Origin of the sequence: Vibrio sp. NFR (genome assembly GCF_027587095.1) — a bacterium.
In the GTDB taxonomy this organism is placed as follows: domain Bacteria; phylum Pseudomonadota; class Gammaproteobacteria; order Enterobacterales; family Vibrionaceae; genus Vibrio; species Vibrio harveyi.
This window is the reverse complement of record NZ_JAPPTN010000001.1, coordinates 57,672-173,014: the sequence shown is the minus strand read 5'-3', so window position 1 is coordinate 173,014 and position 115,343 is coordinate 57,672. Positions and strand designations below refer to the sequence as shown.

General features: G+C 45.5%; 100 protein-coding genes, 1 tRNA gene and 1 pseudogene (2 of these 102 cut by a window edge). 43 read left to right on the top strand and 59 right to left on the bottom strand.

Features of this window, described 5'->3' with window-relative positions; translation table 11 throughout:
• On the bottom strand, positions 1-756 hold the 5' portion of the coding sequence (locus OH463_RS00780; RefSeq protein WP_005446611.1) for a Tim44 domain-containing protein. Its footprint begins 117 nt before the window's first position; 756 of the gene's 873 nt are visible here — the first part of the coding sequence; its start codon is at positions 754-756; its stop codon lies off the left edge, out of view.
• A 256-nt stretch (positions 757-1,012) separates the two neighbouring features.
• On the opposite strand from OH463_RS00780, the gene OH463_RS00775 reads away from it, so the two are divergent.
• From OH463_RS00775 to OH463_RS00765, 3 genes are all read left to right on the top strand, one after another.
• Complete coding sequence (locus OH463_RS00775; RefSeq protein ID WP_005446609.1) at positions 1,013-1,603, top strand: TetR/AcrR family transcriptional regulator; 591 nt, start codon at positions 1,013-1,015, stop codon at positions 1,601-1,603.
• A gap of 13 nt (positions 1,604-1,616) precedes the next feature.
• Entirely contained in the window at positions 1,617-3,491 is a 1,875-nt protein-coding gene (locus OH463_RS00770; protein ID WP_269990297.1) for an MFS transporter, read from the top strand.
• A gap of 160 nt (positions 3,492-3,651) precedes the next feature.
• Positions 3,652-4,557, top strand: coding sequence for a YeiH family protein (locus OH463_RS00765; RefSeq protein WP_047513154.1), 906 nt, complete (start codon positions 3,652-3,654; stop codon positions 4,555-4,557).
• Here OH463_RS00765 and OH463_RS00760 read toward each other — a convergent pair.
• The gene (locus OH463_RS00760; protein WP_005446604.1) at positions 4,543-4,743 is read right to left on the bottom strand and encodes a hypothetical protein; all 201 of its coding nucleotides are present in this window, start codon (positions 4,741-4,743) and stop codon (positions 4,543-4,545) included. The two genes, OH463_RS00765 and OH463_RS00760, sit on opposite strands and share 15 nt — an antisense overlap.
• Positions 4,744-5,098: 355 nt before the next feature.
• Entirely contained in the window at positions 5,099-5,983 is an 885-nt protein-coding gene (locus OH463_RS00755) for a LysR substrate-binding domain-containing protein (RefSeq protein ID WP_005446602.1), read from the bottom strand.
• A gap of 156 nt (positions 5,984-6,139) precedes the next feature.
• On the opposite strand from OH463_RS00755, the gene nagE reads away from it, so the two are divergent.
• Entirely contained in the window at positions 6,140-7,594 is a 1,455-nt protein-coding gene (gene nagE, locus OH463_RS00750; RefSeq protein WP_269990295.1) for an N-acetylglucosamine-specific PTS transporter subunit IIBC, read from the top strand.
• Positions 7,595-7,644: 50 nt separating this feature from the next.
• Here the strand turns inward: nagE and menE are convergent, their stop codons facing one another.
• The 6 genes from menE to OH463_RS00720 all read right to left on the bottom strand — a co-directional run bounded on the left by menE (position 7,645) and on the right by OH463_RS00720 (position 14,877).
• On the bottom strand, positions 7,645-9,078 hold the full coding sequence (menE, locus tag OH463_RS00745; protein ID WP_269990294.1) for an o-succinylbenzoate--CoA ligase: 1,434 nt from the start codon (positions 9,076-9,078) through the stop codon (positions 7,645-7,647).
• On the bottom strand, positions 9,063-10,052 hold the full coding sequence (gene menC, locus OH463_RS00740; protein WP_005446597.1) for an o-succinylbenzoate synthase: 990 nt from the start codon (positions 10,050-10,052) through the stop codon (positions 9,063-9,065). The genes menE and menC overlap by 16 nt, the downstream gene beginning before the upstream one ends.
• 128 nt (positions 10,053-10,180) lie before the next feature.
• Complete coding sequence (menB, locus tag OH463_RS00735) at positions 10,181-11,047, bottom strand: 1,4-dihydroxy-2-naphthoyl-CoA synthase (RefSeq protein WP_005446595.1); 867 nt, start codon at positions 11,045-11,047, stop codon at positions 10,181-10,183.
• Positions 11,048-11,073: 26 nt separating this feature from the next.
• Complete coding sequence (gene menH, locus OH463_RS00730) at positions 11,074-11,868, bottom strand: 2-succinyl-6-hydroxy-2,4-cyclohexadiene-1-carboxylate synthase (protein ID WP_045490403.1); 795 nt, start codon at positions 11,866-11,868, stop codon at positions 11,074-11,076.
• Entirely contained in the window at positions 11,855-13,573 is a 1,719-nt protein-coding gene (gene menD, locus OH463_RS00725; protein ID WP_009698339.1) for a 2-succinyl-5-enolpyruvyl-6-hydroxy-3-cyclohexene-1-carboxylic-acid synthase, read from the bottom strand. The genes menH and menD overlap by 14 nt, the downstream gene beginning before the upstream one ends.
• Positions 13,570-14,877, bottom strand: coding sequence for an isochorismate synthase (locus OH463_RS00720; RefSeq protein WP_017188355.1), 1,308 nt, complete (start codon positions 14,875-14,877; stop codon positions 13,570-13,572). The genes menD and OH463_RS00720 overlap by 4 nt, the downstream gene beginning before the upstream one ends.
• Before the next feature lie 217 nt (positions 14,878-15,094).
• On the opposite strand from OH463_RS00720, the gene OH463_RS00715 reads away from it, so the two are divergent.
• The 3 genes from OH463_RS00715 (at position 15,095) to OH463_RS00705 (ending at position 18,315) form a co-directional block, all read left to right on the top strand.
• Positions 15,095-16,309, top strand: a complete 1,215-nt coding sequence (locus OH463_RS00715; RefSeq protein ID WP_005446588.1) for a pyridoxal phosphate-dependent aminotransferase — start codon at positions 15,095-15,097, stop codon at positions 16,307-16,309.
• Between the two features lie 83 nt (positions 16,310-16,392).
• Positions 16,393-16,977, top strand: a complete 585-nt coding sequence (gene yfbR / locus OH463_RS00710) for a 5'-deoxynucleotidase (RefSeq protein ID WP_026000131.1) — start codon at positions 16,393-16,395, stop codon at positions 16,975-16,977.
• 3 nt (positions 16,978-16,980) lie between these two features.
• Positions 16,981-18,315 (top strand): anti-phage deoxyguanosine triphosphatase, encoded by a 1,335-nt coding sequence (locus OH463_RS00705; RefSeq protein WP_269990286.1) that lies wholly within the window; start codon positions 16,981-16,983, stop codon positions 18,313-18,315.
• A 36-nt stretch (positions 18,316-18,351) separates the two neighbouring features.
• Here OH463_RS00705 and OH463_RS00700 read toward each other — a convergent pair whose 3' ends face one another.
• On the bottom strand, positions 18,352-18,969 hold the full coding sequence (locus OH463_RS00700; protein WP_005446584.1) for a tRNA-uridine aminocarboxypropyltransferase: 618 nt from the start codon (positions 18,967-18,969) through the stop codon (positions 18,352-18,354).
• A gap of 3 nt (positions 18,970-18,972) precedes the next feature.
• Here OH463_RS00700 and rrtA point away from each other — a divergent pair, with 3 nt between their 5' ends.
• Positions 18,973-19,524: a rhombosortase gene (gene rrtA / locus OH463_RS00695; RefSeq protein WP_269990285.1), complete on the top strand. Its 552-nt coding sequence runs from the start codon at positions 18,973-18,975 to the stop codon at positions 19,522-19,524.
• Positions 19,525-19,676: 152 nt separating this feature from the next.
• Here rrtA and OH463_RS00690 read toward each other — a convergent pair whose 3' ends face one another.
• The 7 genes from OH463_RS00690 to tig form a co-directional block, all read right to left on the bottom strand.
• Positions 19,677-19,976 (bottom strand): ComEA family DNA-binding protein, encoded by a 300-nt coding sequence (locus OH463_RS00690; RefSeq protein ID WP_269990284.1) that lies wholly within the window; start codon positions 19,974-19,976, stop codon positions 19,677-19,679.
• Between the two features lie 145 nt (positions 19,977-20,121).
• Positions 20,122-21,981 (bottom strand): peptidylprolyl isomerase, encoded by a 1,860-nt coding sequence (gene ppiD / locus OH463_RS00685; protein WP_005446577.1) that lies wholly within the window; start codon positions 21,979-21,981, stop codon positions 20,122-20,124.
• A 215-nt stretch (positions 21,982-22,196) separates the two neighbouring features.
• Positions 22,197-22,469: an HU family DNA-binding protein gene (locus tag OH463_RS00680; RefSeq protein WP_005430934.1), complete on the bottom strand. Its 273-nt coding sequence runs from the start codon at positions 22,467-22,469 to the stop codon at positions 22,197-22,199.
• Between the two features lie 191 nt (positions 22,470-22,660).
• Positions 22,661-25,012, bottom strand: coding sequence for an endopeptidase La (lon, locus tag OH463_RS00675; protein WP_005446574.1), 2,352 nt, complete (start codon positions 25,010-25,012; stop codon positions 22,661-22,663).
• 130 nt (positions 25,013-25,142) lie between these two features.
• Positions 25,143-26,423 carry an ATP-dependent protease ATP-binding subunit ClpX gene (clpX, locus tag OH463_RS00670; RefSeq protein ID WP_005430932.1) on the bottom strand — a complete coding sequence of 427 codons (1,281 nt, stop codon included), beginning with the start codon at positions 26,421-26,423 and terminating at the stop codon, positions 25,143-25,145.
• A gap of 71 nt (positions 26,424-26,494) precedes the next feature.
• Positions 26,495-27,121, bottom strand: a complete 627-nt coding sequence (gene clpP / locus OH463_RS00665) for an ATP-dependent Clp endopeptidase proteolytic subunit ClpP (RefSeq protein ID WP_005430931.1) — start codon at positions 27,119-27,121, stop codon at positions 26,495-26,497.
• A gap of 105 nt (positions 27,122-27,226) precedes the next feature.
• Entirely contained in the window at positions 27,227-28,531 is a 1,305-nt protein-coding gene (tig, locus tag OH463_RS00660) for a trigger factor (RefSeq protein WP_009698344.1), read from the bottom strand.
• Positions 28,532-29,058: 527 nt separating this feature from the next.
• Here tig and OH463_RS00655 point away from each other — a divergent pair.
• The 3 genes from OH463_RS00655 to OH463_RS00645 all read left to right on the top strand — a co-directional run bounded on the left by OH463_RS00655 (position 29,059) and on the right by OH463_RS00645 (position 32,466).
• Positions 29,059-30,852 (top strand): sensor histidine kinase, encoded by a 1,794-nt coding sequence (locus OH463_RS00655; protein ID WP_269990283.1) that lies wholly within the window; start codon positions 29,059-29,061, stop codon positions 30,850-30,852.
• A gap of 15 nt (positions 30,853-30,867) precedes the next feature.
• Positions 30,868-32,205, top strand: coding sequence for a sigma-54-dependent transcriptional regulator (locus OH463_RS00650; protein WP_009698346.1), 1,338 nt, complete (start codon positions 30,868-30,870; stop codon positions 32,203-32,205).
• A 78-nt stretch (positions 32,206-32,283) separates the two neighbouring features.
• Positions 32,284-32,466 carry a hypothetical protein gene (locus OH463_RS00645; protein WP_269990539.1) on the top strand — a complete coding sequence of 61 codons (183 nt, stop codon included), beginning with the start codon at positions 32,284-32,286 and terminating at the stop codon, positions 32,464-32,466.
• Positions 32,467-32,523: 57 nt separating this feature from the next.
• On the opposite strand, the gene OH463_RS00640 is transcribed toward OH463_RS00645, so the two are convergent.
• The 8 genes from OH463_RS00640 to OH463_RS00605 form a co-directional block, all read right to left on the bottom strand.
• Complete coding sequence (locus tag OH463_RS00640) at positions 32,524-33,885, bottom strand: TRAP transporter large permease (protein ID WP_038898576.1); 1,362 nt, start codon at positions 33,883-33,885, stop codon at positions 32,524-32,526.
• Positions 33,886-33,888: 3 nt separating this feature from the next.
• Positions 33,889-34,560 carry a TRAP transporter small permease gene (locus tag OH463_RS00635; protein WP_005446565.1) on the bottom strand — a complete coding sequence of 224 codons (672 nt, stop codon included), beginning with the start codon at positions 34,558-34,560 and terminating at the stop codon, positions 33,889-33,891.
• Between the two features lie 120 nt (positions 34,561-34,680).
• On the bottom strand, positions 34,681-35,676 hold the full coding sequence (locus OH463_RS00630) for a TRAP transporter substrate-binding protein (RefSeq protein WP_009699389.1): 996 nt from the start codon (positions 35,674-35,676) through the stop codon (positions 34,681-34,683).
• A gap of 214 nt (positions 35,677-35,890) precedes the next feature.
• Positions 35,891-37,360, bottom strand: coding sequence for a protein adenylyltransferase SelO (locus tag OH463_RS00625; protein ID WP_269990282.1), 1,470 nt, complete (start codon positions 37,358-37,360; stop codon positions 35,891-35,893).
• 216 nt (positions 37,361-37,576) lie between these two features.
• Positions 37,577-40,570, bottom strand: a complete 2,994-nt coding sequence (locus tag OH463_RS00620) for a M6 family metalloprotease domain-containing protein (RefSeq protein WP_269990281.1) — start codon at positions 40,568-40,570, stop codon at positions 37,577-37,579.
• A gap of 231 nt (positions 40,571-40,801) precedes the next feature.
• Positions 40,802-42,169, bottom strand: a complete 1,368-nt coding sequence (locus tag OH463_RS00615) for a TrkH family potassium uptake protein (RefSeq protein WP_005446560.1) — start codon at positions 42,167-42,169, stop codon at positions 40,802-40,804.
• Positions 42,166-42,828: a potassium channel family protein gene (locus tag OH463_RS00610; protein WP_005446558.1), complete on the bottom strand. Its 663-nt coding sequence runs from the start codon at positions 42,826-42,828 to the stop codon at positions 42,166-42,168. The genes OH463_RS00615 and OH463_RS00610 overlap by 4 nt, the downstream gene beginning before the upstream one ends.
• A gap of 338 nt (positions 42,829-43,166) precedes the next feature.
• Positions 43,167-44,402, bottom strand: a complete 1,236-nt coding sequence (locus OH463_RS00605; protein ID WP_269990279.1) for a DEAD/DEAH box helicase — start codon at positions 44,400-44,402, stop codon at positions 43,167-43,169.
• 197 nt (positions 44,403-44,599) lie between these two features.
• Between OH463_RS00605 and OH463_RS00600 the strand changes: the two genes are divergently transcribed.
• The gene (locus tag OH463_RS00600; RefSeq protein WP_050935391.1) at positions 44,600-45,922 is read left to right on the top strand and encodes a hemolysin family protein; all 1,323 of its coding nucleotides are present in this window, start codon (positions 44,600-44,602) and stop codon (positions 45,920-45,922) included.
• A 62-nt stretch (positions 45,923-45,984) separates the two neighbouring features.
• Here the strand turns inward: OH463_RS00600 and OH463_RS00595 are convergent, their stop codons facing one another.
• Positions 45,985-47,946 (bottom strand): TonB-dependent receptor domain-containing protein, encoded by a 1,962-nt coding sequence (locus OH463_RS00595; protein WP_020480883.1) that lies wholly within the window; start codon positions 47,944-47,946, stop codon positions 45,985-45,987.
• On the opposite strand from OH463_RS00595, the gene OH463_RS00590 reads away from it, so the two are divergent.
• A complete protein-coding gene (locus tag OH463_RS00590; protein ID WP_333482787.1) occupies positions 47,921-48,793 on the top strand; it encodes a 4'-phosphopantetheinyl transferase family protein in 873 nt (290 codons plus the stop codon). The two genes, OH463_RS00595 and OH463_RS00590, sit on opposite strands and share 26 nt — an antisense overlap.
• A gap of 15 nt (positions 48,794-48,808) precedes the next feature.
• On the opposite strand, the gene OH463_RS00585 is transcribed toward OH463_RS00590, so the two are convergent.
• The 6 genes from OH463_RS00585 to OH463_RS00560 all read right to left on the bottom strand — a co-directional run bounded on the left by OH463_RS00585 (position 48,809) and on the right by OH463_RS00560 (position 58,978).
• On the bottom strand, positions 48,809-49,750 hold the full coding sequence (locus tag OH463_RS00585; protein WP_269990274.1) for a hypothetical protein: 942 nt from the start codon (positions 49,748-49,750) through the stop codon (positions 48,809-48,811).
• A complete protein-coding gene (locus OH463_RS00580; RefSeq protein ID WP_269990273.1) occupies positions 49,743-53,690 on the bottom strand; it encodes an enterobactin synthase subunit F in 3,948 nt (1,315 codons plus the stop codon). Before OH463_RS00580 ends, OH463_RS00585 begins: the two co-directional genes overlap by 8 nt.
• Before the next feature lie 33 nt (positions 53,691-53,723).
• The gene (locus OH463_RS00575; RefSeq protein ID WP_269990272.1) at positions 53,724-54,614 is read right to left on the bottom strand and encodes an isochorismatase family protein; all 891 of its coding nucleotides are present in this window, start codon (positions 54,612-54,614) and stop codon (positions 53,724-53,726) included.
• Between the two features lie 66 nt (positions 54,615-54,680).
• On the bottom strand, positions 54,681-56,300 hold the full coding sequence (locus OH463_RS00570; RefSeq protein WP_269990271.1) for a (2,3-dihydroxybenzoyl)adenylate synthase: 1,620 nt from the start codon (positions 56,298-56,300) through the stop codon (positions 54,681-54,683).
• Positions 56,297-57,517, bottom strand: coding sequence for an isochorismate synthase (locus tag OH463_RS00565; RefSeq protein WP_050567809.1), 1,221 nt, complete (start codon positions 57,515-57,517; stop codon positions 56,297-56,299). Before OH463_RS00565 ends, OH463_RS00570 begins: the two co-directional genes overlap by 4 nt.
• Before the next feature lie 354 nt (positions 57,518-57,871).
• Positions 57,872-58,978: a hypothetical protein gene (locus tag OH463_RS00560; RefSeq protein ID WP_269990269.1), complete on the bottom strand. Its 1,107-nt coding sequence runs from the start codon at positions 58,976-58,978 to the stop codon at positions 57,872-57,874.
• A gap of 92 nt (positions 58,979-59,070) precedes the next feature.
• Here OH463_RS00560 and OH463_RS00555 point away from each other — a divergent pair, with 92 nt between their 5' ends.
• Complete coding sequence (locus OH463_RS00555; RefSeq protein WP_050935484.1) at positions 59,071-59,862, top strand: 2,3-dihydro-2,3-dihydroxybenzoate dehydrogenase; 792 nt, start codon at positions 59,071-59,073, stop codon at positions 59,860-59,862.
• A gap of 24 nt (positions 59,863-59,886) precedes the next feature.
• On the opposite strand, the gene OH463_RS00550 is transcribed toward OH463_RS00555, so the two are convergent.
• The 6 genes and pseudogenes from OH463_RS00550 to OH463_RS00525 all read right to left on the bottom strand — a co-directional run bounded on the left by OH463_RS00550 (position 59,887) and on the right by OH463_RS00525 (position 65,373).
• The gene (locus OH463_RS00550; RefSeq protein WP_269990268.1) at positions 59,887-60,606 is read right to left on the bottom strand and encodes a transglycosylase SLT domain-containing protein; all 720 of its coding nucleotides are present in this window, start codon (positions 60,604-60,606) and stop codon (positions 59,887-59,889) included.
• Positions 60,607-60,749: 143 nt separating this feature from the next.
• A complete protein-coding gene (locus OH463_RS00545; protein WP_009696053.1) occupies positions 60,750-61,877 on the bottom strand; it encodes an HNH endonuclease in 1,128 nt (375 codons plus the stop codon).
• A 23-nt stretch (positions 61,878-61,900) separates the two neighbouring features.
• Positions 61,901-62,482 (bottom strand): annotated as a pseudogene (locus tag OH463_RS00540) (class I SAM-dependent methyltransferase); the annotation flags it as partial.
• 144 nt (positions 62,483-62,626) lie between these two features.
• Entirely contained in the window at positions 62,627-63,871 is a 1,245-nt protein-coding gene (locus OH463_RS00535) for an NAD(P)/FAD-dependent oxidoreductase (protein ID WP_256902213.1), read from the bottom strand.
• Between the two features lie 8 nt (positions 63,872-63,879).
• Positions 63,880-64,947, bottom strand: coding sequence for a class I SAM-dependent methyltransferase (locus tag OH463_RS00530; protein ID WP_009696050.1), 1,068 nt, complete (start codon positions 64,945-64,947; stop codon positions 63,880-63,882).
• Between the two features lie 30 nt (positions 64,948-64,977).
• Positions 64,978-65,373, bottom strand: coding sequence for a hypothetical protein (locus tag OH463_RS00525; protein WP_005446495.1), 396 nt, complete (start codon positions 65,371-65,373; stop codon positions 64,978-64,980).
• Positions 65,374-65,448: 75 nt separating this feature from the next.
• On the opposite strand from OH463_RS00525, the gene OH463_RS00520 reads away from it, so the two are divergent.
• Genes OH463_RS00520 through OH463_RS00440 form a run of 17 tightly spaced genes read left to right on the top strand, consistent with a single transcriptional unit; the run spans position 65,449 to position 80,690 of the window.
• The gene (locus tag OH463_RS00520) at positions 65,449-66,174 is read left to right on the top strand and encodes a beta-ketoacyl synthase chain length factor (RefSeq protein WP_009696049.1); all 726 of its coding nucleotides are present in this window, start codon (positions 65,449-65,451) and stop codon (positions 66,172-66,174) included.
• Entirely contained in the window at positions 66,171-66,935 is a 765-nt protein-coding gene (locus OH463_RS00515; RefSeq protein ID WP_009696048.1) for a lysophospholipid acyltransferase family protein, read from the top strand. Before OH463_RS00520 ends, OH463_RS00515 begins: the two co-directional genes overlap by 4 nt.
• 16 nt (positions 66,936-66,951) lie before the next feature.
• Entirely contained in the window at positions 66,952-67,224 is a 273-nt protein-coding gene (locus tag OH463_RS00510) for a phosphopantetheine-binding protein (protein ID WP_009696047.1), read from the top strand.
• 15 nt (positions 67,225-67,239) lie between these two features.
• Complete coding sequence (locus OH463_RS00505) at positions 67,240-67,497, top strand: acyl carrier protein (RefSeq protein ID WP_005446488.1); 258 nt, start codon at positions 67,240-67,242, stop codon at positions 67,495-67,497.
• Entirely contained in the window at positions 67,497-68,057 is a 561-nt protein-coding gene (locus OH463_RS00500; protein ID WP_009700647.1) for an intracellular septation A family protein, read from the top strand. Before OH463_RS00505 ends, OH463_RS00500 begins: the two co-directional genes overlap by 1 nt.
• Positions 68,058-68,062: 5 nt before the next feature.
• Entirely contained in the window at positions 68,063-69,433 is a 1,371-nt protein-coding gene (locus tag OH463_RS00495) for an AMP-binding protein (RefSeq protein ID WP_029788645.1), read from the top strand.
• An 11-nt stretch (positions 69,434-69,444) separates the two neighbouring features.
• Positions 69,445-69,804, top strand: coding sequence for an ApeI family dehydratase (locus OH463_RS00490; protein ID WP_005446483.1), 360 nt, complete (start codon positions 69,445-69,447; stop codon positions 69,802-69,804).
• A gap of 1 nt (position 69,805) precedes the next feature.
• Positions 69,806-71,548: a glycosyltransferase family 2 protein gene (locus OH463_RS00485; protein ID WP_038898589.1), complete on the top strand. Its 1,743-nt coding sequence runs from the start codon at positions 69,806-69,808 to the stop codon at positions 71,546-71,548.
• Positions 71,532-73,085, top strand: a complete 1,554-nt coding sequence (locus OH463_RS00480) for an HAL/PAL/TAL family ammonia-lyase (protein WP_269990265.1) — start codon at positions 71,532-71,534, stop codon at positions 73,083-73,085. The genes OH463_RS00485 and OH463_RS00480 overlap by 17 nt, the downstream gene beginning before the upstream one ends.
• Positions 73,085-73,531 carry an acyl-CoA thioesterase gene (locus tag OH463_RS00475; RefSeq protein WP_269990263.1) on the top strand — a complete coding sequence of 149 codons (447 nt, stop codon included), beginning with the start codon at positions 73,085-73,087 and terminating at the stop codon, positions 73,529-73,531. The genes OH463_RS00480 and OH463_RS00475 overlap by 1 nt, the downstream gene beginning before the upstream one ends.
• Positions 73,531-74,160, top strand: a complete 630-nt coding sequence (locus OH463_RS00470; RefSeq protein ID WP_269990262.1) for a LolA family protein — start codon at positions 73,531-73,533, stop codon at positions 74,158-74,160. Before OH463_RS00475 ends, OH463_RS00470 begins: the two co-directional genes overlap by 1 nt.
• On the top strand, positions 74,132-76,474 hold the full coding sequence (locus OH463_RS00465; RefSeq protein ID WP_269990261.1) for an MMPL family transporter: 2,343 nt from the start codon (positions 74,132-74,134) through the stop codon (positions 76,472-76,474). The genes OH463_RS00470 and OH463_RS00465 overlap by 29 nt, the downstream gene beginning before the upstream one ends.
• Positions 76,471-77,082 carry a DUF3261 domain-containing protein gene (locus OH463_RS00460; protein WP_005446475.1) on the top strand — a complete coding sequence of 204 codons (612 nt, stop codon included), beginning with the start codon at positions 76,471-76,473 and terminating at the stop codon, positions 77,080-77,082. The genes OH463_RS00465 and OH463_RS00460 overlap by 4 nt, the downstream gene beginning before the upstream one ends.
• Before the next feature lie 21 nt (positions 77,083-77,103).
• Positions 77,104-78,291: a beta-ketoacyl-[acyl-carrier-protein] synthase family protein gene (locus tag OH463_RS00455; protein ID WP_269990260.1), complete on the top strand. Its 1,188-nt coding sequence runs from the start codon at positions 77,104-77,106 to the stop codon at positions 78,289-78,291.
• Complete coding sequence (locus tag OH463_RS00450) at positions 78,284-78,748, top strand: hotdog family protein (protein ID WP_269990259.1); 465 nt, start codon at positions 78,284-78,286, stop codon at positions 78,746-78,748. The genes OH463_RS00455 and OH463_RS00450 overlap by 8 nt, the downstream gene beginning before the upstream one ends.
• Entirely contained in the window at positions 78,745-79,470 is a 726-nt protein-coding gene (gene fabG / locus OH463_RS00445; RefSeq protein WP_005446468.1) for a 3-oxoacyl-ACP reductase FabG, read from the top strand. The genes OH463_RS00450 and fabG overlap by 4 nt, the downstream gene beginning before the upstream one ends.
• Positions 79,467-80,690 carry a beta-ketoacyl-ACP synthase gene (locus OH463_RS00440; RefSeq protein WP_005446466.1) on the top strand — a complete coding sequence of 408 codons (1,224 nt, stop codon included), beginning with the start codon at positions 79,467-79,469 and terminating at the stop codon, positions 80,688-80,690. Before fabG ends, OH463_RS00440 begins: the two co-directional genes overlap by 4 nt.
• A 49-nt stretch (positions 80,691-80,739) precedes the next feature.
• Here OH463_RS00440 and OH463_RS00435 read toward each other — a convergent pair whose 3' ends face one another.
• Positions 80,740-81,336: a DUF1471 domain-containing protein gene (locus OH463_RS00435; protein WP_199479027.1), complete on the bottom strand. Its 597-nt coding sequence runs from the start codon at positions 81,334-81,336 to the stop codon at positions 80,740-80,742.
• 112 nt (positions 81,337-81,448) lie between these two features.
• Positions 81,449-81,525 (bottom strand) — tRNA-Arg (locus OH463_RS00430).
• A gap of 203 nt (positions 81,526-81,728) precedes the next feature.
• Between OH463_RS00430 and folD the strand changes: the two genes are divergently transcribed.
• From folD to OH463_RS00415, 3 genes are all read left to right on the top strand, one after another.
• Positions 81,729-82,589 (top strand): bifunctional methylenetetrahydrofolate dehydrogenase/methenyltetrahydrofolate cyclohydrolase FolD, encoded by an 861-nt coding sequence (gene folD / locus OH463_RS00425; protein ID WP_005446463.1) that lies wholly within the window; start codon positions 81,729-81,731, stop codon positions 82,587-82,589.
• Between the two features lie 196 nt (positions 82,590-82,785).
• Complete coding sequence (locus tag OH463_RS00420) at positions 82,786-84,111, top strand: hypothetical protein (RefSeq protein ID WP_269990258.1); 1,326 nt, start codon at positions 82,786-82,788, stop codon at positions 84,109-84,111.
• 389 nt (positions 84,112-84,500) lie between these two features.
• Entirely contained in the window at positions 84,501-85,514 is a 1,014-nt protein-coding gene (locus OH463_RS00415) for a DNA cytosine methyltransferase (protein WP_005446460.1), read from the top strand.
• 107 nt (positions 85,515-85,621) lie between these two features.
• Here OH463_RS00415 and OH463_RS00410 read toward each other — a convergent pair whose 3' ends face one another.
• From OH463_RS00410 to OH463_RS00395, 4 genes are all read right to left on the bottom strand, one after another.
• Positions 85,622-86,821, bottom strand: coding sequence for a NupC/NupG family nucleoside CNT transporter (locus OH463_RS00410; protein ID WP_005446458.1), 1,200 nt, complete (start codon positions 86,819-86,821; stop codon positions 85,622-85,624).
• 236 nt (positions 86,822-87,057) lie between these two features.
• Positions 87,058-88,002 carry a LysR family transcriptional regulator gene (locus tag OH463_RS00405; protein ID WP_005446456.1) on the bottom strand — a complete coding sequence of 315 codons (945 nt, stop codon included), beginning with the start codon at positions 88,000-88,002 and terminating at the stop codon, positions 87,058-87,060.
• A gap of 71 nt (positions 88,003-88,073) precedes the next feature.
• Positions 88,074-89,045, bottom strand: coding sequence for a lytic murein transglycosylase (locus OH463_RS00400; RefSeq protein ID WP_009698569.1), 972 nt, complete (start codon positions 89,043-89,045; stop codon positions 88,074-88,076).
• A gap of 48 nt (positions 89,046-89,093) precedes the next feature.
• A complete protein-coding gene (locus tag OH463_RS00395; protein ID WP_005430875.1) occupies positions 89,094-89,375 on the bottom strand; it encodes a YcgL domain-containing protein in 282 nt (93 codons plus the stop codon).
• Positions 89,376-89,572: 197 nt separating this feature from the next.
• On the opposite strand from OH463_RS00395, the gene minC reads away from it, so the two are divergent.
• Genes minC through minE form a run of 3 tightly spaced genes read left to right on the top strand, consistent with a single transcriptional unit; the run spans position 89,573 to position 91,331 of the window.
• A complete protein-coding gene (gene minC / locus OH463_RS00390; protein WP_005446451.1) occupies positions 89,573-90,235 on the top strand; it encodes a septum site-determining protein MinC in 663 nt (220 codons plus the stop codon).
• A 17-nt stretch (positions 90,236-90,252) separates the two neighbouring features.
• Positions 90,253-91,065, top strand: coding sequence for a septum site-determining protein MinD (minD, locus tag OH463_RS00385; RefSeq protein ID WP_005446449.1), 813 nt, complete (start codon positions 90,253-90,255; stop codon positions 91,063-91,065).
• A 2-nt stretch (positions 91,066-91,067) separates the two neighbouring features.
• Positions 91,068-91,331: a cell division topological specificity factor MinE gene (minE, locus tag OH463_RS00380; RefSeq protein WP_005437690.1), complete on the top strand. Its 264-nt coding sequence runs from the start codon at positions 91,068-91,070 to the stop codon at positions 91,329-91,331.
• Positions 91,332-91,679: 348 nt separating this feature from the next.
• On the opposite strand, the gene rnd is transcribed toward minE, so the two are convergent.
• From rnd to OH463_RS00345, 7 genes are all read right to left on the bottom strand, one after another.
• Positions 91,680-92,798 carry a ribonuclease D gene (gene rnd / locus OH463_RS00375; RefSeq protein ID WP_005437016.1) on the bottom strand — a complete coding sequence of 373 codons (1,119 nt, stop codon included), beginning with the start codon at positions 92,796-92,798 and terminating at the stop codon, positions 91,680-91,682.
• A gap of 87 nt (positions 92,799-92,885) precedes the next feature.
• Positions 92,886-94,577 (bottom strand): long-chain-fatty-acid--CoA ligase FadD, encoded by a 1,692-nt coding sequence (fadD, locus tag OH463_RS00370; RefSeq protein WP_269990257.1) that lies wholly within the window; start codon positions 94,575-94,577, stop codon positions 92,886-92,888.
• A gap of 106 nt (positions 94,578-94,683) precedes the next feature.
• The gene (locus OH463_RS00365) at positions 94,684-95,538 is read right to left on the bottom strand and encodes an alpha/beta fold hydrolase (protein ID WP_050921527.1); all 855 of its coding nucleotides are present in this window, start codon (positions 95,536-95,538) and stop codon (positions 94,684-94,686) included.
• A 6-nt stretch (positions 95,539-95,544) separates the two neighbouring features.
• Positions 95,545-96,102 (bottom strand): Slp family lipoprotein, encoded by a 558-nt coding sequence (locus OH463_RS00360; RefSeq protein WP_009698574.1) that lies wholly within the window; start codon positions 96,100-96,102, stop codon positions 95,545-95,547.
• Between the two features lie 25 nt (positions 96,103-96,127).
• Entirely contained in the window at positions 96,128-96,433 is a 306-nt protein-coding gene (locus tag OH463_RS00355) for a hypothetical protein (RefSeq protein ID WP_005437006.1), read from the bottom strand.
• A 60-nt stretch (positions 96,434-96,493) separates the two neighbouring features.
• On the bottom strand, positions 96,494-97,195 hold the full coding sequence (tsaB, locus tag OH463_RS00350) for a tRNA (adenosine(37)-N6)-threonylcarbamoyltransferase complex dimerization subunit type 1 TsaB (RefSeq protein WP_269990254.1): 702 nt from the start codon (positions 97,193-97,195) through the stop codon (positions 96,494-96,496).
• A 45-nt stretch (positions 97,196-97,240) separates the two neighbouring features.
• Complete coding sequence (locus OH463_RS00345) at positions 97,241-99,166, bottom strand: ATP-dependent DNA helicase (RefSeq protein WP_009698575.1); 1,926 nt, start codon at positions 99,164-99,166, stop codon at positions 97,241-97,243.
• Between the two features lie 217 nt (positions 99,167-99,383).
• Here OH463_RS00345 and purU point away from each other — a divergent pair, with 217 nt between their 5' ends.
• Positions 99,384-100,217, top strand: a complete 834-nt coding sequence (purU, locus tag OH463_RS00340; protein ID WP_005428723.1) for a formyltetrahydrofolate deformylase — start codon at positions 99,384-99,386, stop codon at positions 100,215-100,217.
• Between the two features lie 74 nt (positions 100,218-100,291).
• Here the strand turns inward: purU and OH463_RS00335 are convergent, their stop codons facing one another.
• Complete coding sequence (locus OH463_RS00335; protein WP_047513043.1) at positions 100,292-100,891, bottom strand: VOC family protein; 600 nt, start codon at positions 100,889-100,891, stop codon at positions 100,292-100,294.
• 220 nt (positions 100,892-101,111) lie between these two features.
• Here OH463_RS00335 and argS point away from each other — a divergent pair, with 220 nt between their 5' ends.
• From argS to OH463_RS00320, 3 genes are all read left to right on the top strand, one after another.
• Positions 101,112-102,845, top strand: coding sequence for an arginine--tRNA ligase (argS, locus tag OH463_RS00330; protein ID WP_005446437.1), 1,734 nt, complete (start codon positions 101,112-101,114; stop codon positions 102,843-102,845).
• A 125-nt stretch (positions 102,846-102,970) separates the two neighbouring features.
• A complete protein-coding gene (locus OH463_RS00325) occupies positions 102,971-103,399 on the top strand; it encodes an HIT family protein (protein WP_005446436.1) in 429 nt (142 codons plus the stop codon).
• Between the two features lie 150 nt (positions 103,400-103,549).
• Positions 103,550-104,095: a YqhA family protein gene (locus OH463_RS00320; protein ID WP_050934680.1), complete on the top strand. Its 546-nt coding sequence runs from the start codon at positions 103,550-103,552 to the stop codon at positions 104,093-104,095.
• An 85-nt stretch (positions 104,096-104,180) separates the two neighbouring features.
• On the opposite strand, the gene OH463_RS00315 is transcribed toward OH463_RS00320, so the two are convergent.
• From OH463_RS00315 to znuA, 5 genes are all read right to left on the bottom strand, one after another.
• Positions 104,181-104,411 carry a FeoC-like transcriptional regulator gene (locus OH463_RS00315; RefSeq protein ID WP_005382192.1) on the bottom strand — a complete coding sequence of 77 codons (231 nt, stop codon included), beginning with the start codon at positions 104,409-104,411 and terminating at the stop codon, positions 104,181-104,183.
• Entirely contained in the window at positions 104,408-106,684 is a 2,277-nt protein-coding gene (gene feoB, locus OH463_RS00310) for a Fe(2+) transporter permease subunit FeoB (RefSeq protein ID WP_005446432.1), read from the bottom strand. The genes OH463_RS00315 and feoB overlap by 4 nt, the downstream gene beginning before the upstream one ends.
• Positions 106,684-106,911, bottom strand: coding sequence for a FeoA family protein (locus OH463_RS00305; RefSeq protein WP_005426705.1), 228 nt, complete (start codon positions 106,909-106,911; stop codon positions 106,684-106,686). The genes feoB and OH463_RS00305 overlap by 1 nt, the downstream gene beginning before the upstream one ends.
• A 755-nt stretch (positions 106,912-107,666) precedes the next feature.
• Positions 107,667-111,044 carry an AraC family transcriptional regulator gene (locus OH463_RS00300; RefSeq protein WP_269990253.1) on the bottom strand — a complete coding sequence of 1,126 codons (3,378 nt, stop codon included), beginning with the start codon at positions 111,042-111,044 and terminating at the stop codon, positions 107,667-107,669.
• Between the two features lie 212 nt (positions 111,045-111,256).
• Complete coding sequence (gene znuA / locus OH463_RS00295) at positions 111,257-112,138, bottom strand: zinc ABC transporter substrate-binding protein ZnuA (RefSeq protein WP_009701938.1); 882 nt, start codon at positions 112,136-112,138, stop codon at positions 111,257-111,259.
• A 78-nt stretch (positions 112,139-112,216) separates the two neighbouring features.
• Here znuA and znuC point away from each other — a divergent pair, with 78 nt between their 5' ends.
• Both znuC and znuB read left to right on the top strand, forming a co-directional pair.
• Positions 112,217-113,005, top strand: coding sequence for a zinc ABC transporter ATP-binding protein ZnuC (gene znuC / locus OH463_RS00290; RefSeq protein ID WP_009698581.1), 789 nt, complete (start codon positions 112,217-112,219; stop codon positions 113,003-113,005).
• Positions 112,998-113,783 carry a zinc ABC transporter permease subunit ZnuB gene (gene znuB / locus OH463_RS00285; protein WP_269990251.1) on the top strand — a complete coding sequence of 262 codons (786 nt, stop codon included), beginning with the start codon at positions 112,998-113,000 and terminating at the stop codon, positions 113,781-113,783. The genes znuC and znuB overlap by 8 nt, the downstream gene beginning before the upstream one ends.
• Before the next feature lie 70 nt (positions 113,784-113,853).
• Here the strand turns inward: znuB and sucD are convergent, their stop codons facing one another.
• Positions 113,854-114,726, bottom strand: a complete 873-nt coding sequence (gene sucD / locus OH463_RS00280) for a succinate--CoA ligase subunit alpha (protein WP_005436989.1) — start codon at positions 114,724-114,726, stop codon at positions 113,854-113,856.
• Positions 114,726-115,343, bottom strand: partial view of an ADP-forming succinate--CoA ligase subunit beta gene (gene sucC, locus OH463_RS00275; RefSeq protein ID WP_005446426.1) — the 3' portion only. It continues 549 nt past the right edge of the window; 618 of the gene's 1,167 nt are visible here — the last part of the coding sequence; its start codon lies beyond the right edge, outside the window; the stop codon is at positions 114,726-114,728. The genes sucD and sucC overlap by 1 nt, the downstream gene beginning before the upstream one ends.

Genomic DNA, 115,343 nt, shown 5'->3' with positions numbered 1-115,343 from the left:
ACTGAACTGCAGACTAAGCTGTGCTTTACTTGCATCGTAGTCAGCGCGAACGATTTCAGCATCTACATACATCACATCGGTGTGTTGCTCGCCATCTAGCTTCGCACGCTCTGCTTTCAAATCTTCAAATAGGCTTGGTGAAACATACTCTTCAATCGTGTGAAGTTGGTTATGGTTCCATGCGCCTTGCAAGATGCGGTAGTGCTCACGAGAGCCATTGATAAATGCAGCTTGGTCAAAACCCGGTGGGTAGTTATGTGGGATGTCAGTTTGAGCACCGAAACCGCCAAAACCACCAGCGTTTGTATTTGGCTGTTGCTCAAAATTCTGCATGTTTGGTTGCTCGAACTTAGAAGCATTACCGCCAAATGCTGGCTGTTGACGATGCTGATTCATACTGCCCTGTTTAGCGCCAAGCATGCCACGCATCAATTTGAAGATAACAAATGCAATCAAACCGATGATTAGGATATCCATAAATTGGATACCTTCGAATGCACCACCAAAGAATGCTGCTAACAAACCACCAGCAAGAAGACCACCAAGTAAGCCGCCCATCAAACCTTTTTTGCTTGATGATTTAGCACCTTGTTCTTTACCAATGGTGTTTGTGTTTTGTTGCTGCTGTTTAGGAGCAGGGGCTGTTTTATAACTCTTACCGAAAGACTTACCACCACCGAACTTTTTCGCTTCCGCGATAGGCGTTACAGCAACAGTAAACATCAGTAGGGCGACAATCGAAAATAAACGTTTCATCGTTATCCTTAAAATTGACGATATGTACTTAATCGCGCTGCATGATAGTGAAATGAACGAGCATCTAATATCAGTAGCACGCTAAATATGAGATGTGTCCATCATACTCCGTCGGATTCAACAATGAAACAATCCGTAATAGAAGACATGTATCAGAATATTGCCAACCCACAGGTTTCTGACTTGTTTGCGTTATTGACGGTCAATCAGTAGCTGACTATCATATTGAACGTTGTTCAATAAGTAGTTTTAAATTATGGCGCGCAGAAACGATCACACTAGAGAAGAGTTAGTCAATTTGACTCTTACCACAGTCAAAGACTTTTTAGACGAAAACTCTTACCACGACCTGAGCCTTCGCAAGATCGCTAATATGATAGGTTACGTGCCAAGTACTCTCGTTAATATCTTTGGCAACTATAACCTATTGCTTTTACATGCCGTTGCACAGACATTGGATGAGTTGCAACAAGAAGCAGTAACCGCGACCAAAAACAGTAAGGATGCTCATCAAGCACTTTTTGAACTGGCATACTGCTACCATGACTTTGCGCAAAAACACCCTTACCGTTGGCAACTGGTATTTGAGCACAACATGAATGGTGCTGAGCTTCCAGAGTGGCACGCGAAGCGCATCGATGGTATGACAGGAATGTTGGAATCCTTATTGGCACAAATCGCTCCCCATCGTACTGAATCTGAAGTATTACAAGCGAGTCGAGTATTATGGTCAGGTGTTCACGGCATTACACTTCTGAGTGTCGATGACAAATTTTTCTCAAGCGAACCTATTGATGGTAAAGAGCTTATCGATAACCTGATTTCAAACTACCTGATCAGCTGGTAATAAAGGATTGTTCATGTCATCAGACAGCCAGTCGTCTTTGCTTAGGCAGCGAAAGTTCCTCCCCTACTTTATTACCCAGTTTTTTGGTGCTTTCAACGACAACATATTTAAGAACGTACTGCTGCTGTTTGTGGCTTTTGCTGGGTCAAGCGCGTTACCAATTTCTAGCAACCTTTTCATTAACTTAGCGGCAGGCTTGTTTATTCTTCCATTCTTCTTATTCTCTGCATCAGCTGGGGTGCTCGCGGATAAGTACGAGAAGTCATGGTTTATTCGAAAGGTAAAGTTGTTCGAGATCGGCATCATGCTATTAGGCGCAATTGGTTTTATCACCGAAAGCTATGGCGTCCTGCTCTTATTGCTGTTTTTGATGGGTACCCAATCGGCGTTCTTTGGACCAGTCAAATATGCCCTACTTCCTCAACAACTTAATGAAAGAGAACTCGTCCCTGGCAATGCATTAGTCGAAGCTGGTACGTTTATCGCAATTCTGGTCGGTACTCTCGGTGCCGGTATTATTGCCTCAGCAGAGAGTGCCAAATATCTTGCTGCTTTCTGCGTTGTCATCTTTGCTGTTTTGGGCTACCTATCTAGTCGCTTTATTCCGTTTGCATCAGCCAGCGCGCCGGACATTCAATTCAAATGGCAACCATATAAACAGACCAAACACACACTCGCGATTGCTAAGTCTGATCGTATTGTCTTCCAATGCATCATGGCAATCAGCTGGTTTTGGTTCCTAGGTGCGGCTTATCTGACTCAATTTCCAAACTTCACCAAGGTGTATTTGAACGGTACCGAAAGCGCGGTTTCTTTCCTTCTAGCGCTATTCTCTGTGGGCATTGCTGTTGGCTCCATGGCGTGTAATTGGCTCTCAAATCATCGTATTGAAATCGGCATCGTGCCGATTGGTGCTCTGGGTATCACAATCTTCGGTTTCTTGATGGCAACATCGATTCCGACCGATCTGCCTCGCTTCCATACTTTCGCTGAGTTTGTTAGCTACGATGCATTCTGGCCCTTGTTCTTCTACTTATTAATGATAGGTGTATCCGGCGGTCTCTTTATCGTCCCCCTTTATGCCTTGATGCAACACCGAGCTAAAGAAACGGAACGAGCGCAGGTCATTGCAGGCTTAAACATCTTTAACTCTCTATTCATGGTAGGCAGCGCTGTATTAGGCATTGTTTGTCTAAGCGTACTTGAAATGAGCATTCCTCAATTGTTTGCTCTTCTGGCGGTGCTTAACTTCCTCGTTGCAACGTACATTTTTTTGCAGATTCCTATCTTTGTGGTGCGCTTTGCAATGTGGGTGGTCACTCATACCATTTACCGAGTGAAGCACAAGAACTTACACCACCTACCAGAACACGGCGGGGCATTGATCGTCTGCAATCATGTCAGCTATATGGACTCACTGCTATTAAGTGCCGTTTGTCCTCGTCTCATTCGATTTGTGATGGAAGAAGACTATGCGAACCTTCCTCCTTTGCGACGATTTCTTCGCCGAGCAGGCGTGATCCCCATCTCGGCTAGCAATCGAACATCGATTCGCCGCGCATTTAATGATGTTGAGAAAGCACTGAGTGAGGGTCATATTGTGTGTATTTTCCCAGAGGGACGTTTAACGTCAGATGGTGAGATGAACGAGTTTATGCGTGGTATCGATATCATCCTTCGCCGCAGCCCTGTCCCTGTTATACCAATGGCACTGAAAGGTTTGTGGGGTAGCTATTTCAGCCGTGCAAAAGGTCGCGCATGTAAGGGGTTACCAACCCGTTTCTGGTCTAAATTAGAAATCGAAGCAGGAACACCCGTCGATCCAAAACAAGCCAGCGCGCAAGTTATGTTTGAAAAAGTAAGAGCACTTCGAGGCGACTGGCGTTAAACTCAGAGCAGCACTTTCATATTCTTGAACATGCGTTTAGTTTAACTGAACGCATGTTCAATTCATTAAGACTTTCTGACCAAAAGCGTTACTGTATACTCCACGCTTTAACTCATAACAACGAACGACACCCTTGAATACAAAGAATATCCCCTTTGGATTGGCACTGCTGTTTTGTTTAACCCCTTTCGTGTCCTCTCCTATTGCGCTTGTGATCGGTTTTCTATTGGCGAGTTTTAGCCTAGTACCGACAGAACTTCCTATTGCCTCTTTTACCAAGAAGTTGCTTTCCTATTCAATCATTGGCTTAGGATTCGGTATTCACTTTGAGCAGGCTCTAGCAGTCACTTCTGACGGTATTGGTCTTATCATCGCCACCATTCTTGGCACGCTTGTGATCGGTATGACGATCGCGAAGATGATTAAGTTAGAACGAACGACCGCTTACTTAATCGCTTCTGGCACTGCAATTTGTGGTGGCAGTGCAATTGCCGCTGTCGCTCCAGCAATTAAAGCGAAGGACGAACAAATCGGTCTTGCACTTGCAACGGTTTTCGTTCTGAACTCATTAGCGCTATTTATCTTCCCAGTGATTGGTCACGCAATAGGCTTGGATCAGCATACGTTCGGAACATGGGCGGCGATTGCGATTCACGACACTTCTTCAGTTGTGGGTGCCGCGTCTGCTTACGGCGAAGAAGCACTTACGACAGCAACAACATTGAAACTCGCCCGTGCATTGTGGATTATCCCTGTCGCACTGATCAGTGCTGTGATCTTTTCTCGAGGTAATGGAGAGGAAGGCAAAAGTAAGTTAGTGATTCCTTACTTCATTTTCTGGTACTGTGCTGCAATTGCATTCAGCGATTTCTTCCCACAATTTGAAGTGGTATATCAAGGCATCTTTGCCATTGCTAAGCAAGCTCTTGTGGTTTGTTTGTTCTTGATTGGTTGCAGTATTTCAGTCTCAAAACTCAAATCAGCAGGCGCAAAGCCATTACTGTTTGGCGTCACGTTGTGGGTACTGATTTCTACTACGTCTCTAGGCTGGTTACTTCTCAGCTAAACCTTGATCGATTTTCTGAGGCTGGGTTGGCTCGACTTTTCGCGTGCTTTGACTTTTGTGTACCAACACTAAAGCTATTGCAACCAGAAAGGCAGTTAACTCAGCCAATGAACGCATTAACCCCTCACTGCTGACAGCTACACCGATTTGCAATAATACCGCCGCTGCTAACGCTAATTTGATCATCCTGAACCTTATGCCTTATTCCTTTATCTTTGAGCATGATTATGATTCAGAGTTATAAGGATACGAAATTACCTTTTCGACTAATTCATTGCGAAATCAACTATACCCAAGTGACTTCAAGGTGCTGGATTCAGAGCGCTGTCACTGATTCAAGTTCAAGGAAAACAACGAAGCGTAATAGCAAGCTCTTTCAAAGTTGTTTGACGATGAAATTGTTTCAGTGACACGCTCCCAAAGGGCGAGTTGCCTTGGTTCGTATGCTCCGTTAACAACTTTTGATTTAGAACCACTAGATCTTCAAATTGTTGCCTCGCCTTCAAACCAAGTCATTCTCGCTGAACCAAGCATTTTGAGGTTACTTGGGTATATGACTTTCTATCCATGAAATAAAGGTTTTCACTTTAGGTCGATGTTCATAGCCAGATGGACAAATTAAATCGTACCCCAAGTTCGTATCCATTGTCGGATAAGGGCTAACCAATTCTCCTTTATCCAGTAAATCTTTGACGAATCGATACCGCCCCATCGCCACACCAACACTATTTCTCGCCGCGAGCACCGCCATATCTCGATGGCTAACACAATAAAAATGCTCAAAGATATCAACATCAAGTCCCACATGGGCAATCCATCGTTGCCATACATCCGAACCCAATGCATGGATAAAGTTGATACGATGAAGTGATGCCATCCCATCCTCTAAAATATTCTGTTCTTTCATGTACTCAGGTGTACAGACCGGGATGTACTTTTCACCAAACAGTCTTTGGCGATACACATCAACCAAATGCTCCGTATCATAAAAAATCGCAGCATCAATGTGATTAGTCACTAAATCTAATTGGTTTTCCTGTGCAAACAGGTTGAGGTTAAATCCCGGATAAAGACGTTTAAAATCCGCAATACGTGGCATCAACCATCCATTTAAGAATCCCGGAGATGCAGCGATATTCAGTTCACCAACTAAATCCGTTGATTTTATTTCTTCAATTTCATTAAAGATGGTGCTCAGTGACGATGATAATGTCTTTTGGAATCGGTACCCTTCTGCGGTCAAATCTAACTTCCGCGTACCTCGCACAAACAGAGAAAAACCAAGCTCCTGCTCTAGCACTTTGATGCGATGACTCACAGCGCCTTGAGTGAGGTGCAACTCTTTCGCTGCCTGCGTAAAGCTGAGGTGCTTCGCTGCGATACTGAAGGTATGAAGGTTTCTAAGCAGTAACTGTTGGTTAGCCATAACGCACCATGCATTAAAAATATTAATTCATGATAGTAGTGATTTCGTTTGTTTGCGTCGATAATTAAGTTTCAAATAGTCTCTAGAAACTAAATAAAAACATCACTTTCAAACATAGATCATGTTTTAGGTGGCATTAAAATTATAGGGGCAAATATGAATATACTCGGCTATATGCAAAAAGTCGGTAAGGCATTAATGGTACCCGTGGCGACCCTACCTGCTGCGGCAATATTAATGGGGATTGGCTACTGGATTGATCCGGTCGGTTGGGGCTCTGAAAGTGTTTTAGCGGCATTCCTAATTAAATCCGGTGGAGCCATCATTGATAACATGGCGGTACTGTTCGCCGTTGGTGTCGCTTTCGGATTAAGTAAGGATAAGAATGGCTCTGCCGCTTTATCTGGTTTTATCTGTTTTATGGTGCTAACCACATTACTAGCACCGGGTGCCGTTACTCAATTGATGGATATTAGTGCTGACGAAGTGCCTGATGCGTTCAACAAAATCAACAACCAGTTTATCGGTATTCTAGTTGGCGTGATCTCAGCAGAAATCTATAACCGTTACTCTGGTGTTGAGCTACCAAAGGCGTTGGCATTCTTCAGTGGCAAGCGTCTGGTTCCAATCTTAACCTCTATCGCTGGCATGGCTTTGGCTTTTGTCCTGCTTTACGTATGGCCTGTGATTTACGATGCATTAATTATTTTCGGGACTAAGCTCGAATCCATGGGGGCGTTAGGCGCAGGTCTCTTTGGCTTCTTTAACCGTTTGATGCTGACAATCGGCATGCACCACGCGCTCTACCCAGTCTTCTGGTTTGATGTGGTTGGCATCAACGACATTCCAAACTTCTTAGGCGGCGCACAGTCTATTGCCAATGGTACGGCTGTGATCGGCAAAACTGGTATGTACCAAGCTGGCTTCTTCCCAATTATGATGTTTGGTCTACCAGGTGCCGCTCTTGCGATTTATCACTGCGCTGATAAGCAAAACAAAACCAAAGTGTTTTCTATCATGCTGGCTGCTGCGATGGCGTCTTTCTTCACTGGTATCACAGAACCTCTAGAGTTCAGCTTCATGTTCTTAGCGCCAGTGTTGTACCTGATTCACGCAGTATTAACGGGGATCTCAATGTGCATTGCGGCAAGCATGCAATGGATGGCAGGTTTTGGCTTCTCTGCAGGCTTCGTTGACTTCGTACTATCAAGCCAAAACCCGCTGGCGACCAAATGGTACATGCTGATCCCACAAGGTTTAGTTTTCTTCGCGATTTACTACAGCGTATTCCGCTTTGCGATTATTAAGTTCAACTTACGTACACCCGGTCGCGGCGAGGATATGGAAAAAGAAGTCACTGAGAACATAGGTGAATTGGCGAAAGACTACATCACAGCGATCGGTGGTGCAGATAACATTCTCGAGGTGGACAACTGTATTACTCGCCTTCGCTTGACCGTAAAAGACTCTTCTCTAGCCGATGAAGCTAAGCTAAAACAACTAGGTGCTGCTGGCGTAGTTATGATTGGTAAAGGCGGCTTACAAGTGATTATCGGATTGGGCAAAGTAGATAAAGTGGCTGAGCAGATGAAAGTCGCGCTCGCTAACTAAAGAATTGTGGTGACTCACCATCACCACATCCCCCTGAAGTGCAATAACGCTTAGTCACCGTTTTGCACTTCATTTTTTAACCAGTCTTTCACTGCTTTGCGCGACACTTTAATACCACCACCCAACAGAGTTTGAGGCATTGCGTAATACGCTACTGGCCATTTGAATTTCTCTAGCTTAGTTTTTAGGTATTGCTCGTACTGTACTTTGCTCAATAACGATTCAGTTTGAATCACAGCCACTGGTCGGTGTCCAAATTCCGCATCTTCTACTGGCACAACAATGCTTTGCGAAATACCCTCGATTTGGTTCAGTACTGCTTCAATTTCTTCGCAGTGAACATTCTCACCGCCAGAGATGAATTGGTTGTCTGCTCGTCCAATGATCTTAAGTTCATCGCCTTGCCACTCACCTAAGTCTTTACTGTCGAACCAACCATCATCATTAAGCAGAGAAGTAATACTTCCTTGATTAAAGTAGCCAGTTGCGAGAGTGAGCCCGCCAATATAAATGCGTTGCTCCTCCAGCTTAATATCTCGATTTTGCAATAGGTGACCTGCATTGCTGATGCTGTCTATTTGCTTTGCTGTCACCGTTGAAGCGGCTTCCGTCATGCCGTAGCCTAGCCAAGTCTCAATGCCTTGTTGTGTCGCTCGTAGTGCGAGCTCATGTGCGACGTGGCTACCACCCAGTAATACATGCGTGAGAGACAATTCAACTTGTTCGTCCAGCAAACGCTTAAGCTGGGTCGAGACTAAAGAAGCATGAGAGACACCAACAATATCGTCTGCAAGGCTTCCACTTCCGACCTTAATGGTTGCACCAGCGAACAGCCAGCGATACACGATGGCAAGACCAGAAACATGATAAAGCGGCAAAGAGAGTAACCACGTATCTTGTTGGTCGAACCGAAACTCAGCCAACAGACCTTGAGCTGAAGAAAGATGCTGTCTATGCGTATGAACAACCGCTTTGGGCGTACCGGTTGAACCAGAGGTAAATACGATAGATGCGAATCCATCATGCGAGTATCCGTCAGTAGAGAGCACTGATACATCATCGGTGTCAGTGTCTGGAATCGACAACAAGGTAGCACTAAGTTGTGATAACTGATTTTCAGAGTACAAACCAACGGCACCATCAGCAAACCAAACAAAGCGTTGCTGGTTCGGTTTGTATAATGTCGTTAGTTTGCCAGACAGAGCCTCAAAAGGCTGCGGCATGGTTAAAGCAACAGTCACTCCTAACTGCTGAGCGGCAAGATAAAACCACAGGGTTTCAACTTGATTCTTACCGACTAACGTCACCACATCTCCATTCATCACACCTTGCTGTTGCAGGGAATGAACATAATGGCTAATCCGTGCCGCTAATTGCTGCCAATTGAGCGACGCTTTGTTTGTTTCAAGCGCAATAGAAAAAGGGCTCACTTGAGCCCAGTATTTCCACGGTGCAATCGCAATATCATCTACGCTGAATGCCACACTAACTCCTGCTCTGACAGCGGAATAACTGGAAGATCGCACTTCGGCCAGCCCTGCTCTAATTGCGCTTTAAACAAACCAATGGTATCCAAACCTGGGATCTCATTTGGTAGTTGCCATTGTGCTAAGCGCGCAAGTTGGTTGAGACCTAAGCTCGATTCAATGCTTGAGCTGATCACGGCTTTAATGCCCAGCGTCTTCGCCTTTTCAATCAGCTTAATACAGAAATCAACCGAGCCGATTAACGTTGGCTTGATGATGATGGTTTTCACACCAGTAAGATCTTCCAAGCTGAAATCTTCACGACGAACCGCATCTTGCAACGTCTCATCCCACGCGATAGCGATCCCCGTATTGATTGCAAAAGACAGACTGTCGCCAGGAGAGCGACATGGCTCCTCCAAGAAGGTGATGCGCTGGCGTAGTGATGGTGCAATGTATTTTGCAAACTGCTGCGCTTTTTCTGGCGTCCAAGCACGGTTTGCATCAAGACGAAGCGTTAGCTGTGGAATCGACTCAAGAAACAAGTTCACCAGCATACCGTCACGAATTGGTTCATACAGACCGACTTTTACTTTCGCGACTTTTTCGCCTTCCATTTCGTTCAGTTTTGGGATCAGATCGTCTGGGTCACCGTTACACAAAGGCGCGACTTGGTGCTTACCTTGCGTAGGTAAACCACCTTCAAGCTCCAGTTGAGCCATCGACAAACCAAACGCAACCGATGGATACATGTGGTTGTAATCCAAAGGTAAGTTCGCAACCCAGCGTTCAACCTGAGCTTGCAATTGAATACCGGCTTCTTCCACACCTTCCAAGCTAAAACCAACCAGTGGAGCGACTTCACCACGACCGATTTTATCGCCTTCGGACAGTTCAACGATGTAACCTGTACGTTCCGTCAACTTGTTATCACGCAGTATCACGCCACTGTCCATTGGCAAGCAGTAACGATAAATCTTCGCTTTACGCATAATTCGAATCCTATGTAATGCCGTATATTCTGAGCTCTTTAGCGAGAAAACCCGCTAGCCTCCCAGAGGGCGAGGCGCTCAGGACGAAAACGAAATAGAGGAGCGCATGGCTCCTCTTCTTATACGGATTATGGGTTACGAGGGAATTTATCGAAGTCTGGGCGACGTTTCTCGTTGAATGCGTTACGACCTTCTTGGCCTTCATCCGTCATGTAGAACATCATTGTCGCGTTACCAGCAAGCTCTTGCAGACCCGCTTGACCATCACAGTCTGCATTGAGTGCCGCTTTCAAACAACGTAGCGCCATAGGGCTATGTTGTAGAACTTCACGACACCAGCGAACGGTTTCTTTTTCTAGGTCTTCTAGTGGCACAACTGTGTTCACTAGTCCCATATCTACTGCTTCTTGTGCATTGTAGAAGCGACATAGGAACCAGATTTCGCGAGCTTTCTTCTGGCCAACAATGCGAGCCATGTAAGATGCACCCCAGCCACCATCGAATGAACCGACTTTAGGACCCGTTTGACCAAATTGTGCATTGTCAGCAGCAATCGTTAGATCACACATCATATGAAGAACATGACCACCACCGACAGCCCAACCTGCAACCGATGCGATCACTGGTTTTGGACAAGTACGGATGTCGCGTTGGAAATCCAACACGTTTAGATGGTGAGTGCCTTGGTCGTCTTTATAGCCGCCGTAATCGCCGCGGATCTTCTGGTCACCGCCAGAACAGAAAGCGTCTTCGCCTAGACCCGTTAGAATGATCACGCCAACACCAGAGTCGTAGCGTGCATCTGCCAACGCATCAATCATCTCTTTCACCGTTTGAGGGCGGAACGCATTACGCACTTGTGGACGTGCAATAGTAATTTTCGCGATACCGTCTTCAGACTTGTGGTAATGAATGTCCTCGTATTTCTCGCCGCAATCTTTCCATTGAACCGGAGCGTAAAGTTCTTCTTCAGAAATGCCTACTGTTTTAGCCATGGTGATTCCCATTGTTCTCGTTGCTCTCACCCAAAGTGAGAATGAAATATTTGATTAATGTGCATCGCAAATTGTTGTGGTTGCTCTTGATGGACATTGTGTCCAGCGCCCTCAACTTGTCGATACGCCAACCCGCTACTCTCAGCCAGTTGACTAAATTTCTTGTCTTTTGAACCGCAAATGTAATGCAGCGGAATGGTTTGTTGTTGCAGCGCAGGCAGCAAGTAAGATTGCTTTGCTAAAGACGTCGCAAGCAACATGTCCGCAACTGCTGAACCAAGATTAGCACTTCGTTTCTCAATCAATGTTTGTCTTTGCTCATGGTTTAGTGAAGAAAAGACCAACTGTTGGTACCAATCGTTCAAAACACAGGCAAGAGGCTCTGTTTTGAAGCGTCTCGCCCAATGCGCATCGTTGCTAAACCGTGCTTGTTTTTCTGACTCGCTTTGCAGCCCGAAGTTTCCCCCTTCGATAATCGCACCGCAAATATTGAGATCCAGAAAACACTGGTGCGCAAGACCATGCATAGCAATGCGCCCACCCATTGAATAACCAATCAGAATAAACGGTTGTTGTGAGGGAAATAGTAAAGATAGTGTGGAATGGAGCAGTTTGCAGCAATCATTCAGGTCACGGCAAAAAATAGATTGGCTATGCCCATGCCCGGGTAAGTCAATCGTTACTCGGTCATACTGTGGCAAAGCTGCCATACACGTTTGCCAATCCTCACCACTGCCAAGCAAACCATGCAAAAACACCAACGTAGGTAATGCGCTACCTTGGTGTTTTTCCGTTGCAGGAAAGTGTTCAGAATAGAGCATGTAGATTCTTATTGAAGGATTTAAGATGCTCTACCGCTTGATTTGACGGCGTTTGCACTTCGACCACCAATGCTCCACGACCTGTCGCCAAATGTTGTGCTACTAACGTTTGGTACTCTGCCAGCGTGCTTGGTTTACTGTATTCTAATCCAAACTGCTTAGCGGCATGCTCAAACTCATAGCCATGGGGCATTTGGTAGAAAGACTCCCTATGCTCTTGTGGCACTGGCAGTAAATCAAAAATCGCACCACCATCGTTATTCGTGATCACTAAAACCGAAGGTAATTCACTGTGTGTAAACAGCGCTAGTGAGTTCAATCCATATAGAGCAGAAGTATCGCCAAGGAACATCAACATTGGATTTTGACGAGCTCGTTGCACACCACTTGCCGTAGCAAACAATCCATCAATACCCGAAGCGCCACGGTTAGTGAAGACTTCGGTATTGTCCAGTTTGCCAAACATATCGATTAGGCGAACAAACAAGCTATTACCAACAAACAAGTCCACCCCTTGAGACCGCTCCGCAACATCTATTGCCAAAGCAATTTCACTCAATTCACTCTTAGGATCGGAGACAAACAAACCTTTCGCATGCTGAGTCACCTGTTTGATGTCAGCAGCAAGGTCATCTGCCCAGCCGGAATACTCCGATTCAAACTCTGTAGTACGCTCTACCCACGCGCTTGGCTGCTCTGCCCAATGCCATTGAGGCAAGTGGCTTTGATTGTCACGATCCAATCGTGGAGAGACATACCAATATTGAATATCCCCACCATGTTGATTGCGAGAAACATGTCTCTCTAACCAATGATTAAAACGCTTAGAAATGATTCGACTACCGAACTGAACAATCAAATCGCAGTCATCAAGCTGGCTTGCCAACCTTGGGTTTTGTAGCCATAAATCAAAGTGCGCCCAATCAGAACTCACTCCACTTTGTGGGTCGGCAAGTATCGGCCACCCCATCTGTTCCGCAAATACACGAGCCGCTTGCGCTTGAACTAATGGCAAGCTTCCGATGACTACCACGCCTTTGTTATCGCCGCAACTTGGGATCGCACTGCTGGTTTTAGGGTTAAATCGCTGACAATACGTGACTTTGCTGTCTCTCCAACCTGCAACCGTGTCCAAGTAGCTTTGGTACGTACTCTTTTCAGTGTTCGAGTACAAAGGCTCGGGAAAGGCACAGTTAATGTGTACCGCACTGCCTCTTAGGCGTTGCGTAAACATCACTTCATCAACAGAAGTCAGCAACCAATTAAGAGGCGTTGATAATGTCGGACTCGGAAGGTTTAAACTGTCCGATACATGCTCAGCGAAAATACCCAATTGGTTGATGGCTTGGTTTGCACCGCAACCTACTAATTCAACAGGGCGGTCAGCAGTCAGTACCACCAGCTTTTCACCAGTCAACTTTGCTTCAGCAATCGCAGGCAATAAGTTCGCTACGGCAGTGCCAGAAGTCACAATCAATGCGACCGGCTCTTTGCTTGCTTTAGCAAGTCCGAGCGCCATGAAGCCTAATCCACGCTCATCAAAATGAGTATGAATAGTAAAATTGGGGTTATCTGCCGCTTCTACTGTTAAAGGTGTAGAGCGAGAACCAGGCGCAATACAAACGTGATTCACACCGAAGCGGTTCAATTCTGTCAGGATGGTTTCAGACCAGATGCGATTCAAAACAGCTTGATCGGCACTCATGATGCAACCCCAAGCGGTGGGTGATCTGAAATAAGAGAAAGTAACGTCGACATTTTTTTATCTAACTCGGCCCATTCATGTTCTGCAATGGAGCCTGGAACAATACCCGCGCCAGCAAACAGTTGAACTTGATCCCCTAAGATCAAAGCACTTCTGATCGCAACGCAAAATTCTGCACGTTCATGGCTAATATAACCCATCGAACCTGCATACCAACCACGAGCAAACGGTTCGTTATCCAGAATAAACTGCATCGATTCCTTGCGTGGTAAACCCGCTACTGCAGCGGTTGGTTGTAAAGCGGAAAGAAGCTGAACCCCATTGATTCCAGCTTTCAGTTCAGCGTGAATATTACGCTTCAAGTGCTGAACTTTTCTTAAACGTACTAAGCGAGGCTCGTTTTCGACCTCAACGCTTTCTGAATGCGGCGACAAACGATCGATAATGTCATCCACTACATATTGGTTTTCATTCAGATTTTTAGAATCTTGAGATAGCCAGTTTGCTAGCTCCATATCTTGCTTTGCATTATCGCCACGACCAATAGTGCCGGCTAAAGCTTCGGTATGAAGCTCATGACCAACGCGTGAATAAAGACGCTCAGGCGTTGACCCCATAAAACTGTGTTTACTGTCTAGACTCAATAGAAAATGAAAGCTGTGGTGATTATTTAAGTAGCTTGCTTTAAGTAACTGCGCAGCAGAAAGTGTCGAATCTAGTTGAACCACTGTTTTGCGAGCCAAAACCACTTTCTTGAAATCATCGTTTTCAATACCTGTCAGCACTTTTTCTACTAGCGTGTTCCACTCAGGCTCAGTTGGCGCGTGGTCAATAGATCGAATATGAGAAGAAATAGGCGCAAGGCTAGGCACATCACAAACCAGCTTTTTTAAGCCTGCTAATGTACGGGTTTTATCTTCTGAGATATTGACTGCGAGCGACCATTGTTGATCGAAGCGAATCAACTCGATTTGAGGAAGAAAAAAGAAAGATGGCATGCAGCGACGATTTTTCTCGTGCTGACCATCGAATGAACGACCACCCCATACACGTTGACCTTCTCCAAGGATCGTATATGCAGGTCCCGGCTCAACAAAAGAATGGAGCTGACCTAGGGCAACAACTTCTTCACGAGTATCACGGGACTGCCAGTAAAACTTGGGAAAAAGTGGTTGTGCTTCAAGCCAGTCAATAAACGCAAAATTTGGTTTCTCGTTGAGTGGCTCGACTAAACGTGTTTGATTGCCTTCCGTTTGCTGAACTCGCTCGATAATTCTATTTACGGCTTGATGGAACTGTGACAAATCAACCTCGAAATATGTGAGGATTAGTGGTAACTGACGGCTACTCTAAGTTTAGACCCAAAGCAAATCAAGGTCGTATGCGATCTTTTGCAAAATCCTGTGATGGCGACAGGACAAAACTTAGCCACTAAACGGATAATTTACAGATTTATATTCTAATAAAAAACAAATTATTGTATTTTAATAAAGAAATTAACGATTTTTTAGGAATTAAACAATGCAAAATATCGGGATGTCGTCAAAACTCGACAATGTCTGCTACGACATTAGGGGTCCTGTACTCAAACATGCTAAACGCATGGAGGAAGAAGGGCATAAAATCCTAAAGCTAAACATTGGTAACCCCGCCCCATTTGGTTTTGACGCCCCTGATGAGATTCTAGTAGATGTAATCCGTAATCTACCAACTTCTCAAGGCTATTGTGATTCCAAGGGTATTTACTCAGCACGTAAAGCCGTCGTGCAGCACTACCAACGTAAAGGCATCCGTTCTCTGGATGTGGAAGATGTATACGTAGGCAACGGTGTTTCCGAACTCATCGTAATGGCAATGCAAGCGCTATTGAATAATGGCGATGAAATGCTGATCCCAGCACCGGATTACCCATTGTGGACGGCATCTGTTGCGCTATCAGGTGGTAAGCCTGTTCATTACTTATGTGATGAAGGTGCGGACTGGTATCCAGATCTAGAAGACATCAAAAAGAAAATCACGCCAAAAACACGCGGTATTGTTCTCATCAACCCGAACAACCCAACGGGTGCGGTTTACAGCCGTGATTTCCTTTTAGAAGTGATTGAGATTGCGCGTCAGCATAAGTTGATGATCTTCGCCGACGAAATCTACGACAAAGTACTTTACGACGGTGCAACACACACTTCTGTCGCAACACTTACTGACGATGTATTGGTAATGACCTTCAACGGTCTGTCAAAAGCATACCGTGTTTGTGGTTTCCGCGGTGGTTGGATGTTCCTAACGGGTCCTAAACATTTGGCACAAGGCTATATCAACGGTCTCGAACTGCTGTCTTCAATGCGTTTGTGTGCCAATGTACCAATGCAACATGCAATCCAAACCGCGTTAGGCGGCTACCAAAGTATTAATGAGTTAATCCTGCCAGGTGGTCGTCTTCTTGAACAACGAAACCGCGCTTACGAACTGATCAATCAGATCCCTGGGGTTTCGTGTGTGAAGCCAAAAGGCGCGATGTACTTGTTCCCGAAAATCGACACCAAGATGTACAACATCAAAAATGACCAACAAATGGTCTTGGATTTCTTAAAACAAGAGAAGGTATTGTTGGTACAAGGCTCTGGCTTCAACTGGCCAAAACCCGATCACTTCCGTATCGTGACTTTACCCCACGTAGAAGATCTCGAAACCGCGATTAGTCGCTTTGAACGGTTCTTAACAACGTATAGCCAGTAGTAATTACTACTGAACTCTCATATGCTTAGAGGAGCTCCTAGTGAGCTCCTTTTTTTGTATCAGAATCAAAATTGGAGACAGCAATGAAAGAAAGCCATTTTTTCGCCCACTTGGCACGAATGAAGCTCATCCAACGCTGGCCCTTGATGCGCTCGGTATCACCGGAAAACGTTTCTGAACACAGCTTGCAAGTCGCGTTTGTCGCTCATGCCCTCGCCTTAATCAAAAACAAGAAGTTTGGCGGCAACCTCAATCCTGAACGGATAGCAATTCTAGCCATGTACCACGACTCCAGTGAGGTGTTAACTGGTGACTTGCCAACTCCTGTAAAATACTACAACCCAGAAATCTCTAAAGAATATAAGAAGATCGAAGCAGCTGCGGAACAAAAGTTACTGTCCATGTTGCCTGAGGAGTTTCAAGACGATTTTGCTCCCTACCTGTTGTCGCACTCTGCGCATGAAGAAGATGCATTGATCGTGAAACAAGCTGATTCCATCTGTGCATATTTAAAATGTCTCGAAGAACTTAGTGCAGGTAATCACGAGTTTGCTCTCGCCAAGAAGCGTCTCGACATCACTTTGCAAGAACGTAAAACACCGGAAATGGAATACTTCCTTCATATCTTTGCCCCAAGTTTTGAATTATCGCTGGATGAAATCAGTTAGTTGATGGAGAGAAACGTGTCGTTTGAATTAGATACTTCATGGCAAGAGCGCCATGACGATGAACATAAGATCCGCCGTGACGATCATCGCAGCCCATATCAGCGTGACCGTGCGCGCATCTTGCACTCTGCGGCTTTCCGCCGCTTACAGGCGAAGACTCAGGTCCACGGCAACAGCTTAGAAGACTTCCACCGAACTCGCTTAACCCACTCTCTCGAAGCCGCGCAATTGGGAACGGGTATCGTAGCGCAGCTCAAGAAAAAGCAACCAGAGTTTCGAGATCTTCTGCCGTCTGACAGCTTGATCGATTCTCTCTGTTTAGCACACGACATTGGTCATCCTCCCTATGGACATGGTGGTGAAGTAGCCCTCAACTACATGATGCGTGAGCATGGCGGCTTTGAGGGGAATGCTCAAACATTTCGTATCGTCACCAAACTAGAGCCATATACTGAGCACTTTGGTATGAACTTATCGCGACGCACGCTACTTGGTTTGATCAAATACCCTGCGCTACTTAGCCAAACTCGTGCAGTCTGCTTACCTGACCCAGTCGAACACCAACGCAAGCTAAAAGCCAAAGACTGGTGCCCAGCAAAGGGGATCTACGACTGCGATAAGGATTTGTTCAATTGGGTCATTGCACCATTAACCGACAACGACAAAACCTTGTTAAGCCAAATGCGCTGTCGTCCGGAATCAGAGTTTGAACACTGTAAAACTCGCTTCAAGTCACTCGATTGTTCCATCATGGAACTCGCCGATGACATTGCTTATGGCGTACATGATTTGGAAGATGCAATTGTGCTGGGCATGGTCACTCGCCAACAATGGCAAGAAGGAGCAGCAAGCCAACTGGCAGATTGTGGTGACCCGTGGTTTGAAGAACACATTGGGTCAATCGGGCAGATGTTGTTTAGTGGCAAACATCATGAACGCAAAGATGCGATCGGCGGTATGGTCAATGCGCTACTTACCAGTATCTCAATTAAAGTCGTCGATGAACCATTTAACAATGCGCTGCTGGCTTGGAACGCCTGCTTAGAACCACAGATGGCAAAAGCGCTTGAAGTCCTCAAACACTTTGTTGGTAAGTATGTGATTCAAGTGCATCAGGTGCAGATTGTTGAGTATAAGGGTCAACAGATCATCATGGATTTGTTTGAGGCATTAAGTGCCGATCCTGAACGCTTACTTCCTACACACACCCAAACCTTGTGGCAAACTGCCACCACCGAGAGCGCAAAAATGCGAGTGATAGCAGATTACATCTCGGCGATGACTGACGGGCATGCACAAAAGCTACACCGTCAGTTGTTTTCTTCAATCGTGCTCTAACCGAAAAGGACGGCTGAACCTTAATCCCCTTTCAGCTTAACGAGCTTTCAGATAGTTCTTTTCAAATACGCCCGGAGGCATCTGGGCGATTTGGAACTCAATCATCTTCTCAAACGCCGCCAATAAAGGTGTGAAATCTTGGTTTGGCTCTAACAAGCTTAACGCATGATACCCAGCTTCTACCGTCGATAAGCTGTTTTCAGACGGTGCTTTACGAATGGTGTAGTGACCTTGTAGATTTTCCGGCAACTTCACCGTGGGGATAGACTGTAAATTGGTCGAAAGCTGCCACATCTTGTAAGCTTTCTTCCATGTCCCATCAAGTAAAATCAAACGGGTTTTCTTAGTAGAATCAGATCGTTCATCTGCCAACTGAGAAAGACACAACGACTGCTCTGAAGGATACAGAATAAAGTGCTGGTACGTTGCATCCTCAAGCAAGGCATTTAAAACTGAATCGTCAGAAAAATCTTCACCAATCAAGCAAGTACAATGATTTAAGCTTAAATTGAGAATCCGTGCCGTACCGAGAGGACGATGCTCTTCACTCGTATGCTGAAGGATGATAAGTTCAACCTCGTTTGCTAGCGATACAATCCATTGGCAGATACAAGCTTTGCGCGATTTTCCACACTGAGAACAATAACGAGACATAGAGTGAACCTTTATACATTGCTGAGCATCATCAGCGTCATCTGTTTAATACTTCAATTCGAGCCAATGGCAAGTCTAACTGAATGGCATGCATACAATATACGCCATGGCGAATGGTGGCGAATCGTAACAGGAAATTTGACGCATACCAACTTTGCTCATCTTGGTATGAACTTAGCTGGTCTATGGATTATTGGTTTTATTTTCCGCCCTACCGTGCGCAACTTTCTCATTGTGTTCATTGTCTTGTGCGCCTTTGTTGGTGCAATGAACTTGTTCACTAATATGTCGGTTTACGTTGGTTTATCAGGGGTACTGCACGGATTGTTCGGTTTCTGGGCTCTGAGTGAAGTTTTTGATGGCAGAAGAAGCAGCATGCTGCTCGTTGGTGGTCTAATTGCGAAAATCGCCTGGGAACAGTTCTACGGTCCTTCGACTAGTACAGCTGCAATGATTGGGGCTCGTGTTGCTGTTGATGCGCATTTATTTGGCGCAATTGGTGGTCTAGGTATGGCTGGGTTAGAAAAATTGCTACTCCGTCGTCTCTTTGGTTAGCTCCCTTGGCAAAACGCTAAAAAGAGCTCTTCACACTCCATTTTCGCATTTAAGCTAACCAAACAAAAAAATCCCGAACCATTAAAGAAGATTGGTTCGGGAAAGCAGTAATAGGAAACAGAAACTTCGCTTTTTAATGGCAAGAACGTTGATTACAACAAAATACGCTCTTCATTCTTTTTCACCGTGGCATCGCCAATGCCCTTCACTTTGGTCAGATCCGCAATGGTTTTAAAAGGACCGTGTTCATTACGATATTCGACGATATCTTTCGCTTTCTTTTCACCAATACCCTTTAGCATGGTGGCAATCTCTTGCGCTGAAGCTGTATTTACGTTTACCGTAATCTCGATACCTTCGTACTTAGCTGCTTTTGTGTTAGCCGACTTACTCTCTTCTGCCCAGCTCATCGGTGCTAAGAGTAATAAGCACAGTGTTAACATCCATTTCATTTGAGCACCCTCCCTTGAGTTTTTGTATTAAAACGAAAACTACTCTATGCAAAGCGCTGTTTATGTTGAAGTTTATTCAAACAAAAATAAAACGGGCCGCGAATGCGACCCGTTTTAGTTAACATGCAAATTACATCAGTAATGCTTAGTTGCTCACAACAAAGTACTCAATGTCAGTGTTTGCGCGTAGTACAGAGATTACCGAAGTAAGATCTTGTTGAGCAGAAGCACGTTGCATTTGCATCGCAACTTGCTCTTCCAATGCGCTGTCTAGCTCAGCATGAACAGCATCAAGCTCAACAACAACAATGTTGCCTTCTAGATCTTTAGATTGACCAAACACTGGTTTGCCATCAACAGGTTTCGCCATTGCAAATACTGTTGCTGCTAGTGGAGAGCGACGATCAACAGACTCTTGCTCACCAAACGCCAAACCATTTTCAGCAAGAATAGCCGTGTTGCCTTCTTTCAGAGCAGCAACAACTTTCGTACCGAGTTCGATCGCACCTTGCTCGCCTTTAACGCGAGACAGTTCTGCAACCACTTGCTCTTTCACTTCAGCTAGTGGAAGAACTGTTTCGTCACGAGCATCTTCGACACGAACAACAATGATGTGCTCAGGCGCCACTTCGATTGCTTCAGAGTTCAGACCATCTTCTTTCACTTCTGGGCTCATAATTGCCTGCATCACAGCTTGGTTCTTAAGAACTTCTGGCGCATCAACTTGAGAAATGAAGTCTGTCGTCTTCACTTTTTGACCAACCGCTTTAGAAGCGTCATCTAGCGAATCTGGGTATTCAAACGCTACTTTTTCAAGTTCGTTTTGTAGTTCATAGAACTGATCTACCGCTTTCTGGTCTACCATTTCTTGTTTAATTTCAGCTGCAACTTCAGAGAATGGTTTCGCCACTGCACCTTTTAGCTCTTCAAGCTTAATGATGTGGTAACCGAAATCTGACTTCACTAGACCAGTCATATCACCTGGGTTCTTAAGTGCAAATGCCGCTTCTTCAAAAGATGGGTCCATTACATCACGTTCGATCCAGCCTAGGTCACCGCCATTTTCAGCGCTACCAAAGTCTTCCGATTTTTCTTTTGCTAGTGTAGCAAAATCAGCACCTGCGTTTAGCTCGTCAAGAATTGCTTGCGCTTTCGCTTCATCATCACCTTCAACTAGGATGTGTGCTACGCGACGTTGCTCTTCTGTTGAGTACTTATCTAGGTGCTCGTCGTAGTATTTCTTAACTTCTGCGTCAGAAACTTGGATTTGCTTCTTAAGCTCTTCAGCAGAAAGCTCGATGTAAGCAACTTTAACTTGCTCAGGACGAGTGAAGTTATCTGGGTTTGCTTTGTAGTACTCTTGAATTTCTTCATCAGTAAGATCTACTTTCTTAGCAAACTCAGCCAAATCGATAGTGATTGTGCGAACGTCACGAGTTTGAGTGAACAGCTTGCCTTCTGCCTGAACTTCGCCAGGTAGCGTGAATTCACTTGTTTGCAGTGCGTTCAGCAGTTGCTCACGAACCAATTCACGGCGCATGTACTCTGCGAATGAGTCTGGAGAGAAGCCTGCGCGACGTAGAGACGCTTGGTAGATCTCTTGGTCGAATTTACCGTTAGATTGGAACTGAGGCATGTCTAGAATCATGCTGCGAACTTGTGCATCGCTAATGCGTAGACCTAGAGCTTCAGCTTGTTGGTCAAGTAGCACATCGTTGATCATGCGGTCTAGAACAGATTTGCGGAACGATTCAACGTATGCAGGGTCAGCCAGCATTTGAGAGAAGTAATCACCCAATTGAGCTTGCATGCGGTTACGCTCATTTTGGTATGCCATCTCAAACTCACCACGAGCAATCTCGGTGTTCCCTACTTTCGCTGCCGCGTTGTTGTTACCGCCAACAATGTAGCTACCTACACCAGCAAAAACGAAAGAAAGGATGATAAGTCCAAGGATAATTTTGACCGCGATGCTGTTCACGCCTTCGCGTAGTCGATCCATCATAATTTAACTGCTCTCCACAATTGAAGCCGACTGCTTCTAATAGAAAATGTAATGTCGCGATAATATCAGAAAAAGAAATGCGCATCAGTAGGATGCGCATAATTTAAGAAAGTTCGGCTCTTAGTTTGTAAATTTTTGTTCAAATCTGACTGTTTGGACAAAAGTTATGCAATGGCCGTTAGCTGAACCAGCTCTTGTGTCTTCGACACAAAAAATTAGTTACAAGCGTCTTTTAGAGCTTTACCAGCTTTGAAAGAAGGTACTTTAGCTTCTGCGATTTGGATTTCTTCACCAGTTTTTGGGTTACGACCTGTGCGTGCTGCACGAGTACGTACGCTGAATGTACCGAAGCCAACAAGAGCAACTTGGTCACCAGACTGAAGCGTACCACTAACTGCTTCGATGAATGCGTCTAGAGCGCGACCAGCTGATGCTTTAGAGATGTCTGCGTTTTCTGCGATTTGTTCTACTAGTTGAGTTTTATTCACTGTGATTTCCCCTTTGTGTCATCTGTGATTATTTTTGTGATGACTTTCGTTCCATAATTAAAAAAATATGCTTCAACCCTTATCCTTCAAGGGCTGGAAGCTATCGAACTTAACTTAGCGTCCAAAAAAAACGCTGACAAGCCTTTTTAAGCCTATCAGCGTAAAGTTTTACTTATTTTTGCTACACATCACTATTTTTGAGACTGAAACTCAACGCCCGTCGGGTCTCGCTCAAGTGCAACTTTAAGAACTTCGTCGATCCACTGTACCGGGATAACCTTCAGATCCGCGATAACATTTTCTGGAATCTCTTCCAAATCACGCTCATTGTCTTTCGGAATCAGTACCGTTTTGATGCCGCCACGGTGTGCCGCAAGTAACTTCTCTTTTAGACCGCCGATAGGTAGAACTTCACCACGTAGAGTGATTTCACCCGTCATACCCACTTCTGCTTTCACAGGGTTACCTGTCAAGCTAGAAACTAGCGCAGTACACATTGCGATACCCGCACTTGGACCGTCTTTTGGTGTCGCACCCTCTGGTACGTGTACGTGAATATCACGTTTCTCGTAGAAGTCTGAGTTAATACCCAACTTCTCAGCACGTGAACGTACAACCGTCATCGCCGCTTGGATAGACTCTTTCATTACGTCGCCAAGAGAACCTGTCTGCGTCAACTTACCTTTACCTGGCATCGCTTCCGTTTCGATCGTCAGTAGATCGCCGCCCACTTGCGTCCAAGCGAGACCAGTTACTTGACCAATACGGTTGCTGTCATCTGCCTTACCAAAGTCATGACGTTGAACACCTAGGTATTCTTTCAGGTTATCCATCGTAACTGTCACTGACTTCAAGCTTGAATCAAGCAGGATGTTCTTCACTGCTTTACGACAGATCTTAGAAATTTCACGCTCTAGGCTACGTACACCCGCTTCACGCGTGTAGTAACGAATGATACCGATGATTGCAGAATCTTCGATGGTAATCTCGTTTGGTTTCAGACCATTACGCTTAACTTGCTTATCAACAAGGTGGCGTTTTGCAATGTTTAGTTTCTCGTCTTCTGTGTAGCCAGAAAGACGAATCACTTCCATACGATCCAATAGCGGTCCAGGAATGTCCATCGAGTTCGATGTAGCAACGAACATAACGTCAGAAAGATCGTAATCTACCTCTAGGTAGTGATCGTTAAACGCATTGTTTTGCTCTGGGTCTAGAACTTCTAATAGTGCTGATGATGGGTCACCACGCATATCTGAAGACATTTTGTCGATTTCATCCAGAAGGAACAGCGGGTTTTTCACACCAACTTTCGACATTTTCTGAATTAGCTTACCCGGCAGAGAGCCGATGTAAGTACGACGGTGACCACGGATTTCCGCTTCATCACGTACACCACCCAATGCCATACGCGTGTATTTACGACCCGTTGCCGCTGCAATTGAGCGACCTAGAGACGTTTTACCAACACCAGGAGGACCTACAAGACAAAGGATTGGACCTTTCAGCTTGTTGATACGGTTCTGCACCGCTAAGTACTCAAGAATACGCTCTTTCACACGCTCTAGACCGTAATGGTCTTCGTTTAGAATCTCTTCTGCTTTCGCCAAGTTCTTCTTCACTTTAGAACGCTTGTTCCAAGGCACGCTTACCATCCAATCGATGTAGCTGCGAACAACTGTCGCTTCTGCCGACATTGGAGACATCATCTTAAGCTTTTGCAGCTCTTGTTCTGTCTTTTCACGTGCATCCTGAGGCATTTTCGATTCTTCAATCTTTTGCTTCAGCGTTTCAAACTCGTCAGGCGCATCTTCCATCTCACCAAGTTCTTTCTGAATCGCTTTCATTTGCTCATTCAGGTAGTACTCACGCTGAGACTTTTCCATCTGCTTCTTAACGCGACCGCGGATGCGCTTTTCTACTTGAAGAAGATCGATTTCTGATTCCATCTGACCCATTAGGAATTCTAGACGTTCAGTTACATCAATAATTTCAAGTACTTGTTGTTTGTCCACCAGCTTAAGAGGCATGTGCGCAGCAATGGTATCTGCTAGACGCGCAGCTTCATCAATACCGCTTAGAGAAGTCAGTACTTCTGGTGGGATTTTTTTGTTTAGTTTGATGAAGCCTTCAAATTGGTTAATCGCACTGCGAACAATCACTTCTTGCTCACGCTCATCCAACTCAGGTGTTACCACAAATTCCGCTTCAGCAAGGAAGAATTCGCTCTCTTTGAAATGGTTGATTTTAGCGCGCTGCTGACCTTCAACGAGCACTTTTACTGTGCCATCAGGTAGCTTAAGAAGTTGAAGAATGGTTGCAACTGTACCTACTTCGAATAGGTCTTCAACCGTCGGCTCGTCAGTGTCAGCTTGCTTTTGTGCCACAAGCAGAACTTGTTTGTTTGTTTCCATCGCTGTTTCTAGACAGCTAATCGATTTCTCACGACCAACAAACAATGGAATAACCATGTGTGGGTATACCACTACGTCACGTAGAGGTAATACCGGGATCTCGATACGCTCGGAACGTTCCAAGTTCATATAATTCTCTCTTCCGCTTTCACGTTTAACGTATTACTTAAGGCAGTATATGGGGGCTAATTATTTGGATTCAATAAAAGAAATAAAAAAAGGAGGTAATTACTTACCTCCTTTTTATTTATGGCTGAATTTATTCTGCTCCAGCAGCCTGATTATCGGCATTGCTGTAGATGAGCAATGGTTCTGATTCACCGTTAATTACTGATTCATCAATCACGACTTTACTTACGTCAGTCGCTGATGGCAGTTCATACATGGTTTCTAACAGAACGCTTTCTAAGATTGAACGTAGACCACGAGCACCCGTCTTACGCTCCATCGCTTTTTTAGCGATAGCACGCAACGCGTCTTCACGGAACTCAAGTTCTGCGTCTTCTAGTTCGAACAATGCTGCATATTGCTTGGTCAACGCATTCTTCGGTTCACATAGGATCTGAATTAGCGCTTCTTCATCAAGCTCTGTCAGTGTTGTTGTTACAGGCAGACGACCAATGAACTCAGGGATCAAACCGTACTTCACTAGATCCTCAGGTTCTACCTGAGTAAATAGTTCACCAACGGTTTTGGTTTCGTTCTTCGAGCGCACTTCTGCGCCAAAACCAATACCTGTGCCTGTTGCTACACGTTGTTCAATCACTTTATCTAGACCAGCAAATGCACCGCCACAGATGAACAGGATCTTAGACGTATCCACTTGTAGGAATTCTTGCTGTGGATGCTTACGACCACCTTGTGGTGGAACCGATGCAACCGTGCCTTCGATAAGTTTTAGTAGCGCCTGCTGAACACCTTCACCAGATACGTCACGCGTAATTGATGGGTTTTCAGCTTTACGAGAAATCTTGTCAATTTCGTCAATGTATACAATGCCGCGTTCAGCTTTCGCTACATCGTAATCACATTTTTGCAGAAGCTTCTGGATGATGTTTTCAACGTCTTCACCAACATAACCAGCTTCGGTTAGTGTGGTAGCGTCAGCCATTGTAAATGGCACATCCAGGAATCGAGCTAGTGTCTCAGCAAGCAGTGTTTTACCACTACCAGTAGGACCAATTAGAAGGATGTTACTTTTACCAAGTTCCACACCTTCGCTCGTTGTATCACCATTGCGTAAACGCTTGTAGTGGTTATATACCGCAACTGCGAGCACTTTTTTCGCGTAATCTTGTCCGATCACATAGTCATCAAGGTGTTCACGGATCTGTTTTGGCGTTGGTAACGCTTCAGATTCTTTCTTAGGGAGAACATCCTTGATTTCTTCGCGAATGATATCGTTACATAAGTCGACACACTCGTCGCAAATGTAAACTGACGGACCTGCGATTAGCTTGCGAACTTCGTGCTGACTTTTGCCACAGAAAGAGCAGTACAGCAATTTGCCGCTGCCGCTTTCTTTGCTTTTATCTGTCATTCGCTAACCTCTTAGCCTTTACTCTTTATGAATGAGTGTATATCAAATTTAGCCAAAATGCGCTGGCTAAATTACTCGCCGCGATGGCTCAACACTGCATCCACAATACCGTATTCTACTGCCTGATCTGCCGACATGAAGTTGTCACGATCAGTATCGCGCTCAATCACTTCAAGAGGCTGGCCAGTATGTTCTGCTAATAGGTTGTTTAGCTTCTGCTTGATAGTCAGGATTTCCTGAGCATGAATTTGGATATCAGAAGCTTGACCTTGGAAGCCACCTAGTGGTTGGTGGATCATCACACGTGAATTAGGCAGAACGTAACGCTTACCTGGCGCACCACCTGCAAGCAGGAACGCACCCATAGAGCAAGCTTGACCCATACATACTGTGCTTACATTTGGTTTGATGAACTGCATTGTGTCGTAGATAGACATACCTGCAGTCACGCTGCCGCCTGGCGAGTTGATGTATAGGAAAATATCTTTATCTGGATTTTCAGATTCTAGGAAAAGTAGCTGAGCCACGACAAGGTTTGCCATGTGGTCTTCCACTTGACCAGTTAAAAAGATCACGCGCTCTTTAAGCAAGCGTGAGTAAATGTCGTAAGAGCGTTCGCCGCGGGAAGTTTGTTCAACCACCATTGGCACTAGCGCGTCAATAATTGGCGACATTGCGTTTTTTTCTTGGTAGCTCATATTCTTATGTCCCTAAAATAAATGGCCCGGATGATGTGTATCATACGGACCATTGTTAGCAGAATAGTCGACGTTAAGTCAACCTTCTACGCAAGATATTGCTTATTAAGCAGCAGGTTGTTGGTTAAGTAGCTCGTTGAAGCTTACTTCTTTCTCAGTAACCTGTGCTTTAGCGATGATCGCGTCGATAGCTTGCTCTTCTAGAGCAACGTTACGCATGTTGTTCATCATTTGCTCGTTTTGCTCGTAGTAAGCAATAACTTCTGATGGATCTTCGTAAGCAGTTGCCATTTCTTCGATTAGCGCTTTCACTTTCTCGTCGTCAGCTTTTAGCTCTTCAGACTTGATTACTTCGCCTAGTAGAAGACCTACAACTACGCGACGTTTAGCTTGCTCTTCGAATAGTTCACGTGGAAGCTGTGCAGCTGCTTCTGGGTTACCACCGAAACGTTGTGCAGCTTGTTGACGTAGAACTTGGATTTCTTGGTCGATAAGTGCAGCTGGTACGTCGATTTCGTTTTGCTCAACTAGACCGTCGATAGCTTGCTCTTTGATGCGGTTCTTAACAGCTTGCTTAAGTTCGCGCTCCATGTTCTTACGAACTTCAGCTTTAAGTGCTTCAACGCCACCTTCAGCAACACCGAACTTAGAAACGAACTCGTCGTTTAGTTCTGGTAGTTCACGAGCTTCAACTTTGTTCACTTTGATTGCGAACTTAGCTGCTTTACCTTTTAGGTTTTCAGCGTGGTAATCTTCTGGGAAGTTTACGTCGATTTCGAATTCCATACCTTTAGTTTTACCTTCGATACCGTCTTCGAAACCTGGGATCATGCGACCTGCGCCCATTTCTAGTGGGAAGTTCTCAGCTTTACCGCCTTCGAACTCTTCACCGTCGATAGAGCCAACGAAATCGATGCTTACACGCTTACCAGCTTCTGCAGCTTCTTCAACTTCTGCCCAAGTAGCTTGTTGCTTACGTAGAGTTTCGATCATCTCTTCTACGTCTGCATCTTTAACTTCTGTTGTTGGTTTTTCAACAGTGATGCTGTCTAGACCTTTAAGCTCAACTTCTGGGTAAACTTCGAAAGTTGCAGTGAAAACTAGGTCTGCGCCTTCGTTGTTTTCAACTGGAGCGAAAGTTGGAGCGCCAGCTGGGTTGATTTTCTCTTTTACGATCGCTTCGATGAAGTGGCGTTGCATAACTTCACCAAGAACGTCTTGACGTACTGCTTTGCCGTACATCTTAGCAACCATTTTTAGAGGCACTTTACCCTTACGGAAACCATCGAAACGACGGTTTTTAGCGATGTTGCGTAGTTCAGCTGTTACAGCGTCTTCGATGTTTGCAGCTGGAACAGTAATGTTTAGACGGCGCTCTAGGCCTTCTAGCGTTTCAACAGTAACTTGCATTATTTATAAACCTCTAAAGTGGCTCGGTTTGTCCGAGCGTATGAGCGAGACTCTCCGGAGTTCACGCTTCATCCTTGTGTAGTGTCCTGTCCGAACACCTAATTTAAAATCGAGTATCGATGCTGAAAATCAACATCGGACTAATCAGTGATATCTTCGGTGTCATCACCAAAGGTATCTCCTATTAGCCTCAGGACAGAATTTTTAGACGCGACATTCTAGCGATCTGTCGCTACCCTGTCGAGCCAATAGCCACTATGTGGACATTGTCTGCGCTAAATTCTCGAATACTGACCCCAAAATTAGCGAAAAATGCGATTTGAACACCGCTTCATCGCTGTCAGCATATCTAGAATGGGGACAATAGCGACTTTTTCAAGAGAATCGACAGCTTTTTTTATTGAAAAGCCTAAAAAGAGATCTTGCTCTTGTTTTACTCCACAGAGTTGGAAACTAAATCCCTATTCATCTCTACAAACTATTAACATTTTCTTACGTGACAAAAGGAAGGTGTCAAGGAGCGTGGGATGTCGCAAAGAAACCGTATTATACTGATTTTTTTCGCCTTCTATTTCCTCTGCGCGTTCATCGGTGGTCACTGGGTTTGGAGCCATAGCTACCAGTCATTACTCGACAAACATCAATCGCAGTTGGAGCGCTTTTCTAGCCATATTCAAAATAAGTTAGATAAATATGCTCACATCCCACACCTGCTTTCTAAGGATGAACCTTTGGTCGAAGCGCTGCTTAACTCAGAAAACAGCGCACAACTTGAAATCACCAATCGATACTTAGAATCGGTCAATGGCGTCATTGAAGCGGCTGACACCTATTTAATAGATAAATGGGGAACAACGATCGCTGCAAGCAACTGGCGTAAAGAACGTTCTTTCGTCGGACGCAACTTCGCCTTTCGTCCCTATTTTAAACAAGCGATTACAGGGCAACGCAGCCAATATTACGCGCTGGGTTCAACATCGGGTAAGCGTGGTTATTACTACTCTTACCCTATTGTCTATGCTGGGGGGGTGCTCGGCGTCGTCGTGGTTAAAATGGATCTGAGTAAGATAGAGGACAACTGGCAACAACCCAACAGCGTTTTCGTAGCAAGTGACCCGAACGGTATTGTATTTATGAGCAGTCGCAATGACTGGTTGTTCAAAAGCCTGCAGCCTCTCGAAGAGCCAACTGCAGCAGAGGTGTGGGCAAGCAGGCAATATTTGAACACCACCATCGACTCACTTGGATTCGTCGGTGACATGAGCTTAGCGCATACCGAAGCGAAGCAAGGCTACCCCTATAACAAAGGGACACTAGTGGTTTCATCCTTACCTTTAGAAAACCTCAAACTCACTATCCGAGTGCTTTCTCCTAAGCAATCTGTCATCTGGTTCACTATGGGCTATTTGCTTGTTCTCACGCTTGTTTTTACTGTGCTCTTTCTCGTTGGGCAGCTCATTTATCATCGCCAGCAGCGGCATCGACAAATCGAACGCATTCAGCAAGAAGCAAATCAGAAATTGGAATATCAGGTAATGGCTCGCACCGCTGAATTGCAAGCAGAGATAGCACAACGTATCGAGACAGAGCAAACCTTACGCGTTACCCAAGACGAGCTGGTGCAAGCCGCAAAACTTGCTGTGCTGGGACAAATGTCGGCAAGCATCAGTCATGAACTCAATAATCCCCTCGCCGCCATTCGCAGTTTCGCTGAAAACGGTAAGCTGTTCTTGCACAAAGAAAAATATGAACGGACGGAAGAAAACTTAACGCGTATATCCGCCCTGACCGACAGAATGGCGAACATCAGTCAGCAGCTGCGCTCTTTTGCTAAGAAGACCAGTGGGAACGAGCTGGCGCAAACTCACCTTCTGCCCGTTATTGCCTCCGCAAAAGAACTGATGAAGCCGGCATTCAAATCAGCCCGAGTAACATTAAATACCAAACTCATAGAACAAGACGTAGAAGTACAGATCAACACAATTCAACTCGAACAAGTGCTGGTGAACTTATTGACCAACGCAATAGAAGCGACCAAAGGGCAAGAAAACAAGCAAGTCCATTTGTCTATCGAAAAAGATATACAAGCCGAACTCGTATGGATTTATGTCGATGATAATGGCACGGGGCTCGGTGAGTTCACCTTTTCACAGCTATGCGAACCCTTTTTAACCACCAAGCAAAATGGCTTAGGTTTAGGGCTCTCGATATCGCAACAAATTTTAGCTGGTATGAATGGCAAATTAGGCGCCCAGAATCGAGAGCAAGGCGGAGCTCGATTCTCCATTTGCTTACCTCTTATTTCATCACACACCACATAACAAAAGGATTGAACTATGTGTCAGGTGTTTTTTATTGATGACGAAGCCGATCTCAGACTGGCGATCGAACAAACCTTTGAACTGGCAGACATAGAAGCCAAGTTTTTTCCGGATGCAGAGTCGGCTTTAATCGCGATGCAACAAGGAGAAGGCTCGGGAGTGGTCGTCACCGACATCTGTTTGCCGGGCATTTCTGGTATGGATTTACTGACCACATTAACCCAGCGCGACCCAAATTTACCCGTCATCATGATCACAGGACACGGCGACATTTCAATGGCAGTTCAAGCTCTTCATCAAGGAGCCTATGACTTTATTGAAAAACCATTTGCACCTGAGCATCTGGTAGAAACCGTCAAACGCGCAATTGAGAAACGCAAACTGACGAATGAAAATGAGAAACTGCGTCAATCCCTGAAAGCCAGTCAAACCTTGGGACCACGTATTATTGGAGAAACCGAAAGTATCCAACTGCTACGTGAAACCATCACTCACATTGCTGACACCGATGCGGATATATTGCTGTTTGGAGAAACGGGGACAGGTAAAGAACTGATAGCTCGCTCTCTGCACGAACAAAGCTCTCGTCGGAACCAAAACTTTGTCGCGGTAAACTGTGGGGCAGTACCTGAGAACCTCATCGAAAGTGAGCTTTATGGTCACGAAAAAGGGGCGTTTACCGGAGCAGAAAGTCGTCGTATCGGTAAGTTTGAATTCGCACAGGGTGGCACGTTATTTTTGGATGAAATCGAATCTATGCCAGTTCAAGCACAAATCCGTTTACTGCGCGTTTTGCAAGAAAGAGTGATTGAGCGGGTTGGTTCCAATGAGTTATTGCCATTGGATATTCGAGTGATTGCAGCAACAAAGGTGGACTTAAAGCAAGCCTCTGAACAAGGCACATTTCGCCAAGACCTCTATTATCGCCTCAATGTGGTAACTCTGGATTTACCGCCGATGCGCGAGCGTAAGGAAGATATTCCCGCACTATTCCACCACTTTTTACTGGTTGCCGCATCACGCTATGGGAAAACCTCCCCTAGCCTCTCCTCACAAGATTTGGCTCAGTTAATGGCACATGATTGGCCGGGTAATGTGCGTGAGTTACGTAACGCGGCAGAACGATTTGTTTTACTTGGGAAACTGATACAGCTAGGCGACGCTTCGTGCACATCTACATCCCCATCGAGCCTTTCTGAACAAGTGGCAGAGTTTGAAAAAGCAGCCATAGAGAGTGCTCTACTGGAGAACAGCGGGAGTATCAAGCAAACGATGGAACAATTGAATGTGCCTCGAAAAACCCTGTACGACAAAATGCAACGCTATCAGATAGATAAAGATCTATATAAATAAAACGCCGTTTGCGGTTTGTTGTTATATCCAACTTGAATCATACTTTTTACTAACGAGAGTTTAATGGTTCATATGGATATGACAGAGAAAATCAGGATACCCGTTATCACAGATACCGTGATGGTCGACGGGCATTATCAGGAAGAAAGGCGATCCGGTGAAGATCGGCGCAAAAATAGAAAGAAGTGGCTTGGTTACGAGCGCAGAGTCAATCCCGACCCTCGTAGACCTTCCTACAAGTCAATAAACGAAGAGGAGTGAATCGTCACACCTCTTTTGTTTTAACTGTTTCGGCTCTTACCGTTCACTTGCTCGCCGCTACTTAGTAATGATTTCCGGTCCCATCAGCGTCGTTGGCAACCAAGTTGACACCCAAGGAACGTACGTCACGATAATGAGGAATAAGAACATCACCGCCACCCACGGTAGCGCCGCTTTAACCACATTCATCATCGACATTTTGGCGACCCCAGCAGTCACAAACAAGTTAAGTCCAACAGGTGGCGTAATCATGCCAATTTCCATGTTAACGACCATCATGATGCCAAGGTGAATCGGATCGATGCCCAGAGCGATCGCTATTGGGAACACTAGCGGTGCCACAATGATCAACAAGCCAGAAGGTTCCATAAACTGACCACCAATCAACAGCAGCACGTTCACGACAATCAAGAAAGTAATAGGACCTAGCCCCGCCGACAGCATAGATTCAGTGATCATTTGCGGTATGCGTTCTTCTGTCAGCACATGCTTAAGAATCAAAGCGTTGGCAATGATAAACAGTAACATGATGGTCAGCTTGCCTGCTTCATACAAGGTGTGTTTGGTGTCTTTATGAACGAAAGTCTGAAACACTTTAACTAAGGCTGGTTTACTATTTTGCTTATCAGCAAAGGGACCCATATCTTTGTAAACGAAGTTGGCAATGAAGAAGGAATACACCGCCGCCACTGCCGCCGCTTCTGTTGGGGTAAAGATACCGCCGTAGATACCACCCAAAATGATCACCACCAACAACAGACCCCAGCTCGCATCTTTGGCGGCATCAAAGGTTTCTTTCCAACCCACGAAAGGCTGTTTGGGCAAGTTCTTGATTCGTGCGGCAATGTAAATGGCGATCATCAACATCACTCCTGCAAGTAAGCCTGGAATCACACCACCGAGGAACATACGTCCAACCGACACATCAGTTGCAGCGGCGTACACCACCATCACAATCGAAGGAGGAATCAAAATACCCAGCGTACCCGCATTACAGATCACGCCTGCAGCAAACTCTTTGGAGTAACCGTTTTTGATCATACCAGCGATAACGATACTACCGATCGCAACCACCGTCGCAGGGGACGAGCCAGAAAGTGCAGCAAACATCATGCAAGCCACAACTGATGCCATCGCTAACCCACCGCGGAACCAACCTACAATGGCAATCGCGAAGCGGATAATGCGCTTGGCAACGCCACCCGTAGACATAAAGCTAGAGGCCAAAATAAAGAAAGGTATCGCTAACAAGGTGTAGTGGCCAGCAAACGCGTTAAATAAGGTTTGTGCTACCGATGCAAGAGAAGCATCTGAGTGCATCAATAAGAAAAGAATACTGGACAAACCCAGTGAGACAGCAATTGGCACACCAATCAACATGAAGCCAATGACCATCAAGAATAACAACAGAATATCCATGATTTATTGCTCCTTGCGATCTGATGACGAAGAGCCGTTTGGAATCGCATCAGCGGCTTCGCTCAGTTCTTCTTTAAGTGCTTCCAACTCTTCTTCTGCTTCATGACCTGCAATCAAACGGTCTAATTTACCCGTCGCGATCTGCCATGTGATTTGTACAAAACGAAAAGTCAGAAGTGCCATACCAAGAGGTAAAGCAAAGTAAGGAATAAAACGAGGAAGCTTCTCATAGCGTTCCCCTTCGTTGAGCCAGTCCGCTAGAAACTGAAACATCTCAGGCATAGGAATATCGTCGGTTTCATACCATGCACGCTCAGTGACAAACGGATACCAGTAATTCCAAGAGCCGATTAACAGTAGAATGGAAAATGCCAAACAACACACAGCAGCAAGCAGTGCGAGGATCTTACGTTTGCCTTCAGGGACCATGTTAATGATGACATCAACACCGATATGAAAGTGCTTCTTCACACCGTAGGAGGCACCGACCAAAACCATCCATGCGAACATGAATACCGTCAACTCAAGTGCCCAAAGGATGTTGTCGTTAAAGACATAGCGGAAAATAACATTGGCAAAAGTCAGCAACGTCATTGCACCAAGAAAGAACGCAATCAGCGTTTCTTCAATCGCATCGGTGACTCGTCCTGCCTTGGAAAAAAAAGTCTGTTCCATAATTACATCACGTCATTATTGGGATAAAAGGGTCCCCCTCCTCCATATTGGAGTACGCGAGGACCAATCGTAGTGCTTAGTGCTTTTTACTTATGAGCCCAAAGAACTTGGGCTGTTTGTTTATTGGTTGGAAGCAAGAGCGGCATCGATAAGATCTGAACCAATGTCTTTCTCAAATTTCTTCCACACAGGTTGCAGTGCCGTCACCCACTCTTGACGCTGCTCAGGCGTTAAAGTACGAACCACACCACCGGCTTCAATGATGTTGTTCTTATTTGCAAGGTTCACCTTGGTTGACTCGGCATTACGCTGAGCCGTCACTTCTTGAATAATGGTATTAAGCTGTTCGCGCTGATCGTCTGGTAACTTTTTCCAGAAATCGTTCGATGTCACAACTAAGTAATCTAGGATGCCGTGGTTAGTTTCAGTAATGCCATCTTGTACTTCGAAGAACTTCTTACCGTAAATGTTCGACCATGTGTTTTCCTGACCATCGATAACTTTGGTTTGAAGACCGCCATACACTTCTTTAAATGACATTTTTTGAGGGTTTGCACCAAGCTGTTCGAACTGAGCCACCAATACGTCGGAAGCTTGCACACGGAACTTCAAACCTTCCGCATCGCTAGGCAACATCAATGGCTTGTTGGCAGACATTTGCTTCATACCGTTATGCCAAAATGCCAGACCTTGCAAGCCACGACGCTTCATTGCATTTTTCAGCTTTTCACCGGATTCCGAGTTTTGGAAACGGTCGACAGCCGCCACATCCTCAAAAAGGAAAGGAAGGTCGAAGATGCGGTACTTCTTGGTGAATTTCTCAAACTTAGAAAGAGAAGGGGCAGCGAGTTGAACATCACCATTAAGCAGAGCTTCAAGCACCTTGTTGTCGTCGTAAAGCGTCGAGTTAGGGAAGACCTGCATGCAAACTTTGCCGTTCATCTCTTCATTTACACGCTTTTCCAGTAGCGAGGCAGCAATGCCTTTAGGGTGTTTATCTGTGTTCGTTACGTGACTGAACTTGATCACGGTTTCACCAGGGTCACAGTTTGCAGCAGCATTAAAGCTGGTGATGGCTAGAGCAGATACAGACAAAAGGGTTAGAGGCTTGAACATTATTATTCTCCTTGTTGAATCACATCCCATCCTTTCCATGAATACCAAACGGGCAGAGGGTGATGGGTACAGATGTTCAACAAGGAGCAAGTTGTAGACCAACTAAATTATCAACTTAAAATCAGTAAGTTAAATTAAATTCAAAAGTTAGCCAGTGCAAAAAGGGGTTAAATCCACCCATGCTAATCTGCGTGATGGGTGGAGAATGACACATTTAAGAAGAGCAGCTAATTTCCATCTTTTTCCCCCATTCTGGAGGCAGTTTGGCGTAGTCGTCCAACTCTGGCTGCTCGTCATAAGGACGCTTGAGCAATTCAGCCAGACGGCTTACTTCACTGAAGTCTCCTTCCTCTGCCTTATCAATGGCAAGTTGAGCTAGGTAGTTACGCAAGATGTATTTTGGATTCGCTCGACGCATCTTTTCACAGCGAGTTTCTGCTGATACGCACTCACCGCGCTCGTCCACTTCCAACTCACAGCGGGCAAGATATAAGTCTACCCATGCACTTGCAGCTTCTCGATCAATAAACAAATCAATCACAGCTTGGGACGAGTTAACGTCTAAGTTAGACAACTCACGGAAGAATCGCGTGTAGTCCGTTTTGTTTTGGTTTAACAGTTCAAACATGGCTTCGAACAAGCGTCCGTCTTCTTCTATTTTGGTCAAAAGACCGAGCTTGGCGCGCATCAATTCACTGAACTTCTGGCTAAGGCGCATTTCAAACTTTCCTAGTACGGTCTCCAGATCTTCCCGCTGCACAAGCGGTGACAAAGAATGTGCTAAAGCCGAAAGGTTCCAAAGAGCGATACGTGGTTGCTGCTCAAAGGCATAACGCCCTTGGTAGTCCGAATGGTTGCAGATGTAATTAGGATCGTAGTCGTCGAGGAAGCCAAACGGTCCATAATCAAAAGTTTGCCCAAGTATCGACATGTTGTCGGTATTCATCACACCGTGGGCAAAACCATAGGCTTGCCAGTACGCAATCATCACTGAGGTTTTCTCCACGATGGTCTCGAACATGGCAGCATATGGTTTCTCCACTTCTAAACAATCTGGGAAATACCACTCGATGACTTTATCAGCGAGGTACTTTTGCTCACTAAGTTGGTTGGTGTAGAAAAAATGCTCAAAGTGACCGAAGCGAATGTGCGTTTCAGCAATTCGAATCAGTAGCGCGCCATATTCCATCTTCTCACGGTAAACAGGCGTATCGCTGTCCATCATGCCAAGCGCTCTGGTCGTAGGAATGCCTAACCCGGCCATGGCTTCACTGCACAGATATTCGCGGATCGTAGAGCGCAATACTGCCCGACCATCCCCCATCCGTGAGTACGGCGTGAGCCCTGCTCCTTTGAGGTGAATATCAAACCAAGTGCCATTTTGGTGTTGCATCTCAGCCAGTAACAACCCGCGACCGTCACCTAAATCCGGGTTGTACACGCCAAATTGATGCCCTGCGTACTTCATTGCCAAAGGAGCAAATGATGCAAATTCGTTTTGCCCTGCAAACACATTCAACAACTCTTCATTCGCGCTTTCTGGTAAGCCAAATTGCTTCGCTAATTCTCCGTTCCAAACAACCCAACGTGTGTTATCTAAAGGCTGTGGCGTGACATAAGTGAAAAACGCAGATGGCAGGTCACTGAAGCGATGGGTGAAATTAACACCTTCCCAGATGGACATAGTAGTTCCTTAATAAAACGACTTCCTAAACGTGAGTATAAGCGCTGAACAGGTTTCTCTTCAGCCACGAATTATTCATGGGTATTTACGAAATACCGATAACGACAGACCAACATGAGATGACTTCACAACGCGTCACTGTACTACGGGACGAGACAACTAAAGAAATAAAAAAGCCACTCGGCTGAGTGGCTTTAATGAATGAACAAGAGACGCTTATTGCTCGCGACGACGCCAGCCAAACAGCCCTAATAACAATAGTGCCCAGTAAGACAAAGCACCACCGCCACTATCCGAATTGTCAAAACTTAAGCTGCTTACCGAAGCCACCACTGACACATTCACTGAGCCAGTCGCCAAGCCACCATTCCCATCCGACACGGTGTATTCCAGTTGAACATTCGTCACTTGATCTTGAGGTGCTTGGTATTGGATCTTTCCATCCACCACACTTGCCGTTCCCACGCCGGATGGATTACTCACGCTCTGCAACACTAAGCGATCTTCATTGAAATCTGAATCATTGGCGAGCACGTTGATCATAATGCTCTTTCCAGACTCAACACTGGCGCTATCTTGATTAGTAACCGGCGGCGTGTTCTCAACATCAACACTAACCGTCGCGGTTGCAGACAAACCGCTAGGGTCCGTGACCGTCACTTGGAAGGTAAGCGTCTCGCCCGCCTTCGTTCCTTGCGCCACAGTAAACTTTGCGTTCACACTATTCGCATCTGAAATAATGGCTTTAGTACCCGTCGTTTGTTGCCATCTATAGTTAAGTGCATCACCATCAGGGTCAGAGCTTGAAGAAGCTGACAAGCTGCCTTGCCCGTTCGCTGTCATGCTACCGATATCAACTTCGGCATTGGCTGTTGGCGCTTCATTTTGACCATTCACACGCACTTGCACCGCCACTGGCAGCGATTTCAGCGCACCATCTGAAGAAACAAGACGATATTGGAAACTGTCATTACCCACGAAGTTTTCTTTAGGTATGTATTGGGTGCCGCTCAATGTGCCATGCGTAGGTTGTTGCGTGTATTCCACATTGAATTGATAGCCAGGGGCAATAAAGTCATTCGACGTAAGCGCAAGCGTTACAGGCACGTTTTTGTCCGTCGTCACCGTGTCCGTTTTAGCCTCTACGATATTGCTTGAATCAATATCAAACAGCGCGCCAAAAGGAATGTAAGAGAAGTTTTGACGCATTAAACCTGAAGAGTAAATACGTTCACGATCTCCTGCCCAAATCCTTGGCACTGCTTCTTGTTCCGTCGCTAAGGTGCTTCTAAAGTTATAGTTAGATTCAAAACGCCCGTTCTCAATTTCAACCACAAGCAAATGCTTACCTGCCGCTATGCGACTTGGCTGTTCAAACAGAATACGAGTGCTGCTACGAAGTGAGCCTTCCTGCAGAAGCTGCGCCTCATTTTGATCGAACTGCAAACTGAACGATTCAAATCCAGGATGTGGGAAACGCCATACCTTGTAGTTCATCACCCCAGCATTGTCATTAGGTGTCACATAAAGTTGCAAGCCATCCAATTCTGAAGCCACTTTAAGATCCAAAGAGACAGCCAAAGCGTCATCAGAGCTTGAGTAAACATATCCTCGATGAAACGAGTTTTGCCACGCCGACTTGTTTGGCTCACTTGGCATGGTTAGTGAAAACGTTGCCGAGTTTGATTCACTTGAGATATTTGAGATACGAACACCCGTGTTAAAGCCTGCTATGCCGGTCAAACTAGGGTTGGAATCGTCAGAAATGCTCGTGCCACCATTTGGATAAAGATCTCGATCGTCGCTAGGAAAACCGGCTTCCAATTGTTTGCGTCCGTCAGCTTGCATGATCTGCACCTGCATATCACCGACATCGTTGAATCGATTTAAGATATTCACCGACGTTGCCAACACCCCTTCTGATACCAATGCTCGGTCGTACCCTTCAAACCGTCTATTCTCAAGGTAGATACGAGGACCGAACTCTTTAAGATAAGGATCAAGATAAACGAGCTTCACTTGCCCATTTTCAACCGAAGCAGATTCATCGCTGGATTGCGCAATGTCTGGCAGTACAAAGCCCGCAGCATGCTTACTCCAAGCGCTCATGTTGACTGGTGTATCTCCAGCATAACGGTCGCCTTCTTTCTTCGCCCAAGAACCACCACCCATCACGCCCCACTGACCAATAGATGCATCGCTGTTGTAAGAGTACAAATCCGGTAACCCAAGCATCAGGTGACCAAGTTCATGGACGATCACCCCCAATGTGGATTGATGCGTCTGCTGAAAGTCAGCAAACACACAGTAGTCTCTGATGGTAGTTCCGTCGATTGACACCGCATCATGTGAGTATTTGTGCGGCCATATAGAAGGACGATCTAGCTGGTTTGCCGCCAAGTCCCCACCAGCAAAAACAAACATAACCGAGAGCTCTGTTGGTTCGACACGACCGCTGCTGTCGGTGTCGTATTGAGCTAAGTTGATGTATTGGTCTAGCTTTTGGTACGCCTCAGAAAAAACCGCCTTAAGCTTGGTATTACAAGCATCACCGCTGGTTTTGGTGCTACAGTTAGGATGGTTTTGGTTCACCGTGACACTAATAACGCCATCATCCGCAGTGCCATAGCTTTCCTTCGCTGGTACGACGCGATACTTCCCATGTGAGTTCTTGTCATAATAATCCACCACGCTTTGACGATTTTCGCCAAACACCAACTGTTGAAAATCGTTAACCATAGTCTGGTTATTAAACGACACCTCAACCACCAGCAAAGGCTGTTGAACCACACTCGATGAACTCATTGCTCGGTATCCTTGCTGAGCTTGGCGCATCAAGTTTGCACGAGCTTGGGGTTCTAGTGTTCTCAAAGAAGAAAGAGAAGGTTTTAATAGTACATCAGGGCGGTTTTTCGATACTTGTGGAGCGATTGCAGATTGTGTTTTTTCTACTCCAGTCGAGACAAGTAGCGGCCGATCCGCTTCTCGCTTGATCTCAGCAAAAAACCAAGTATCACCGTCTTTGATTAATGCATTTCCTTGCTTATCTTCATGCCAGTAGAAACTAGCGGTACCGCGAACCAGAATTTCACTGACCGTCCCATCACTGAGAGTCACGGGTTGCCAAATAGGAGATGGGGGTGTGGTTGCCATGCCGTGACCAGAAATCAGCGCGGTCAACATGGTGAGTGCGAGAGTCTTTAACTTCAAACTACAGCTCCATGAGTTCGATGTGTAAGCCATGCATCTCATATGCAAATGATTACAACAAGTTATATATAGTGGAGCTATGAAATAGTACAGAAATCGAGAAGGAATGAAATGCTGTGACAGGAGTAGATCGAAATTATTTGCATTCGCTCACTAATTTTATAAAAAACGCGAGAGCCGAATAATCAAAACTCTCACGTAAGCTATTAATATTAAAAGATTAAAATGCAATTAACCTGTTAAAACGTTATCTTCTGGGTATTTAATTAATGTCGGTTCTGGTCGCGCCAGCATGTAGGCTAGTGTCAATGGACCAATACGACCGATGATCATCACAACGATCATGATGTACTTACCTGGTTCCGACAGTTCTGCTGTCAATCCAGCCGTCAAACCTACCGTCGCAAAGGCAGAAATGGTTTCAAACATTACCTTATCAAACGCGGCTTTCTCAGTAATCATCAACAAAAACATCGCAGTGGTGAGGATAGCGCCACTTACCACGATAATCGCTAATGACTTGGTTACGGTTTGCCAATTCACCGTGCGTTTAAAGATCACAACATGCTTTTTCTGGCGCAAGAACGCCCATGTTGCCATAAATGCCACTGCAAAAGTCGACACTTTAATACCACCACCTGTAGAGGTTGAGCCCGCACCAATCAACATCAGTACGATCATCACTAACAAAGCAGGTTGGGTAAACTGAGCCAAATCTACGCTGTTAAACCCAGCGGTACGTGCACTTGCCGATTGGAAGAAAGCCGCTAACCATTGCCCCGCAACAGGCAAAGACGCCATGGTATTTGGGTTATGTCTTTCCAGTAGCCAAAACAAAATAGTACCGACACCAAGCAATGCAGGTGTCGCGATCAACATGATTTTGGTGTGCAGATGCAAAAAGTGAAAGCCTTTACGCCAATGCAGCCATAAATCACCGATCACGGTGAAGCCCAAGCCACCGAAGATAAACAAACCCGCTAGGGTGAAAATCACCACCGGGTCGTTAACAAAGCTCATCATACTATCGGAGAACAACGCAAATCCTGCGTTATTGAATGCTGAAATAGAATGAAACAGCGCATAAAACATGCCTGTTTGCCAGCCCATTTCTGGCACCCAGCGGAAAGATAGGAAGATAAATCCAATGGTCTCAGCAATCAGAGCAAAGACAACGATTTTCTTGACCAATTTACGTAAGTTGACTTGGCGATCTTGCCCTAATGCATCTTTCGCAAGTGCTTGTTGACGCAAACTCAAACGAACACCAAACATATACAGCAGCACCGCAGACAGCGTCATCTGCCCTAGCCCACCAATTTGCATTAAGAACATCAATAGCACTTTACCCGCCAGGGTAAAGTGCTGCCCGGTATCTACGACACCAAGCCCCGTTACACTGATAGCCGAAGTCGCAGTGAACAAAGCGTCAGTGATAGAAAGCCCGGTTACAGAAAAAACCGGCAGGGTCAGCAAAACAGCAGAAGGCAATAACACACCGAGAAAGCTCAGCAATATAATGCGCGGTTCGCCACCTTTCGCTTTATCTCGTTTGCCATCTGGGGCGTAAAACACGCCTCTCTGATGAAATTGCTTCATAGTGATTTCAACTTGCTCGCAAGTTTGTCTTGGGGTCCCACAACAATGATGAGATCGCCGATCTCCAGCGTTGAATTGAGATCCGGTGCTTTGGTGATTTCTGGACCGCGTTTAAAGCCAAGCACTTGTACACCTTCCACCTTACATAAGGCTAAATCGCCAAGTGTTTTGCCCATCCAACGAGAGCCAATCACAAACTCTGTCATGGCTAAGCCACTGCCTAGTGGATGAAACTCCAACACACGTTTATCCAGCATCTTACGCGCTACACGAATACCCATATCACGCTCTGGCATGATGACGTGGTCTGCACCGATTTTTTGTAGAACACGTGCTTGGAAGCGATCATTCGCTTTTACCCAAACCGATTTCACACCCGCTTCTTTTGCGATAAGTGTTGCGAGGATGCTGGCATTGACGTCTGCACCGATAGCAATCATGACCATGTCATAATCATCAAGCTTGAGTTCTGCGACTGTCTCTTCATGAGTACAGTTCGCTACGATGGCTTGGCTAACAAATCCCGCCGCTTCTTTCACTCGGTCTTCGTTAATGTCTACCGCCAAAACTTGTGAACCTGAATCCTGCAGTTCTTTACAAACGGCCAAGCCGAAACGACCTAGACCAATTACAGCAAATTGCTTATCACCAGTTTTCATTCGTGCCTCATTTATGCGTTGAATAGCAGGCGCGAAAGTCTGCGCCTATTCCTCACCATCTGCAAACATGACGACAAAAAATTGACAAAACCCTAACTCAAACCTTCGCGTAAGATCTAACCAAAGCGTAAGACACATTGAACGAGTTTTCCTAATTATTAGCAATTAAATCAAAAGAATAACTACATGCTTCACACTTCATCTGTGCATGGTTTTCGCTACCAAATAAAGAAAGAAAACTGAGACCACGTTGAACAAAAAGCCAGAGAGAAAAGAAAAAAGTAAAAAATAAGCCGCATCGAGGTGCGGCTTATCATGTAGAAAAGAGCTATCAAACGTTATTTAGCGTTACGTTTATCACCATTTTCGCGACGTGGACGCTGATCTTGCGGTTTACGCTTGTTCTTCGGAACGTAGTTCAGAATCGAAATTGGCACAGGTTTTCTCGGTGCAAAACCTTCAATTTCTACACGCTCTAGCAAATGACCAAGGCGGCTTTCGATCATGCACAGGTTTTTGAAATCGTCTTTCGATACCAGTGAAATCGCCTCGCCCTCTGCACCAGCACGACCAGTACGACCAATGCGGTGTACATATTCATCGGCTGGGTAAGGTAGATCGTAATTAATCACGACAGGCAAGTTATCAATATCGATACCACGTGCCGCCACACCCGTTGCCACTAAGTATTGGATTTCACCGGCTTTGAACTTCTCAATCAGTTCTTGGCGAACACGTTGGTTACGACCACTGTGGAAAGCTTCAGCCACAATGCCACGCTTCTCTAATTGAGTAACCAGTTTCGCTGCGCCATGTTTTGTCTCGATGAACACCAACACTTGCGACCAGCCGTTCTCATTCAACATGTGGCTCAGTAGTGAAGATTTCATGTCTTTATCAACGGTGGTGATCCATTGCTTAATGTTTGACTTAGACGCGCTGTGCTTTGCAATGGTGATTTCTTCAGGATCAACAATTGCATTCTTTGCCAAATCACGAACTGGGTTAGATAAGGTCGCGGAGAACAGCAAGCTTTGAATATCTTCTGGCATGCAATCGATGATCTTATCAATCGAATCAATAAAGCCCATATCCAACATTTTGTCAGCTTCATCTAGGACCAGCATTTCCACTTCATCAAAGTGAATAGCACGCTGACCGTAAAGATCAATCAAACGACCTGGAGTACTTACGACAATGTCTACGCCTTCAATCAACGCTTGTTTTTGCGGTGCGTAATCCACACCACCGAACATCGCCATAGAACGCAATGGTAGATTTTTGCCATACGCTTCAATGCTCTGATGAACCTGAAGAGCCAATTCGCGCGTTGGCGTTAGGATGATCGCACGTGCACGCTTTTTACGTTGCGTTTCGCCGTGGCTCAGTTTTTCTAAGATTGGTAATACAAAGCTGGCAGTTTTACCTGTACCCGTTTGTGCTGCGGCAATTAGGTTGCTACCACGCAGAACAATAGGAATGGCTTTTTGTTGGATAGAAGTCGGTTTTTCGTAACCCAGCGCCTTCACAGCATCTGTGATAGAAGCACTTAAACCAAGCTTAGAAAATGGCATACAAACGTCTCAACGAAGAAATGGGCGCGTAGTGTATCAGAATCCGAACTAAGTAACAGAATCTATCTGTCTCCAGCAGAGGCTTACTGAAATCTACTCGTGGCGACAAAGAAATTCTATCCTTTTAATAAGTCATTCAATTGTTACAGCGTGATGATTTATTCGCCACTTCACGTTTCTTGTATTTGAACCTCGTTATGCTGCTAGGGTGTGCATCACTGGAAAACTTCATGGACATTTTATTACTGGTTGGATTAATCGCGCTCAATGGTGTGTTCGCCATGTCTGAGATTGCATTAGTGACTGCCAAAAGCGGTCGACTGAAAAAGTCAGCCGAACACAGCTCTTCCGCTCGTCTTGCTTTAGAGCTTAAGAATAACCCCACTCAATTTCTCTCTACTATACAAATCGGCATCACCGTCATTGGCATCCTCAGCGGTATTTTTGGTGAAGCAACCCTCTCAGTTCCATTCGGGCATTGGCTCGTCGCACAAGGTTTAGAGCGTGAGATAGCAAATATCCTTGCAACGGCAATTGTGGTGGTCATGATCACTTACTTCGCCATCGTGATTGGTGAGCTCGTGCCAAAGCGTTTTGCACAAAACAATGCCGAACGCATCGCTGTCATCGTTGCCTACCCAATCCACTGGCTAGCAAAACTGACCACGCCATTTGTCATGCTACTGACCGTTTCGACCGACACACTGCTTAAGCTTCTACGCCAAAACAACGCAGGCGAAATCGTCACAGAAGAGGACATCTTTGCTGTCGTTAGCGAAGGTTCCGAATGTGGTGCTATTGAGCCTCAAGAACAATTGATGATCCGTAACTTACTCCACCTTAATGACCGACTAGCACTTTCACTCATGACACCGAGATGCGATATCCATTATCTCGATTTAGATTTACCTCTCGATGCGATTTTGAGGAATCTACGTCAAACTCAGCATTCTGTTTGGCCCGTCTGCAAAGGAGGGTTAGATAACATTATCGGCACCGTTTCCTCTAAGGCGTTATTAGATGAATACGATGAGCTATCCATTTCTCGCTTAGCCAAGCTGTTGAAACGGTCGCGCTTCGTACCCGAATCAATGAAAGGTCTACCACTGCTCAATTACATGCAACAAACCAGTACCGAGATGGTGTTTATCGTCGACGAATATGGCGATGTGCAAGGACTAGTAACTCACTACGATCTGCTTAAATCCATCGCTGGTGAATTGGGCATGGCACCACAGCAACTCTGGGCAAAGAAACAGAAAGATGGCAGTTGGATCATGGATGCGCTGATCCCACTTAACGAGTTGAAGTACAAACTAACGTTGAACCATATTGAAGGCGAAGAAATAGAAGGATTCCAAACATTGAATGGTTTTCTGACGTGGTTAATTGGGCGCGTGCCGACTCAAGGAGAAACCGTCGAATATCAACAATGGCAATTTGAGATACTACACGTGAAGAATAATCGCATTGTCCAAGTCAAAGTCACCGAGTCGCTCTGTGAAATGAAAAGCGTTTAAAGCGGAATAAAAAAGCAGCTTCCGGCTAGGAGGCTGCTTGTTAGATCAAACCAGTATTCGCTTTAGAATAGGTAAGTTGCACTTACGTATGCACTGCGACCTTTCTCTGAATAACCGTAGTAGTCGTCTTCATCATCAAGCTCGACATCAAAGATGTTGTTCAAGCCAGCTTTAAGATTGAGCTGTTGGAAGTCATAAGCAACACCAAGACCGACAAGCGTGTAGCCATCTACTGTTTTGTTCTCACGGCTTAGGTTTGTGATCACCTGTTCACCAACGTAGTTTACTCGCGCAAACGTAGTGAATGCGTCAAACACTTCCCAGTTCAAATCAAGATTTGCAAGATGCTCTGGCGTCTTCATGAGCGTATCACCCGTGCTCTTGTCTTTCGCGTCCGTGTAGGTGTAGTTACCCTTTAGGTTGATGCTGTCAGTAATGTCATACCAACCTTCAAGCTCGATACCTTTGATCTCTGCTTTACCGATGTTTTGGTAAGTGAAGATAGGCATTTTACCAACCGCACCAACTGGCTTGGTTAGGTCGCGTTCAATCTTGTTCTTAAAGTCCGTGTAGTAGTACATCAAGCCAACACCCATAGACGTGGACTCATAAGCAAAACCGGCTTCGTAGCTTTCTGATTCTTCAGGTTTTAGATCGTCGTTACCCGTTAACCAACAACGGTTACCACAACTGATTACACGTACTTGATCGCTGCTTTCCATCATACCCGGCGCACGGAAACCACCACCCGCACCACCTTTGAACACAAATTCATCGGTGAAGCTATAAACTGCATATGCTCTTGGACTGAAGTGACTACCATACACTTCATGGAAGTCTTGACGACCACCAAGTGTCAGCGCCAATTTATCGAGATCGAACTCACCCTGAACAAAAACCGCGCCTTGATAGTTATCGATGTCGCCTGATGGTACATCTCGGCTGTTTTCCAATTCAGAAGTACGGTATTCGCCACCAAACACCCACTCATGTGAATCACGCCACAAACCAGAAACTTTAAAATCAAGCGTGTTGTTTTGTAGCTCAACATCAGCAGCGCCATTGGTGTATGCCGTACTTGCATCATCAAGCTTCATATTTTCGCCATACAAACGTACTTGTGTATCCACAGATTCCCATGCACCTTCATGCGTCAGTCCGTAGTTCCAACGCGTTGAGTCTTGAGAATTTGTTTGCGCACCCGAACGAGGATGGACCCAATCCGCTTCACGCTCATCGTTGGTGTAAATCACATCGGCGATCAAACGCTGTTCATCAGTAAGCTGCCAAGCCATCTCACCAAATACATTGGTGGTGTCTTTCTTTTCTAATGCATCAAAGGTCGGGTTAGTATCGGTACGCCACGGATCTCTTGAAGAGCTTTCAACAATGATGCTGCCTTCAAGGTTTTGTGCGAGTTCACCACTAGCGTAAGCATGACCTTTAACACCATCACCACCGTCGCCTTCAAGAATGCTTTCGTATTCCAAACCAACAGAACCTGATGTCTCTTTGGTTGGCGACTTCAAGATAACGTTGACCACACCACCCATCGCTTCAGACCCATACAGGGAAGAAACCGGACCGCGAACCACTTCAATTCTCTGAACCGCAGTCAGTGGGATGCTTGATAAGTCAAAATCGTTACCACGAATCAAAGCATCTTGAGAGTTAATACGACGACCGTTAATCAAAACCAAGGTGTGCTTAGAATCCAGACCACGAATACGAATGGTGTTACGACCGTAAGCTGTACTACTCAACACACTCACCCCGGTAGCACTACGCACCGCTTCTGAAATGTCTTTTACCGGCATCTTAGCGAGATCGTCAGCGGTAATTACCGACACTGATGCCGGTGCAGTCAACTCTGAATGCTGTGTTAAAGACGCTGTCACAACCATGCGTTCCATTTCTACAACATCATCTTTATCGTTAGCAACTGCATGACCACTGAGTGCCGTCAAAAGTGCACCGGCAAGCACTGTCGGCATAAATGTGGGCTTTTTAACTAAACTATTCACTGCATATCCTTATATCTATTTTATAAATAAATTGAGCTCGCAAACTCTAATAAACGAATGTATAAATGACAATCATTACTACTCGTATTTACATTTAGATTTGAGCTGGGCTATATTTTTGAACTGCAACACATTGAAAAGCACCGAGTTGGGTAACATTCTCGACCCTTTCTGTCTTCAATTAGAAAGTGTCAGTCCAAGGGTTCACATCGTAAAAGCCACACCGGAGATGTATTCCAAATTGGGCTTTCCCGAGGAAGAGCAACAAATTCATAAGTCGATAGCTAAACGCCAGCGAGAATTCAGAGCGGGACGCAACGCGGCTCGTGCCGCCATACAAATGCTCACCTTGAGCCAAGATAACGGAAACTCCCCGCTCATTTTGACGGGGAAATCCAGAGAGCCTTTATTCCCTCAGCCAATCAGTGGCAGCATCAGTCACACTGATGGTATTTGCCTCGCGGGTTGTGCATTAAAAAGTGACATCGCAAGCTTAGGGATCGACGTAGAACGCAATGTCCCCCTCGCCTCACACCTTTTTACAAGCATCTACACAGGTGACGAACAGAACTTAATCAAATCGTCTAGCCACCTACCTGATGCTCTGATATTCAGCATCAAAGAGAGCTTGTTTAAATGCTGCTTCCCCTTTGTTCAGGTGTATTTCGATTTTCTAGAAGCACAAATCACGCTGCTGCCTGAGAGTAAAAACTCAGGACAATTTCGCTTCGAGCTGATTGGAAATAACCAAACCTCTTTAAACGCCAAATTGCCCGACCTTCCATTTCATGGCTACTACTGCTTCAACAAGCAGTTTATTTTCTCACTGTGCTATTTCTCCTCATGAAGTCGTCATTCATTTCTATTCGATGACCTTTTTGATCACCATTTGCTGTTGTTCATTAACCAGCGGTAAGCGCTGCTCTAAACGCCACTTCCACATTTGTGGGATTGAAATACCTACTGTATCGAGTTGCCTTGCCTGCGGACCCAAGTACCAATACGCATCAACCAATTCATCTAAGCAGGTAAAAGCATATGGATTCACGGGAGGCTTTTTCGGGATCAGTTCAAGAAACGAGCGCTGCTTTAGTAAAGGCTGATCCGTCGGGTAAATGCCATGTTCAGGTGCATTCAGTTCACTAGATAAGATGTGTGGCCAAACTGATACATACTGCTCACCAAACTTGTGTTTCGCTAGCTCACCGAAGGTGCTGTGTTTTGCCATAAAGCCCAACGTTGGCGAGCACTTCAGAATGTGTCTTGCACCAACTAACACCACCACACCAAGCCCACATTTCGACGTTTGTTTTTCTACTCCTTCTGCCAAAGCTTGATCACGTTGTGCACTGAGCTTTGCTAACTCTTTCGAATGTTGGATGTCTTCCCAGTTGAACGATGGTTCGGTCAACACTATCTTGATCGGCACCTTACGCGTGCTATTTACTGCACGAACTCGCTCAAAGAAAGCACCGTAACAAGGATGCAACCAAGCGGGAAATGCGACTGAGTCCAACCACACCGCCGCTAATTCAGCTTGGGTAACCGTCTCTCCCGATAAGTAGTTATTGAGTAATGCTTGATGCTTGGCATTCCCAAATTCAATGAACAAATGGGAAAACGAGCCATCCAATTCAGGTGCAAGTAAGGCTTCCGTTATCTTCTCGAACAGTTCGCTAAACCAATGAGCTTCACCGATGGCAACTACACTGCCAGCGTTAAGTTTGCTTTTGAGAAAAGCCAGAGGGGAAACCGCCCCCTCCAACAAATCCTTAGTTTTTGCTTTGGTTGAGGTATCAAACATCAAATCTCTCTCTCAGTTCTTCAACCATATGTGAACCAATCAAACGCAGCATATCTGGGCGCATCATTTCACGGTGAATACACGCGACATCGATCACTTTGAGCTCGCCATCCATGTATTTGAACCATCCATTGCGATCAAGAAATGCCTCTTCTGGTGGCTTCTCCGCATTGAAAAACAACACATCCCCTTGATACTGATAATTGACGCTATCGCGTACGCGATGGTTGTTGTTAATGACCACTTCCACCATTGCCGTAATGGTTTCAGCACTCAGGTGCGCCATTGATGATCCTGCATCTTGTAAAATGTCGATCACTTCAGGTCGCGTTAGGCTAGAATGCAACGATTCATCAAACTCTACCCCAGCCATACGAATTAAGGCGCCAAGCGCTTTCTCTTCGCCAGGTGGGTGCATACTTTGCCATTGCTCCGTTGGGTAAGAGTCCAACAAGGTGACTAAGCCAACTTCTTGACCTTGCTGCTGTAAGATACCCGCCATTAAATGCGCAATCATGCCACCAATAGACCAGCCTAGTAGGTGATATGGACCAAAGGGTTGTTCTTCTCGAATCGCCGCCACGTAATCCTCAGCCATTTCGGTCATTGATTTAGGCAGCGGAGAAGAAGGGTCACCGAGGTTTTTCGCTTGTACGCCGTAAAGAGGCACATTGGATGGAATAATCGGAGTCAAAGCCGCATAGCACCAACTCAAGCCACCAGCAGGATGGACACAGAAAATAGCTGGCTTGCCCTCTCGTTTTCGCAGAGGCAGTAAGATATTGAGCGCTTCATCGCTTTCACTGCCATTTAACTTGGCGGCAATACCGGAAACCGTCGGAGACTCAAACACCGCCGCAAGCGATAGCTCAATTCCCATGATCTCTTTCACATGAGCAATCAACTGAGCAGCAAGCAACGAATGTCCGCCTAATTCAAAGAAGTTGTCATCCACACCAACCGCCGGTAAATCAAGTAAGCGGCAAAATAGTTTGCATAAACGCTCTTCAACAAGGTTACTTGGTCCTTTTGTGCTCACTTGAGCAGACAAATCTGGCTTGGGTAGCGCATCACGATCCAATTTACCATTCGGTGTTAAAGGGAAGCTTTCAAGCTCAACAAAATAGCTTGGTACCATGTAATCCGGTAATGGCTCAGCAAGGTACTTTTGCAGTGCATTAGTATCAATTCCCTGCTCAAGATCCTCTGCCGACACATAAGCAACAAGGCGTTTATCATTCTCAGTATATTCCTGAGCTAACACGGCAACTTGCGCAACACTTGGGTGGTTTGCTAAGGCATTTTCAATCTCTTCTAACTCGATTCGGAAACCACGAATCTTGACCTGAAAATCGCTTCGCCCACAGTATTCAATCGCACCATCTTCGCGCCAGCGCGCCAAATCACCAGACAAGTACATTCGGCTACCTTGTGGACCAAAGGGATTGTCGATAAAGCGCTCTTGAGTCAGTTCTGGCTGACCATAGTAGCCCATCGCCAACTGTCGACCTGCAATGTATAAGTTACCCACCACACCAGGAGGTACAGGATTAAGTTCGTCATCAAGAATATAGATTTGCGTGTTCCATACAGGACGACCTATAGGAATCGAATTCCCTTGCGTATTCGCCTCACTCGGCCAGTAAGTTACGTCCACCGCAGCTTCTGTCGGACCGTACAAATTATGCAATGGTGCATCAAACTCTTGGTAATAGTGATTGACTAGCTCCATTGGCAACGCCTCCCCGCTACAAAAGACTTCGCGTAGACTTTGGCACAATCTGGCATCTGCTTGTTGTACGAAAATTTGCAGCATTGAAGGCACAAAATGCAAGGTGGTGATCTGCTCTTTATGAATCAAATCTTGTAGGTATATTGGGTCTTTGTGTCCGTCTGGTTTCGCAATAACAAGGCACGATCCGACCATCATTGGCCAGAAGAACTCCCATACTGAAACATCGAACCCTGCTGGCGTTTTTTGTAATACCCGGTCTTTCGCATCAATTGGATATTGGTCGTGCATCCACAAGAGTCGATTGACAATCGCATCATGCGTAACGACGACGCCTTTTGGTTTCCCGGTCGAGCCCGAGGTATAAATCATATAAGCTGGTGAATGAGGTTCTGGCTTAACTTGAGGAGGCAACGGTTCTACCACTTTATATATCGTAGGCAGCGTCTCATCATCCACTAGCTTTACATCCACCTCTTGCGGCAGTTTGTCTTGAAGCGTCTTGGTTGAGAAAACAAATTTCGGTGAAGAAGATTCGAGCATGTAGTGGATACGCCCCTCGGGGTAGTCAGGATCCACAGGCACATAAACCGCGCCAGCCGCTAAAATGGCTTGCTGTACTACAATCAGCTCTTCGCTTCTTGGGACACACACAGCAATGCGGTCACCAAGCTCAACGCCTTGCGCTGTTAACCAGTTGGTGAGTGAATACACTTTGCGAGCCAGTTGCTCGTAACTCAACTTCTGACCTTCAAAGATCAAAGCCGGAGCGTGTGGTGTCAAAATACGTTGGCGAGCCATGATGGCGGATAGCGTCGTTTCCGGCACTTCGCGAGCGGTATCGTTCCATGTCTCGACAACCTTCTCTCGCTCACCAGCCAGTAAAATACTGACATCACTCACTTGGCAATGAGAAGAATCTTTAGCTTCTGCGCTTGTAAAAAAGTCACTCATAAAATGGAACAAGCGTTGTTGATGCTCATGAATCTCTTTCTCTGAATACAGCTCTGGATTCGCATCCATATCGATGTGTAATTGCCCAGCTAATTCATAGCAATAGAAAGAAATATCATCGACCGGTCCGGCTGATAAGTTATGTGCTTTTGAAGTGAGGTCACCGAATTTATGCTCGTACTCAAACGGCATAATATTCACCAATGGACCAAATAGATTACGATGATCTTTTACCAAATTTAGCTCGCGATGAAGCTCTTCATAGCGATAGCTTTGATGACGGCGAACCGATGCAAATTCTTGGTTAACTTGCTTCACCAACGTTTTGATATCCAGTCCTGATTCAAAACTGACTCGTACGGGAAGAATATTGACGCGCATCGCCGGAGTTTGAATGGCTACCGAGCCCAAACGCCCCATCAGAGGCACACCAATCACCACTTCATTGGAGCGTGTCATACGGTGTACATAAGCCGCGATAGATGCGATAAGTACGCTATACCAGTGTGTTCTGCACTGTTTAGCTAACGACTCCATTCTCTGAAAGTCAGAGGCTGCCATTGCACCTTTTAGGCGAAGGAAATGGTCTGAAGTCACTGTCGGCTTACCCGCAAGGTTTACAGTGTCAGAATGGTCGGCATAACGCTGCAAATAAAATGCGCGATCTTTTTGGTATTTCTCAGAAGCTTTATAGTCGTCATCTTCTTTCAAAAGAGCCTGTTGGTCTGCAAATTCAAGCTTCTCAAAGTGCTCTCCTTTGACCAACTGACCATAAACATGCGCCACCCGCCCCGCGACCAGCGACATGCTGTAACCGTCTATCGCAATGTGATGCAGTGAAAGGAACCAAACGTATTGATCATCGGAGAGCTTAAGCAATGCCATGATGAATAAAGGACCTTGTTCCAAATCGACAGGTTGCTTTAACTGATCTTTCATCCAAGTCACAGCGGCATCAAGCGGTTTAACGTGTTGCGAAAAGTCGATACGTTCGACTTGCCAGGTTTGTCTATCTATCACCATTCGCGGTCCTTCGGTGGTGGTAACAAACTTAGCGTGCAACGAGTCGACTTCATCAATTGCCGTTTTGACTGCTTCAACAAAACAAGGCTCATCCACCTCGCCTTCAATAACCAGGTATTCGCCAGTCTTATAAATTGGGTTTTTAGGGTCACGTAACTGAGCAAACCAAATCCCAGCTTGGGCATCCGTAAGCGGCAACAACTGCTCTGCCGTATAAGGTAAATCGTACATGTTCATTCCTTTGTCATTCTTCCGCTTTGGCTGTTAGGTCAGCTTCTTCTCGATCAGTCTCCACCAATCCTGCAAACTCGGTTTCGCTGCTAATTCCATAAAACTCACATCAAGGCCCACCTGTTGCCAATCTCCGACCAGCGACATCATGCGTACCGAATCCAAACCAAAATCAAGCAAACTATCCTCTGGCGTCATCTCATCGGCCGGTACCTCTAACAGCGCCGCTAACTGTTGAGTAAGTTGCGGTTGCGACTGAGGAATCACAAAATCACCAGCTGCGAGTTCGTTCGCACTTGCCACTTGTTCGAGCAATTGCTGCTTGTCCAAGACATAACCGCATCGACCCGCCACATAGTTGAGCGCCATGTCATGATCGCTCGCTGAGAAGTCAGCAACGGCATCGGAAACCATGAAAGCTTTAATGTCTGTCATGAACGCTTCTGCCGCTGTTTGTAAACAACCGATGTGAGCATAAATACCCACGATAATTAGCTGATCACGCCCCGTTTCATCCATCATGGATTTAAGTGGCGTACGTTGAAACGCACTGTAACGCCATTTGGTGTACACGGTGTCCTGCTCCGTTGGCGCAAGTGCTGGGGAGATTCGAGTAATGTTGTCATCCGCTTTTAAACCGGGGCCCCAAAAATCGGTCAATAAAGCGCGATCTTCTTGGCGTTGGTCACCGGGCTGCGCGGTATAAACAACTGGAATGCCGGCATCAATACATGCTTGTTTGATCTCTTGAATGTTGCGAGTCAACGTTTGAATCAGCTCGCTGTCTGCATCGTAGAAATTGAGAAAGTATTGCTGCATATCGTGGATTAACAACACGGCACGATGTGGTTCTACTGACCAGTTAACGTGATTTTCTGGCTTCACTTTCGTTAGTGAGTAACCAGAGATAGATGGAATGGCCATTGGGCTTATCTCCAAAGTAATCAAAATGCTAAGCACACCAAATCAACCTTGGTGTTTCGACCTTGGTTAAACGAGTTCGAGTAGTTTATTTTTATTCACTTTACCTACTGGCGTTTTGGGTAATACATCAACAAAAACGACCATATCTGGGATCTTAAAATCAGCCAGCCCACGCCCTCGTAAGAAACGCTTTATCTCGATTGGTTTCGGGGCTTGCTGCGGGCAAACTAAGGCAGCACAACTGCGCTCCCCAAGGTAATCATCTGGGATGGCAATAACAGCAGCATCATGGACACAATCGTGCGCCAGCAAATGGTTCTCGACCTCTTCTGCTGCGATTTTTTCACCCCCTCGGTTAATCTGATCTTTGTCGCGACCAACAACTTTCAAATTGCCCTCTTCAGTCAGCAGTACTACATCGCCAGTACGGTAGTAGCCTTGCTCGGTGAATGAACGCTGATTGTGCTCAGGAGCCCGGTAGTAACCTTGAATGGTATAAGGTCCACGCACGAACAAAATACCTTCCGTTCCTTGCGGGACAGGGTTACCCATTTCATCGAGTATCAACAGCTCATCAGCAGGTGACATTGGGCGACCTTGCGTCGTAACAATCACGGACTCAGGATCATCCAGACGGGTGTAGTTAACTAGCCCTTCAGCCATGCCAAATACTTGCTGTAAGGTACAACCAAGTTCAGGTTTGATACGCTGTGCCGCTTCCTCACTAAAACGAGCCCCCCCAACTTGCAGCACTTCTAATGAAGTAAGGTCATGTCGAGTTCTTGCTGCTTCATCGAGCCACAATAGTGCCAACGGTGGCACTAAAGCGGCTACGGTAATTCGGTACTTTTCAATCAAAGAAAAGGCAGTTTGAGGGCTTGCGTCTGGAGCAAGTACAACGGTGCCACCCGCCATAAAACAGCCCAACGCACCGGGAGAACTCAATGGGAAATTGTGGGCGGCCGGTAAAACACAAAGGTAACGCATATTTGGCGAGAATTGGCAAACCTCATTGCTCGCTCGCACACTGTATAGATAGTCGTAATGTGTGCGAGGAATAAGCTTAGGTGTGCCAGTCGTACCACCCGATAATTGGAAAAAGGCAAAATCTTCACCGCGATGAACTTGAGGCTCAACATTGTCTAGCAAGAGCGCTCTAAGGGCTACGCTACCAATCGGCATGGCACTTATGTCACCCGCCCAAACGATGTTCTTTAAGCCTGGTAATTCAGACGCTACTTGCAGCGCAATATCAGCCGTATCGACGCCAAGTTGAGGAGCAGTGATTAACGCTTTTGCCTGTGTAAAATGACAAAAGTATCGAATCTCCGAATAACGATGAGCGGGTAACGCAAGCACAGGTTGAACGCCAATTTTAAGCAGTGCAAAAAAGCTAATGTAAAACTCGCCTATGTTAGGCAAATGCAAAACGACCTTGTCGCCAGATTTAAGATTCAGAGTCGATTGGAAACCAGCAGCTAACTTATCAACATGCTCAAGTAACGATTGATACGTCCACTGTCGCTCCCCGTCAACTAGAGCAACATGGTTAGGAGAAATAGAGACGCTTGCCTCAAGCATCTCTGGAATGGTTTGCTCTGTCCAAAAACCCGCTTGGCGGTATTGCTTTGCTAAACCTTCCGACCAAGGTGTAAAACCAGAGGCATTCATGCTTAAGCAAGTCATTGAACTACCTCCATATTCTCACGGATTTCAATACCCAGCGCGTTCAATACAGTGCGCATTTTATTTCCTGTTTCTTCAAGCTCACTTTGTGGCTCAGATCCGGAGACGATCCCAGCTCCGGCATAAACTCGAATACGCTTCTTCTCAACTTCAGCGCAGCGGATAACAACAACCCATTCGCCATTACCACGAGCATCTACCCAACCAACAAGACCCGTGAAATAGCCCCTATCAAAGGGCTCCACTTGACTGATGAAATCGTAAGCTTGAGCCGTAGGATAGCCACACACGGCAGGCGTTGGGTGAAGCGCACTCGCCAATTTCAGAACGCTGGTATTGGCATCGGAAACCGTCCCTTCAATACGAGTCGAAAGGTGCAACATGGCTTTGGTTTCAATAACCGACGGCACCATAGGCACATAAAGGTTATGACACCAAGGTTGAAGCGCTTTTTCTACCGCATCGACCACTACCGCATGCTCATGAAGATCTTTGCTACTCTCCATCATGAGCTCTCCTTGCTGCTGATTCATTGATGCATTTTCACAACGTCGACGAGAACCTGCCAGAGGATTTGAGCACACATGAGGACCTTTGCGGGATACCAGTAATTCAGGGCTGGATCCCATCAAATAAGCGTCAGAATGACCACCGCCGATACGAGTAGAAAAGGTATAACCACCAGGATTTTGCTTGAGTAAGGTTTTGAGGAAGCGAGCTCGATCGATTTCATCTTGTGTATCCACTTGCATCGTGCGTGACAACACCACTTTATCAAGAGCGATGTTTTCTTGGCTGCAACGATGAGTGGCAAGCTCAACACTATGCATGTATTCAGTAGGCGTCGGGATAGGTTGAATAGAAGAAGGATGACAGTCGTTGCAACCATCGATATCTAATACTTTATCCGGTCTGATCGGCGACGTCGTGATCAAACGCTCAGGGACGATAAAGTGCACAGGATTATGCTCAGAAAACGGTATTACACCAACGGCAATAGGGTTGTCATTCCCCTCTTCCTTCGCCGATTCTAGTAATTTGCTAATGTGAGTATCTAACTCTGAGAATTTAACTTGTTGGGAAAATTCTGCAGCAATGCCTTGCGTAAGCAACGTCACCGTCGGTGAGCTAAAGAAGAACGAAGCGTCATCCGTATGGGCGTTGAGAAACTCTGTGAGCATAGTACTGCTTCCCATGGAGTTACGAAGCATAATCATCTCTCAAACTGTATTAAACATAGCGTCCCAAATGAGATTCCTTCTCATTTGAAGAATGAGACTACACACCTAGTTACAATTATTCAATTATTTTTGATAATAATTATCATTCGCACAACTTATAGTTTTATAAATTAATATTCTTAAACAAATAGAACCTCAAACAAACAATTCACCATATTTATATCTAAGTAACTTCAAATCTAAGCAACTTCAAGGTGGAGGATTCAGAGCGAGTTGCCTTGGTTCGTATGCATCGTTAACAATTTTTGATTTGGATCCATAGCCAAAAAGAAAGGGCTAACGCCATCAGCCGTCAGCCCTTTCTCAATCTTTATTTCAATTAACAGCGCATCAGTTGTTATCAACAAAGCCGTATTTCTTATCACTTAATGAGCGAATCTCATTGAAGCGGTCTTGCGTCTTCCCACCGATAATATCGACGCGTCTTTGCATCTCATTTACCCACTCCCGATCTTCCATCACATCACGAGGGAATACCGTTGTTCGTTGGTTATCACCCAGATAAAGAAAAGCATCAAACAAACCACCGACTTGGGCGTCCATGTCGTCCATCGCAGCAAGCTTATAACGGGCTTTTGGTAATAAATCGATAAACCTCAGATCAGCAATCGGACTTTTTGCGACCTCAAGAAGCGCCGGAGCTTTTACGTCATGAAACGTCTTCACCACTTCTGGTTCCGTCATTGGCCAAATCAAGTAGGTACTATTGGGAAACGCTTGCTCTAATCGTGTTGCCAATGGCCAAGCACTGGCTTGTGTTTTTGCAACGTAATCCCGCGGCGCATTCACCAAATGGAAAGCCCCAAAAATCAACAGTGCTTTCTGATTATTTTGTATACGCTCGGCAGCAACTTGATAAAAATGATCCGTCTTGTTTTTAGCAGCTTGCTGCCATACCTTTTCATCACTTACAGTGCTCCAATCAAACGGTGCTTCGGCTAAATGCACATGGATTTTTTTCCCTTTAGGTAGCGTTTGATTTCGCACTTTTATCGCTTTGAAGAAATCGGCATAAGCATCTGGCATCCAAGCCATAAAGTAGATCGAACCTCGCAAAATTGAGCGAAGCTGTTCATCACTCACGTCCCCACCAGCTAAGTAGTTATCCAGTACAGGTTGGTACTTTGCATTGCCAAACTCCACCACAATATGCGTGACTTGATCTGAAAATGCAGGAGTCGAAACCAGCTCTGTTGCATAGCGCAAGAAAGCATCATTCCAATGATAATCGCCAATACCCACAAAGTTGTGTTGCTTAAACGCATTAAGAATCACAGCGTCTGCTGATTTAGCTTGCTCGACCACTTGTTCGATTTTTTGCTCGGACAGATCTACCTCTGCGTAGTGTGGTAAATACTCACATCCAGCCAACCCGATAAGCCCTAACGTGAGCAACCAAGGTTTGATTTTCCAACCTAGTTTGTTCGTCAATTTCATTACCTCCTTGTTAACATTATGACAACGATAACAAAAATCATTATCATCTATCTAGTTTGGATGTGATATTTGCAGCACGAAGGGAGAGGGTTATGAATGAAAACAACACAGAATTCAAAAGTAAACTGTGCCTAGTGACTGGTGCAGGGCAAGGTATTGGACTTGCCTGTGCCAAAAGCTTATTGGAACAAGGGGCTACTGTGATTGCCTGCGATATCACGCAAGCTCTGCTAGAGGAATTCAAACAATCTTTGCCAAAAAAACAGCAAGCTCGAACGTTGCTACTTCCCTTTGACTTAGCCAACACCACAGCCGTTCAGTATGCGTGTCATTATCTTGCTCAAGGCAAGCTCATTCCTGACTACGTGATTACATGCGCCGGTGCGCTACATCTTGGTTCTGTTCTGGAACTTCCTCCTGAAGCGCTCATTAAAACGTTAGACGTGAACCTAAAGGGAACCATGCTACTGACACAACAACTGGCGAAATTGCTGGTTCAAAATAACAAAAAAGGCGCGATTGTTGCGGTAGGTTCGAACGCAGCAGACACCCCAAGAGTCAACATGTCGGCGTATTGTTCGTCTAAAGCGGGACTTCATATGTGGATGCAATGTTTGGGGTTAGAACTCGCGGCATACGGCATTCGCTGTAACATTGTTAGCCCTGGCTCAACCAGAACACCGATGCAAGAACAAATGTGGAATGAGTCCTATGGAGAACGAGAAACGATTCAGGGTAACTTAGCGTCACACCGGATTGGTATTCCTTTGAACAAGATTGCAGAAACCAAAGACATAACCAATGCGATTGAATTTTTACTGAGTGAGAAAGCGGGTCACATTACCATGCACGATTTAAGAGTGGACGGCGGAGCAACTTTCTAGTTGCCCCAGATTTAAGAGAATGAGCTAGCCTAAGAACTTAGGATGCAGTCCCTTTTCTAGCTTACGTCTCACTTTATATGACACATCGCCTAGTGTGATTTTCCCAGCGTTATTGCGGTCGATCCCTGCATTCTGGCGATAAGCAATTGATCCTTGTTTAAATAATACATGAGCAGCGGGTTTACCAATAGCCGCAGGATACAGGATCGCCATATACACATCCTCAAGAGAAGACAGGCGGTTTCGGTAAGGCATAAAATACGCTTTCACATAATCGAGTTGCTCTAACGCACTCATTTGAGCAAGCTTCTTTGTGCTCGTACCAAGTGCTTCCGCGGTTGATGGCATAAATTGAATCAAACCCGTCGCCCCACTCCCCGAGCCGTTTTTGATGCTGGGGCTGAATGTCTCTGCTGTTTCAAAAGCCATGCAAGCCATCAGATGATTTGGATCGATGTTGAGATCTCGGGAAATATCATTCACTTTACTTTTAAACTCAGGAGATACGCGACTCCCCCAAGCAAGAGCATCTACAGAAGGCGTCGAAAAGGGCACAGGAACATGACCTTTCTTGTAGAAAAATGAAGATGGAGAGAGGATTTTTAGAATTTTCTGATACTTTTGAGTGTACGTATCAGAAAGGGGAAAAACCTTATCTTTCTTGTGTTTAAGCTGCTTAATTTTTATCAACTTATACAATAACTTAGAAACCGTTTTCACGATAAAACCACATTTGGAAAACATGCTCTAAACTGTAATCCATTTCTCACTTATTTAACATCGTTATCAGTAATAACAAGCAAAAGTGTGAGATAGATCTTTTTGGCTTTCTGAGAGCGAACGAAGAAAGGACATAAATGCTGATTTCATCTTCATTCGTGTTCAATTTATAAACCCTTAAATATTACCCCTCTATGGTGACCTAAGTAACGCTTATGTCTATGATGCACCTGAAAGGACATGTCTTCTTGTAATCCAAGAACCTCGGGTTTCTCTAGATAACTTGAAATCAAAACCTTCCCACTATCATTGAATGATATGAATCCAAGATCGAATGCCTTATCGATATTTGGAATTAACAACAGCCCGTTAAATCTATCTAATCGCTCTTCGTTATCCGATTCACGCCAAGGCTTAATATGAGATGCCAATAGCAACTGCGTGTTCTTAAAACCCGTAACGGCACAACCACCCCACATATCAATTAATTTTGACCTGAAGTGCCCCTGCCCCATTCTTGTATTAACTAAAATAGTCTTTTCCGTCGAGCTGAGCTGCTTATCGTTCATTACTTGTCGAATATCTGCATTAACATCTATCTGAGATAAGTCGACAAAAAAGTTTTCGTAGTGAGAAAGCGCAGCACTGTACATCCCTTTCCCCTTGATATCTCGAATTTTAAACTCAGGTAAACTTTGGGCTTTGAGCTTATAGTTCTTAAATTCACCGTATGATTTCACATCTGTAATTGGTTCTTGAATCTGTCCAGCATCCATAAGCCAGTTCGATATTGAACCACGAACTGCGCCCAAATAGTTTTTCGCTGTTTTCTCTGACTTACCTAGGTCAATCAACCAGCGATAAAACAAAGACGCTAAATCTGAAAGGTTTGAAACAAGAGCATCTTTCAATTCATTTGAAACGATATAGCTACTCATATAATCATAAAGCTCATCATCAAGATAAGCATAAGCAATCGCTTTTGACGAGTATCGTTTGGTAGATTCCGCTTGAAAACCATCATTGTAAGACAAGTGCCAAAATCCCTCACTTCTCAGAAAAAAGTAAGGATTTTCCGGTGTATCCCTATCATTCCCAGTAGCAAAGTTTGCTAAGTGATAAGTGAAACGCTCTTTGAGGACCTGATTAAACTCTATTTTGTTGGAAGAGATATGTCCCGCCTGAATGAGCTCCATAACCGTGAGCAACATGCACACTTTATGAGGGCTCTTTTTCCCATTAGAGCTATTCATATTCAGGCTACGGAATTTATCTACATAATATTGAAGTGACACGGCTTGTTCTTCTTTCACTTTAAAATCACAACGGTTTGCCAGTAAACATCATCCCTCTTGAGCTGATCTTTACTGTCAGAAACTTGTCTAACGATAAGCGCATTGTTCTTTGCCAACTGCTCTAACTCTTGAACAGAAACAGGATAAGCTTTGCGCCCATCAGTGAACTCTCCATGGCGAAGGCTTATGACCAATCGACCATTGGGCGCAAGCAGATTAGAGAGCTTACGAAAAGCACGTTCACGATGAGAAGTAGCAAGATGCATCCAAACCGCGCTCACTAACACAAGATCAAAGCGAAGCCCCAAGTTGGTGGTTTTCTCAAGTGCTGGCAAAGAATCTTCCAACCAAACGACAGAATCATCAGTTTCAGCTTTTCCTAGTTTTAACAGCGACGTTGCAGGCTCCAGCGCAATAACCTCGCAGCCTTTTTTGGCCATCCATTTAGCATCTCTTCCGGAGCCTGCGCCAACATCCAACACACGATCACCAACAAGAGGCCAAAAAGCCTGCCAACTTGTATGCACTTGCTCAAAAGTTGTTGAATCATATTGCTCTGCTAATGAGCCAGCATTCTGATTATAAAAATGAAAAGTCGAAGACATGGTTGGGCTGCTGTTATTAAACTCATTAAATCATAAGGTTAAACGAAGACAGACGCCATCATGAGTGTTTAAAAATTTAGGTTCAACCGACGAAAAAGCCCCGCGATTTTTTGCGGGGCTTCGGTATTAAGAAGAGTGGGAGGATTACATCCCCTCATCTCTCACTAGCTCAGCTAGGGTCGCTAAGCGCTGCTCACTCTGTTTTACGTATGGGTTGGCTTCATCCCATGCGTAACCCGCAAGAATCGCGCTGATCATCTGTTTGATACGTGGATTGGGTTTTTGGTAGAAGATAACATCTTGCAACATGCCGTTGTACCAACCTTCCACGTAAGTACGGAAAGTATTGACGCCCACCATTAGGCGATCAGCATAATCAGATTGCCAATCGACCGTTTCACCATTTAGCTGGCGTTCAATGCAGTCTGCTGCAAATTGTGCTGACTTCATGGCAATAGTCACGCCTGAAGAGAAGACAGGATCAAGAAACTCACCAGCATTACCAAGCAACGCGTAGTGTGGTGTCGCTAAGTGTTTTACGTTCGCTGAATAGCCACCCAGTTCACCAGCAGGATTTGGGTACTGAGCTTGGTTAAGGAGCTGCGCAAGCCCTGGTTCTTCACTTGCTAACTGCTTAAGAGCGGTAATCTTATCCTCGGGATAGTTTTCAAAGAACGTCGGTTCGCCAACCACACCAAATGAGCAAGTACCATTTGAGAACGGGATCAACCAATACCACACATCATGATTTTCAGGATGCACAGAGATCAGGATCTTGTTGCGATCGTATTCAATCCCTTCTGCAGTAATGTTGTCTTCAATGTGCGTAAAAATTGCTTTTCTTGGTGGCAGGCATGAAGGCTCTTCTAGCGCGAGCAAACGAGGAAGAACGCGACCAAAACCACTAGCATCTAGCACGTAATCGGCTTCAATTTGGTAAGCTTGTTTGTCAGCGTCAAGCACATTAAGAATCGACTTGGCACCTTCAAAGTCGATGCTTGTCAGTTCGTGCTGGTAACGAATTTCAACACCTTGCTCCACTGCACTGTCTGCCAGTACTTTATCGAAGTTACCGCGTTGAACTTGGTAAGTGGTACCCGGTCCTGCAGTGAATTTATCGGTGAAATCAAATTGGGTATAAACGCCATTGCGACGAAACGCAGCACCATCTTTGTACTGGAATCCATATTGGTTCACCGCTTCCAACATACCGGCTTGCTCTACCACTTCCATGCAGGCAGGAAGAAGGCTTTCACCGATCGAAAAACGTGGGAACAACGCTTTCTCAATCACAACGACATTAATTCCGCGCATATTGAGCAATGCGGAAACGGTAGAACCTGACGGTCCTGCACCAACGACGACGACTTGCTTTTGTTCTTTTCTCATTCTGCTTTCTAGTTTGCTTGTAGTTTTAATAATGTATGACCGAGACCAATGTTGTCGGTTCTTTCTGTCACGACTAAGCCTGCCGCTTCAACAATTTCCAGGAAATCATCGCTGCGGTAGAAACGACTGTTGCCGTTTGCTAAACAGGTAAAGTAAAGCGAGGTCGCGTTCAAGCTATAAGAAGCACCCGCGTATTTTTGTGCATCCCAGAACAGTTCTAAGATATACACCGTATCGCCTTCTCGAAGCTGCGCTTTCACTTTCTTAAGAATATTGAGAATTTCGATTGGTGAGAAGCAATCAAGGAATTGACTCATCCACCAGATATCAGCGTGCTCAGGTAACACTTGAGCTTTATCCAGCATGTTGGCTGGGAATGGAGTGATGCGCTCACTCAGTTGATTTTCCTTGGCATTTGCCATCGCAACTTCTAGCTGCTGAGGAAGATCAACAATTGTAATGTTCACATCTTGATCGTGGTTACAGCACTGCATTGCCCACTTACCAGTATTGCCACCAATGTCCACAATGTGACTTGGTTTATTAGCAAATACTTCTTTAAGTAATAGTGGGAAAGAGCGATCAGAGTAAAAGTGGTCAAACTTGAACCAGCTTTGTTTCGCTTGTTCTGGCAATGTTGATAACCCTTGGTAAATGGTTTCCCAATCACCAAGTTCTTTAAGACCTGACGGCTTGCCTTCTTTGATCGCATCCGTTAGGTGCATCATAGCGGCGTAACAAACATCGGCAGTGAAATCCATGTTTGCTTGCGTCATGCCATCATAAAGTAAGTAAAAGCCTAGGTTAGCCAAGGAATAGTTAGGTTTTTCCCACAAAACAATGTGCGCACTAATGGCCATATCCAACAATACTTTCACGCCGTATTCAGACACACCCGTTTTTTCTGCAATTTCTACAGCGTTCATACCCTTTGAGCCTGCACTGTCGAGCGCGGCTAAGATACCAAGTTCTCTTAATGTTCTCGCAGTGTGGAAAACAATAGGGGCAAAAGATAATTTTTGAGCTTCTGTTTTAGCTTCAAAAGCGTTGAAAGGATCAATATTTTGATTTAACACGAAAAAACCTAACTTCAATTAATATAATTATTACTGGGACTCTGCGCCTAAAAGTGCAAGCGCGCGTTGAATATCAACATTTAAGTTGTTCACCCAACGGTTGTAATTACGATGGATTTTGCCATCACTTGCTTTTAGATTTACTGAGTTGAGATAAATAATTGAATAATATTTGTTGCTATATGGAATTTTTACTTCCGCAAAGTGACTACGAACGTTGATTTTTGCAATTAATACACCTGGGCTTGTTTCTTCAATCGTCCAACCGCGATTAGTTGCTGATTGAACAATCGCCGCTTTTACTTGTTTATTTTGAAGATCATAAGCAACTGGAGTATCCTCCACATTCAATACAGGTTGCACTCGACCACAACCGACAAGAAGCAAAGTTAATAGCACTGATATAAACAGCTTTAAACGTGACATGATAATTTCCTTTATTATGGTTTCTGCTGAAGCTTAAATTGTATCGAGCGGTAAAATAAAGCAATTTAATCAAATATGCCAAACTCCAAGATCAAAATTTCGTTTAATATCGACGCTTGGTCAGCTAACTCTCAAGGGCTTAGTCAAGTCGATGAGTGGAAACAATGGACCTCTACCGGTCAGTGGCCAGAAGAAGGCAAACTGAACGTATCTGATATCCCACCTATGATGCGCAGACGTATGAGCCAACTGAGTAAGCTAGCGGTTCAAACGGCGATTGAGTTGCTCAAGCAGCACGATGTTGACTACCTTGTTTTCTCTAGCCGTCATGGTGAACTTCATCGCAGTGTGGCGTTGGTAGAAGATATCCTCAAGGGTGAAGAAGCTTCGCCAATGGCATTCTCTCAGTCTGTGCATAATACCGCAGCGGGGCTTGCGACCATCGCAACTAAACAACCGATCCCTCTCACCTCTATCGCAGCTGCTGAAAATACCTTCCAAAGCGCGTTAATCGAAGCGTGGCTATTCCTGTATGACAATCCTGACAAGAAAGTTCTGATTGTCGATTTTGATGAGCCACTCCCAGAGTCATATTCTGAGTTTGAAACGCACGCTTACCATGGATATGGTTTAGGTCTGGTGCTTTCTCATGGCGATACTTTTAGCGTACAAGCAACAACAGAGAAAACAGACGAAGATGCCTTTCCGCAAGGGCTTGGCTTTATTCAGCACTTTTTATCATCAGCAAACAATTGGACGATTCATTCGCCTCAACAATCATGGGAATGGCGTCGTCAATGAGGATGTTGAATCAATATTGGCGAGTATTCGCGACAGGATTTTGTTTCTCGGTTTTTGGTTTAGGTGGCTTGGCACTCAGCTTTATCGTCATTCCACTTATTCACCTAACTACATCGGATATAAAACAGAGAGAATATAAAGTTCAAGGGGCGATTCAATATTCTTTCAACACTTTTTGTAATTTGATGAAGCTTTGCGGCGCAATTGATTACCAAATCATTGGTGCCGACATTCTTGAACAAGATAAAAACTGTCTCATAGTTGCGAACCACCCAAGTTTAATTGATTACGTTTTGATCGCATCCCAATTAAAGCGCTGCGACTGTTTAGTTAAGTCCGCAATTTGGGCAAACCCATTTATGAAGCACATTGTTAAGGCTGCAGGTTATATACCCAACGAAGCACCTGATGATTTATTAGCAATGTGTGAAGAAAGATTTGACGATGGTAACGTTTTGCTTATTTTTCCTGAAGGCACAAGAACCACTCCAGGTGTAAAATCGAAATTACAAAGAGGCGCTGCGCAAATAGCGGTTAGAACCGAGCGAGATTTGCGTGTCGTACATATTACGGTCACGCCAAGCTTCCTGACAAAAGAGAAAAAATGGTATCAAGTTCCAAAGACAAAACCATTTTTCAAGGTTGAAGTTAAGGATAAAGTTGAGATTGAGCCTTTTATAAAGCAAACTACGTCCCCAACGATAGCGGCTCGTCGCTTACAACAGCATTTGGCTGAAACTATATTTCCAGAAAATTCGTAATTATAAGCAGGTCCCAGTGGAACAATTACACAACGATATCAAGCAACTTATTATTGACGCTCTAAACCTAGAAGATTTAACCGTCGACGATATTGAAACAGAAGCACCACTTTTTGGTGATGGTCTTGGCTTGGATTCTATCGATGCTCTTGAACTTGGATTAGCAATTAAAAAGCAATACAACATTGTCATTGATGCAGACGATTCGAACACTCGTGAGCACTTCGCTTCTGTAGCTAACCTTGCGAAGTACATTTCTTCTCAAACCTCTTCTCAAGATAATGAATAGTTTTTAGGTATATTCATGACAGACGTAAATAAAGATCAAGTATTTGAACAAGTTAAAGATGCGCTTGTGGAGCTATTCGAAATTGAAGCTGAAGACATTCAGCCAGAAGCCCATCTTTACACCGATCTAGACCTAGACAGCATTGATGCCGTAGACCTTGTTGTACACCTACAAAATGTCACTGGCAAAAAGATCAAACCAGCAGAATTCAGCACAGTTCGTACTGTCGATGACGTGGTTAATGCAGTAACTGAACTTCTCAAGGAAAGTTAATGCGCCAATTGCTGACGGTTTTGTCTGCAATTGTATTATTTGCCTATCCCTTCGCGGTTTACTTCGGTATCGACCGATTTGGTTTAAATCTGGTTGGTGGCTTATTGGTTGCAGCGTTGCTTTTGCGGTTACTCGCTGCAAACAAAACACCACTCAAAGAGTTTAAGTTCCTTGCGATCACCACGGGCGTTGTGGGTATTGTCTTAGTCACCTTAGGTGTTGTTTTTAAGCAGCACGGGTGGCTAAAGTTCTACCCTGTTGTCGTCAACCTTTGCATGCTTGGCGTGTTCTCACTGAGCTTGAAGCAACCGCAAACCATCATCGAGAGACTGGCTCGCCTTCAAGAGCCTGAACTTCCTCAAAGTGGCGTGATCTACACACGAAAAGTTACGATCGTGTGGTGTGGATTCTTTATCTTGAATGCATCGGTAGCACTGTATACCTGTTTTCAACCAATCGAAATCTGGACGCTGTACAACGGCTTAATCAGTTATTTACTCGCTGGTAGCTTGTTCGCTGGTGAATGGATAGTGCGTCAATTTGTACGAAAGGAACATTAAATCGTATGAACACAAGTTCGTTAAACTTCTCCTCTATTGCGACCTTAATGACAGCCAATAGAGAGGCACAATCCACGATTGCGTATGACAGAAACCAAACCATGACGTGGGAGTCTTTTCAGCATAACGTCGCCAGTTTGCGAGCAACGTTAGAAGCGCTTAATGCCCAACGAATCGCGCTCTGTTTTGGCAACAGCTACCTTTTTGCGCTCAGTTTCTTTGCTTGTTGCCATGCTGGAAAATCCATCGTCCTTCCCGGCAATTACCAACCTGAAGCTTTAAAAGAGCTCGACGAGCACTTCGATCTTGTATTGCACGACACTGAAGTGATGATTCCGACAGGGCTCTCAGCTTTGCACGTGAATACAAGTTTCGATTCTCTCATTTGTGAATGGCAAGCCTTGCCACTTGCGAATATCAACGTCACGCTGTTTACCTCAGGTTCAAGCGGTAAACCAAAAGCGATCAGAAAAACACTCAAACAACTGGATGTGGAAGTCGCCATTCTTGACGGCTTATGGGGAGACAAACTGGAAGGTTCTCATATCGAGAGCACAGTATCTCACCAACATATCTACGGATTACTATTCCGCGTTCTCTGGCCATTGTGCTCTGGGCGCCCTTTTGCCGCTCATAACTTAGAATTTCCAGAGCAGATTGTGCATTTTGCCTCTACTGAGACAACATTGATCAGTAGCCCTGCATTACTTAAACGCCTGACAGAAGAGCATCAACCATCGGCGTTACGCTGCGTTTTTTCTTCTGGAGGTCCTTTAGCTAATGATGCTGCCAATCACAGCCAGCAATTGTTTGGTGATTACCCATTAGAGGTCTTCGGCAGTACCGAAACGGGTGGTATCGCTTATCGACAGCAATTATCTGCTACCCAACCTTGGACTCTATTCCCCGGTGTAGAAGCCGCTCTAAATCATGAAAACTGTTTAAAGCTTCGCTCCCCCCACATTGATGAAAACGCGTGGTATCAAACTGCAGATGAATGCTATTTCCATGATAGTATTTCCTTCGAACTACGCGGTCGCACCGACAGAATCGTCAAAGTTGAAGAAAAGCGCGTTTCGTTGGTCGAAGTCGAGAAGCGTTTAGAGCAATTGCCGTGGGTAAAAGAAAGTGCCGTCATCCCGATGGAAGATGCCGGGCGGCTGTCTCTATTTGCAGTGATAGTCTTGACCAACGAAGGCGATCAAACACTGCAAGAACTCGGGAAAGGTAAGTTCTGGTTAGCGCTAAGAAAAGCCTTGCGTAGCTGGTTAGAGCCGATTGCTATTCCAAGAAAATTCCGCGTTTTAGACGAGATTCCGCTCAATAGCCAAGGCAAGCGCCAGATCGCTGAAATAGAAAAACTGTTCCAAGAATAAAAGAACTCATCATGGACAAAAGAAAACCAACGCTCAAACAGGTTGATATCGACAATCACATCGCGACGATTGAAATGCGTGTCGATGCCGACATCTTGGATTTCCAAGGTCACTTTACCCATTTCCCATTGTTGCCAGGCGTAACACAAATCGATTGGGCGCTGTTTTATGCGGTCGAATACTTGAACACACCAACACTGTTCAAAGGCATGGAAGTCATCAAATTCCAAGAACCTATCCTACCGGACATGTGCGTTAGCCTCACGCTTTCCTGGGATGCAGAGCGTGAAAAACTGGCATTTAAGTATACGTCGATCTCGGGCGAGCAAACCGTGGTTCACTCTTCAGGCAAAATGAAGCTAGGGAATTAACGTGACAAGCGCAAGCAACGAGAACCAATACCACCCTTGTTTTCTTATTCCATGCTACAACCATGGCAGCACGATTGCGGCTGTAGTTGAGTCGTTGTCTGTTTTTTCCCTGCCAGTTTTAGTCGTTGATGACGGCAGTAATGAAGAGACAAAACGTGCTCTAGATGCTTTAGCAAATGAAGAGAAAATCACCTTGATTCGCCTTTCAGAAAACCAAGGTAAAGGTGGCGCAGTAATGGCTGGTATTAAGCAAGCGCAGCTACAAGGGTTCTCTCATGCAATTCAGATAGATGCCGATGGGCAACACGACCTTGAGGCTGTGCCAACGTTATTGCAGGCTTCGCAGGCTAACCCAAACAGACTAATTTCTGGACAACCGGTTTACGACGAAAGCGTACCTAAATCACGTCTCTACGGACGATACGCGACCCATGTTTGGGTGTGGATTGAGACGCTATCGCTTTCTATCAAAGACAGCATGTGTGGCTTTCGAGCTTACCCTCTTACCCAAACTGTGGACGTGCTCCACAAGTACGACATTGGTAAGCGCATGGACTTCGACATTGAGATCTTAGTTCGTATGTATTGGGAAGGCACCGATATTGATTTCGTACCAACACGCGTGATTTACCCTGAAGGTGGCATTTCTCATTTTGATGCACTTTGGGACAACGTAAAAATCAGTTGGATGCACACACGTTTGTTCTTTGGCATGTTGCCTCGCATCCCTTCATTGCTGGCTCGTAAGCACAAGCGTGCAAACGAATCCAAGCAAGCAACATCTCGCGACGCTCATTGGTCAAAGCGAAAAGAACAAGGCACCGTGTTGGGGATCAAAACCCTATTAGCCGTTTATCGAGTATTTGGGCGCAAAGTTTTTGACCTCATTTTGAAGCTCGTAATGCGTTACTACCACCTAACAGGTAAGTCTGCTCGACAAGCTTCTGAGATCTACTTAGATCAATTGCAACAACACGCGAAACAACAGAACATCACCCTACCTCAACCTTTGGACAGCTATCAGCACCTGCTGTCATTTGGGCGAACCATGCTTGATAAGTTGGCAGCTTGGCAAGGTGATTTCAGTGTGGACAATCTTACCATTCATGGTCAACACCACTTCGAAGAGATGGCTGAAAAACAACAAGGCGTGGTCATTCTTGGTTCCCACCTTGGTAACATCGAATTGTGTAGAGCGCTTGGTCGCCGACATTCACACGTGAAAATCAATGCATTGGTGTTCACCGAGCACGCCGAGCAATTTAATGCCGTGATGAAGGCCGTCAACCCAAGCTCCGAGCTTAACCTTATCCAAGTGAGTTCGATGGGACCTGATACCGCCATTTTGCTTCAACAAAAAATAGAGCAAGGTGAATGGGTGGTGATTGTTGGCGATCGCACTTCCACCAGCGTTGAAAGCCGCGTCGTTTGGGCGGACTTTTTAGGCAAGCCAGCGCCCTTCCCACAGGGACCATTTATGTTGGCTTCAGTGTTGAAAGCTCCAGTTTATCTGCTGTTTGGTCTACGAGACGATAACGCCGAAACGCCGCACTTTAACGTATATTTTGAACATTTTAGTGATCAAATCGTCTTACCACGTAAGAGTCGCCAAGAAGCGCTGGACAACGTGGTTCAGCAATATGCGCAACGATTAGAACATCACACACTGCAAGCTCCATTGCAGTGGTACAACTTTTTTAATTTCTGGACTTTAAGTAATCAGCAACATGACAATGAACAATAATCAAAGCATCACCTTTGGTGCAGAACGCCTTTCGATTGAAGATGTCGTCGCGATTGCACACGGTGCAAAAGCAAACATGAATGCGTCACCGGAATTCACATCGAAGATTGATCGCGGTGTGGCATTCCTAGAAAAATTACTTAAAGAAGAAGGCGTAATTTACGGCGTAACCACTGGGTATGGCGACTCTTGCACTGTTGCAATCCCACCAGCATTGGTCGATGAATTACCCCTTCACCTCACTCGCTTTCATGGTTGTGGTTTAGGCGAGCTCTTGTCTCATGAGCAAGCAAGAGCCGTGCTGGCAACTCGCCTATGTTCTCTATCACAAGGGGTTTCTGGTGTTTCGCATGATCTATTGAACCAAATCGTCAACCTGATCAACCACGACATTGCACCACGCATCCCCCAGGAAGGCTCGGTTGGCGCTAGTGGCGACTTAACACCACTGTCTTACCTTGCTGCGGCGCTTATTGGTGAGCGCGATGTGCTTTACAAAGGTGAAGTACGCCCAACTCTTGATGTATTTACTGAACTTGGCATTACTCCAATTACGCTCAAACCAAAAGAAGGTTTGGCACTGATGAATGGCACATCCGTGATGACTGCTCTGGCGTGTATTGCTTACAAACGCGCAGAATACCTTGCTCAGTTGTGCACTAAGATCACGGCGATGGTATCGGTAGGTATGCAGGGCAATGATTTCCACTTTGATGAAGCCCTCTTCGCAGTCAAACCTCATCCGGGTCAACAACAAGTTGCGGCATGGCTACGTAACGACCTTAAAGCGGAACGCCCACCACGCAACAGTGACCGCCTGCAGGATCGTTACTCTCTGCGTTGTGCTCCACACGTGATCGGCATGGTTCAAGATTCTCTTCCTTGGTTGCGTCAATTGATCGAGAACGAGCTTAACAGCGCAAACGACAACCCAATCATCGATGGCGACAACGAACGCGTACTGCATGGTGGACACTTCTACGGCGGTCATATTGCAATGGCGATGGACACACTGAAAACAAACATCGCGAACCTAGCGGATCTACTGGATCGTCAGATGGCTCAGTTAATGGACTACAAGTTCAACAATGGTCTGCCATTCAACCTGACGGGTGCGGAAGGCGAACGTAAGCCAATCAACCATGGCTTTAAAGCGGTGCAAATTGGTATTTCAGCTTGGACAGCAGAAGCGCTAAAACACACCATGCCTGCAAGCGTGTTCTCACGCTCAACAGAGTGTCACAACCAAGACAAAGTGAGCATGGGTACGATTGCAGCTCGCGACTGTATGCGCGTTCTTGAGCTGACAGAACAAGTCGCAGCGGCATCTTTGCTGGCGAGTGTTCAAGCGGTAGAGATTCGTCGCCGCCATAATGAGCTAGACGAACACCACATGAGCAGTAACTTGAAGATGATTCGCGATGCGGTACTGGAAGAGTTCGAGTTTGTTGTCGAAGACCGTCCACTAGAGCACGATCTACGTAACTTCATCGCTAAAATCCAACAACGTCACTGGTTGTTGTACGCGGAGGCGTAATGCAAGAACAAGTCCTTTACCCGCTAGAAACCGAGGTGACAATGGTCACCTCATTTCAGGATGCTGATCCGATGGGCGTCATCTATCACGGTAACTTCTTTCGTTACTTCGAAGAAGCACGCCGAGTGCTAATGGAGAAGATTGAGTACAGCTACGGTGATATGCAAGCGTCGGGCTACATGTGGCCAATCATCGACACCCGCGTGAAGTATGTAAAGGCAATCCCATTCAACCATGAAATTCGCATTACCGCGACGCTCACTGAGTGGGAAAACCGCTTGCGCGTAGACTACGTGATTTATGATGCCAAAACCGATCAGCGCATGTGTAAAGCTCATACCACACAAGTGGCAGTTTCTATCGAAAAACAAGAAATGTGCTTTGTTTCTCCTGCCGCTTTTCTAGATAAAGTAGAGCAGTGGCATAAGTGTGGGAGCTTATCTTAATGCGCAAATCCTTGTTCTCTTTATTTGTGTCTATGGCTCTGCTCGTATCATTCTCGACTCCGAGCTGGGCAAAAGTGGTGGATCTCGACTCATTGCAGGCGCAGCTGTCACAAAATGAAGTAGTCCGCGGCGATTTTAAGCAAAGCCGTCACCTAGAGATGTTTAATCAACCGCTTACTTCAACAGGCATTTTTACTCTCAGCAAATCGCACGGTTTACTTTGGCAACAGCAGATCCCATTTGCCGTAAACTTGGTTTTAACTCAAGACAAGTTACGCCAGACCTTTGCTAACCAAGCGCCAAAAACCATCACCGCACAAGAAAACCCAATGGCATTCTATTTTAGCCATGTATTTCTATCGGTTTTCCATGGTGATACCGCAGCATTGAAAGAACAGTTTACGCTGGACTTTTCTGCTCAAGATAGTGGTCAATGGCAATTGGTTCTCACTCCAAAACAAGCGCCACTTAACGCGGTGTTTAAAACCATCACGCTCTCTGGTAACACTCATATTGACCAATTAATGCTAGAAGAACTGCGCGGAGACAAAACAGAGATTGAGTTTACTCAACAAGCGTCTTTGCCAAAGGAATTAACGGATGCAGAAAAGGCTCAATTTGATTTCTAAATTCCGTCTAGGTTCATACGCATTGGCTTGGCTTTGGTTAAGCTTAGTTGTGATCGCAAGCGCCCTGCTATTAAAACAATGGGTGGGGAGCGAACACTCGCCGATTGAAACCAACATCCTAAAACTGCTGCCTGAAAATCAGCAAAATCCAATCGCAGAGCAAGCGTTTGAAGCAGTCTCCACCAGCATGAGTGATCAAGTCATCTTTGTGCTGACCACTGCCGACAAAACACAATTGCTAAAAGCCGCTGGCGCATTTGAAAAAGGGTTAAGAGAAACCCAACAGTTTACCAACGTCGTCGGGAAAATATCACCTGACGCTCAACAAGCTTGGGCAAGCTACTACTTCAATCATCGTTTCCAGCAACTGACTCAAGCACAACGAGAGCGACTAAGCCAAGACCCACAAGCTCAAGTGCAATATGTGGTTCAATCCCTTTACAACCCGTTTTCGGGCGTAACAGGTCAAGAGCTACAAAACGATCCGTTCTTGCTGTTTCGTGATTACTTAAGTCAAGTCACGCAGCAAACATCAGCGTTTAGACTCGATAATGGCTACTTGTCTGTCGAAAAAGATGGTCAACAATACCTCTTAATCACTGCGACACTCAGTGGTTCTCCATACGCTCTCTCGACTCAAAGTGTCGTTCCAAAAATCGAACAACTAGAGCAATCCATCGCCGCACAGTTTAGTGCTAAAACTGCGCATACCGGCGTACTGTTTTACGCAGACTTTGGCACTCAGAGTGCGAAATCAGAAATCAGCACTATTGGCGTATTCTCTTTATTGGGCATCGTCGTGTTGTTCTTGGTTGTGTTCCGCAGTTTAATGCCGCTCTCTTTAGCGCTGTTATCCATTTCGGTTGGCTTGCTGATTGCTCTTAGCGTCACCACTTGGGTATTTGGCAAAGTCCATCTATTCAGTTTGGTCTTCGGTGCAAGCTTGATTGGCGTTTCAATAGACTACGCCTTCCATTATCTGACGGAACGTTTATCTGAAGGCAGCCAGTGGGACAGTCGAAAAGGTCTCAAACATATTTTTGCTGCCATCACTTTAGGTCTTATCACCAGTTTGATTGGCTATTTAGGCATGTTGATTGCGCCTTTCCCAGGCTTGCAGCAACTTGCCCTCTTCTCCTCTATCGGACTGATTGCCGCTTACGCAACCGTAGTGGCTTGGTACCCGATTCTCGCAGTGAAACCTTCTCGCAATGCGGTGAAAGTACCGGGTCATCGGTTGTTGTCTGCATGGTTATCTGTGTGGCAACGTCCTAGTGTGAAAGTTGGGCTGCCGCTTATCTGTCTTATCATCAGTGGCTATTTTCTCACTCAGTTGAAGTACGACGATGACATTCGCCAATTGCAAGCCATGCCAGAAACGCTAAAGCAGCAAGAAGCTTTGATTACAAAAGTCAGTGGAATGCAGGCTTCTCAGCAAATGCTTGTGGTCACCGCCGACACGGATCAATCTCTACTTCAACGACTAGAGCAACTTGACCCCACGCTACAGCAATGGCAACAAACCAACATCATTGAAGGCTATCAAAGTTTGAGTAAGTATCTGGGCTCAACCGAACGCCAACAAAGTGATTTTGCTCTGATAGCGAATCTGTACCAAACGCAAGCTTCTGCTTTAGCATCAGGCTTACAACTGGCACACAAGCCAAAACTGACAAACACCCTTGTGCCAGTCAGTTTGCCAGACTATCTAAACAATCCGGTGTCCGAACCAATTCGCTTCCTCTACTTGGGAGAAATCGAAGGCCAATCGGCAGCGGTCATCACGTTAAACAAGTTGAACGACCCAGAAATTGTAATAGCATTTGCGCAGTCTCAACCAGATATCAGTTACTTAAACAAAGCCGAAGAGATCTCGACATTATTTGGCGAGTACCGCATTAAAATCATGGAGCTGTTATTTGCTGCTGCCGCGATTATTTTTGCCGTTCTAGTCAAACGCTACGGCTTTCACCACGGTTGGCGTATTTTACTCCCTTCAGCAATTGCTTGTATTGGAGGTCTCGCTGCCGCGGTTGCTGCTGGCTCGACACTCAACTTATTTAACTTGTTAGGCTTGATCCTGATCTTGGGAATCGGTATCGACTACACCCTATTTTTTGCTGAGAAAGCACGCAGTTTGAGCACTCTTCTCGCGATTACGCTCTCTGCCATCACAACGGTATTGTCTTTTGGGTTACTCTCTCTCAGTCAAACCCATGCGATTCATAGCTTTGGTGTGACCGTTTTAAGCGGCATTTTCATCGCTTGGCTACTCTCGCCGATTGCTATTATGACTAAGGAAAAATCACAATGAGCACTTCCACGGCCGTGCGTATTTTCATCACAATGATTTTTGTAACTTTGCTCAGTGCTTGCAGCTTAGTACCCAAACAATCAACGCCTAGCGTCGAAATAGAACAAGGCGTCTCTGTCGCGCTCCCTGCCCCGAACGATCTCGGTTATCACCTCACAGCAAGCCAGTTGATTACTGCGACTTGGACCGCAGAAGGAAAAGAGAGACAAGAACAACTGCCGGTGCAATTACAAGTGAACAGCAACGATGTCACACTAGCCGGCTTTTCCTCTTGGGGTACCCGAATTTTATCCCTCAACTACAATGGTGAGCAGATAAATACAGAAGTTTTAACCGGTCTCGATGGCACGTTGCCAGAACCGGAGCAAGTACTATTCAACCTAATGATCACGCTGTGGCCGAGTTCTGCTTGGGAAGCGCCGCTAAATAAGGTAAGGTGGCGAATGATTGATGATGAATATTCTAGAGCCGTGTTTAATAGCGACGGTGAAAAGATCATAGACATCCGCTATGAGAATCACGACAAACTGAAAGGTAAGATTAGCTTTAATCACCTTCAACATCCGTTTTCGATTTCTATTCAAACACTGCAGTATCAATTAAATTAAGAACGATCCTAATACAACACTATGTCTACTCGCTCTCCTCAACCTTTGTATATACAGGCCTGCGGCTTTCATTCCGCGATAGGTAACGATGATACAAGCATTCATCAATGTCTATCAGGTTCTAAGCCATCAAACATGGTCGTGGATAAAACTATTCTGAATAACGATCGAGAAACCGTTATTGGACGCGTCTTAGAACCATTACCAACGCTTCCGCAGGCGTTGCATTCGTTTGATTCTAGAAACAACCGACTCGCACTCTCTGTCATTTTGCAGATCGAACCCAAAGTCCGCGAAGCCATTAGCCAATATGGCTCAGACCGTATTGCCGTAGTGATCGGGACCAGCACCTCCGGCATTGCAGATGGTGAAATTGCCTTTGCAGAAAAGCTCTCAGATGGTGCGTTCCCAAACGATTACCATTACCGTAAGCAAGAGCTTGGTCATTGCAGTGACTTTGTCGCCGAGTATTTTGGACTGACAGGTCCTCATTACGCCGTATCGACAGCTTGCTCTTCCAGTGGACGCGTATTTATCACCGCTCAACGTCTTTTAAAATCGGGGCTAGTCGATGCCGTGATTGTTGGTGGTGTCGACACCATATGTCGCCTGACCTTAAATGGCTTTAGTGGTCTAGAAGCCCTGTCAGATAAACACTGCTTACCATTCGATGCAGATCGTTCGGGTATTAATATCGGAGAAGCCGCGTCCATCATGCTATTGAGCCACACGCCCGCCAAAGTGGCGTTGTTAGGCGCAGGAGACAGCTCTGACGCACACCATATCTCTGCACCACACCCAGAGGGACTAGGTGCAGAAGAGGCCATGAACAAAGCCCTTTCAAACGCTGGCTTAACGGCTGAAGATATTGGTTACATCAATGCGCATGGAACCGCGACCCCATTGAACGATTCGATGGAAAGCAAAGCCATTTTCCGCTGCTTTGGCGATGCTGTATCAGTGAGCTCAACCAAACCGTTAACCGGTCATACTCTAGGTGCCGCCAGCGCAACTGAAGCGGCAATCGCATGGCATATTTTGAATTACGATCTCGATCTCCCCGTCCAGCATTGCGCAAACAAAGCGGAAGATATCGAAATCTCCCTCGTTGAAGCACCATCAAAACTTGGTGGAAAAGCGATTTTAAGCAACTCTTTTGCTTTCGGCGGTAATAACGTTAGTCTTATTTTTGGTTACGCTCATGACTAAACTTCCCCCAATTGAACAACTGCTTCCGCACGATAGACCAATGATCTTGGTTGATCGTGCTATCGATATTCAACAAGACACCATCCATTGTCAGGTTGATATTGGCGAGCACAACCCTTTTTTCAACCGTGATACTCAAACGGTTCCGGCGTATGTCGGCATAGAGTTTATGGCACAGTCTGTTGCCGCTTGGTCTGGCTACCATGCCCTTATTCAAGGACAGGAGCCACCTATTGGGTTCTTATTAGGCAGTCGACGTTACACCTCTGAGTGCGATGCCTTTACTCAAGGTCAACAGCTCGACGTATATGCCGAGAAAATGATGGAAGACAATGGCATGGCGGTGTTTTCTGCTCGCATGGAGTGGCGAGAAAAAACCATCGCTACCTGTCAGTTGAACGTATACGTTCCATCAGAAGAAAAATTAAAAGAAATGAAAATCAGGAGTCAACAATGACCCGACAAGTCCTCGTAACTGGTGCCAGTAAAGGCATTGGTAAAGCCATCGCCGTTCAACTTGCCAAAGACGGTTTCCACATCGTCGTGCATTACATGGGCGATCAACAAGGCGCACAAAACACTTTAGAGACCATTGAACAACATGGTGGCTCAGGTCGTCTGATCCAGTTTGATATCAGCAACCGCGAAGAATGCCGTACTAAACTAGAAGCCGACATCGCAGAGCATGGTGCTTACTACGGTGTCGTCAACAATGCTGGCATCACTCGCGACACTGCTTTCCCAGCTATGACGGAAGAAGAATGGGATGGCGTGATTCATACCAACCTAGATAGTTTCTACAACGTACTGCACCCTTGCGTAATGCCAATGGTACAAAAACGCAAAGGCGGTCGTATTGTGACTCTCGCGTCGGTGTCTGGTCTGATGGGCAACCGTGGTCAAACCAACTACAGTGCGGCAAAAGCTGGCGTGATTGGTGCAACGAAATCTCTCGCGCTTGAACTCGCAAAACGTAAGATCACCGTGAACTGTGTGGCACCAGGTCTTATTGATACTGGCATGGTGGATGAGCACGTAAAAGAGCACGCGATGCCGCAAATCCCTCTTCGTCGCATGGGTGAACCAGAGGAAGTGGCTGGTCTAGTAAGCTACTTGATGTCTGATATTGCAGGTTATGTTACCCGCCAAGTTATCTCAGTAAATGGAGGCTTAGTATGAGTCGTCGAGTCGTTGTGACAGGTATGTCCGGTGTTACCGCCTTTGGTAACGATTGGTCAGCAGTAGAGCCTAAACTGCGCGACTGCCAGAACGCCACTCAATACATGCCCTCTTATGAGCAATATGATGGTTTGAACACCAAGCTTGCTGCACCTGTAACTGACTTCGAACTACCGAAGCATTACAAACGCAAACAAGTCCGCGGTATGGGTCGTGTCTCTAAGCTTGCGACTGTCGCAACAGAAAACGCGCTAAGCCAAGCCGGTCTGATTGGCAATGATGTTCTCACTAACGGTCAAACCGGTATCGCTTACGGCTCATCTACAGGCAGTACCGATGCCATTGGCGCATTTGGTGTAATGCTAAATGACAAAACCACCAAAGCGATTACCGCGACAACTTACGTACAAATGATGCCACACACGACTGCGGTTAACGTTGGTCTGTTCTTTGGCTTAAAAGGTCGCGTAATCCCAACCAGTAGCGCATGTACTTCTGGCAGCCAAGCGATTGGTTACGCCTACGAAGCCATTAAGCACGGTTACCAAACCGTGATGGTTGCAGGTGGCGCTGAAGAGCTTTGCCCAACAGAATCGGCTGTGTTTGATACCCTTTTCGCGACCAGTTTGAAAAACGACGCACCGAAAAGTACCCCAAGACCCTACGATACCGAGCGCGATGGCTTAGTAATTGGCGAAGGCGCAGGTACATTGGTTTTAGAAGAGTACGAACACGCAGTGGCTCGCGGCGCGAAAATCTATGCCGAGATCATTGGTTTTGCAAGCAACTGCGATGCTGCACACGTAACACAACCTCAAATGGAAACCATGCAAATCTGTATGGAGATGGCGCTACAGAACGCAGGCATTTCGGCAGATCAAATCGATTATGTATCGGCGCACGGTACGGCGACTGACCGCGGCGACATTGCAGAAAGCAACGCCACGGCAAATGCACTCGGTAAAGTGCCAATCAGCTCATTGAAGAGCTACTTTGGTCATACCCTAGGTGCTTGTGGTGCTATCGAGGCGTGGCTAAGCCTAGAGATGATGCACGGAGGTTGGTTTAACCCGACCCTTAACCTAGAGAACCTAGACCCACAATGTGGCGACCTAGATTACATCTCAGGACAAGGTCGCGAGCTCAATGTTGAATACCTAATGAGCAATAACTTTGCGTTTGGCGGTATCAACACCTCACTCATCTTTAAAAAGATCTAAGCCCCTTTTAAACAAAAAAGCGCTAGCTTCTTAGCTAGCGCTTTTTGTTCTATTCGTAAGCTACAGAACGGTGCTTACAGCGATAAACATCTGCTGAAACTGACGTTGGGGTTTGTCCATCGGTTTCTATCACCTTCACCACGTGATATCGGTTACCACCCGCCATATAAACTTGGTTTGCAAGTTCCTCAAATAACGAACCTTTTTGTTGCTCAGACACAACTTGGTTACCGATGACTTTACACTCATTGTTTTCCACCTCTGCAAATGAGATTGGCTGCACCTCATTGGCACCAGGCAGTAACATGGTTTTGGTTGCTTTAGCCACACTTACGCTCGGTGCCGATGGACAATGATACAACTCAGCAACCACACTGGAAGGACGACCACGACTGGTATCGAGCACGGTAGCAATGTGATAACGGTTACCTCCCGATGCGTATGTTTGATTCTTCAACATACGGTCAACGTTGTTAGGATGGATATCTTCAATCGTGTAAGAGTCCACCATCTGACAATTAAGATTTTTAATTGCTACGTCAGTAATCGGAGAAATATTGACAGCTTGTGGAAGCACACGAACTTTACGCGTGACACATCCACTTAAAATAGAAAGCACAACTGCGGTTAGAATTATTTTTTTCATGATTTACTAAATGGAATAGAAGAGAACCAAATTCTATGAAATGAGTCATTTTGGACAATCCAAAACGACAAAACCCCGACAACTCAGAGAGTTATCGGGGCTTTTGAATAAATGGCACGCCCTATAGGATTCGAACCTATGACCACATCCTTAGAAGGGACGTGCTCTATCCAGCTGAGCTAAGGGCGCGCTACAGGGACAGGATTATACGAGTTCAAGCGCTTAAATCAACGAGTTTTCATAACATTCTGATCTGAATGCCTAAAAAAAGGGCACCAAAAGGCTAAATGTTCAAAAACACCACAAAGCAAACGTTTGCGTATGGATGTTAAATGGATTTTCTGCGACAATGCGCCGCAAATAATTTGCCTTCTCAATTTAAAAGGAAAGTCATGACTGCTCAAAATATAGATGGAACTCTTATTTCCCAAACTGTTCGATCCGAAGTTGCAGCACGTGTGAAAGCTCGTATTGAAGCTGGTCTTCGCGCTCCTGGTCTTGCAGTTGTTCTAGTTGGTGAAGATCCAGCTTCTCAAGTATACGTTGGCAGTAAGCGCCGTGCGTGTGAGGAAGTTGGCTTTGTCTCTAAGTCTTTTGACCTTCCTGCGACAACGTCGGAAGAAGAATTGCTGGCTCTAATTGATGAGTTGAACAACGACGCAGAAATCGACGGTATTCTTGTTCAGTTGCCTCTTCCTGCTGGCATCGACGCAACGCACGTTCTTGAGCGCATTCACCCAGAGAAAGACGTGGATGGCTTCCACCCTTACAACGTGGGTCGTCTAGCACAGCGCATTCCTAAGCTTCGTTCTTGTACACCAAAAGGCATTATTACGCTTCTTGACCGTTACAACATCGAACTACGTGGCAAACACGCAGTTGTGGTTGGTGCATCAAACATTGTTGGTCGCCCAATGACTCTTGAGCTGCTTCTTGCTGGCTGCACAACAACGACTTGTCACCGCTTTACTAAAGACCTAGAAGGTCACGTTCGCCAAGCAGACCTTGTTGTAGTTGCGGTTGGTAAGCCGAACTTCATTCCTGGTGAGTGGATTAAGAAAGGCGCGGTTGTGGTTGATGTGGGTATCAACCGTCTTGAGTCAGGCAAACTAGTGGGTGACGTGGAATACGATAAAGCGCGTGAAAACGCGAGCTTCATTACCCCTGTACCAGGTGGTGTTGGTCCGATGACAGTGGCAAGCCTAATTGAGAACACAATGCTGGCATGCGAACAGTTCCACACCAAAAAGTAAGTGCGCCCCCGATGAAAAAAAGGCTCCAGTGGAGCCTTTTTTATTGGCTGTAACTCTAACCCCAGCCGTTAATAACAATATAACTCAATAGAGAGTGAGTATTTTTTGAACCACTTCTAAGTTCATTCAAACACAGCCAATACACAATTTAGTCGCGGTATAGTGGCTTTCATTTGTTTCTGTACAGCTAAATACCATGCGAGAAAGAATACTGTTTGATGGTCCATCACCAAAACAAAACCTACCGGATTATGAGTTTTACGCGGAAGGTGGAAGCCCCAAATTTACTGATTTCATTTGCAATTTTATCGACCAACAAAAAGAGCAGATCGAAGAGATCAATCTCGCGCTGTATTTATGCAATAACAAGTTGATGCTGGAAAGTATGATTGGATCAGCGTTGAAGGCTGGAATTACATTGAATATCTTCTCTATTCCTTTAGAGGGCTACGATAAAACTCCGGCGCAATCTCCCACTTTCGCACCCAAGCTAAGCAAAAACAAAGCACTACAAAGTAAACAGAAAAAACCGTTCTCCAAAAAGGACATCGCCCAATATTTATATGGCAGATTTGCCAAGTCTGAGAATCCAAAAATCAACTTGTACATCTGTGATCATATGTATGTCCGATCGAAGTATGTTAAGCCCTTCTCTCGAGGAAGAATGCCCTACTCTCTCCATATCAAACACCTATTTATTAAGTTCAAATCGGGGTCTAGTCACTCCATGGTCACGTCTTCAAATATGGCTGTCAGGGACTTAATTAAGCATGAGTTATTGGTTCATACGGAAAACTCAGAACACGATCATCAAAGGTGTCAGGAGTTTTTTGACCACTTAAAAATCAATAGCGAAAACATCAAACATTACGAGAAAAAACGAGGGTATAGCTATCAAGAGAAGACACAAGAGAGATTGTCTTCCCCCTCATGGGACCAAGGCATCTACTTTACCGCTCACTTTTTAAATGAATCCAATACCATTGTGCAGGATAAAATTTATACCCTGATTCGCAATGCGAGAAAAAGGGTCATTCTGTGTGCACAGCACATTAATGATCAGAACTTAATACCTAACCATCCCGATGTCGAACTGCGCGTCATTTCCCAAACCTATACGGATGAGCACAAAATTAAAAAATCAGGTAAACACTACGTTTGCATCAACCAGCAGTTAGTGGAAACGCGGATGCCTTCTAATACCACGAACTTTCTCCAGATGGTCAACTTCCTCAAACAAAGACCAAACACGGCGTATTACTTCAACACCTCTTTGCACGCTAAATTTATCATCGTCGATGACACAATCATTATCTCCACGGGTAACCTGACAGAGACTCAATTTATTTACCGTTATGTTGCATCAATGAATCTCGTCAACATGCCTGATACAACCTACGAAGGGACACATTCCGAGGTGAATGCCTACTATTTGAGTTGCAACAATCCAAAACTTGCCGATGAGCTTGTCACTTATTTTGAAGTATTAACTCAATGCCCTCTCACCCATCGCGCTTTCTGAGTCTAGCTTCTACTATACCCAAGTGACTTCAAGATGCAGGATTCAGAGCGTTGTCATTGATTCGAGAGTAAGGAAAACAACGCAGTGTAATAGCCAGCTCTTTCCAAGTTGTTTGACGCAGCAATCGGGTCAATGACACGCTCCCAAAGGGCGAGCTGCCTTGGCTTGTATACTTTGTTGCCGATTCTTGATTTAGAATGACTAGATCTTTAAATCGCCGCCGCGTCTACAAACCAAGTCATTCTCGCTGAACCTAGCATCTCGAGGTTACTTGGGTATAAGTGCAGCCATACATTCAACTTATTGAAATAACGTGAGAAAAAATCACTGGCCTTATGTACAGTAAGTTGGTACAATACGCCCATTATTTAGACGACATATATCAGAGCATGACACAACGAATCGTTTCTTTTTTTGCTGGGGCTGGTGGCTTAGACCTAGGGTTCGAACAAGCCGGGTTCAATGTAACTTGGGCTAACGAATACGATAAAGATATTTGGGCGACATACGAGAAGAACCATCCTCACACTACGTTGGACAGACGTAGTATTACAAACATTGATGCGGATGAAGTGCCTGAATGTGATGGTATTATTGGTGGTCCACCATGCCAAAGCTGGAGTGAAGCGGGTGCGCAACGTGGTATCGAAGACAAGCGTGGTCAGCTGTTCTTCGATTTTATCCGTATCCTAGAAGCGAAAAAGCCTAAGTTCTTCTTGGCTGAAAACGTAAGTGGTATGCAGCACACACGCCATGCAAACGCGCTCAACAACATCAAGCAGATGTTTAAAGATGCTGGTTATGATTTGTATTACCAGATGATGAACGCGGTTGACTACGGTGCTGCGCAAGACAGAAAGCGCGTTATCTTTATTGGCTTCAGAAGTGACTTAAACATCAAGTACACCTTCCCAGAACCAATGGAAAAAACAGAACGTCGCACCTTGAAGCACGTGATTGCAGACCTTGATGGAACGGCAGTGCCTGCATTAGACAAGCAGAAGCCAAACCCAGATGTAAAAGTGCTAAACCACGAGTACATGATTGGCGGTTTCTCTACGATGTTTATGTCTCGAAACCGAGTGAGAACTTGGGATGAGCCTTCTTTTACCATTCAGGCTGGCGGTCGCCACGCACCGATTCACCCAGGCGCGCCAAAAATGGAAAAAGTAGAGACAGACAAGTTTAAGTTTGTGGAAGGTCACGAAGACAAATATCGCCGTCTGAGTGTGCGTGAGTGCGCACGAATTCAGGGCTTCCCGAATGACTTTGAGTTCGTTTACAACAATGTTGCAGCGGGCTACAAGATGATTGGTAATGCTGTTGCTGTCCCTTTTGCAAAAGCATTGGCTTTAAGCATTCAAGAGCACCTAGCTCAAGCAAAAGATCTTAAAGCCGCTTAACGAAAAAAAGTATCCCTAAATGCCTTTAGGGATACTCATTTCTTCTCTTTCTATTACTTCAATTGGAAGAAGCTCCCCACTTAAGGGAACCTTCCATCGCCTTTCAATTAAAGACTCAAAATCACGCCAGCGATTGATGCGCTCATCAGGTTCGCCATTACGCCTGCTGCGATTGCACGGAAGCCGTATTTCGAGATGAATGAACGCTTCTCTGGTACGAGTGAGCCTAGACCACCAATCAGCATTGCCATGGTTGAGATGTTTGCGAAACCACACAGTGCGAAGGTTACGATAGCTTGTGAGTGTGCGCTTAGCTGAGACTTCACTTCCATCAGTTGGATGAAGGCTACGAACTCGTTTACCACAATCTTGTTACCGATCAGTGAGCCAGCCACAATAGCTTCATTCCAAGGAATACCTAGCAACCATGCGATTGGTGCGAATAGGTAGCCAAGTACTAGCTCGAAGCTCAGTTCCATACCGAATAGACCGCCGAACCAGCCTAGAATGCCGTTTAGCATCGCGATAACGCTCACGAACGCCAATAGGGTTGCACCTACCGCCACTGCGATGCGTAAACCAGACATTGCGCCGTCTGCCATTGCTTCAACCACGTTGGTTGCACGTGGCATTTCTACTTGGTCTAGGTCGATATCTGGTGTTGTGGTGTCTGTCTCTGGCATCATGATTTTTGCCATCAGAAGACCTGCAGGCGCTGACATGAATGCTGCCGCGATTAGGAAGTTAAGATCCACACCCAGTGATGCGTAACCTACTAGCGTGCCACCAGCAACCGATGCCAAACCACCAGTCATTACTGCGAAAAACTGAGAATCACTCATGTGCTTCAGGTATGGCTTTACTACAAGCGGCGCTTCAATCATACCAACGAAGATGTTCGCTGTTGCAGATAACGATTCTGCACGACCTGTACCTAGCAAACGCTGAAGACCACCACCGATTAGGTTGATCACTTTTGGCATTAGACCGATGTGGTACAAACCAGAAATCAGTGCCGAGAAGAAGATGATGATACCAAGTACGTTAATCGCGAAGGTAAAGCCGTTGGTCGCAAGACCGCCGAATAGGAACGCGATGCCCTCTTGACCGTAGTTGATTAGGTTAGAAACCGCGCCAGTTACTGCGTTAAGCGCTTCTTTACCCGCTGGTACGTAAAGTACCAATAGCGCGAAGATTACTTGCAGAGCAAAAGCCAAAGACACCGTTCGTAGACGAATGTTCTTACGGTTAGTCGAAAGCAGCCATGCTACGAATAGGATGGCTACGATACCAAGAATTGAGTTCATAAAATGAATCCGACAAAAGGGGGAACAGGAAAGGCGTCGGATTGTATAGAGCGTAAAAAAAGCTGCAAGTTGGGGATGTTAACAGGCTGAGAATCTCGCCTGCTCACTCTTTAACCAGAAAAATAACTCTTTGAATTAAATAAAGATAAACGTTTGCCTAAAGTTATTATTTCCAAATGGAAAAGATGTTTCTGGATTTGGAAAAATTTTGTGATTCAAATCACTTTATGTATTCCCTACTTCGGAATCGAAATATACGGTGCTAATCGCTGATCCCAATGGCAAGGCGATCCGATCTTTTGTTTGATGAACTCGATCACTGCTGAGATCTTTTTCGGCATATGTTGACGGCTTGGGTACACCGCATAAAATGGCATGGATTGGCTGGCTCTCCAATCAGGTAGAAGCTGTATTAGTTTGCCTGAGCGGAATTCATCCCCCAGCAAATAAGTGGCTAAGTAAGCAATCCCCCACCCTGCGATTGCGGCATCACGCACCGCTTCTGCTAAATCGACCGAGTAGTTGCCAGAGACTTTCACGTTGAGCTCTTGCTCGCGATTGGTGAACGCCCAACTGGTGTAGTCACGCTCCCAACTGCGGTAAATAAGGCAGTTGTGCTGCGACAAGTCATTCGGTTCGGTTGGCGTATCGAACTTGAGTAAGTAATCTGGCGAAGCAGCAACCACAAATTGGCAATCTGCTAAGCGCTGAGCAATGTAACCTTCTGGCAAATGTTCATTATTGGTAATCCACAGATCCAAGCCTTCTTCGAGCATATCGACTTTGTAATCGAACAAATGCACTTCGACTTGCAGTTGCGGGTATTTCTCACGAAGTTCTTGAATGGCAGGAATGATGTGCAGCGTGCCAAAAGACTGCGACAAACCGAGACGAACCAAACCGGCGACTTCATCGCGTTGGCTTTCCATCTCTAACGTGGCACTGCTAACGGCTTGCACCACTTGTTCACAATGGTGATAGAAGGTTTGCCCCGCTTCGGTTGGCGTGAAGCTGCGCGTGGTGCGTTGCACAAGCTTGATGCCCAGTGATGCTTCCAACTGGCTGAGCTGTTTACTGACGTGAGAAACAGACACGCCTAGGCTCTTTGCCGCAGCGGTAAAGTTTTTATGTTTGATCAACGCCGAGAAGATCACCATTTGTGCAGCACGTTCAGATAACACGCAAACCTCGTTTCAAATAGAGAAAACAAAGGGCTCCGAAGAGCCCCTTTTTATTCGTTTATATATTCAATCTAGAATGTGATGCGGTCAGCTAAATGACTTACCGCCAGTGCGAAGTAGTAAGAGCGGTTCCACTTCATCAACACATTGTAGTTGTTGTACACCAGGTAAGTACGACCGTTCTCATCGTCTGGCATGATCAACCATGCTTTGATGTCTTCGTCCAGCTTAGGAAGTGGGCTGCCATCGTATTTGGTGATGCCAAGCTTGCTCCACTCTTGCAGATACTTACCTTTTTCCGCTTCGCGACCTTGCAGGTTGTGGTCAATGCCGTGTGGCACTTTAACCTGACGACCCCAAGTGAACTTATCATCCCAGCCAGATTTGCTTAGGTAGTTCGCAGTAGAAGCAAACACGTCAGCTTCTGATTGCCAGATATCCTTCTTGCCGTCGCCGTTACCATCCGCGGCAAAGCGTAGGAATGAGCTTGGCATAAACTGACATTGACCCATCGCACCAGCCCAAGAACCTTTGAAGTTCTCTAGCTCGATATGACCTTCATCTAGGATTTGTAGTGCCGCCATGGTTTCTTTACGGAAGAACTCTTCACGGCGACCCTCAAACGCCATGGTCGACAACGCGTCGATCACGCGGAAGTTACCAGTGAACTTACCGAAGTTACTTTCCACGCCCCAAAGTGCAACGATAAAGCGCGGCTGCACGCCAAACTCATCACCAATGCGTTTTAGCTCAGCGTAGTGTTCTTTATACAGTTGCTTCGCTTGTTTTACCTTCCACTCAGGTACCGCGCGCGGAATGTATTCATCTAACGTCAGTTTCTTCTCAGGTTGGTTACGGTCGGCTTTGACTGCTCGTGGTTTGTATTCCACATCAGCAAAAGCGGCACTGATCACCTGTTCGGAAATGCCTTTATCACGCGCTTCTGCACGCAATTTATTTAGGTATTCATCAAAGCCATCGCTGCTTGCAAAGGCTGAAGTGCACATACCAACGCTGAGCATTACTGCCAGTATCTTTTTCATATCGCCCTCCTTGAGCGAGGCAGAATTCCCAGATGAAAAGCGGTGACGTTATTCGCCTTTCTGCTGGGCTTTTTGTTCTTTGTATTTTTCTAGTAGGTTTTCCGGCGGAGGCGGAACCTGTAGGAAGAAACCATCATTGATTAGTGACGTTTTCACTTTCTCGACATCAACTTGTGCCAAAGTACGACCATCAAGTTTGATTGTCATCACCGGCATAGGCTTACCGAACATCTGCATTAACGTGTCAGGAACCTGTGAGAAATCATCCTTTTTCGGAATATAGAGATAAGTGCCTTCTTTTCTGGAGCTTTTATAAATAGAACAAAGCATGACGAGCCTTTTGTGCTGATTTACCCGCTTTGAGTGCGGATTTTGTTGAAAACGTAAAATTCTCGCAAACTTGATAGCAAATTTGAGATTAATTCACTTATTTGCCCGCTTGAGAACTTGCTGCGCTAAAGGATGAAATATAACATGACAGACCTAGTTTAAGGCAACGCTCTTTCAATAAAGGCAAGAAGTCCACGATGACCCATTCACCTGACCTTAAAGGTAGCAGTTTTACATTGTCAGTTTTACACCTTTCTGACAACGAGATCGCTAAGACTGTCGAATTTTTGCAAGAAAAGGTTTCTCAAGCACCCTCTTTCTTCGCATCCGCACCTCTGGTTATCAATATAGCAAAAGTAGAAGGCGACATTGATTTCACCACACTTAAACAAGGCATCGCCGATGCAGGGTTTATTCCGGTTGGTGTGACTGGCTGTAAAGATAAGCGCGTTCAAAACCTTGCCTCAGAAGCGGGCTTCGCCATCATGTCTGCGAGCAAATCTCCAACTCAAGCACCAGCGAAAATGGCGCCGACCAAAATCGTTCGTACGCCTGTGCGTTCTGGTCAGCAGATTTACGCCAAAGACGGTGACTTGGTTGTACTAGCACACGTAAGCGCTGGTGCAGAAGTGATTGCTGATGGCTCTATCCACATTCATGGCACTCTACGCGGACGCGCCATTGCAGGGGCGAGTGGTCAACAAGAAGCACGAATTATTTGTCACGATTTACAAGCTGAACTGGTTTCCATTGCAGGAGATTACTGGTTGAGCGATCAAATTGAGAGTGAGTATTGGCAAAAGAAAGTAATGATCAGTAAAGCCGAAGAATCATTACATCTAGAAACACTCACGATTTAGTCTAAAAAGGAAATAAAATGGCACGCATTATTGTAGTAACGTCTGGTAAAGGTGGCGTTGGTAAAACCACTTCAAGCGCAGCCATCGCCTCTGGTCTGGCTCTTAAGGGCAAAAAGACTGCGGTGATCGATTTTGATATCGGCTTGCGTAACCTCGACCTTATCATGGGCTGTGAACGCCGCGTGGTGTATGACTTTGTTAACGTCATCAACGGTGAAGCAACGCTTAACCAAGCGATGATTAAAGACAAGCGCACAGATAACCTATTCATTCTTCCAGCTTCTCAAACACGTGATAAAGACGCGCTAACCAAAGATGGCGTGCAACGTGTGTTCACTGAGTTGGATGAAATGGGCTTCGACTTCATCATCTGTGATTCTCCAGCAGGTATCGAGCAAGGTGCTCTGATGGCACTGTACTACGCAGATGAAGCGATTGTAACGACGAACCCAGAAGTGTCTTCGGTACGTGACTCTGACCGCATCCTAGGTATTTTGGATTCTAAGTCTCTACGTGCTGAGCAAGGTCTTGAGCCTGTTAAGCAGCACCTATTGCTGACGCGTTACAACCCATCTCGCGTAACACAAGGTGAGATGCTGAGCGTTGAAGACGTAGAAGAGATCCTACACATTTCTCTACTGGGCGTGATTCCAGAAAGCCAAGCCGTTCTAAACGCATCAAACAAAGGTGTGCCAGTGATCTTTGACGAGAACACAGACGCAGGCATGGCTTACTCTGATACGGTAGACCGCCTACTGGGCAACCAGGTTGAATTTCGTTTCCTTACCGAGGAGAAGAAAGGAATCTTTAAACGACTATTCGGAGGCTAGAAATGTCACTATTAGAATTTTTCCGCCCGCAAAAGAAAACTTCAGCGAATCTAGCCAAAGAGCGTTTGCAGATCATCGTTGCTGAGCGTCGTAGCCAGAACGATCCTGCGCCTTCTTACTTGCCTCAATTGAAAGAGGACATCTTGAAGGTGATCAGCAAATACGTTGCGATTGATCCAAACATGGTGGATTTGACGTTTGAGCACAAGGACGATGATATTTCGGTTCTTGAGCTAAACGTGAAGTTGCCAGAAGACGAGAAGTAATTACTTTTCGACTTTGCTTGAGAGTCTTCCTCTTCGTCATTCTGGACAGCGAGGTACGAGCGCGATTCAGAATCTATTACCAGAGTACTCGGCTTGGTGAAAGAAGGTTTTGGCTTTAAAGCGGGCTGTCAGTAGATTCCTAGTCTCACTTAAGCTTTTGGCTTTCACCCAGCTTCGCTGGAATGACTCAAGACCCCTTCGTCATTCTGAACAGCGAGGCACGAGCGTGATTCAGAATCTATGACTAGCGTACTCGGGTTGTTGAAAATAGGTTTTGGCTTCAAAGCCAGTTACATATGCGTGTTACAAAAAAGGTTGGCGATAATGCCAACCTTTTTTATTTGGTACTTACTTCAGCACCTTATTCATCTTCTCGCCGAGTAATTCAAGACGCCAGCCTTGCATCACATCCGGTAGACGCGCTGGATCGCGGTCTTTCTTCCATACCCAACTGATGATTTGGTTGATCTGCTTTTTAGACGCCAAGAACTCGGTCGCCAAGCCTGATTTTTGCGATGCTACCTTCACCACATCTTTCATGTTCTTGAAGATTTGCTTGTAGCCTGGGTAATCCATCAAACGCTCGATTTTAGCTGGGTAATCATCGGCAGGTGTTTGCTTTGCACTTTTCACGATAGCCGCAATTCGTGCGCCGTGGCGGTTAATCGCACGAATGTCGATGCCTTCCGCTTCCATCTTCTTAAAGTTTGTCAGTCCAAGGCGAGCCACCGTCAGCAAGTCACCTTCTTTGAAAATGAAGTTCAACGCAAGGTCGCGCTTGATCGCTTCGCGGTAGCGCCAAGTCGCCAAAGGCTTAAGAATCGCAAGTTCAGCCGGTCTTAGTTGCCATGCACCTTTGATATCTAGGTAGACGGTTTCTTCATTTAAGTTACGAATACGCTTTGATACCAGTAGGTCACTCTCTTGCTGAACCGCTTCCCACCAGCCAGCTTCGTTGACTTTATCTAATAGCTTCTCGTAAAGAGGCATTAGGTAGTGTACGTCGGCCGCGGCGTAATCAAGCTGCTTTTGAGTAAGTGGGCGCGCCATCCAATCAGTGCGAGATTCGCTCTTGTCTAGCTCCACGCCTAGGTATTCTTCCACCAGCGTAGCAAAGCCCGTCGACAGACCGTGACCCAAAAATGCTGCCATCAACTGAGTATCCACCATTGGGAATGGTGTGCAGCCAAAGGCATTTTGGAAGACTTCTAAATCTTCACCACACGCGTGCAGTACTTTTAGCACTGAGGTGTCTTTTAGCAACTCGACGAACGACGTCATGTCAGTCAGTTCGGTCGGGTCGATAAGGGAAAGTTGTTTGCCATCGAAAAGCTGAATCAAACCTAGTTGCGGATAGTAAGTCCTGATTCGCACGAACTCGGTATCCAGCATAACTACGTCGGCTTCTCTTGCTAGAGCGCAGACTTCTTCTAGGTCTTTGTTTTTCGTAATGATCTGATAGTTCACATGCTTCTCGCTATAAAAAAATGCCAGCAAAACGCTGGCATTCTAACACTATTTGGCAATAAATGATTGTTGCACAAAGAAATCCGCTTATGCGCTCTTCTTGGCTAGCTCTGCGTCGTTCTCTTCACGCAGTACGCGACGAAGGATCTTACCTACGTTGGTCTTAGGTAAGTCTTCACGGAACTCAACCAACTTCGGCACTTTGTAGCCAGTTAGGTGTTGGCGACAGTGTGCAATCACTTCATCTTTGGTTAGGCTCGGATCGCGTTTTACAACGTAGATCTTCACCAACTCACCAGACACTTCGTGAGGCTGACCGATTGCCGCGACTTCTAACACTTTACCGTGCAGTGCAACTACGTCTTCGATTTCGTTCGGGTAAACGTTAAAGCCAGACACAAGAATCATGTCTTTCTTACGGTCAACAATATGCAGGAAGCCTTCATCATCAAACTTAACGATGTCACCCGTCGATAGCCAACCGTCTTCATTGATCACTTCTTTAGTCGCTTCAGGGCGCTGCCAGTAACCTTGCATCACTTGAGGACCACGAACTTGAAGCTCACCTGTCTCAGTATTTGCTAGTGGGCTGCCTTCTTCATCAACAATACGCACTTCAGTTGATGGCACAGGCAGACCGATAGAACCGTTGTATTCCACTAGGTCGTGCGGGTAAGCCGCCACCAATGGAGAACATTCTGTTAGACCGTAACCTTCTAGTAGGTAACAGCCTGTGGTCTTTTGCCATTTTTCAGCGACGGCACGTTGCACTGCCATACCACCACCTACTGCTAGGCGAAGGTTTCTGAAATCTAGCTCATGGAAGTCTTCGTTGTTCACTAGTGCATTAAACAGCGTGTTTACGCCAGTAATCGCAGTGAACTGGTATTTTTGCAGCTCTTTCACAAAGCCCGGAATATCACGCGGGTTAGTGATAAGCAGGTTGTTACCACCCATCTCAACGAACAGTAGACAGTTCACCGTCAGCGCGAATACGTGGTAAAGCGGCAGCGCCGTAACAACAAGCTCGCGACCCGGAGACAATACAGGACCATAAGCACCTTTCGCCTGCATTACGTTAGCGATCATGTTGCGGTGCGTCAGGATTGCGCCTTTCGCTACGCCCGTTGTACCACCAGTGTACTGTAGGAATGCGATATCATCGCCAGACATAAATGGTTTCACGTACTGAAGACGACGACCTTTGTGCAGCGCTTTACGCATTGAGATTGCACCCGGTAGATCGTACTTAGGCACCATGCCCTTCACGTACTTAACCACGAAGTCGACAAGCGTACCTTTTGCACGTGGCAACATTTGACCAAGGCTGGTTAGGACCACGTGTTTCACTGGCGTGTTTTCTACGATTTGCTCTAGTGTGTTCGCGAAATTAGAAACGATAACGATCGCTGTTGCGCCAGCATCGTTTAGCTGGTGCTCAAGCTCACGAGGAGTGTAAAGTGGGTTCACGTTCACAGCGATACAGCCTGCACGCAAAATACCAAATAGCGCGACAGGGTATTGAAGCAGGTTTGGCATCATAAGAGCAACTCGGTCGCCCTTCTTCAGCTTAAGTTCGTTTTGTAGGTATGCGGCGAATGCGCGGCTACGCTCTTCCAATTTGCGGAAGGTCATGACCGAGCCCATGTTCATGAATGCCGGCTGGTCTGCGTATTTTTGAACAGACTGCTCGAACATTTCTACCAAAGACTCATATTGCTCTGGATTAATGGTTTCAGGTACGTCACTTGGATAACGTGAAAGCCATGGTTTATCCACGATGTTACTCCTCGTTTATAACTGGCTAAAAAATAGCGTCCTTTTTATTTTGAGCACTATTACAGCACAGCAAACGTGCTTGAGCACGTAACTCTCAAACACTTGTTTAAATTTTGTTAACTACACCAAGAATTCGCTTTGCGACCTCGAGTGTTTGCTCTAAATGGCAATGATGCCCACCCGCGACAGAAACCACATTCGGTGGATTTTCGCCCCAATCGACTTGGTTAGACTGTAAATGCTGAAATCCTTTGTCACCCAATATGATTAGGTGCGGACAGCGTATTTGGCTGGTGATCGAGTTCGCGTGGTCCTGTGCCATGCGATAAAGAGAATCGCACTTTAATTTGGCATCGTGTCGCCAAAACCATTGGTTCTCGCGACATTCAGTTCCGCGCTCTACGATTGGCATCAACTGCTCGGCGGTCAGGTGATTCGCTTGCATGCGTAGCTTTAACGCCAGATCGAAAGAAGCGATAGCTCGCTCCGGTTTGTTGCGTTGACGTTGCCGGCTAAGGACACCATCACGCAGTCGTTTTACGCTATTGGAAGGTTGTTCTGCGAGTGGACCCGCTCCTTCAATTTGCACTAACGCTTCGACCTGTTCAGGAAAGGCAGCACTATAGCAACTTGCGATTAAAGCGCCTAGTGAATGACCTACTAACACCAGTCTGTTTGGCGATAATTCATCCAATAATTGGTGTAAATCAGCAATGTAGTCGTGGAAGGGGTAGTAATTGTCTGAGGATTTATGACTGGATAAGCCATGACCAAATAGGTCAATTGCTAGTAAATGAAGATCAGGGTTGCAGTGATGGATAGCTTCCATCAAGGTTTTGAAGCTGCCTGCGTTATCCATCCACCCATGAAGAAAAACGACTGAACAAGCAGTCGTTTTTTCATTTCCGATCTCTAAGGCTGCCATGCTCCCATTTGGGAGTTCGAAACGGCGCTCATTCATCACAGATTATTTAACCTTCTTGATCACCTTACCGTCTTGCGGGAAATCCGAACGCATCATACGGCAGTTTATGGAGTAACAAGGGTAGTAATAGGTTGGCGTGTCGTACATACGTACTCGCTCTTCAATCTTCCATAAGCGGTAACCATCGCCTTTGATGACTGGGAAGATGTATTGATGCTCGCCAATTTTACCTTCTTCTTCGCCCGCACCTTTACCCACCACGGTAATGATTCGACCTTTGCTGAAAGCAACCGGCTCTAGGTAACCATCAAAATAAACCGCGAAGCGACCCGTTGGTTCTTGGTCGATGTCCGGCTTGCCTGATTTGCTGATTGGTAGGTTTACGATCTCCAGACGCGTTTGGTCTTTCAAGTTATCCACTTTCGCGATAACACCACCAAGACGGACATCGTTAGCAGCCTGTCCTTGGTCTTCAGCAAAGGCTTTGTAATCCGTCAAAACCTGCTCGGTGCTTGCATTCAGCTCTTCAGGAAGAGAACTACAGGCAGAAAGCCCGAATGCCGCGATAATAACCAGAAAAATACGTCCAGAAAGTTTCATAAACCCCCACTATAAATTCGTTGTTTTACACATAGATATCGACACCAAGTAACTGAGCAAGTTCCTCTTTCTTCGCTCGATTCATGACGTCCATATACTGTTCCATTGCTTTGCGAGCATGACCCTCGGGCAAATCATATTGCACTTGAGCGCGATGAATCTGAGACTCATCCACTTGCTTAATGGAATGCGCGACAGCGTTCGCCACCTTAGAAGGTTGACCAACAGGCTGCTTATCTTGAGCTTTCTTTACCTGCCCTTTTTTACCGACTTTATTGGTGCGATTTGCACCCGGTATTAACGCAGGAGGTAAACCATTGATAGACGCCATAACGCTCCATAAAAATACAGGGCGAATGCCCTGCACTTTGTCAAATCATTGAAAGACCGATTATTCGCGACCCGGAAGTTTCTTCCACGTCACATTATCACGCAGATAAACCGGGCTCGATTCTTCTACTGGAACTGTGTTGCCTTTCTTAAGCTCCTGCTCAGCAAGAATCACAATGTCTTGTGAATCAGGGTAAAGCACATCACCGCTCGTTAAGTTGAGTGGCAGTTTGCCAAGATCTTCTTGGTAAGCATCCCAACCAGTACCTGCTTTAGTCCACGTTTTGTCGTCTGCTTGTGCTTCTTCCGCTAGACGCGCTGGTGGAATAACGCATTCTGCATCCACACCTGCCCACTCACCGTTTTCTTGGCGAGTGTAACGTGCCCAGTAAACTTCACCCATGCGCGCATCAATCGCAACCGCAACATCCGTTGCACCGTGCAGGCGGTAGCTTGCTTGTGCCATCGCAGCCAACGTTGAAACGCCAATCATTGGTAAGTCAGCACCAAACGCCAAACCTTGCGCGATACCAATACCGATACGAACACCAGTAAAGCTGCCCGGACCACGACCAAACGCCAATGCGTCTAAATCTTGTAGAGTTAGACCGGCTTCTTTCAGTACTTCGTCTACCATAGGCAGTACTTTCTTAGTGTGGTCACGAGGAGCCACTTCACTACGTGAAATCACTCGGTCATTAACCAGTAGCGCAACTGAACAGTTCTCAGTTGCCGTATCGATAGCAAGAATTTTTGCGCTCATGTAACTCTCTACAATTCTTCTTTAATTTATTGATGCCACAGCGCATTAGTCTGCGGCAGGTTGTTCTGTTTTTAGGAATGTTTTGATTCGTTCCAAATCCCGTGTTCTTGGGATGGGCGGTAAACTGCCAAGGAAGATGCCACCATAATCACGCGTCACCAAACGGTTGTCGCAAATGATCAAAGCTCCATGGTCTTTTTGGTCTCGAATCAAACGTCCTACGCCCTGCTTTAACGTGATAACCGCATCTGGGATTTGCACTTCTGCAAACGGCTCACCACCACGTAATCGACAATCTTCGATTCGGGCTTTGAGTAGCGGGTCATCAGGGGCAGTAAACGGTAATTTGTCGATGATAACACAGCTCAGCGCATCACCTCTAACATCGATCCCCTCCCAGAATGCACCCGTCGCCACCAGCAATGCATTACCTAGCTCCATAAACTCGGCAAGGGTCTTTTGTTTGCTCATCTCACCTTGCATCAGCACAGGCAGATCCAGTACTTCACGGAAACGTTCACCAAGCTCACGCATCATGCTGTGCGAAGTACAAAGAAAGAAACAACGCCCGTCGTTCTCTTCAATCACAGGCGCAAGCATTCGCACCAGTTTGTCGGCTAAGCCTGGGCTATTTGGCTCTGGTAGATAACGAGGTACACACAAGCGTGCTTGCTTCTCGTAATCGAACGGAGATGGCAACGAAAACTGCTGCTTCGGCTTCAAGCCAAGACGGTCAGTAAAGTGTTTAAAGTCGCCCGAGACCGCTAGGGTTGCTGAGGTAAAAATCCACGCGCCTTGTTTGATTTCAATTTGCTCATGGAATTTATCCGCCACCGATAGCGGCGTAATGTGCAGAGCAAAATGGCGGGGAGATGTGTCGTACCAGTATGAATAACCAGTAATATCGACATCGCAAACGCGATCAATTCGTCCTTTGATCAGGTTGGCACGCTCAAAGGCGGTATCCAGCAATTGGCTTCGACCTAGAGCCAGTTTCAATACGTCAATCGCCAAGTCTAAGCTATCGGTTAAGCGCACCAATTCACGTTTGATCGATTCCGACTGCAGCGCTTCACGCCAGTTACCGCGAAAGCCCGGTTCACCGAGCACGATGCGCATATCCATCGCACTTTGCATCAGCTTATCGCCGACTTTTTGCAGTTGGCGCATGTCTTTTGCTTCTGTGCGGTAGGCAATCTCAATGTCTTTGGCGAGCTCTTGGATCTGACGGCTAGAGATCGATTGTCCGAAGTATTCACTGGCAATGTCTGGAAGCTGGTGGGCTTCGTCGAAGATAAACACGTCAGCTTCTGGAATCAATTCACCAAAGCCGGTTTCTTTGATCGCAAGGTCTGCAAGGAACAAGTGGTGGTTAACGACAACAATGTCTGAATCCATCGCGCGTTTGCGTGCTTTTAAGACGAAACAATCGGTGTAGCTCGGACACTCTTTACCCAAACAGTTGTCGTTGGTTGAGGTAATGGTTGGGATGATCATGCTGTCTTCTGGCAGGTCCTCACAATCCCCTAAATCGCCCGTTTTGGTTTCAGACGACCAAGTGCGAACCTTTACCAATTGGGTCAACAATGTTGGATCGGCTTCATTAGTATGACTCTCGACCATTTGGCGGCTAAGACGATCCAAACATAGGTAGTTGGAACGACCTTTTAGTAACGCCACTTGTCCATAAAAGCCTAAAGCACTGACCATCAACGGCAAGTCACGGTGATACAACTGCTCTTGCAGGTTCTTCGACCCCGTACTGATGATGACTTTTTTACCGCTTAATAGCGCAGGCACAAGGTAAGCGAAGGTTTTACCCGTTCCCGTTCCTGCTTCAACCACCAGCTGAGTTTGGTCTTTGATCGCACTGCTGACAGCTTCTGCCATATCAATTTGTGGCTGGCGAGCTTGAAAGCCCGGAATGGCTTTGCCTAACGCGCCCTCAGAGGAGAATGTTTTTGCGATCATGCCTGACATCTGGTTGGAAAAATTGTCGAGAGTATATCAGGAGTTGAGCGTAAACATCAGCCAACAAAAGCACTAGGTTTTAGCATCGCGCGGATAATTTGTTGAAACCGCGCCGAGAATAGATTATTTATGAAGTCAGATTGCAGTACGATTCACACTTCTGACGTGACCCTTTTATTCGTACGCTAGAAAAATAATGCATGGAAGTATCTGATTTATGGAAAAGAAAACACTGTTAACCCATTGTTCTGACGCACCGGGTTTGATCTCAAAAATCACCAATATCTGTTATAAACATCAGCTGAATATCGTTCATAATAACGAGTTTGTTGATAACACCAGTGGGCACTTTTTCATGAGAACCGAGTTGGAGGGTTACTTCAACGATCAAACGCTACTCGCCGATTTAGACCAAGCGCTGCCACAAGGTGCAAAACGCAAACTCATTAGCTCTCGCCGTAAACGCATCGTCATCCTAGTAACCAAAGAAGCGCACTGTTTAGGTGATATTCTGATGAAGACTTACGATGGCAGCTTAGATGTTGAAATTGCTGCGGTTGTTGGTAACTACGACAAACTTCAAACACTCACTGAGCGTTTTGATATTCCTTACCATCACGTTACTCACGAAGATCTTAGCCGTGAAGAGCACGAACAGAAGATGCTTGAAGTGATTGATCAGTACGATGCCGATTACCTTGTACTTGCGAAGTACATGCGTGTTCTAACTCCGACTTTCGTAGAGAAATACCGTCACAAGATCATCAACATCCACCACAGTTTCTTACCCGCTTTCATCGGTGCAAAGCCATACCAGCAGGCTTACGACCGCGGTGTGAAGATCATCGGTGCTACGGCGCACTTCGTGACAAATGACTTGGATGAAGGTCCAATCATCAAGCAGGACGTTATTCCAGTGGATCACACGTTCAGCGCACAAGATATGGCACAAGCAGGTCGCGATGTAGAGAAGAACGTATTGAGCAAGGCTTTGAATAAAGTGATCAATGACCACGTTTTTGTCTACGGTAATAAGACGGTTATTCTGTAAATTCGTCGTATTTGAAAAAAGAAAGGGTTGCTCATTTGGCAACCCTTTCTTCTTTATAGTTATTCAGAGCCAACTTATTCAGCCTGCTCAGACTCCACAATACGCTTTAGTGAATGTGGGTGCAGTTTGATACAAATGCCTTGATACTTAAACGCCACGGTTGGGTTGTTCAAGCGTTCGCCTTCCCCTTTCGGGCTCGACAGTTTGATCTTCACACCTAGCTCTTCTAGCTCGTCAAAACGCACGCCAAACGCTGGGTAAGTGTGTTTCAAATCAGCAAGAAACTCATCGGCAGTTTCGGCATGAGATGGAATCACAAACTCCACATGTTCCCAGCTTTCAGTTGGGTAGATTTTGCCTTCCGCAGGGTAAGGCAACTCCAGACACTCTATCTTCCAGCCACGGCTTTCTAACGCTTTGTCGAATTCAATAACAATAATCGGGCGACCGTTGATTTTCGCTTGTGAAATCACCTTACCGTATTGATTCCATGCTTCATGCGCAGCTTTCGCTGTTTCAGTATCATTAATACGCAGCGCAATATGGTCAGCTTGAGCAAAGCTCAGATCCAGTTTTAACAGGGATGCAAGCTCTTCAATCTTCGCCATAAATGCATCCAGATCTTGGATCATCAATTCAGGCGCTAGGCGTTTTTCAACTAGTTGAGTCGTCATTGTGGCTCTCTTATGGGGCGATTTATCTCATTACTCTGAGCGCAATAGTAAACGCAAACCAAGCCACATTTCCATTCAATCGAAAAAGTATAAATTTCCCCAATTCCTCTCTGTATGAAAAGCAATAAAGTTGTTATCATTAGCCCCATTTTTGTGAACTCCAACAGAACTCGGCACTTACTTCGTCGAGTTCTTCGTCCTTGAATTGAAGGAAACGCGTGTGAATATCCAAGCACTTATTAATGACAAAGTATCTCAGGCTCTAGAAGCCGCTGGCGCACCTGCAGGCAGTCCTGCGGCAGTACGCCAATCAGCAAAGCCACAATTTGGTGACTACCAAGCAAACGGCGTAATGGGCGTTGCTAAAAAACTGGGTACTAACCCACGAGAATTTGCACAGAAAGTACTGGATGTTCTAGACCTAGACGGTATTGCGAGCAAGACAGAAATCGCAGGTCCTGGTTTCATCAACATTTTCCTAAGCGAAGAGTTCCTAGCAAAACAAGCGGAAGCAGCATTGGCTGACTCACGTCTTGGCGTTGCAGCAGACGAAGCTCAAACTATCGTTGCTGACTACTCTGCACCAAACGTTGCTAAAGAAATGCACGTTGGTCACCTACGTTCAACCATCATCGGTGATGCAGTAGTACGTACTCTTGAGTTCCTAGGTCACAAAGTGATCCGTGCGAACCACATCGGTGACTGGGGTACTCAGTTCGGTATGCTTATCGCAAACCTTGAGCGTGTACAACAAGAGTCTGGCGAAGTTTCTATGGAGCTGGCTGACCTTGAAGGCTTCTACCGTGAGTCTAAGAAACTGTACGACGAAGACGAAGAATTCGCAGTGAAAGCACGTAACTACGTTGTGAAACTGCAAAGCGGCGACGAGTTCTGCGCAGAAATGTGGAAGAAGCTGGTTGACGTAACTATGATCCAAAACCAGCGTAACTACGATCGTCTAAACGTATCTCTATCTCGTGATGACGTAATGGGCGAGAGCATGTACAACGACATGCTACCTAAGATCGTAGCAGACCTTAAAGCACAAGGTCTTGCGGTTGAAGATGACGGCGCGCAAGTTGTGTTCCTTGAAGAATTCAAGAACAAAGACGGCGAAGCGATGGGCGTTATCGTTCAGAAACGCGACGGCGGCTTCCTATACACAACGACGGACATCGCATGTGCGAAATACCGTTACGAAGAACTAGGCGCAGACCGCGTACTTTACTTCATCGACTCTCGTCAACACCAACACCTAATGCAAGCTTGGACTATCGTTCGTAAAGCGGGTTACGTGCCAGAGTCAGTATCTCTTGAACATCACGCGTTCGGTATGATGCTAGGTAAAGATGGTAAGCCATTCAAGACTCGTGCAGGTGGTACGGTTCGTCTTGCTGATCTTCTTGACGAAGCAGAAGTTCGTGCAGCACAGCTGATCGAATCTAAGAACCCAGAACTAGCAGAAGACGAGAAGAAAGCGATCGCAAACACAGTTGCAATGGCAGCAGTTAAATACGCAGACCTTTCTAAGCACCGTACCACGGACTACGTGTTCGATTGGGACAACATGCTAGCGTTCGAAGGTAACACTGCACCGTACATGCAATACGCTTACACTCGCGTAGCATCTGTATTCGCTAAAGCTGGCGTTTCTATGGATGATCTACAAGGTGAAATTAAGATCACTGACGAGAAAGAAAAAGCGCTTATCGCAAAACTTATGCAGTTCGAAGAAGCAGTTCAATCTGTTGCTCGCGAAGGTCAACCACACATCATGTGTAGCTACCTATTCGAACTAGCAGGTCAGTTCTCTAGCTTCTACGAAGCGTGCCCTATCCTAGTTGCTGAAGACGAAGCAGTGAAACAAAGCCGCCTGAAACTGGCAGCACTAACAGCGAAGACCATCAAGCAAGGTCTGTCGCTACTAGGTATCGATACTCTAGAGCGTATGTAAACGATTCGAGAATCGAGAATCGAGAATCGAGAATCGAGATGATTTCGAAAGGTTGGCGTGAAAGCGTCAACCTTTTGTTTTATCTGGCGTATACTGATGTCATTCAATTCAAATCGGATAATATAATGAGTTTTGAACTGCACCCTCAATTGGCAAAAGACACTACCGTTATCGGTCACTTCCCACTGTGTGTGGCGCTTCTACATAAAGACAATGCCGTGCCATGGGTTATCTTGGTACCAAAACGTGCAAACCTAAAAGAGCTTCACCACTTGCCAATGAAAGAACAGCAACAGTTTTTGCTAGAGTCTCAGGCAGTAAGCCAAGCACTAGAAGCAACATTCCGTCCAGACAAGTTAAACCTAGGCGCACTAGGTAACATGGTACCTCAGCTACACATTCACCATATTGCTCGCTTCAAAGATGACGTAGCATGGCCGGGACCAGTTTGGGGCAACACCAAAGGTGAATTCCGTACAGAAGAAGAGCAAAACGAATTGCTTGGCCGTATTAAAAACGTGCTATCACTGAGCTCTATTTTCCAAAAAGCATAGCCGCTGCCAGCGAAAATAATTCGCCTTTGAATACGGCTGAAACAGACAGAGAAAGATTAATACGCATTTGTAACAATCTTTCTCATTTTTCTAGGATTATCACTAAAATAAAACTTGTTTAGACTGCCAACTCAGTTAGAGAGGGTCATCATGAAACAAGTCTTCAACACATTCCGATACGTCAGCTGGATCGCCATCATCTGTTCTATGGCTGCTTCATTCTTGCTTTTTGTTATGGGCGCAGCAAAAACCTATTCGGCATTTGCGGTCTTCATTCTTAATCAAACACCTCCAGAAGCACTCGCACATTTAGATAAAGCAGACATCGCGATCGCATATTTGATCAAATCACTGGATACGTTTCTTGTCGCACTAGTTTTGTTCATCTTTGCTCACGGCATCTACACACTGTTTATTTCCAACAAAGCTAAAGCGAAAACACAAGAACCGTCGGTTTTGCATTGGATCAGAACCCCAAACATCGGCCACCTAAAAAACATTTTGGCTGAAGTCATCATCGTGATCTTGTTTGTGAAGTTCTTAGAGCTCGTGCTGATTAACTTCGACAGCTTAGATTGGACGATCTTAACATTACCTATTTCGATTTTAGTTTTAAGTCTTGGTTTGAAGTTCCTAGGGTTAGGCGCGACTAAACACTCTGAAGAGCATTCATTTCGCTGTATTCACAAACAATAACCAGCAAAAGAAAAGCCGCATCATTGCTGATGCGGCTTTGTCGTTTTTACGTAATAACTTTTTAGGTGACTAATTTTGACAATCGCTACATGGTGACTGTCAAAGACAAACCATCTTGTTTAGTCACTGAGTAGCGAACACGAGTCACGTCATGAGCTTTATTAGTGTCGACTAGGCGGCTAATTTTGCCCTTCTTAATCCACACGTTTAACATCGCGTCGGCGCCATCTTCACTCATCCCAAACTGTTTAGCCAGATCTGACTGGGAGACGGTTCCTTTGTCTGCAATGTATTGATAAAGCTCTTTTAAAATCATGCTACTTGCGCCTCTAATGCACCGTTTTGTTTCTTACCAACTTGTTTGAACACGCGGTAGGTACCAAAGAAGATAGCAACGATCACAGCCATCCAAATACCACTTGTCACTGGGCTATCTGCGAAATGCGTCAATTGGTTGTAGAACGTCGCACATAGGTAAGCTAAGCCCATTGTCCAAACCGCGATAAAGCGTGCGAACTTATGACCAAACTCACGTACGTAAGCACCCATCGCCGCCACACAAGGTGTGTACAGTAGGATAAAGATTAGGTAAGCAAATGCGGCATTGCCAGAAGCAAACTGCGATTTGATGTTACCGAAGATAGAAGCATCGACTTCTTGTTCTTCTGCAACTGCATTTGAGTCAGTTAAGTCACCCACTTCAATGCCTAGTGGATCTGAGTAGCTCAAACCGGCTAGGTTTTCAGGGATACTCATTACTGCCTCTTCTAGGCTGCCCATTAGGTCAAATTCTGCGTCTTCACCATCGCTTGGTGTAGTGTATAGGCTGTTAAGCGTACCAACTACCGCCTCTTTTGCGAAGATACCGGTAATGATACCTACCGTCGCCGGCCAGTTGTCTTCTTGAACACCGATTGGCGCGAATACTGGAGTCACAACTTGCGCTGCTTTAGAAAGCACAGAGTTTTCGCTGTCTTCGTTACCAAAGCTGCCATCAGTACCCAATGAGTTGAAGAAACTCAGAATAGCAACAACGATAACGATGGTTTTACCTGCACCAAGAACGAAGCGCTTTAGCTTTTGCCAAGTTTTGATCACCACGTTTTGTAACGTTGGAAGCTCATAGTCAGGCATTTCCATTACTAGGCTGTCACTGCTACCTGGGTAAAGCGTGTGCTTAAGGAAAAGCCCCGTGAAGATCGCTGCCACAATACCAAGTAGGTAAAGTGCGAATACAATGTTCTGACCAGAACCTGGGAAGAATGCCGCAGCGAATAGTGCGTATACTGGTAGACGAGCACCACATGACATAAATGGCGCCATAGATGCAGCTAGTTTACGCTCACGCTCTTGATCTAGAGTACGGGTTGCCATGATTGACGGTACGTTACAGCCAAAACCAAGAACAAGCGGTACGAATGCTTTGCCTGGTAAACCAATCTTCTGCATCACTTTATCTAGTACGAATGCGGCACGAGCCATGTAGCCTGAGCTTTCTAGTACCGCTAAGAACAAGTACAAACACGCGATAACTGGAATAAAGGTTGCAACCGTTTGGATACCACCACCAATACCATCAGCAAGCACCGTCACTAACCACACAGGCAAATGACCGTCTAACAAGTGGTGTCCACCATCAACCAACAGAGCACCGACACCGATATCAAAGAAGTCGATGAACGCACTACCAATGTTGATAGAGAACATGAACATTAGGTACATAACAATGAAGAAGAATGGAATGCCCACCCACTTGTTCAAGATAAATTGGTCTAGCTTTTCAGTCACACTGCGACTTAGCTTGCCCTCACTGCGACGTACTTTCTTACACTCTTCATGAAGGTGTGTGTATTTTGTATCTGCAACATGTAAGTCAACATCAAGCTCAAGTTCTGCAATTGTGTTTTCAACGCTATTGCGATCAGCATCCGACATGCTGTTAAGAACCAGTGCATCTTTTTCCAGTGCACGAATTGCTAGAGCACGGTTAGAAACGGTTTGATCATTGAAAAGAGCCGAAACGTTGTTGATCGCCGCTTCCATTTGTTCGCCGTAATTCAAAGCGATGTCTTTTAGTGCAACACCTTGAACCACTGACTTGTGCAACTTCTCTTTAAATTCTGCAACTTGTGCTTTATTTGTCGCTGATAGGCTAACGACTGGACAACCCAAGGTTTTTTCTAGTTCTGCAACATTGATGACTTGGCGTTCACGCTTAAGTGCGTCCATTTTGTTTAATACAACAATCATAGGACGACCAAGTTCACGCAGTTGTAGCGTCATGTATAAGCTGCGCTCAAGACTCGTTGCGTCTACTACGTTGATAATCAGATCAGCAGGGTGCGTCAAAACCGCACGCGATGCGATAGATTCGTCGATACTATTGCTATCATTGCCACTGTCGAGAGAGTAGATACCCGGAAGGTCCGTCAGAAGAAATTCATCACCAGCATGTTTGAACTGACCAGTTTTCTTTTCAACCGTTACACCAGCCCAGTTACCAACTTGTTGTTTTGCACCAGTCAGGCCATTAAAAAGTGTGGTTTTACCGCTGTTTGGGTTACCAACAGTAAGAATTTGGTATTGCATTATGCTCGCTCCACTTCGATGTTTTGCGCAATAGTCTCTCGTAATGCAACAGAAACACCACGAACTTCAACTTGCAGTGGGTCTCCCATTGGTGCGCGTCGAATAACTTTAACCTCAGTATTAGGAAGTAGTCCCATTACCATTAGCTTTTTTCTGACGTCCGACGTAAGTCCTTCTAACAACCGAATTGTCACTGTTTCGCCAGGTTTGATTTCTGATAGCTTCATAGTGGCCCTTAAGAGTAGTGCAAATGATAAATATTATTATTAATAGTATAGGTCGCTAATGTTACTCTTCTATACCCTCTCATTCATTGTGTGAAATCAAAGATTTCATTAATGCTTTTGGCGAAATCTAACGTCAACTCCGTTAATTAATTTCACGTCATTTTCGTCAAAATTGAATATTTTCAGACAAATGCAAATTAACACAAGCGCAACATTTGCGGTTTCGAAAAATTAAAAAATCAATAAATTCAGCACCTTAAATAGAAAAAGGCAACTTGTCGCTTTTCTCACATAAAGCTGTCGTTATTTTTATAAGAAAAATAAGTAAGGTCTCGTATAGTTAACCCATCGAGAGACAACAGCCTCTCAAAAGAATTCCAGAGGTGGCATGGCAACATGTCACTCCGGCAGCAAGCGAAGGTGTCATTGACACCCGTGGTATAGTCCCCCCGGCTATACCACGATATTTTTTTTCTTCTCTTTCTTCATTCGCTTCTCAATTAAGTCCCAATAATTCCTAAACGTTTTACTCGAACAAATCCCTGTTATTCTCATTATCTATCACAACACTATATCGCCATTGTGCTGCACGTACTCTGCGTTATATAGCTCGAGCCCTTTATCACGCATCACGCCAGACTAAATGTCATTCCCTTGTGTCCAGAATCTATATTGAGCTCTTTACGATACCGTTCACCTTACAGACGTAAAAAAGCCCAACGCTAAGGCTGGGCTCGGTAATGTCGAATTAAGAGCTAGAGGCTTGTTTGGCTCTCTTGAGTCATTGCGAACTTAGAAGGTGGCAGCCCGAAATGTAGCTTAAACTTCTGGCTAAAGTACGACGGGTCATTAAAGCCGCAGTTAAAGGCAACTTCACTGATCTTCTCGCCAGCGAGCAATTGTTCACAGGCGGTTTCCAACCTAACTTCCGTTAAGTAGTCTTTCAATGTTCGTGAAGAAGCAGATTTAAATCGTCGTTGTAGGCTTCTTTCTGACATATAGAGCATCTTCGCTGCAGACGCTGTACCAAATTCTGGGTCGTGATAATGTTCTGCGACAAGTTGATACACTTTCATCAACCATTCTTGTTCCGGCGATGTATCTTGCTGTGGTTTCTCTACTTCTGCAAACTCCGGCAAGACCTCTTCGACATGACTCGGTTCTTGAGCACATGGCCACGTGATTTCAATTTTATTTTGAGCATCCGACGCAAACATAGATAAATGACCACCGCTGACCGCCACCAATTGAGGCAAATTATCCATACTTAAATCAACATTGCTGCTGTTTGATGGTCGCATCGTCGAAGCCTTACTCGGTAACTGGGTACCATGATCGATAAAACTTAACGAGACAATGTCATTCCCCTCCTCCAATACCAACTTAACCGACTGCCCTCTAAAAGAGCGTTTAATAATATTGGCGAAGATGCTGTTAAAAATGACATCAAGATTAAAGCTTTCGAGTGAAATACGGCTCGCTTTGTTGTCATCTTCTAACTCAACACTAATGCCAGCTTTAGTGAAGTCCTCTCGCCACACATCAACGACGGACTGGGTAATCTGGCTTAAGTTATAGTTTTGACTACCATTGCTGGTATCTTCTGGTGAGCTCTTAAGCTCGTTCAATTGCCAATAGGTTTTAGAAAGGTGATCTTGAGTTACTGAATCTAAATCCAGTGGAAGCTTATGGGCAATCGAATCCACACTAGATTTAATTGATTGTGCAACATGGTCCACCAGCAAGTTTCTCACTTGAATTTGCTTTCTAAGCTGTTGATTGCTCGTCAATAGAACTCGACTTTGATGACGTAACTGATTGGTTTTTAATGTCACCTGCGCCGCTAGATCACGGTTCGCTTGCAATACAAATCGCGAACGCCAGTACATCAGGAGTGCTAACGTTGCGATCGTAATTAACGTAAATCCAGATATTGCCAACTTTGACAAATACCAAGGCTTGAGTACCGTAAACTTAGATTCAAGTCCAATCAAACCAGAGGCGAGCTGTGAGTCATTACTTACTTGAAGGTGATAATCTCCGGAATTTAAGTGCTCTAGTGTTAACTGGCCACCTTCCAGAGATTGCCATTGTTCACTCTCATTCAAGCGATAGTAGAGGTTTTGGTTATCTGGTTTTGGCATCACACCAAACAAGAAACTCAATGAAGACCCATAAGGCAACTTCATATCTTCTAAGTCAGAGCTTCCTACTTGAACAACATCATTTTCCAACATGACTTGGCTAACAATAAGTTTGGACTCTGGCGTATTAGACACTAGCAGTTTTGATGAATCAGCTTTCACTAAACCGTATTGAGATCCAAAGATAAGTTGGCGGTCACTATCCTCTGAACGTCGAATCAGATTACAAACGCCTGGAAGAAATTCATTATTAATTAAACCTGAAGAAGAGGAATAGTGCTTCATCAACTGACCGGAGAGATGGTAATAGCTTAACCCTACCGATGAAGCGAGCCAAACCCCTTCAGAATCACTCAGTAAACAAGTGGGCCGAGAGTTTGAAACACTCATTTCCATCACCTGCTTTTCGTTACGACCCGGGATGGTTCGAAAAACACCGTAAGCAGATGCAAACCACTGGGAGCCATCATTAGCAGTAATGATATCAAGCGACTCTCCGTACTTTTCAGAGAAACGGTTAAAACGAATCCGCTCTCCATCATACTCATAGACACCGTGATCGGTACCAATCAGCAGCAACTCTTCTTTGTCATACAAACGAGTAATTTTGGCAGGTAGATACTGACTCACTAACCAGTCACTGCCAAAGTTACGCATTTCTTGCTTTTCAGCGTCGATATTAAACAGTTGATAACCACTTGATACCCACAATCGGCTCGCCCCGTCAGCCACAATATGATCAACGGCTCGTCCTGCAATGACTTGCAAATACGGGAAGGTCATTGGGGTTAAGTTCTCAAGATCGAATATCTCAAGGCCATTTGCTGTCGCTATCCATAACTTATCACCTTGAAAAGCGAACTCATTAATCTGAGAAGATAAATCTAAAACCTCACTAATTGCCTTAGGTCCTGAGCGATAAAGCTTATGATCATCAGCAAACCAAAGCGCACCATCAGGTCCCGTCAACGTTTGGCGGATTCGCCCAGAAAGTGTCAATTGATCGTAACTACTGAACGTTGTTCGCTCGAATTTTTTACTAAATAATGAGTAATAACGAATACCTTGGTTGGTAGCAAGCCACATACCGCCCATGTTGTCGTTCAATAACGAGTAGATCTTAGTGGTCGCTAATTCCAGCTCAAGGAAGCTTGCCGGGGTGACTTGAGTTACATCTCCGCTTAAGAACGAATACAAATAAAGCCCTTGCTCCGTTCCGACCCAATACTCTTGGTTGGTTTCTGCAAATGTAAGAACGTGAGATGTACCAATTCGAATGACAGGTTTATCTGGTTCGGAGATATTAAAAATCAGCGCGCCTTTTAGCGTTCCGACCAGAATCTCTCGACGAGTATGTGAGTAATACACTTTTTCTATGTAGTGTTTACCCGACGAAACAACATGGTTGAACTTGCTCCCCTCTGATAGATATACACCTGATGTCGTCGCTAACGCCCACTTCGTTTCGACGAAAATGGCGTCATTAATATAGACGTAACTGTTGTTACTATGCTGATAGAGTTGCAGTAAAGAGAAGGAGTTAAGTTCACTGGTTTCAATATTGTAGGTATAGAAATGCGCGCCGTCACTAACCCAGATAAAATTGCCAGATGAGCCAATCTTACGAATTTGAGAACCAGGATTGAGACTAAAGACCAAGCGACGTTCTTGGTTAGGGTAAGTCTGATATACCTCGTTTTCGATAAACGTCCAGAATGAGCCTTTGTGGTATGCCAGTTGTTCTACTTTCGCTCGTAGAAAACTGCCTGATTTTGGCAAAGTGGTTTGCCCATCATAAAACAGCACCCGTCCGTGGACATCGTGAATCCAAAGCCCACCATGCTCACCCGGGAACAATTTTTTTGCCGCAATAAAAGTCCCCTTAACCTGATTTGGCAAAGGGTAAAAGATCGCATTCGCTTCACTTGAAGCAAACGCTTGAAATGAGAGGATAAAAGCCCAGAAAAAGAGGGCTAATTGGCGCAGCAAGATAAAATCCTTACATGTATCAATACGTGCGACTCATGGTTCACTCATGCCTTCCATAGCTAAGTGTCTATATGGTTATTTTGAGCCGCTAATTATTGATAATGATATCTCAAATCCTTTGATAGAAAAGACTCACTGCGCTTAAGGTTTGTAATTCTTACTGCCAGATCACGTTAAAAACGTATTCCGTGTAGAGAAGCACAACACAATTGTTACTTTTCGCTCAAACATTGACTAAAGCTGTTGGACATTCCTTTAAGAAATTCGAAGTAACTTCCAGATTTCACCTCAACCTCACTACCTAGCGGATCAAGAACACCTGAACGAACGTTACTGCCGCGCATCACACTCTCAATAACCGCCGGAGTAAACTGAGGCTCAGAGAACACGCACGCTACATCACCGGTTCCCAACGTTTTACGGATACGAATCAGTGTTTTTGCACCAGGTTTACGGTCTGGTGAAACGGTGAAGTGACCCATTTGATTCAAACCATAACGCTCTTCAAAATACCCATAAGCATCATGGAATACGAAGTAACCTTTATCTTTGACTGGAGCAAGCTGCTGTTTAATCTCAGAATCAGTCGCGTTCAACTTTACTTCAAATTTCTTCAGGTTGTTGGCGTACGTATCGGCATGTACTGGATCAACTTCCGCTAACTTGTGTGCAATTGCATTAGCGACCTGTTGTACTGTTTCAACACCCAACCAAAAATGAGGGTCATGTGTACCATGGTCATGACCATCGTGATCATGAGAATGCTCGCTACCAAACTCTCGCAGCGACAAACCTGGAATTTGGCTTAGTGTCAGTGTGTTCCCTCTATCTGTCACCACTTTTTCAAGGAATGGTTCGAGGTCGTGCCCATACCAAATCACCAAATCCGCAGCAGCTACTTTCTGGACATCAGAAGGGCGCAACGCGTAATCATGCGGAGATGCATTGTTTTGTAGCAATACGTCCGGAGCTGTTACGCCTTCAGTAAGCTCGGTCGTGATCATTTGAATTGGTTTGATACTGGTTAACACAGTTACCGCGTGAGCAGGTAACGTTAATATTGCTGAGACAGCAAGAATAATAGCTCTTTTCATAGTTTTACTTGGGGTATGGCGTGGAAAGTGAGATAATGTTACATTATAACATTATTATTTTGCAAATGAGTTTCATTCATGTCTTCACTAGTCCGTCTTGAGCAACTGTGCGTCGAGTTTGACGAACGCAGAGTTCTCGACAATATCACTATGGAATTAGAAAAGGGCAAGATCACCACCCTAATTGGTCCCAACGGAGCGGGAAAATCGACATTAGTTAAAGTCATTCTAGGTCTCCAAAAACCGACCAGCGGTAAGTTAACGAAGCAACGTAAACTGAAAATTGGTTATGTTCCTCAGAAACTGAAACTCAACGATTCACTGCCACTCAATGTCATTCGCTTTTTGAACCTTGCTGGCAAGTATAGCAAGCAGGAATGTCTCGATGCGCTACGCCTTGTTGGAGCTGAGCATCTCATCGCAAGTAACATGCACCGTCTATCTGGCGGAGAGAACCAACGAGTATTGCTCGCACGCGCCCTACTACAACGTCCAGAATTGTTGGTATTAGATGAACCCGCTCAAGGAGTCGATGTTCAAGGTCAGATCGATCTCTATGACTTAATTGAGAGCATCCGCCACCGATTTGACTGCGGTGTGTTCATGGTGTCTCATGACTTGCACTTAGTGATGGCTAAAACTGACGATGTGATTTGCTTGCATCATCATGTGTGCTGCTCTGGCTCACCGGCAACCATCACCCAGCACCCTTCTTACATTGCGCTGTTTGGTAATGCGACTCGAGAATCTCTGGCTTTTTACCATCATGATCATGAGCATCACCACCACGATTTAGCGGGTTCACCAGTCACTGGCGATGCTACATCTTGTTCAAACCATTCTCACGGACATCATCATCATGATTGAGTTTTTATTGCCTTCAATTCTGGCTGGTATTGGTATTGCGCTCATCGCAGGTCCACTTGGCTCATTCGTGGTTTGGCGAAAAATGGCTTACTTTGGCGATACCCTTGCTCACGCCTCGTTAATGGGGTTAGCGCTGGGCTTTTTACTCAATGTGAACCTATATCTTGCGCTACTAGTTTGCTGTTTAGCGTTAGCGGTCCTGCTTGTGACTCTGCAAAAACAACAGCTTGTGGCGACAGATACCTTGCTTGGTATTTTGGCGCACAGTGCACTGTCCATTGGTTTAGTGTCCGTCAGTTTCTTAGACAACGTTCGCGTAGATCTTATGAGCTACCTATTCGGTGACTTGCTTGCGGTCTCGCCACAAGATCTGATGTTCATCTACGCTGGTGTTGTTGCTGTAAGTGCGTGTTTGTACATCTTTTGGCGCCCACTGCTCTCCAGCACAGTCGGCGAAGAGCTTGCCGCCGTGGAGGGCGTGAATACCGATCTAGTGCGTTTGGTATTAATGCTGATGGTGGGTGTGGTCATAGCAGTAGGTATGAAGTTTGTTGGCGCATTGATCATGACTTCTCTACTGATTATCCCTGCAGCCACTGCGCGTAAAGTTTCCTCATCACCAGAGCAAATGGCATTGTTTGCCTCGATTATCGGTTCGATTGCAGTGTTAATGGGGTTAAGCCTATCTTGGCACTTCGATACGCCAGCAGGTCCTTCTGTTGTCATTAGTGCAACATTCCTGTTTATGCTTAGCCAATTGATTAGACGTAAAGCCTAATGTACTGATAGAAAAAGAAAAGCCTGCGAAATCGCAGGCTTTTTTGATGCTTTTGTAATGGTTTGGTTGATTACCAACCTGTCACTTCACGTAGACCTTTGCCAATCTCTGCTAGAGATTTCACAGTCTTAACGCCAGCCGCTTCTAGTGCTGCGAATTTGTCTTCAGCAGTACCTTTGCCACCAGAGATAATCGCACCAGCGTGACCCATACGTTTACCAGGAGGAGCCGTTACACCAGCAATGTAAGAAACCACAGGCTTCGTTACGTTTTCTTTGATGTAAGCAGCAGCTTCTTCTTCCGCAGTACCACCAATTTCACCAATCATTACGATTGCTTCAGTTTCTGGGTCTTCTTGGAAAAGTTTAAGGATATCGATAAAGTTTGAACCAGGAATTGGGTCACCACCGATACCAACACACGTTGATTGACCGAAGCCTTCATCCGTTGTTTGCTTAACCGCTTCGTACGTTAGAGTACCTGAACGAGAAACGATACCTACTTTACCTTTCTTGTGAATATGACCAGGCATGATACCGATCTTACATTCATCAGGTGTGATAACACCCGGACAGTTTGGACCGATCATGCGAACGCCAGTTTCTTCTAGCTTCACTTTAACATCGATCATATCTGTTGTTGGGATGCCTTCCGTGATGGTCACGATAAGCTCAATACCCGCATCAATCGCTTCTAGGATTGCATCTTTACAGAATGGCGCTGGCACGTAGATTACTGTTGCTGTTGCGCCAGTCACTTCGACTGCTTCACGTACAGTGTTGAATACAGGAAGACCAAGGTGAGTTTGACCACCTTTACCTGGAGATACACCACCAACCATTTGTGTACCGTAAGCAATTGCCTGCTCTGAGTGGAAAGTACCTTGACCACCCGTGAAGCCCTGACAGATTACTTTAGTGTCTTTGTTAATTAGTACAGACATTATTTAGCCTCCGCAGCAGCAACAACTTTCTGAGCAGCATCTGTTAGCGACTCAGCAGCAATGATATCAACATCAGAATTAGCAAGAACTTCGCGACCTAGGTCAGCGTTAGTACCTTCAAGACGAACAACAACAGGTACCGTTACACCAACTTCTTTCACTGCACCAATGATGCCTTCTGCGATCATGTCACAACGAACGATACCGCCGAAGATGTTGACTAGAACTGCTTTCACGTTGTCATCAGATAGGATGATCTTGAACGCTTCCGCTACACGCTCTTTTGTTGCACCGCCACCTACGTCTAGGAAGTTAGCCGGCTTGCCACCGTGTAGGTTTACGATGTCCATTGTACCCATCGCCAGACCTGCACCATTAACCATACAGCCAACGTTGCCGTCTAGTGCTACGTAGTTCAGTTCCCACTGAGCTGCGTGCGCTTCACGCTCATCTTCTTGTGAAGGATCGTGCATTTCACGAAGCTTAGGCTGACGGTATAACGCGTTTGAGTCGATGTTGATCTTACCGTCAAGACACAGCAGGTTGCCTTCGCCAGTAATAACCAGTGGGTTGATCTCTAGTAGCGCTAGGTCGTACTGAGAGAACATAGTGCCAAG

Excerpts from the sequence above, each read along its gene's own strand:
- OH463_RS00775 (WP_005446609.1), top strand. The coding sequence starts at position 1,013 with ATGGCGCGCAGAAACGATCACACTAGAGAAGAGTTAGTCAATTTGACT.
- OH463_RS00770 (WP_269990297.1), top strand. The coding sequence starts at position 1,617 with ATGTCATCAGACAGCCAGTCGTCTTTGCTTAGGCAGCGAAAGTTCCTC.
- OH463_RS00760 (WP_005446604.1), bottom strand. The coding sequence starts at position 4,743 with ATGATCAAATTAGCGTTAGCAGCGGCGGTATTATTGCAAATCGGTGTA.
- OH463_RS00755 (WP_005446602.1), bottom strand. The coding sequence starts at position 5,983 with ATGGCTAACCAACAGTTACTGCTTAGAAACCTTCATACCTTCAGTATC.
- nagE (WP_269990295.1), top strand. The coding sequence starts at position 6,140 with ATGAATATACTCGGCTATATGCAAAAAGTCGGTAAGGCATTAATGGTA.
- menC (WP_005446597.1), bottom strand. The coding sequence starts at position 10,052 with ATGCGTAAAGCGAAGATTTATCGTTACTGCTTGCCAATGGACAGTGGC.
- menB (WP_005446595.1), bottom strand. The coding sequence starts at position 11,047 with ATGGCTAAAACAGTAGGCATTTCTGAAGAAGAACTTTACGCTCCGGTT.
- menH (WP_045490403.1), bottom strand. The coding sequence starts at position 11,868 with ATGCTCTATTCTGAACACTTTCCTGCAACGGAAAAACACCAAGGTAGC.
- menD (WP_009698339.1), bottom strand. The coding sequence starts at position 13,573 with ATGAGTGCCGATCAAGCTGTTTTGAATCGCATCTGGTCTGAAACCATC.
- OH463_RS00715 (WP_005446588.1), top strand. The coding sequence starts at position 15,095 with ATGCAAAATATCGGGATGTCGTCAAAACTCGACAATGTCTGCTACGAC.
- yfbR (WP_026000131.1), top strand. The coding sequence starts at position 16,393 with ATGAAAGAAAGCCATTTTTTCGCCCACTTGGCACGAATGAAGCTCATC.
- OH463_RS00705 (WP_269990286.1), top strand. The coding sequence starts at position 16,981 with ATGGAGAGAAACGTGTCGTTTGAATTAGATACTTCATGGCAAGAGCGC.
- OH463_RS00700 (WP_005446584.1), bottom strand. The coding sequence starts at position 18,969 with ATGTCTCGTTATTGTTCTCAGTGTGGAAAATCGCGCAAAGCTTGTATC.
- OH463_RS00690 (WP_269990284.1), bottom strand. The coding sequence starts at position 19,976 with ATGAAATGGATGTTAACACTGTGCTTATTACTCTTAGCACCGATGAGC.
- ppiD (WP_005446577.1), bottom strand. The coding sequence starts at position 21,981 with ATGATGGATCGACTACGCGAAGGCGTGAACAGCATCGCGGTCAAAATT.
- lon (WP_005446574.1), bottom strand. The coding sequence starts at position 25,012 with ATGAACTTGGAACGTTCCGAGCGTATCGAGATCCCGGTATTACCTCTA.
- clpX (WP_005430932.1), bottom strand. The coding sequence starts at position 26,423 with ATGACAGATAAAAGCAAAGAAAGCGGCAGCGGCAAATTGCTGTACTGC.
- clpP (WP_005430931.1), bottom strand. The coding sequence starts at position 27,121 with ATGAGCTACCAAGAAAAAAACGCAATGTCGCCAATTATTGACGCGCTA.
- tig (WP_009698344.1), bottom strand. The coding sequence starts at position 28,531 with ATGCAAGTTACTGTTGAAACGCTAGAAGGCCTAGAGCGCCGTCTAAAC.
- OH463_RS00655 (WP_269990283.1), top strand. The coding sequence starts at position 29,059 with ATGTCGCAAAGAAACCGTATTATACTGATTTTTTTCGCCTTCTATTTC.
- OH463_RS00650 (WP_009698346.1), top strand. The coding sequence starts at position 30,868 with ATGTGTCAGGTGTTTTTTATTGATGACGAAGCCGATCTCAGACTGGCG.
- OH463_RS00645 (WP_269990539.1), top strand. The coding sequence starts at position 32,284 with ATGACAGAGAAAATCAGGATACCCGTTATCACAGATACCGTGATGGTC.
- OH463_RS00640 (WP_038898576.1), bottom strand. The coding sequence starts at position 33,885 with ATGGATATTCTGTTGTTATTCTTGATGGTCATTGGCTTCATGTTGATT.
- OH463_RS00635 (WP_005446565.1), bottom strand. The coding sequence starts at position 34,560 with ATGGAACAGACTTTTTTTTCCAAGGCAGGACGAGTCACCGATGCGATT.
- OH463_RS00630 (WP_009699389.1), bottom strand. The coding sequence starts at position 35,676 with ATGTTCAAGCCTCTAACCCTTTTGTCTGTATCTGCTCTAGCCATCACC.
- OH463_RS00625 (WP_269990282.1), bottom strand. The coding sequence starts at position 37,360 with ATGTCCATCTGGGAAGGTGTTAATTTCACCCATCGCTTCAGTGACCTG.
- OH463_RS00615 (WP_005446560.1), bottom strand. The coding sequence starts at position 42,169 with ATGAAGCAATTTCATCAGAGAGGCGTGTTTTACGCCCCAGATGGCAAA.
- OH463_RS00610 (WP_005446558.1), bottom strand. The coding sequence starts at position 42,828 with ATGAAAACTGGTGATAAGCAATTTGCTGTAATTGGTCTAGGTCGTTTC.
- OH463_RS00605 (WP_269990279.1), bottom strand. The coding sequence starts at position 44,402 with ATGCCATTTTCTAAGCTTGGTTTAAGTGCTTCTATCACAGATGCTGTG.
- OH463_RS00600 (WP_050935391.1), top strand. The coding sequence starts at position 44,600 with ATGCTGCTAGGGTGTGCATCACTGGAAAACTTCATGGACATTTTATTA.
- OH463_RS00585 (WP_269990274.1), bottom strand. The coding sequence starts at position 49,750 with ATGTTTGATACCTCAACCAAAGCAAAAACTAAGGATTTGTTGGAGGGG.
- OH463_RS00580 (WP_269990273.1), bottom strand. The coding sequence starts at position 53,690 with ATGTACGATTTACCTTATACGGCAGAGCAGTTGTTGCCGCTTACGGAT.
- OH463_RS00575 (WP_269990272.1), bottom strand. The coding sequence starts at position 54,614 with ATGGCCATTCCATCTATCTCTGGTTACTCACTAACGAAAGTGAAGCCA.
- OH463_RS00570 (WP_269990271.1), bottom strand. The coding sequence starts at position 56,300 with ATGACTTGCTTAAGCATGAATGCCTCTGGTTTTACACCTTGGTCGGAA.
- OH463_RS00565 (WP_050567809.1), bottom strand. The coding sequence starts at position 57,517 with ATGATTATGCTTCGTAACTCCATGGGAAGCAGTACTATGCTCACAGAG.
- OH463_RS00560 (WP_269990269.1), bottom strand. The coding sequence starts at position 58,978 with ATGAAATTGACGAACAAACTAGGTTGGAAAATCAAACCTTGGTTGCTC.
- OH463_RS00555 (WP_050935484.1), top strand. The coding sequence starts at position 59,071 with ATGAATGAAAACAACACAGAATTCAAAAGTAAACTGTGCCTAGTGACT.
- OH463_RS00550 (WP_269990268.1), bottom strand. The coding sequence starts at position 60,606 with ATGTTTTCCAAATGTGGTTTTATCGTGAAAACGGTTTCTAAGTTATTG.
- OH463_RS00535 (WP_256902213.1), bottom strand. The coding sequence starts at position 63,871 with ATGAGAAAAGAACAAAAGCAAGTCGTCGTCGTTGGTGCAGGACCGTCA.
- OH463_RS00525 (WP_005446495.1), bottom strand. The coding sequence starts at position 65,373 with ATGTCACGTTTAAAGCTGTTTATATCAGTGCTATTAACTTTGCTTCTT.
- OH463_RS00520 (WP_009696049.1), top strand. The coding sequence starts at position 65,449 with ATGCCAAACTCCAAGATCAAAATTTCGTTTAATATCGACGCTTGGTCA.
- OH463_RS00515 (WP_009696048.1), top strand. The coding sequence starts at position 66,171 with ATGAGGATGTTGAATCAATATTGGCGAGTATTCGCGACAGGATTTTGT.
- OH463_RS00505 (WP_005446488.1), top strand. The coding sequence starts at position 67,240 with ATGACAGACGTAAATAAAGATCAAGTATTTGAACAAGTTAAAGATGCG.
- OH463_RS00500 (WP_009700647.1), top strand. The coding sequence starts at position 67,497 with ATGCGCCAATTGCTGACGGTTTTGTCTGCAATTGTATTATTTGCCTAT.
- OH463_RS00495 (WP_029788645.1), top strand. The coding sequence starts at position 68,063 with ATGAACACAAGTTCGTTAAACTTCTCCTCTATTGCGACCTTAATGACA.
- OH463_RS00490 (WP_005446483.1), top strand. The coding sequence starts at position 69,445 with ATGGACAAAAGAAAACCAACGCTCAAACAGGTTGATATCGACAATCAC.
- OH463_RS00480 (WP_269990265.1), top strand. The coding sequence starts at position 71,532 with ATGACAATGAACAATAATCAAAGCATCACCTTTGGTGCAGAACGCCTT.
- OH463_RS00475 (WP_269990263.1), top strand. The coding sequence starts at position 73,085 with ATGCAAGAACAAGTCCTTTACCCGCTAGAAACCGAGGTGACAATGGTC.
- OH463_RS00470 (WP_269990262.1), top strand. The coding sequence starts at position 73,531 with ATGCGCAAATCCTTGTTCTCTTTATTTGTGTCTATGGCTCTGCTCGTA.
- OH463_RS00465 (WP_269990261.1), top strand. The coding sequence starts at position 74,132 with ATGCAGAAAAGGCTCAATTTGATTTCTAAATTCCGTCTAGGTTCATAC.
- OH463_RS00460 (WP_005446475.1), top strand. The coding sequence starts at position 76,471 with ATGAGCACTTCCACGGCCGTGCGTATTTTCATCACAATGATTTTTGTA.
- OH463_RS00455 (WP_269990260.1), top strand. The coding sequence starts at position 77,104 with ATGTCTACTCGCTCTCCTCAACCTTTGTATATACAGGCCTGCGGCTTT.
- OH463_RS00450 (WP_269990259.1), top strand. The coding sequence starts at position 78,284 with ATGACTAAACTTCCCCCAATTGAACAACTGCTTCCGCACGATAGACCA.
- fabG (WP_005446468.1), top strand. The coding sequence starts at position 78,745 with ATGACCCGACAAGTCCTCGTAACTGGTGCCAGTAAAGGCATTGGTAAA.
- OH463_RS00440 (WP_005446466.1), top strand. The coding sequence starts at position 79,467 with ATGAGTCGTCGAGTCGTTGTGACAGGTATGTCCGGTGTTACCGCCTTT.
- OH463_RS00435 (WP_199479027.1), bottom strand. The coding sequence starts at position 81,336 with ATGAAAAAAATAATTCTAACCGCAGTTGTGCTTTCTATTTTAAGTGGA.
- folD (WP_005446463.1), top strand. The coding sequence starts at position 81,729 with ATGACTGCTCAAAATATAGATGGAACTCTTATTTCCCAAACTGTTCGA.
- OH463_RS00420 (WP_269990258.1), top strand. The coding sequence starts at position 82,786 with ATGCGAGAAAGAATACTGTTTGATGGTCCATCACCAAAACAAAACCTA.
- OH463_RS00415 (WP_005446460.1), top strand. The coding sequence starts at position 84,501 with ATGACACAACGAATCGTTTCTTTTTTTGCTGGGGCTGGTGGCTTAGAC.
- OH463_RS00410 (WP_005446458.1), bottom strand. The coding sequence starts at position 86,821 with ATGAACTCAATTCTTGGTATCGTAGCCATCCTATTCGTAGCATGGCTG.
- OH463_RS00400 (WP_009698569.1), bottom strand. The coding sequence starts at position 89,045 with ATGAAAAAGATACTGGCAGTAATGCTCAGCGTTGGTATGTGCACTTCA.
- OH463_RS00395 (WP_005430875.1), bottom strand. The coding sequence starts at position 89,375 with ATGCTTTGTTCTATTTATAAAAGCTCCAGAAAAGAAGGCACTTATCTC.
- minC (WP_005446451.1), top strand. The coding sequence starts at position 89,573 with ATGACCCATTCACCTGACCTTAAAGGTAGCAGTTTTACATTGTCAGTT.
- minD (WP_005446449.1), top strand. The coding sequence starts at position 90,253 with ATGGCACGCATTATTGTAGTAACGTCTGGTAAAGGTGGCGTTGGTAAA.
- minE (WP_005437690.1), top strand. The coding sequence starts at position 91,068 with ATGTCACTATTAGAATTTTTCCGCCCGCAAAAGAAAACTTCAGCGAAT.
- OH463_RS00365 (WP_050921527.1), bottom strand. The coding sequence starts at position 95,538 with ATGAATGAGCGCCGTTTCGAACTCCCAAATGGGAGCATGGCAGCCTTA.
- OH463_RS00360 (WP_009698574.1), bottom strand. The coding sequence starts at position 96,102 with ATGAAACTTTCTGGACGTATTTTTCTGGTTATTATCGCGGCATTCGGG.
- OH463_RS00355 (WP_005437006.1), bottom strand. The coding sequence starts at position 96,433 with ATGGCGTCTATCAATGGTTTACCTCCTGCGTTAATACCGGGTGCAAAT.
- tsaB (WP_269990254.1), bottom strand. The coding sequence starts at position 97,195 with ATGAGCGCAAAAATTCTTGCTATCGATACGGCAACTGAGAACTGTTCA.
- OH463_RS00345 (WP_009698575.1), bottom strand. The coding sequence starts at position 99,166 with ATGATCGCAAAAACATTCTCCTCTGAGGGCGCGTTAGGCAAAGCCATT.
- purU (WP_005428723.1), top strand. The coding sequence starts at position 99,384 with ATGGAAAAGAAAACACTGTTAACCCATTGTTCTGACGCACCGGGTTTG.
- OH463_RS00335 (WP_047513043.1), bottom strand. The coding sequence starts at position 100,891 with ATGACGACTCAACTAGTTGAAAAACGCCTAGCGCCTGAATTGATGATC.
- OH463_RS00325 (WP_005446436.1), top strand. The coding sequence starts at position 102,971 with ATGAGTTTTGAACTGCACCCTCAATTGGCAAAAGACACTACCGTTATC.
- OH463_RS00320 (WP_050934680.1), top strand. The coding sequence starts at position 103,550 with ATGAAACAAGTCTTCAACACATTCCGATACGTCAGCTGGATCGCCATC.
- OH463_RS00315 (WP_005382192.1), bottom strand. The coding sequence starts at position 104,411 with ATGATTTTAAAAGAGCTTTATCAATACATTGCAGACAAAGGAACCGTC.
- feoB (WP_005446432.1), bottom strand. The coding sequence starts at position 106,684 with ATGCAATACCAAATTCTTACTGTTGGTAACCCAAACAGCGGTAAAACC.
- OH463_RS00305 (WP_005426705.1), bottom strand. The coding sequence starts at position 106,911 with ATGAAGCTATCAGAAATCAAACCTGGCGAAACAGTGACAATTCGGTTG.
- znuA (WP_009701938.1), bottom strand. The coding sequence starts at position 112,138 with ATGAAAAGAGCTATTATTCTTGCTGTCTCAGCAATATTAACGTTACCT.
- znuC (WP_009698581.1), top strand. The coding sequence starts at position 112,217 with ATGTCTTCACTAGTCCGTCTTGAGCAACTGTGCGTCGAGTTTGACGAA.
- znuB (WP_269990251.1), top strand. The coding sequence starts at position 112,998 with ATGATTGAGTTTTTATTGCCTTCAATTCTGGCTGGTATTGGTATTGCG.
- sucD (WP_005436989.1), bottom strand. The coding sequence starts at position 114,726 with ATGTCTGTACTAATTAACAAAGACACTAAAGTAATCTGTCAGGGCTTC.